This is a genomic window from Methanomicrobiales archaeon HGW-Methanomicrobiales-1 (assembly GCA_002839675.1).
Classification (GTDB): Archaea; Halobacteriota; Methanomicrobia; order Methanomicrobiales; family Methanospirillaceae; genus Methanoregula.
In genome coordinates this window covers 449,358-564,700 of record PGYM01000002.1, presented here as the reverse complement: position 1 = coordinate 564,700, position 115,343 = coordinate 449,358, and the positions used below count along the sequence as shown (strand labels likewise).

General features: G+C 51.3%; 112 protein-coding genes and 2 pseudogenes (2 of these 114 cut by a window edge). 44 read left to right on the top strand and 70 right to left on the bottom strand.

Annotation, left to right across the window (positions count from 1 at the left end):
* The 7 genes from acs to CVV30_09145 form a co-directional block, all read left to right on the top strand.
* Positions 1-808, top strand: the 3' portion of a protein-coding gene (gene acs, locus CVV30_09175) for an acetate--CoA ligase (GenBank protein ID PKL69794.1). The gene continues 1,085 nt to the left of window position 1, outside the view; 808 of the gene's 1,893 nt are visible here — the last part of the coding sequence; its start codon lies off the left edge, out of view; its stop codon occupies positions 806-808.
* Positions 809-823: 15 nt separating this feature from the next.
* Positions 824-2,089, top strand: a complete 1,266-nt coding sequence (locus tag CVV30_09170) for an MFS transporter (protein ID PKL69704.1) — start codon at positions 824-826, stop codon at positions 2,087-2,089.
* 307 nt (positions 2,090-2,396) lie between these two features.
* Positions 2,397-3,065: a YIP1 family protein gene (locus CVV30_09165; protein ID PKL69703.1), complete on the top strand. Its 669-nt coding sequence runs from the start codon at positions 2,397-2,399 to the stop codon at positions 3,063-3,065.
* 54 nt (positions 3,066-3,119) lie between these two features.
* A complete protein-coding gene (locus tag CVV30_09160) occupies positions 3,120-4,229 on the top strand; it encodes a hypothetical protein (GenBank protein PKL69702.1) in 1,110 nt (369 codons plus the stop codon).
* A 25-nt stretch (positions 4,230-4,254) separates the two neighbouring features.
* Positions 4,255-4,914, top strand: a complete 660-nt coding sequence (locus tag CVV30_09155) for a lipoprotein-releasing system ATP-binding protein LolD (GenBank protein ID PKL69793.1) — start codon at positions 4,255-4,257, stop codon at positions 4,912-4,914.
* The gene (locus tag CVV30_09150; GenBank protein PKL69701.1) at positions 4,911-6,098 is read left to right on the top strand and encodes an ABC transporter permease; all 1,188 of its coding nucleotides are present in this window, start codon (positions 4,911-4,913) and stop codon (positions 6,096-6,098) included. Before CVV30_09155 ends, CVV30_09150 begins: the two co-directional genes overlap by 4 nt.
* 63 nt (positions 6,099-6,161) lie before the next feature.
* Complete coding sequence (locus CVV30_09145) at positions 6,162-7,019, top strand: class I SAM-dependent methyltransferase (GenBank protein PKL69700.1); 858 nt, start codon at positions 6,162-6,164, stop codon at positions 7,017-7,019.
* A 29-nt stretch (positions 7,020-7,048) separates the two neighbouring features.
* Here the strand turns inward: CVV30_09145 and CVV30_09140 are convergent.
* Positions 7,049-7,171: pseudogene (locus CVV30_09140) on the bottom strand (aspartate aminotransferase).
* Positions 7,172-7,452: 281 nt separating this feature from the next.
* On the opposite strand from CVV30_09140, the gene CVV30_09135 reads away from it, so the two are divergent.
* Positions 7,453-9,144, top strand: a complete 1,692-nt coding sequence (locus tag CVV30_09135) for a hypothetical protein (GenBank protein PKL69699.1) — start codon at positions 7,453-7,455, stop codon at positions 9,142-9,144.
* A gap of 46 nt (positions 9,145-9,190) precedes the next feature.
* Here the strand turns inward: CVV30_09135 and CVV30_09130 are convergent, their stop codons facing one another.
* The 4 genes from CVV30_09130 to CVV30_09115 all read right to left on the bottom strand — a co-directional run bounded on the left by CVV30_09130 (position 9,191) and on the right by CVV30_09115 (position 12,407).
* Complete coding sequence (locus CVV30_09130; GenBank protein ID PKL69698.1) at positions 9,191-10,324, bottom strand: aspartate aminotransferase; 1,134 nt, start codon at positions 10,322-10,324, stop codon at positions 9,191-9,193.
* Positions 10,321-10,740 (bottom strand): 6,7-dimethyl-8-ribityllumazine synthase, encoded by a 420-nt coding sequence (locus tag CVV30_09125; protein ID PKL69697.1) that lies wholly within the window; start codon positions 10,738-10,740, stop codon positions 10,321-10,323. The genes CVV30_09130 and CVV30_09125 overlap by 4 nt, the downstream gene beginning before the upstream one ends.
* A gap of 78 nt (positions 10,741-10,818) precedes the next feature.
* Positions 10,819-11,280 carry a riboflavin synthase gene (locus tag CVV30_09120; protein ID PKL69696.1) on the bottom strand — a complete coding sequence of 154 codons (462 nt, stop codon included), beginning with the start codon at positions 11,278-11,280 and terminating at the stop codon, positions 10,819-10,821.
* Positions 11,277-12,407 carry an aminotransferase gene (locus tag CVV30_09115; GenBank protein PKL69695.1) on the bottom strand — a complete coding sequence of 377 codons (1,131 nt, stop codon included), beginning with the start codon at positions 12,405-12,407 and terminating at the stop codon, positions 11,277-11,279. Before CVV30_09115 ends, CVV30_09120 begins: the two co-directional genes overlap by 4 nt.
* A gap of 55 nt (positions 12,408-12,462) precedes the next feature.
* Between CVV30_09115 and purE the strand changes: the two genes are divergently transcribed.
* Positions 12,463-12,855, top strand: a complete 393-nt coding sequence (gene purE / locus CVV30_09110; protein ID PKL69792.1) for a 5-(carboxyamino)imidazole ribonucleotide mutase — start codon at positions 12,463-12,465, stop codon at positions 12,853-12,855.
* A 64-nt stretch (positions 12,856-12,919) separates the two neighbouring features.
* On the opposite strand, the gene CVV30_09105 is transcribed toward purE, so the two are convergent.
* Together CVV30_09105 and CVV30_09100 are read right to left on the bottom strand one after the other, a co-directional pair.
* Entirely contained in the window at positions 12,920-13,633 is a 714-nt protein-coding gene (locus CVV30_09105; protein PKL69694.1) for an epoxyqueuosine reductase, read from the bottom strand.
* Positions 13,634-13,744: 111 nt separating this feature from the next.
* The gene (locus CVV30_09100) at positions 13,745-14,491 is read right to left on the bottom strand and encodes a class I SAM-dependent methyltransferase (protein ID PKL69693.1); all 747 of its coding nucleotides are present in this window, start codon (positions 14,489-14,491) and stop codon (positions 13,745-13,747) included.
* Between the two features lie 174 nt (positions 14,492-14,665).
* Between CVV30_09100 and CVV30_09095 the strand changes: the two genes are divergently transcribed.
* From CVV30_09095 to CVV30_09085, 3 genes are all read left to right on the top strand, one after another.
* Positions 14,666-15,109 (top strand): hypothetical protein, encoded by a 444-nt coding sequence (locus CVV30_09095; protein PKL69692.1) that lies wholly within the window; start codon positions 14,666-14,668, stop codon positions 15,107-15,109.
* A gap of 96 nt (positions 15,110-15,205) precedes the next feature.
* Positions 15,206-15,508 carry a hypothetical protein gene (locus CVV30_09090; GenBank protein ID PKL69691.1) on the top strand — a complete coding sequence of 101 codons (303 nt, stop codon included), beginning with the start codon at positions 15,206-15,208 and terminating at the stop codon, positions 15,506-15,508.
* A 50-nt stretch (positions 15,509-15,558) separates the two neighbouring features.
* Entirely contained in the window at positions 15,559-15,996 is a 438-nt protein-coding gene (locus CVV30_09085; protein PKL69690.1) for a hypothetical protein, read from the top strand.
* Between the two features lie 622 nt (positions 15,997-16,618).
* Here the strand turns inward: CVV30_09085 and CVV30_09080 are convergent.
* Positions 16,619-17,281 (bottom strand): hypothetical protein, encoded by a 663-nt coding sequence (locus CVV30_09080; GenBank protein PKL69689.1) that lies wholly within the window; start codon positions 17,279-17,281, stop codon positions 16,619-16,621.
* Positions 17,151-18,452: a phosphomethylpyrimidine synthase gene (locus CVV30_09075; protein ID PKL69791.1), complete on the bottom strand. Its 1,302-nt coding sequence runs from the start codon at positions 18,450-18,452 to the stop codon at positions 17,151-17,153. The genes CVV30_09080 and CVV30_09075 overlap by 131 nt, the downstream gene beginning before the upstream one ends.
* A gap of 25 nt (positions 18,453-18,477) precedes the next feature.
* On the opposite strand from CVV30_09075, the gene CVV30_09070 reads away from it, so the two are divergent.
* The 3 genes from CVV30_09070 to CVV30_09060 are packed head-to-tail and all read left to right on the top strand — an operon-like array spanning position 18,478 to position 20,079.
* On the top strand, positions 18,478-19,080 hold the full coding sequence (locus CVV30_09070; protein ID PKL69688.1) for an MBL fold metallo-hydrolase: 603 nt from the start codon (positions 18,478-18,480) through the stop codon (positions 19,078-19,080).
* Positions 19,073-19,528 (top strand): DUF123 domain-containing protein, encoded by a 456-nt coding sequence (locus tag CVV30_09065; protein PKL69687.1) that lies wholly within the window; start codon positions 19,073-19,075, stop codon positions 19,526-19,528. The genes CVV30_09070 and CVV30_09065 overlap by 8 nt, the downstream gene beginning before the upstream one ends.
* A complete protein-coding gene (locus tag CVV30_09060; protein ID PKL69686.1) occupies positions 19,525-20,079 on the top strand; it encodes a flavodoxin family protein in 555 nt (184 codons plus the stop codon). Before CVV30_09065 ends, CVV30_09060 begins: the two co-directional genes overlap by 4 nt.
* Positions 20,080-20,084: 5 nt before the next feature.
* On the opposite strand, the gene CVV30_09055 is transcribed toward CVV30_09060, so the two are convergent.
* Positions 20,085-20,543 carry a pyridoxamine 5'-phosphate oxidase family protein gene (locus tag CVV30_09055; protein PKL69685.1) on the bottom strand — a complete coding sequence of 153 codons (459 nt, stop codon included), beginning with the start codon at positions 20,541-20,543 and terminating at the stop codon, positions 20,085-20,087.
* 52 nt (positions 20,544-20,595) lie between these two features.
* Entirely contained in the window at positions 20,596-21,684 is a 1,089-nt protein-coding gene (gene cofH, locus CVV30_09050) for a 7,8-didemethyl-8-hydroxy-5-deazariboflavin synthase subunit CofH (protein ID PKL69684.1), read from the bottom strand.
* A gap of 104 nt (positions 21,685-21,788) precedes the next feature.
* Between cofH (CVV30_09050) and CVV30_09045 the strand changes: the two genes are divergently transcribed.
* Positions 21,789-22,088 (top strand): DUF1805 domain-containing protein, encoded by a 300-nt coding sequence (locus CVV30_09045; GenBank protein PKL69683.1) that lies wholly within the window; start codon positions 21,789-21,791, stop codon positions 22,086-22,088.
* Positions 22,089-22,154: 66 nt separating this feature from the next.
* Here the strand turns inward: CVV30_09045 and cofH (CVV30_09040) are convergent, their stop codons facing one another.
* From cofH (CVV30_09040) to CVV30_09030, 3 genes and pseudogenes are all read right to left on the bottom strand, one after another.
* Positions 22,155-23,240: a 7,8-didemethyl-8-hydroxy-5-deazariboflavin synthase subunit CofH gene (gene cofH / locus CVV30_09040; protein PKL69682.1), complete on the bottom strand. Its 1,086-nt coding sequence runs from the start codon at positions 23,238-23,240 to the stop codon at positions 22,155-22,157.
* A 533-nt stretch (positions 23,241-23,773) separates the two neighbouring features.
* A pseudogene (locus CVV30_09035) lies at positions 23,774-24,205 on the bottom strand (S26 family signal peptidase).
* Positions 24,206-24,262: 57 nt separating this feature from the next.
* Positions 24,263-24,880 carry a lysine transporter LysE gene (locus CVV30_09030; GenBank protein PKL69681.1) on the bottom strand — a complete coding sequence of 206 codons (618 nt, stop codon included), beginning with the start codon at positions 24,878-24,880 and terminating at the stop codon, positions 24,263-24,265.
* A 136-nt stretch (positions 24,881-25,016) separates the two neighbouring features.
* On the opposite strand from CVV30_09030, the gene CVV30_09025 reads away from it, so the two are divergent.
* The gene (locus tag CVV30_09025) at positions 25,017-26,414 is read left to right on the top strand and encodes a DNA polymerase II (GenBank protein PKL69790.1); all 1,398 of its coding nucleotides are present in this window, start codon (positions 25,017-25,019) and stop codon (positions 26,412-26,414) included.
* 277 nt (positions 26,415-26,691) lie between these two features.
* On the top strand, positions 26,692-28,530 hold the full coding sequence (locus tag CVV30_09020) for a hypothetical protein (GenBank protein PKL69680.1): 1,839 nt from the start codon (positions 26,692-26,694) through the stop codon (positions 28,528-28,530).
* Between the two features lie 139 nt (positions 28,531-28,669).
* Here CVV30_09020 and CVV30_09015 read toward each other — a convergent pair whose 3' ends face one another.
* The 6 genes from CVV30_09015 to CVV30_08990 are packed head-to-tail and all read right to left on the bottom strand — an operon-like array spanning position 28,670 to position 33,776.
* Entirely contained in the window at positions 28,670-29,065 is a 396-nt protein-coding gene (locus CVV30_09015; GenBank protein ID PKL69679.1) for a 4Fe-4S ferredoxin, read from the bottom strand.
* 8 nt (positions 29,066-29,073) lie between these two features.
* Positions 29,074-30,153 (bottom strand): NADH-quinone oxidoreductase subunit D, encoded by a 1,080-nt coding sequence (locus CVV30_09010; GenBank protein PKL69678.1) that lies wholly within the window; start codon positions 30,151-30,153, stop codon positions 29,074-29,076.
* On the bottom strand, positions 30,138-30,515 hold the full coding sequence (locus CVV30_09005) for an NADH dehydrogenase subunit (GenBank protein ID PKL69677.1): 378 nt from the start codon (positions 30,513-30,515) through the stop codon (positions 30,138-30,140). The genes CVV30_09010 and CVV30_09005 overlap by 16 nt, the downstream gene beginning before the upstream one ends.
* Positions 30,512-31,003, bottom strand: a complete 492-nt coding sequence (locus CVV30_09000; GenBank protein ID PKL69676.1) for an NADH:ubiquinone oxidoreductase — start codon at positions 31,001-31,003, stop codon at positions 30,512-30,514. Before CVV30_09000 ends, CVV30_09005 begins: the two co-directional genes overlap by 4 nt.
* Positions 31,003-31,863 carry an Ech hydrogenase subunit EchB gene (locus CVV30_08995; protein PKL69675.1) on the bottom strand — a complete coding sequence of 287 codons (861 nt, stop codon included), beginning with the start codon at positions 31,861-31,863 and terminating at the stop codon, positions 31,003-31,005. Before CVV30_08995 ends, CVV30_09000 begins: the two co-directional genes overlap by 1 nt.
* The gene (locus CVV30_08990; protein ID PKL69674.1) at positions 31,860-33,776 is read right to left on the bottom strand and encodes an NADH-quinone oxidoreductase subunit L; all 1,917 of its coding nucleotides are present in this window, start codon (positions 33,774-33,776) and stop codon (positions 31,860-31,862) included. The genes CVV30_08995 and CVV30_08990 overlap by 4 nt, the downstream gene beginning before the upstream one ends.
* Positions 33,777-34,264: 488 nt before the next feature.
* Between CVV30_08990 and hppA the strand changes: the two genes are divergently transcribed.
* The gene (gene hppA / locus CVV30_08985; GenBank protein PKL69673.1) at positions 34,265-36,325 is read left to right on the top strand and encodes a sodium-translocating pyrophosphatase; all 2,061 of its coding nucleotides are present in this window, start codon (positions 34,265-34,267) and stop codon (positions 36,323-36,325) included.
* Positions 36,326-36,531: 206 nt separating this feature from the next.
* Here hppA and CVV30_08980 read toward each other — a convergent pair whose 3' ends face one another.
* Both CVV30_08980 and CVV30_08975 read right to left on the bottom strand, forming a co-directional pair.
* Complete coding sequence (locus CVV30_08980) at positions 36,532-36,714, bottom strand: YHS domain-containing protein (protein ID PKL69672.1); 183 nt, start codon at positions 36,712-36,714, stop codon at positions 36,532-36,534.
* 298 nt (positions 36,715-37,012) lie between these two features.
* The gene (locus CVV30_08975; protein ID PKL69671.1) at positions 37,013-40,495 is read right to left on the bottom strand and encodes a hypothetical protein; all 3,483 of its coding nucleotides are present in this window, start codon (positions 40,493-40,495) and stop codon (positions 37,013-37,015) included.
* A 182-nt stretch (positions 40,496-40,677) separates the two neighbouring features.
* On the opposite strand from CVV30_08975, the gene CVV30_08970 reads away from it, so the two are divergent.
* On the top strand, positions 40,678-41,490 hold the full coding sequence (locus tag CVV30_08970) for a hypothetical protein (protein PKL69670.1): 813 nt from the start codon (positions 40,678-40,680) through the stop codon (positions 41,488-41,490).
* Between the two features lie 101 nt (positions 41,491-41,591).
* Here CVV30_08970 and CVV30_08965 read toward each other — a convergent pair whose 3' ends face one another.
* Positions 41,592-42,392: a hypothetical protein gene (locus CVV30_08965; protein PKL69669.1), complete on the bottom strand. Its 801-nt coding sequence runs from the start codon at positions 42,390-42,392 to the stop codon at positions 41,592-41,594.
* Between the two features lie 93 nt (positions 42,393-42,485).
* Between CVV30_08965 and CVV30_08960 the strand changes: the two genes are divergently transcribed.
* Positions 42,486-42,992: a flavodoxin gene (locus CVV30_08960; GenBank protein ID PKL69668.1), complete on the top strand. Its 507-nt coding sequence runs from the start codon at positions 42,486-42,488 to the stop codon at positions 42,990-42,992.
* 56 nt (positions 42,993-43,048) lie between these two features.
* On the opposite strand, the gene CVV30_08955 is transcribed toward CVV30_08960, so the two are convergent.
* The gene (locus tag CVV30_08955; GenBank protein PKL69667.1) at positions 43,049-43,381 is read right to left on the bottom strand and encodes a hypothetical protein; all 333 of its coding nucleotides are present in this window, start codon (positions 43,379-43,381) and stop codon (positions 43,049-43,051) included.
* Between the two features lie 452 nt (positions 43,382-43,833).
* Between CVV30_08955 and CVV30_08950 the strand changes: the two genes are divergently transcribed.
* From CVV30_08950 to CVV30_08935, 4 genes are all read left to right on the top strand, one after another.
* Positions 43,834-45,516 carry a hypothetical protein gene (locus CVV30_08950; protein PKL69666.1) on the top strand — a complete coding sequence of 561 codons (1,683 nt, stop codon included), beginning with the start codon at positions 43,834-43,836 and terminating at the stop codon, positions 45,514-45,516.
* Positions 45,517-45,588: 72 nt separating this feature from the next.
* Complete coding sequence (locus tag CVV30_08945) at positions 45,589-46,440, top strand: hypothetical protein (protein PKL69665.1); 852 nt, start codon at positions 45,589-45,591, stop codon at positions 46,438-46,440.
* A 331-nt stretch (positions 46,441-46,771) separates the two neighbouring features.
* Complete coding sequence (locus tag CVV30_08940) at positions 46,772-47,218, top strand: hypothetical protein (GenBank protein ID PKL69664.1); 447 nt, start codon at positions 46,772-46,774, stop codon at positions 47,216-47,218.
* Between the two features lie 35 nt (positions 47,219-47,253).
* Entirely contained in the window at positions 47,254-48,312 is a 1,059-nt protein-coding gene (locus CVV30_08935) for a hypothetical protein (protein PKL69663.1), read from the top strand.
* Positions 48,313-48,396: 84 nt separating this feature from the next.
* Here CVV30_08935 and CVV30_08930 read toward each other — a convergent pair whose 3' ends face one another.
* Together CVV30_08930 and CVV30_08925 are read right to left on the bottom strand one after the other, a co-directional pair.
* Entirely contained in the window at positions 48,397-49,062 is a 666-nt protein-coding gene (locus CVV30_08930; GenBank protein PKL69662.1) for a flavodoxin, read from the bottom strand.
* A gap of 37 nt (positions 49,063-49,099) precedes the next feature.
* Positions 49,100-49,918: a nitroreductase gene (locus CVV30_08925; protein PKL69661.1), complete on the bottom strand. Its 819-nt coding sequence runs from the start codon at positions 49,916-49,918 to the stop codon at positions 49,100-49,102.
* A gap of 99 nt (positions 49,919-50,017) precedes the next feature.
* On the opposite strand from CVV30_08925, the gene CVV30_08920 reads away from it, so the two are divergent.
* Entirely contained in the window at positions 50,018-50,368 is a 351-nt protein-coding gene (locus CVV30_08920; GenBank protein ID PKL69660.1) for a transcriptional regulator, read from the top strand.
* A 187-nt stretch (positions 50,369-50,555) separates the two neighbouring features.
* Entirely contained in the window at positions 50,556-51,269 is a 714-nt protein-coding gene (locus tag CVV30_08915) for a DNA alkylation repair protein (protein ID PKL69659.1), read from the top strand.
* 85 nt (positions 51,270-51,354) lie between these two features.
* Here the strand turns inward: CVV30_08915 and CVV30_08910 are convergent, their stop codons facing one another.
* The 10 genes from CVV30_08910 to CVV30_08865 all read right to left on the bottom strand — a co-directional run bounded on the left by CVV30_08910 (position 51,355) and on the right by CVV30_08865 (position 58,936).
* The gene (locus CVV30_08910; protein ID PKL69658.1) at positions 51,355-51,609 is read right to left on the bottom strand and encodes a hypothetical protein; all 255 of its coding nucleotides are present in this window, start codon (positions 51,607-51,609) and stop codon (positions 51,355-51,357) included.
* Positions 51,610-51,697: 88 nt separating this feature from the next.
* Positions 51,698-52,288: a pyridoxal 5'-phosphate synthase glutaminase subunit PdxT gene (locus CVV30_08905; protein PKL69657.1), complete on the bottom strand. Its 591-nt coding sequence runs from the start codon at positions 52,286-52,288 to the stop codon at positions 51,698-51,700.
* Entirely contained in the window at positions 52,278-53,174 is an 897-nt protein-coding gene (locus CVV30_08900) for a pyridoxal 5'-phosphate synthase lyase subunit PdxS (protein PKL69656.1), read from the bottom strand. The genes CVV30_08905 and CVV30_08900 overlap by 11 nt, the downstream gene beginning before the upstream one ends.
* The gene (gene cobD, locus CVV30_08895; protein ID PKL69655.1) at positions 53,171-54,112 is read right to left on the bottom strand and encodes a cobalamin biosynthesis protein CobD; all 942 of its coding nucleotides are present in this window, start codon (positions 54,110-54,112) and stop codon (positions 53,171-53,173) included. Before cobD ends, CVV30_08900 begins: the two co-directional genes overlap by 4 nt.
* Positions 54,094-54,663: a hypothetical protein gene (locus CVV30_08890; GenBank protein ID PKL69654.1), complete on the bottom strand. Its 570-nt coding sequence runs from the start codon at positions 54,661-54,663 to the stop codon at positions 54,094-54,096. Before CVV30_08890 ends, cobD begins: the two co-directional genes overlap by 19 nt.
* 11 nt (positions 54,664-54,674) lie before the next feature.
* Positions 54,675-54,857, bottom strand: coding sequence for a hypothetical protein (locus tag CVV30_08885; protein PKL69653.1), 183 nt, complete (start codon positions 54,855-54,857; stop codon positions 54,675-54,677).
* Positions 54,857-55,867, bottom strand: coding sequence for an adenylosuccinate synthetase (locus tag CVV30_08880; protein PKL69652.1), 1,011 nt, complete (start codon positions 55,865-55,867; stop codon positions 54,857-54,859). Before CVV30_08880 ends, CVV30_08885 begins: the two co-directional genes overlap by 1 nt.
* 108 nt (positions 55,868-55,975) lie before the next feature.
* Positions 55,976-57,133 (bottom strand): aromatic amino acid aminotransferase, encoded by a 1,158-nt coding sequence (locus CVV30_08875; GenBank protein PKL69651.1) that lies wholly within the window; start codon positions 57,131-57,133, stop codon positions 55,976-55,978.
* Between the two features lie 12 nt (positions 57,134-57,145).
* Complete coding sequence (locus CVV30_08870) at positions 57,146-57,637, bottom strand: AsnC family transcriptional regulator (protein ID PKL69650.1); 492 nt, start codon at positions 57,635-57,637, stop codon at positions 57,146-57,148.
* 6 nt (positions 57,638-57,643) lie between these two features.
* Positions 57,644-58,936, bottom strand: coding sequence for a cell division control protein Cdc6 (locus CVV30_08865; GenBank protein PKL69649.1), 1,293 nt, complete (start codon positions 58,934-58,936; stop codon positions 57,644-57,646).
* Between the two features lie 539 nt (positions 58,937-59,475).
* Between CVV30_08865 and CVV30_08860 the strand changes: the two genes are divergently transcribed.
* Entirely contained in the window at positions 59,476-59,964 is a 489-nt protein-coding gene (locus CVV30_08860) for a molybdenum cofactor biosynthesis protein (protein PKL69648.1), read from the top strand.
* 86 nt (positions 59,965-60,050) lie between these two features.
* On the opposite strand, the gene CVV30_08855 is transcribed toward CVV30_08860, so the two are convergent.
* The 6 genes from CVV30_08855 to CVV30_08830 form a co-directional block, all read right to left on the bottom strand.
* Positions 60,051-60,647 (bottom strand): hypothetical protein, encoded by a 597-nt coding sequence (locus CVV30_08855; protein PKL69647.1) that lies wholly within the window; start codon positions 60,645-60,647, stop codon positions 60,051-60,053.
* Between the two features lie 4 nt (positions 60,648-60,651).
* Positions 60,652-62,826, bottom strand: coding sequence for an extensin (locus tag CVV30_08850; protein PKL69646.1), 2,175 nt, complete (start codon positions 62,824-62,826; stop codon positions 60,652-60,654).
* A gap of 151 nt (positions 62,827-62,977) precedes the next feature.
* Positions 62,978-63,523: an RNA-processing protein gene (locus CVV30_08845; protein ID PKL69645.1), complete on the bottom strand. Its 546-nt coding sequence runs from the start codon at positions 63,521-63,523 to the stop codon at positions 62,978-62,980.
* An 81-nt stretch (positions 63,524-63,604) separates the two neighbouring features.
* Positions 63,605-64,333, bottom strand: a complete 729-nt coding sequence (locus CVV30_08840) for a serine/threonine protein kinase (protein PKL69789.1) — start codon at positions 64,331-64,333, stop codon at positions 63,605-63,607.
* A gap of 81 nt (positions 64,334-64,414) precedes the next feature.
* Positions 64,415-65,356 carry a tyrosine--tRNA ligase gene (locus CVV30_08835; GenBank protein ID PKL69644.1) on the bottom strand — a complete coding sequence of 314 codons (942 nt, stop codon included), beginning with the start codon at positions 65,354-65,356 and terminating at the stop codon, positions 64,415-64,417.
* A 25-nt stretch (positions 65,357-65,381) separates the two neighbouring features.
* A complete protein-coding gene (locus CVV30_08830) occupies positions 65,382-66,413 on the bottom strand; it encodes a type II glyceraldehyde-3-phosphate dehydrogenase (protein PKL69643.1) in 1,032 nt (343 codons plus the stop codon).
* A 316-nt stretch (positions 66,414-66,729) separates the two neighbouring features.
* On the opposite strand from CVV30_08830, the gene CVV30_08825 reads away from it, so the two are divergent.
* Entirely contained in the window at positions 66,730-67,320 is a 591-nt protein-coding gene (locus CVV30_08825; protein PKL69642.1) for a hypothetical protein, read from the top strand.
* A 31-nt stretch (positions 67,321-67,351) separates the two neighbouring features.
* On the opposite strand, the gene CVV30_08820 is transcribed toward CVV30_08825, so the two are convergent.
* The gene (locus CVV30_08820) at positions 67,352-67,846 is read right to left on the bottom strand and encodes a hypothetical protein (GenBank protein PKL69641.1); all 495 of its coding nucleotides are present in this window, start codon (positions 67,844-67,846) and stop codon (positions 67,352-67,354) included.
* Positions 67,847-67,876: 30 nt separating this feature from the next.
* On the opposite strand from CVV30_08820, the gene CVV30_08815 reads away from it, so the two are divergent.
* The 3 genes from CVV30_08815 to CVV30_08805 all read left to right on the top strand — a co-directional run bounded on the left by CVV30_08815 (position 67,877) and on the right by CVV30_08805 (position 71,530).
* Positions 67,877-68,734, top strand: a complete 858-nt coding sequence (locus CVV30_08815; protein ID PKL69788.1) for a nucleoside 2-deoxyribosyltransferase — start codon at positions 67,877-67,879, stop codon at positions 68,732-68,734.
* 130 nt (positions 68,735-68,864) lie between these two features.
* Positions 68,865-70,391 (top strand): glycosyl transferase, encoded by a 1,527-nt coding sequence (locus CVV30_08810; GenBank protein ID PKL69640.1) that lies wholly within the window; start codon positions 68,865-68,867, stop codon positions 70,389-70,391.
* Between the two features lie 20 nt (positions 70,392-70,411).
* Positions 70,412-71,530: a glycosyltransferase family 2 protein gene (locus CVV30_08805; protein PKL69639.1), complete on the top strand. Its 1,119-nt coding sequence runs from the start codon at positions 70,412-70,414 to the stop codon at positions 71,528-71,530.
* Positions 71,531-71,988: 458 nt separating this feature from the next.
* Here the strand turns inward: CVV30_08805 and CVV30_08800 are convergent, their stop codons facing one another.
* The 8 genes from CVV30_08800 to rfbB are packed head-to-tail and all read right to left on the bottom strand — an operon-like array spanning position 71,989 to position 78,248.
* Entirely contained in the window at positions 71,989-72,339 is a 351-nt protein-coding gene (locus tag CVV30_08800) for a hypothetical protein (protein PKL69638.1), read from the bottom strand.
* The gene (locus CVV30_08795; GenBank protein PKL69637.1) at positions 72,336-72,698 is read right to left on the bottom strand and encodes a hypothetical protein; all 363 of its coding nucleotides are present in this window, start codon (positions 72,696-72,698) and stop codon (positions 72,336-72,338) included. The genes CVV30_08800 and CVV30_08795 overlap by 4 nt, the downstream gene beginning before the upstream one ends.
* 1 nt (position 72,699) lies before the next feature.
* Entirely contained in the window at positions 72,700-73,641 is a 942-nt protein-coding gene (locus tag CVV30_08790; protein PKL69636.1) for a glycosyltransferase, read from the bottom strand.
* Positions 73,638-74,561 carry a hypothetical protein gene (locus CVV30_08785; GenBank protein PKL69635.1) on the bottom strand — a complete coding sequence of 308 codons (924 nt, stop codon included), beginning with the start codon at positions 74,559-74,561 and terminating at the stop codon, positions 73,638-73,640. Before CVV30_08785 ends, CVV30_08790 begins: the two co-directional genes overlap by 4 nt.
* A 6-nt stretch (positions 74,562-74,567) precedes the next feature.
* Positions 74,568-75,728 (bottom strand): dTDP-4-amino-4,6-dideoxygalactose transaminase, encoded by a 1,161-nt coding sequence (locus tag CVV30_08780; protein PKL69634.1) that lies wholly within the window; start codon positions 75,726-75,728, stop codon positions 74,568-74,570.
* Positions 75,728-76,471 carry a spore coat protein gene (locus CVV30_08775; GenBank protein ID PKL69633.1) on the bottom strand — a complete coding sequence of 248 codons (744 nt, stop codon included), beginning with the start codon at positions 76,469-76,471 and terminating at the stop codon, positions 75,728-75,730. The genes CVV30_08780 and CVV30_08775 overlap by 1 nt, the downstream gene beginning before the upstream one ends.
* Entirely contained in the window at positions 76,468-77,199 is a 732-nt protein-coding gene (locus CVV30_08770; GenBank protein PKL69632.1) for a hypothetical protein, read from the bottom strand. The genes CVV30_08775 and CVV30_08770 overlap by 4 nt, the downstream gene beginning before the upstream one ends.
* Positions 77,196-78,248 (bottom strand): dTDP-glucose 4,6-dehydratase, encoded by a 1,053-nt coding sequence (gene rfbB, locus CVV30_08765; GenBank protein PKL69787.1) that lies wholly within the window; start codon positions 78,246-78,248, stop codon positions 77,196-77,198. Before rfbB ends, CVV30_08770 begins: the two co-directional genes overlap by 4 nt.
* 118 nt (positions 78,249-78,366) lie before the next feature.
* Here rfbB and CVV30_08760 point away from each other — a divergent pair, with 118 nt between their 5' ends.
* The 6 genes from CVV30_08760 to CVV30_08735 all read left to right on the top strand — a co-directional run bounded on the left by CVV30_08760 (position 78,367) and on the right by CVV30_08735 (position 86,890).
* Positions 78,367-80,664, top strand: coding sequence for a hypothetical protein (locus CVV30_08760; GenBank protein ID PKL69631.1), 2,298 nt, complete (start codon positions 78,367-78,369; stop codon positions 80,662-80,664).
* Positions 80,665-80,811: 147 nt separating this feature from the next.
* Positions 80,812-81,783 (top strand): elongation factor Tu, encoded by a 972-nt coding sequence (locus CVV30_08755; protein PKL69630.1) that lies wholly within the window; start codon positions 80,812-80,814, stop codon positions 81,781-81,783.
* Positions 81,784-81,879: 96 nt separating this feature from the next.
* Positions 81,880-82,449 (top strand): protein LemA, encoded by a 570-nt coding sequence (locus CVV30_08750; GenBank protein PKL69629.1) that lies wholly within the window; start codon positions 81,880-81,882, stop codon positions 82,447-82,449.
* A gap of 13 nt (positions 82,450-82,462) precedes the next feature.
* On the top strand, positions 82,463-84,289 hold the full coding sequence (locus CVV30_08745) for a DUF2207 domain-containing protein (GenBank protein PKL69628.1): 1,827 nt from the start codon (positions 82,463-82,465) through the stop codon (positions 84,287-84,289).
* A 125-nt stretch (positions 84,290-84,414) separates the two neighbouring features.
* Positions 84,415-85,014, top strand: coding sequence for a DNA-binding protein (locus CVV30_08740; GenBank protein PKL69627.1), 600 nt, complete (start codon positions 84,415-84,417; stop codon positions 85,012-85,014).
* Positions 85,015-85,051: 37 nt separating this feature from the next.
* Positions 85,052-86,890, top strand: coding sequence for a YgiQ family radical SAM protein (locus CVV30_08735; protein PKL69626.1), 1,839 nt, complete (start codon positions 85,052-85,054; stop codon positions 86,888-86,890).
* A gap of 208 nt (positions 86,891-87,098) precedes the next feature.
* Here the strand turns inward: CVV30_08735 and CVV30_08730 are convergent, their stop codons facing one another.
* From CVV30_08730 to CVV30_08675, 12 genes are all read right to left on the bottom strand, one after another.
* Positions 87,099-88,448, bottom strand: a complete 1,350-nt coding sequence (locus CVV30_08730) for a mannose-1-phosphate guanylyltransferase/mannose-6-phosphate isomerase (GenBank protein ID PKL69625.1) — start codon at positions 88,446-88,448, stop codon at positions 87,099-87,101.
* Between the two features lie 110 nt (positions 88,449-88,558).
* Positions 88,559-90,394: an asparagine synthase (glutamine-hydrolyzing) gene (asnB, locus tag CVV30_08725; protein PKL69624.1), complete on the bottom strand. Its 1,836-nt coding sequence runs from the start codon at positions 90,392-90,394 to the stop codon at positions 88,559-88,561.
* 204 nt (positions 90,395-90,598) lie between these two features.
* A complete protein-coding gene (locus CVV30_08720) occupies positions 90,599-91,507 on the bottom strand; it encodes a hypothetical protein (protein ID PKL69623.1) in 909 nt (302 codons plus the stop codon).
* 70 nt (positions 91,508-91,577) lie between these two features.
* Positions 91,578-92,117 carry a carboxymuconolactone decarboxylase family protein gene (locus tag CVV30_08715; GenBank protein PKL69786.1) on the bottom strand — a complete coding sequence of 180 codons (540 nt, stop codon included), beginning with the start codon at positions 92,115-92,117 and terminating at the stop codon, positions 91,578-91,580.
* 40 nt (positions 92,118-92,157) lie between these two features.
* Positions 92,158-93,096: a methanogenesis marker 7 protein gene (locus tag CVV30_08710; GenBank protein PKL69622.1), complete on the bottom strand. Its 939-nt coding sequence runs from the start codon at positions 93,094-93,096 to the stop codon at positions 92,158-92,160.
* A complete protein-coding gene (locus CVV30_08705) occupies positions 93,093-93,674 on the bottom strand; it encodes a methanogenesis marker 17 protein (GenBank protein ID PKL69621.1) in 582 nt (193 codons plus the stop codon). Before CVV30_08705 ends, CVV30_08710 begins: the two co-directional genes overlap by 4 nt.
* Positions 93,675-94,913 carry a methanogenesis marker 15 protein gene (locus tag CVV30_08700; GenBank protein PKL69620.1) on the bottom strand — a complete coding sequence of 413 codons (1,239 nt, stop codon included), beginning with the start codon at positions 94,911-94,913 and terminating at the stop codon, positions 93,675-93,677.
* Complete coding sequence (locus CVV30_08695) at positions 94,910-95,356, bottom strand: methanogenesis marker 5 protein (GenBank protein PKL69619.1); 447 nt, start codon at positions 95,354-95,356, stop codon at positions 94,910-94,912. Before CVV30_08695 ends, CVV30_08700 begins: the two co-directional genes overlap by 4 nt.
* A gap of 1 nt (position 95,357) precedes the next feature.
* A complete protein-coding gene (locus CVV30_08690) occupies positions 95,358-95,816 on the bottom strand; it encodes a methanogenesis marker 6 protein (protein ID PKL69618.1) in 459 nt (152 codons plus the stop codon).
* The gene (locus CVV30_08685; GenBank protein PKL69617.1) at positions 95,813-97,342 is read right to left on the bottom strand and encodes a methanogenesis marker 3 protein; all 1,530 of its coding nucleotides are present in this window, start codon (positions 97,340-97,342) and stop codon (positions 95,813-95,815) included. Before CVV30_08685 ends, CVV30_08690 begins: the two co-directional genes overlap by 4 nt.
* An 8-nt stretch (positions 97,343-97,350) precedes the next feature.
* Positions 97,351-98,964 (bottom strand): methyl coenzyme M reductase system, component A2, encoded by a 1,614-nt coding sequence (gene atwA, locus CVV30_08680; GenBank protein PKL69616.1) that lies wholly within the window; start codon positions 98,962-98,964, stop codon positions 97,351-97,353.
* 88 nt (positions 98,965-99,052) lie between these two features.
* The gene (locus CVV30_08675; GenBank protein ID PKL69615.1) at positions 99,053-99,880 is read right to left on the bottom strand and encodes a haloacid dehalogenase; all 828 of its coding nucleotides are present in this window, start codon (positions 99,878-99,880) and stop codon (positions 99,053-99,055) included.
* Positions 99,881-99,939: 59 nt separating this feature from the next.
* Here CVV30_08675 and CVV30_08670 point away from each other — a divergent pair, with 59 nt between their 5' ends.
* Complete coding sequence (locus CVV30_08670; GenBank protein ID PKL69614.1) at positions 99,940-100,902, top strand: ribose 1,5-bisphosphate isomerase; 963 nt, start codon at positions 99,940-99,942, stop codon at positions 100,900-100,902.
* A 40-nt stretch (positions 100,903-100,942) separates the two neighbouring features.
* Entirely contained in the window at positions 100,943-101,761 is an 819-nt protein-coding gene (locus CVV30_08665; protein PKL69613.1) for a diaminopimelate epimerase, read from the top strand.
* Positions 101,762-101,861: 100 nt separating this feature from the next.
* On the opposite strand, the gene CVV30_08660 is transcribed toward CVV30_08665, so the two are convergent.
* From CVV30_08660 to CVV30_08650, 3 genes are all read right to left on the bottom strand, one after another.
* Positions 101,862-103,571, bottom strand: a complete 1,710-nt coding sequence (locus tag CVV30_08660; protein PKL69612.1) for a hypothetical protein — start codon at positions 103,569-103,571, stop codon at positions 101,862-101,864.
* 105 nt (positions 103,572-103,676) lie between these two features.
* Positions 103,677-104,351 (bottom strand): DNA repair and recombination protein RadB, encoded by a 675-nt coding sequence (radB, locus tag CVV30_08655; protein PKL69611.1) that lies wholly within the window; start codon positions 104,349-104,351, stop codon positions 103,677-103,679.
* A complete protein-coding gene (locus tag CVV30_08650; protein PKL69610.1) occupies positions 104,348-105,562 on the bottom strand; it encodes a TIGR00299 family protein in 1,215 nt (404 codons plus the stop codon). Before CVV30_08650 ends, radB begins: the two co-directional genes overlap by 4 nt.
* 42 nt (positions 105,563-105,604) lie before the next feature.
* On the opposite strand from CVV30_08650, the gene CVV30_08645 reads away from it, so the two are divergent.
* The gene (locus tag CVV30_08645; protein PKL69609.1) at positions 105,605-108,028 is read left to right on the top strand and encodes an ATPase; all 2,424 of its coding nucleotides are present in this window, start codon (positions 105,605-105,607) and stop codon (positions 108,026-108,028) included.
* A gap of 121 nt (positions 108,029-108,149) precedes the next feature.
* Here CVV30_08645 and CVV30_08640 read toward each other — a convergent pair whose 3' ends face one another.
* Both CVV30_08640 and CVV30_08635 read right to left on the bottom strand, forming a co-directional pair.
* Complete coding sequence (locus tag CVV30_08640) at positions 108,150-108,587, bottom strand: hypothetical protein (protein PKL69608.1); 438 nt, start codon at positions 108,585-108,587, stop codon at positions 108,150-108,152.
* A gap of 146 nt (positions 108,588-108,733) precedes the next feature.
* The gene (locus CVV30_08635; GenBank protein PKL69607.1) at positions 108,734-109,429 is read right to left on the bottom strand and encodes a hypothetical protein; all 696 of its coding nucleotides are present in this window, start codon (positions 109,427-109,429) and stop codon (positions 108,734-108,736) included.
* 961 nt (positions 109,430-110,390) lie between these two features.
* On the opposite strand from CVV30_08635, the gene CVV30_08630 reads away from it, so the two are divergent.
* Positions 110,391-110,741, top strand: coding sequence for a hypothetical protein (locus CVV30_08630; protein PKL69606.1), 351 nt, complete (start codon positions 110,391-110,393; stop codon positions 110,739-110,741).
* Positions 110,742-110,759: 18 nt separating this feature from the next.
* The gene (locus CVV30_08625; GenBank protein PKL69605.1) at positions 110,760-111,548 is read left to right on the top strand and encodes a hypothetical protein; all 789 of its coding nucleotides are present in this window, start codon (positions 110,760-110,762) and stop codon (positions 111,546-111,548) included.
* Here the strand turns inward: CVV30_08625 and CVV30_08620 are convergent.
* Both CVV30_08620 and CVV30_08615 read right to left on the bottom strand, forming a co-directional pair.
* On the bottom strand, positions 111,545-112,684 hold the full coding sequence (locus CVV30_08620) for a DNA methylase (protein ID PKL69785.1): 1,140 nt from the start codon (positions 112,682-112,684) through the stop codon (positions 111,545-111,547). The genes CVV30_08625 and CVV30_08620 overlap by 4 nt on opposite strands.
* A 141-nt stretch (positions 112,685-112,825) precedes the next feature.
* Entirely contained in the window at positions 112,826-112,981 is a 156-nt protein-coding gene (locus CVV30_08615; protein ID PKL69604.1) for a hypothetical protein, read from the bottom strand.
* A gap of 1,110 nt (positions 112,982-114,091) precedes the next feature.
* Here CVV30_08615 and CVV30_08610 point away from each other — a divergent pair.
* Positions 114,092-115,343, top strand: the 5' portion of a protein-coding gene (locus tag CVV30_08610) for a hypothetical protein (GenBank protein PKL69603.1). It continues 140 nt past the right edge of the window; 1,252 of the gene's 1,392 nt are visible here — the first part of the coding sequence; its start codon is at positions 114,092-114,094; the stop codon falls past the right edge of the window.

The window sequence follows — 115,343 nt, the reverse complement described above, 5'->3', positions numbered from 1 at the left end:
GATGTTCATGAAAATGGGAGAGGTCTGGCCGAACAAGTACAATTTGGATTCCCTTCGGATCATCGGCTCTGTCGGAGAGCCACTGAATCCTGAGGCCTTCGAGTGGTACTATCATTTCATTGGCAAGGACAAGGTTCCGGTCCTTGACACCTGGTGGCAGACCGAGACCGGCATGCATATGATCACAACGATGATCGGAGAGCCCATGCGTCCGGGCTTTGCCGGAAAACCCATCCCAGGTGTTGAGGCAGATGTCGTGGATAAAGATGGCAATTCGGTCAAACCGGGCACGGGTGGGTTTCTCGTGATCAAAACACCATGGCCATCCATGTTCCGCACAGTCTTCAAAGACGATGAGCGTTACCGGAAATACTGGGAAACAATAAAAGGCGTATATACCGTCGGCGACATTGCAGTCAAGGGCCTGAACGGTTATATCATGATCCTAGGGAGGTCGGATGACATTATCATCGTTGCCGGCCACAATATCGGCACAGCAGAAGTAGAGAGCGCACTGGTCTCCCACCATGCGGTTGCCGAGGCAGCAGTCATCGGAAAACCGGATGTGCTGAAAGGGAATTCGATCAAGGCGTTCGTCATCCTCCGTGTGGGGAACCACCCGAGTGATAACCTTAAGCAGGATCTCCTCCACCATGTCCGGACAACCATCGGGCCGATTGCCATGCCCCACGAGATCGATTTCGTGGACTCTCTGCCCAAGACCCGGAGCGGCAAGATCATGCGCAGGGTCTTAAAGGCCAAAGAGATGGGAATCGATCCAGGCGATATATCAACCCTGGAAGAATAATTTTTCGAGGGGAAAATGAGCGATACTATACAGGAAAAACTATTCGGCATGGAACCGGAAAAAGGACGATGGCTGCTTGTTGTTCTCGGCATGGTCATCAACCTGTGTTTAGGCTCGATCTACTCATGGAGTGTCTTTGTCAAGCCGCTTACGGATTATTTTACCGGCACATTAGGCCAGCAGGTTACCGCCAATGACATCCTCCTGCCGTTTTCGGTCTTTCTGGCATTCTTTGCCATCGCCATGCCGTTTACCGGTAAATACATAGAACAGTACGGACCCCGTAACGTGACGATCGTTGGCGGGGTTTTGACCGGTCTTGGCTGGCTGCTGGCATCGTTTGCAAACTCAGTTCCGATGCTCTACGTGGTGTATGGCATCATCGGGGGAATTGGGGTCGGCATTGCCTACGGGGTACCGGTCGCTGTATCAGCACGCTGGTTCCCGGACCGAAGGGGACTCGCAGTTGGTCTCACGGTTCTCGGGTTCGGGTTCTCTGCACTCATCACCGCCAACCTTGCAGGGTATTTCATCGGGGCCTATGGGGTCATGAACACGTTCCGTATCTTCGGCGTTGCGATGATCATCCTAACAATATTGTTAGCCATGCCCCTGAAATTCCCCCATGCCGGATGGAAACCTGCAGGATGGAACCCCCCTGCACCAACGGCGGGTCAGCATGTCACCTGTGAGTTCGGGCGTGAACAGATGATCAGAACATCATCATTCTATGCGCTCTGGGCCTGCTACTTCATCGGATGCCTAGCCGGACTGATGGCGATCTCGATTGCAAAACCCGTGGGTACTGATGTGGGCATCGAGACCGGGCTTGCCACGATGCTGGTCGGGTTCTTTGCCGTCTTCAACGGCGGTGGAAGACCGATCTTCGGTGCACTGACGGATAAGATCACACCACGAAACGCAGCAATGGTCTCGTTTGTCCTCATTGGACTGGCATCCCTGCTGATGTGGCAGGTCCAGTCCGTGCTGGTATACGTCATCGCCTTTGCTGTACTCTGGGGATGCCTCGGGGGCTGGCTTGCCATTGCTCCGACCGCGGCCGGCAGCTTCTTCGGTACCTGCGATTATCCGCGGTGCTACGGGGTCCTCTTCCTTGCCTACGGTGCTGGTGCAATCGCCGGACCACAACTCGCCGGGTTCATCAAGACATCCACGGGATCCTATCTTGGGGTATTTCCCTATGTGCTGGCACTTGCAGTCATCGGTCTTGTGATTGCATTTACCATGTTGAAGCCGCCGCAGGCACCCCAGAAAAAATAACCTTTTTTTACCCGTGTTCCGGTTGTAGATACGTTTCTTCTGGGCCATCCGGTACCCGGAAACCACAAGGATCTTCTCGCCGAATTCTGCATCCAGCAAAGAATCCCTGAGTCCAGATACAGGAGGGACTATGCAGATTACTAGTGAGATTTAATCACGATGCTTGAAAAATGTAAAGAGAATCGGATTGATAGAAACACCTTTTGATTCCGTCAGCCATATCATTAATATCCAGCAAATAATATCTGTAATCAAGTTGTTCTTTCTGCAACAACAGATATGTTCAATATAATGTGGAGAACATCAGATGAACCCTTCAATTATTGATCTACTCATCAGACCGGGTGCATTCTTCCAGAATGCAATGAATGAAAAGGAGGGCCTGAAATTTCCGGCACTCATTATCCTTGCCGGGGGTATTGCCGGCGCACTGTACGGGTACCTTATCGGGGGATTGACCGGACAATTGCTCAACGGAATCATGCCCGGCATGGGCTCAATCATCGCACTTACCACGGTGATCGGTGCCCTTATCGGTACGTTTATCTTCTGGGTACTATGGGCTGGCGTGATGTATGCATTCTCCTTTGTTTTCAAAGGCGAGGGAACGTTCCGGCGAACGCTTGAATTCGTAGGCTACGGTTACCTGCCCCAGGTCTTTGGAACCCTCATTACCTTTGTCATCGCACTGGACTATATTCCCCGTATTCATGTTCCCCAGCTCTCTGCAGCAGCTGCCCAGAACCCTGATCTTATGACAGAAGCAGTGAAAGCACTGATGCATGATCCCGCAATGATGGAACTGAGCCAGATTGCCATGATCATCTCGATGGTCTTTCTTCTCTGGAGCGCCAATATCTGGATCTTCGGAATGCAGCATTCCCGTAAACTCTCCCCAAGGAATGCAGCACTCTGTGTAGGTATTCCCGTTGTCGTGTATATTCTCTATATGGTCTATTCCATAGCGGTGATGTAAGTGAAAACAGTTCGATTAATTTCTTTCATATGCCTGGTTCTGCTCGCAGGTGCCATGGTTGGTATCGTCGCTGCCGATTTCACGAACCCTGCTTCGATTATTGCTGCAGACAAAGTGTATGTGTCCGGTGTTACCTATGATCCGGCTGTTTTCTTTCCTGGAGACAGGGGCACCCTTACCATTGATATAACAAATGGTAACACTGTCGAGGGGATTACGGTGAACCATGCAATAGTTTCCAGTGAAGGAATAAAAATAACAAGCCGCCCCTATGATTCTTCAACTAGTATTGGCCCGGCACAAAAACAATCGTATGTATTTTCCGTCACCGCTGACGGTCTGGACGGAACCTTCTACCCGACATTTTCCTTAAGTTTCCGCGATGCGGATAGTCTATTTTACCGGACAGTAGCCAAGATTGAAAATACACCAATCGTACTGACCATTGTCGACCAGCCGGATACGTTTACTCAAGGCAAGAAAAAGACCATTTATGCGCAGGTTGCAAACCCCCGGGAGAATTCAGTGAAGAATATCATACTCGATGTTTCGGGCACAGGAATTACGGCAACACCCTCAAAAATTTTTATCGGAGAACTTGCTTCCGGGGCAACAGTGCCCCTGAATTTTTCGGTGACCGCGGATCAGCCGACAACCCTCCATCTCCTCTTAAACTATGACAATGGTGACAATCCCCATACCGTAAATATGGACATCCCCATTACGTTTGGTGTGGATAAGAAACAGGCAAATCCCGTTATGAGTAATGTCCAGGTAAAGAGTGATACCGGTATCTACCACATTACCGGTGATGTCAATAACGCCGGCCTTGAAACTGCCAATACCGTGATGGTAACTTCTCTTTCACCTGCAGTACCGCAGGACCCGTACAAGACGTACGTGGTCGGCGCCCTCAAACCCGATGACTTCGGCAGCTTCGAGGTGACATTCGCAGCAACGAATGCCGAGACCATTCCCCTCCAGTTAACCTACAAAGATGCCGATGGGAACGTGTATAACTCAGTACAGGATGTGAAGGTTTCCGCGACCAGTGCAGCCCAGAAGAGCACCGGCCTTCCCCTGATCCCGATCATTGCAGCGATTGTCATCCTCGCACTGTTCATCGGCGGATGGATTGTATACCTGAAAAAATACAAGCAGTGACACCGCCATGAACGAACAGCCGGTCATGGTATTTCGGGATGTGACGAAAGTATACCCGTTACCTGCAGGAGACGTTACCGCACTGGATGGCGTCTCATTCCAGGTGGATCGGGGCGAGTTCATCTCAGTGATGGGACCTTCGGGTTCGGGTAAATCCACGCTCCTGAACCTGATGGGATGTCTCGATACACCCACCACCGGGGACATCTTCATCAGCGGTACCCGGATCGGCGATATGTCAGATACCGAGCTGACCAGCCTGCGCCGGGACAGGATTGGGTTCATCTTCCAGTACTTCAATCTCTTCCCCCTCCTCAACATCATCGAAAACGTCACGTTTCCCATGATGCTCAAATCCCAGAAAGAGGTGAATCCGGAACGGGGAAAAGAAGTACTGCGGTCTGTCCAGCTGGAGGATGCGCTCTTCACCCATACTCCCACCGAACTCTCCGGGGGACAGCAGCAGCGGGTTGCCGTTGCCCGTGCCCTCATCAATGATCCCGATATCCTCCTCTGCGACGAACCAACAGGAAACCTTGATTCGAAGACAGGGGCTGGTATCATGGACCTGATGACCGACCTGAATAAAAAAGGCACTACGATTATCATGGTGACGCATGATCCCCACATTGCCGAATACTCGCGGAGGACAATCCGGATCGCTGATGGGAGGATCGTGGCATGATCTTCTGGGAGATTGCAAAACGCAATATCAGGATACACCTGCTTCGGTCATCCCTTGCAATGCTCGGGATTGTGATCGGTGTAGTTGCCATTGCCTCCATGGGAATTTTAGGCAACAGCATGGTTCTCTCCGTTTCTGACAGCCTGAAAACCGTAGGGGACAGTGTCATAGTAACGCCCCATGCCGGGGGGAGTACCCGCGGTTTTGGCGGGGGAGGGGGTGGCTCTACTTCCCTCACCCTCTCCGAACAGGATTTCCAACAGATAAAACGGGTATCTGCACCGAATGTTGCAATACCTGTTCTTCAGACATCGGATCGCATGAAACTCGGGGTTGGCAGCGACGACATCGTAGCAGCAATTTACGGACTGGATCCTGATGATGTCCCGGATTTCCTGAAACTCCAGGAGGGAGGATACAGCAGGGGAAATTCCGGCTGTCTTGTGGGATCCACCTTTGCCAAAGACAACAATGTTAAAGTTGGTTCCCGGATTGCAATAGGAACTGACGGGAGCAAAGGCACCCTGAGAGTGACCGGTATCATCGAGGAACGGGGCATGGCTTTCGACGTAAGCACCGACTCTGCCATTGTCGTCACCAAGGACTGGTTCGATACCACCTATAACCGGAACGATTACGATAAGGTTGTCGTAAAGGTCAAGAACCTCGATGAGATTGCCAGTGTAAAAGCCGCCATAGAGAAACAGATGAACCGGAGGGACACCACGGTGGACGTAATGGACACCCGGAAGACCATGGAGACCATCTTCCAGGCATTCGGCCAGATCACGACATTCGTATCCGCAATCGGTGGGATCTCCATGCTGGTTGCCGGTGTATCCATCCTCAACATCATGATGATGTCGGTAACGGAACGGATCAAGGAGATCGGCATCATGCGCAGTATCGGGGCGCAGAGAAAAGAAGTGATGGCGATGTTCCTCTATGAGGCAGCGATTTTAGGCGTTATCGGCAGTATCATCGGGGGCTTGCTGAGCCTTTTGGGAGGGTATGCCATCAGCAGCCTGATGCTCCAGACCACAAAGTACCTGTTCGTTCCCTCAAGCCTGATCCACATCGCGTACGGTATGACGTTTGGCATCATCATCTGCCTCATCTGCGGGATCTACCCGGCGTGGCGTGCTGCAAATCTCAACCCGATCGATGCGCTCAGGCATGAATAATTACCTAATCCAAATTTTTCTTTTAACAGAACCTTTTAACCGGTTGCGTACATACTGGATCGTATGAGCCCGGCACCCATACCCCCCTGTCCTGATCCTGACTGGAATGGGATCTGGAAGGCACGACAGGTCCTGCACGAATCATCAAAGCATTCCGATGACCCCTCGCATAACTGGAACAAGCGGGAGAATGCTGAACGATACGATTCCACGTCCCGCAGTGAATATGACGAACGTATCATAACCACAATCGATGGCCTGGATATAACAAAAGAGTCCCGGGTGCTGGATATTGGTGCGGGGCCGGGCACGCTTGCGATTCCCCTTGCATCACGAGTAAGGGAGATTACTGCAATAGAGCCGGGGGAAGGGATGACGACAATCATGAGCGAGCGGATGAAACAGGAGGGCATCTCCAATATTACCATTGTCCGCAAACGCTGGGAGGATATCATCCCCGCAAGCGATCTTTCCGGGCAGTATGATGTGGTGATCGCATCGCTCTCGCTTACTATGGAAGACATCCGGCTCGCACTCCGGAAGATGGATGCGGTCTCGCGGGGTTCTGTGTACCTCTTCTGGTTTGTGGATATGCCGTTCTGGGAACGGATGTATGCTGATCTCTGGGGGTCACTCCACGGACAGCCCTACCATCCCGGGCCAAAGGCAGACTGCCTTTTTGGGGTCCTGTACCAGATGGGAATCTATCCAAACGTCGAGATGTTACCGCTCAAAAAAGAGTACTGGTTTACGACAACGGACGAGATGACTGCTTTTTTCCGGAAGCGGTTCAATGTCACGGGACCGGAACAGGAAAAGATACTGGATGACTATCTCAGACCATTGATCCGGACAGAAGGATCAGAGATTGTCATATCAGGAGATTCCACGTTCGCAAAGATCTGGTGGAAAAAAACGTAAAAAAACAGGACTGGGGAATAAAGGGGATATTATTTCCCGCTAACCCTGCGGATCCGTCCCATCGCCTCTTTGAGCCGGTCCATTGAGGTAGCATAGGAGAGCCGGATCCACCCGGGGGCATAGAAAGCACTGCCCGGGGTGGCAGCAACGTGCCCCTGTTCGAGCCAGCGGGAGGCAACGTCCCTTCATCAGGTTTCATCCTGTCCGGATATATTAATGTCATGGAGATGTAACAGAACCGGTACGAGAACATGCAGCAGATACCCGGGGCGAAATCCTATCCAGAATATGGATTAGTTCACTGGAAATCTGTCAATCTTTAGAAATTCGGGGGTAATTCGAAATTCTCGGAAAATTAATGTCGGATAGACCATATTGAATAATTTTACCAATTAATATCAAGAGCCTGTTCCTGCTGGATACCGTAGTTATTATGACCGATTTCCCGAGAAAACCCGTATTAGTGTTCGTTGCATTTTTCCTGGTGATATCCTCCCTTGGTCCTGCGGCAGCAATGCCCACCCATGTCAATGTAATCCCTGATGGGTGCGGTGGCGCTCTCCTGGACAGCCCGATAAAGGTGTACGTTTCAGGAAATTATGCCTATGTCGTAAGCCAGGGGAGCAATGCGCTGGAGATCATTGATATTTCCAATCCGGGATGGCCCCGGCATGCCGGAAGCATAAAGGACGGGACCGGGGGGTCTCTCTTGAAGAGGCCGCTGGACGTGTTTGTTTCAGGAAATTATGCCTATATCGCAAGTCACGAAAGCGATGCTCTTGAAATCGTGGATGTGTCCAATCCAGCCTCGCCAAAACACAAAGGAAGCATCATCATAGGAGCAGCAGAGAACTTGTTCAACCCGGGCCCGAAGGGTCCGATCAGCGTGTATGTGTCGGGAAATTATGCCTATGTCCCCTCCGCGTATAGTGGCATGATGGAGATCGTCGATGTATCCGATCCGGCAAACCCTGTCCGTAAAAGCGCTGTCGGAGACGGATCCTTCCATGCGAAGCTGGCCGGCCCGACCAGTGTCTGGGTTTCGGGGAACTATGCCTACGTCACCAGCTTATACTGGGGAGCGCTTGAGATTGTGAATATCTCCAACCCGGCAGGCCCGCTCCCTGTAGGCCGCATATCCGACGGGGAAAGCGGCGCTCTCCTGAATACTCCGGCCGAGGTTGTTGTTGTCGGCAGGTATGCCTATATCGCAAGCCAGAGAAGCAATGCCCTGGAAATCGTTGATGTGTCCGACCCGGCCACTCCTGTGCACGTAGGGAGCATATCCGATGGACAAGGCGGAGCCCGCCTGAAGGCCCCGACCGGTGTCGCTGTTTCGGGAAATTATGCCTATATCGCAAGCAAGGAAAGCAATGCCCTTGAGGTCGTGAACATCTCCGACCCGGCCGCTCCCCGGCATGCCGGGAGCATGGTGCACATGGAGGGGCTTGCCCTGGATTTCCCGACCGGCGTTGTTGTTTCAGGAAATTACGCATATGTCGCGAGTAAGAACAGCAATGCCCTCCAGATCGTGGATATTTCCCAGCCTGAAGGGGACCCACGACAACCGGATCTGGTTACCCAGCTTATCGGTGGCGCCGTTTTCATTATAGTATTTTGTGTTGTGCTTCCGCTGGTGGCTGGCAGGGTTATCAGGGTGTTTGCCCTGCGGAGTGTGAAAAAGAACCCGCCGGTCGATATCGATCCGGCCATGATGAACGAGTTTACCCGTTCGTTTATGCTGCTGCACAGAGAGGAGATTGAAGTTATTAAACGGAGCCAGGTTTTTGCGCGTTTCTGGTATGCGAACGGCATTGTGGCCCTGACGAACAAACGCATAATCTTCACGGTTGCCCCCGGTTTTCTTCGTCCAGAAGCGGTCCACGAGATCCCGCTCACCTCGGTCACGCGAATGCAGCTCTATACCATGCGGGGCGGTACGTTTTTCAGGGCAATAACGCTTGATTATGATGCCAAAAAAATCCAGTTTATGATCGACCAGTCCTTCTGGGTGCAGTTATCCGATGAAACCGATGAGACGAAAGCCTTCTTTGTGCTTCTCCAGAAAAAATTACCCTGCTGCACTGCGGATCAGCAGGATATCGTGAGATCCCCGGGTTACTAGCGGTTCTCAGAAAATAATGTTCCCTGAAAGAGGATAAAAAAATATTTTACCCAACCCTGCGGATCCGTCCCATTGCCTCTTTGAGCCGGTCCATTGAGGTTGCATACGAGAGCCGGATCCACCCGGGGGCATAGAAGGCGCTGCCCGGGGTGGCAGCGACATGCCCCTGTTCGAGCCAGCGGTCTGCAATCTCTATATCATCGCCACCGACTTTGACAAACGCATAGAACGCACCATCGGCTGGTGCTGTCTCATAGCCCATCAGGTTCAGTTCAGAGATAACGTATTTTCTCCGCTTGTCAAACTCAAGGCGCATTGCTTCCACGCACTGCTGATCGCCTTTGAGCGCTGCCACGGCACCCCACATCGCAAAGGTGGTTGCCTGGCTCACGGAGTGCTGCTGCACCTTGGACATCTCGCGGATGATCTCAACCGGTGCCACCGCATAGCCGAGCCTCCAACCGGTCATGGCATATGATTTCGAAAACCCGTTGATAGTAATGGTGCGGTGCGCCATATCCCCGAGCGATGCCAGGGAAATGTGCTCCTTTCCATACACCAGCTTCTCGTAGATCTCATCGGACATCGCGTAGAGATCGAAATCCTCGCAGAGATCGGCAACCAGCTTCAGGGATTTTTTATCAAACACTGCACCGGACGGGTTCGAGGGCGAATTGACCACGATCATCTTGGTATTTGCATTCACCCGTTCCAGCAGGGAATCGTCAAGCTGGAAGGTTTTTTGATTGACCGCGTGCTTGACAACTTTTCCCCCGGCGATCTGCACACAGGGTTCATACGACACCCACGCGGGTGTGAGCAGGATTGTCTCATCACCGGGATTGATGACGGCTTCCATCGCCTCATAGATCGCATCCTTGGCACCGCAGGCAACAATCACCTGTGACGGGATGCAGGGGAAATGGTTCTCCTTTACGACCTTCTCGCTGATGGCAGTGAGGAGCTCGGGAATGCCATTGCTCGGCGCATAGTGCGTCTCGTTCCGGTGCAGCGCATCGATACAGGCATCGATGATGTGCTTTGGCGTGTTGAAGTCCGGCTCGCCAATCGACATGCTGATGACGTCGATACCCTCCCGGGTCATCTTCTTGGCCTTATCGGAGATCGCAATTGTTGCTGAGGGAGCGACCGCTGCAATCTTTTCCGAAAGCTGCCTCATTTCAGTCGCTTGACGAGCTTGACTGCAGATTCAACGGCACGTTTTGCGTAATCGATCCGCTCGTTCGCTTCGAGCCGGGTCATACCGGGCCCGGAGATGCCGAGGGTAACCGGCTTTCCGAATTCCAGTGAGAGATCGATAATCTTCCGGGCTGCGTGCTGCACAACGATCTCATCATGCTGCGTATTGCCCTCGATTACGCACCCGATCGTGATGACTGCATCGACTTTTCCGGCCTGGAGCATCTTCTTGATCGCAAGCGGCATATCGTACGCGCCCGGCACATAGATGCAGTCCGTTACTTCAGCGCCAAGGAATGCGGCGTGTTCTCTGCCTTCGATCTCCATCATGTACGTGATGTCACGGTTGAATTCCGCAACAACAAATCCCAGTTTTATTGGTTGTGTGTCACACATAGCTGATCATCTCTTTTTTATTGAACTTCATAAACCCGTACGCTTCTGTTCCCAAATGTACTGGATTGGCACCCTGAATTAGCGGCGGGCCGGGCCGGCATCTTCAAATCCCTGCCGCTGACCGGTACCGGCTTCATTTTCCAGGTCCCGGGGGCGAAGGATGAGCTTGACGGCATTGACCGCATGTTCGCGGGTCCGCTGCTCGGCAAGCCAGGCAAGCTCTTTGCCATCCTTTGCCTCATCCTCGTGCACGAACACCTCGATGATGTGGGTGTTGGTCATGAGCTGGCAGGTGATGAGCCCCTGCGATGCTTCGTGGGCACAGAGCCGGTCCTTCTCTTTTCCGCCCGGCATACCAAGTGCTATCACGATATCACAGCGGCGTTCCTCGATAAGTTTCTTGCAGGCAACGGGAAGATCCTTGATCCCCGGCACCGTTGTCCTCTCGATCGCCACGCTCGCGTGCTTCTTGAGCTCGTCGATAGCGATCGCTCCCATGTTGACGCGTGAGAAGGTGGTATCGGCTACGCCCACCCTCATCCCAGCACCTCGCAGGCTGCAGCAACGCCATCGCCCTGCACCTTGAATCCTGACTTTTTCAGCGCATGCTGGGTTGCGGCAAGGGTAGCGAGAATCTCCGGTGCGCTGACTGCGCCCATGCTGCCGATGCGGAAGATCTTACCCTTCAGGTGATCCTGCCCGCCGGCAATCACGATGCCCATCTTCTTGATGGTCGCCCGCATCTCGTCGTCCTTGACGCCCGCGGGATACTCAACCGCGGTGACCGTTGAGGAGTACCCGTGCTTTGCATCGATCTTCGGGAAGAGGGAGAGGCCCCATGCCTTTGCTGCAGCCTGCACTGCACCCGACATCCTGTGGTGGCGTGCGATTCGTGCGGCAAGACCTTCCTCTTCGATGATGAGGCAGGCTTCGCGGAGCGCTAAAAAGAGGGGGACGGCCGGTGTATACGGTGTCTCCATCGGAGTTCCCGAGGCACTCTTCTTGTATGCGGCAAGGTCGAGGTAATAGGGTGGGTTCTTGCTGAGCCGCTCCCATGCCCGGCTGCTCACCGAGACCATCGCAAGACCGGCTGGTGCTGCAAAACATTTCTGCGAGCCGGTGATAGCGATATCAACGCCCCACTTGTCGGCTTCAACCGTGTCGCCGCCAATGGAGGTGATGCCGTCCATGATGAACAGGGCGTCGTGCTTCTTTGCAAGCTTCCCTACTTCCTCTGCCGGGTTTTTGATACCAACGGATGTCTCGTTGTGCACGAGCGTGACTACCTGCGCACCCTGCTCCAGCCGGGCTTCCAGTGCCGCAAGGTCAAGGGGGGTTCCCCACTCGGACTTGATCTCGTGGGCTTTTCCGTAGCGCTGGCTGATCTTCAGCATACGCTCGCCGAACTTCCCGTTAACGAGACAGGCGATCTCCTTGTCCTTTCCCACGTTGGCAATCGCTGCTTCCATGCCGGCCGTGCCGGAGCCGCTGATGACCATGAGATCGTTTGTCGTTCCAAAGGCGGTCTTGAGGACCCGCACACAATCGGCATACGCGGCACCGAACTCGGCGCTGCGGTGGTTCATTGCCTGCCGCATCATTGCAAGCCTGACCCGTTCAGGCATAGGGACCGGGCCCGGCAGCATCAGGAGAAGTTCTTTTTCCATGTGGATCTGCTCATAGTATATCTATAAAGGCACAATATATGTTTGGATGGCAAGTATGGCTGACGTAGCTATCATCTCGGGATCTGCATCGGATGCAGCAATTACGGACAAGGTCAAAAAAGTCCTTGATGAGAACAAGGTGTCGTACGACACCCAGATCATCTCCGCTCACCGTGATCCCGACAAGCTGGATGCGTATATCAAGACAAGTGATGCAAAAATTTTCATAGCGATTGCCGGCCTTTCCGCAGCCCTGCCCGGAGTAATTGCATCCAAGTCCGACAAGCCGGTCATCGGTGTCCCGGTGAGCGGGACGCTGAACGGTATGGATGCACTCCTCTCGATTGCCCAGATGCCAAAAGGAGTTCCGGTCGCATGCGTTGGCGTGGATAATGGGGATAACGCGGCATGGCTGGCAGTCAGGATACTGAAATTAACGAGAACCTGATTCTCACAATCTCTTTTTAAACTCTTTTTTTTCGATTATAACATCAAAAAAACCGGGCCTGCACTTATTGGCGGTTCCCTTTTCCGGATTTCCTTCCGTGCGGGCAGACATACAGGCACAGGCCGCAGACCCCGACACCCCGGGATTTCTCCAGCTCTTTGAAATACCGGTCACAGGCCGCTGCATCGTACCGTGCTTCCCGGGGTTCATCTTCACAAAAAACCCTTCCCGTGAACGCCTGCTGCGGGCAGATATCCACACATGCAGTACATTTACCGCACTGCTGTTCCAAGGGAGAGCCGGTCGGGCTGAGCGGTGCATCGGTAAGAACACTGACCCACCGGACCCGGGGGCCATGATCCGGCGTGATGAGCAGACAGCTCTTACCGATCCAGCCCAGACCTGCAAGGTGCGCCGCAAGTTTCTGCGAGAAGATACCGCTGATATTTTCATCGGAAGTCCTCTTGGATGCCGGTACAGGAAAGGCACTATAGCCGGCCCGCTGGAGCTCGTTAGCCACCCGGACACTGATCTGGTCAAGCATCTGGTTGACGACATCGTAGCTGTTGTGATGGTACACGATCGCTCCTGCAGGATCCTTATCCGGCAGGAGGTCAACAAGGCTGTCCTGAAGCACCATACCTATGGTAACTGCCCGTGGATACCGGGCAACCCGGTCCCCTCCCTGCGCCAGAATAAAATCATGGGTCGATGAGAGATCGGCAACGCCGAAATAATCCGCACCAAGGGAAAGAGCAAGAGTCCTGAGGTCTGTCATAAGTATCAGTTATTTACCGGAAGGAGTTGCGGATATTTCAGAATGGTGGTCGGTTATGAAAAAAGGGGGATCCCCTCAAATGACGCACCCCTGCTCACTTTTGCGATTCCGTCACCCGTTCTGCATCACAAAGAACGTGTACCCGTAATACCGCTTGTACTTCCGGTATGTTTCCGCTTCAGCCTCGAGAGAATCGATAATCGCGGCATGCTCTGGATCGCTGCCGTGGGCCTTTTTCAGTTCCGCTATACGGGCAAGCATCGGGACATAGTAGTTCTCCCACCACCCGGCCTCCGGCAGCCGGTACGTTGCGATGAGGCGATACCCCGCTATCTTCACAAGTTCCCTGAGCTGATCCTCAGTCTTGGGAATATACCCCTCCTTCTCCCACCACTGGACAAGTTCGTCCGGGGGGTTTGGTTCGAACCACGCGGCATCTGATACAACCAGGTAACCTCCCTTTTTCAGGAGAGGTTTCCAGGTCCAGAGTCCCTTTTCAAAACCGATAATGAAAACAGCTCCCTCGGACCAGATGAGATCGAATTGTCCTTGTTCAAAGGGGAGGGCATCCATCGAAGCGTATACGGTTTTGATCCGCCCGGCAGTACCATCCTCTTTCGCCTTTTCATCGATAGTATCGAGAAACGGATTGTGATTGTCAACCGCGGTGATGGTGCCGCTGGTGAGTGCTGCCAGGCCCCGGGTCTGGGTTCCTGAACCACATCCGATATCGAGGATATTCGCATCCTTTGGGAGTGGGGGAAGATAGGAAAACGCTTTCCTTGTCGCACCCGGGCAGCCGGGCCCCTGGCGGGGGAGGGACTCGAAGATCTGGTAAAAAAATTCACTCAAAGCCATGATTCTCCAAAGGTTGGCAATGGTGTATTGAATGCTTTTTGGTCAGCAGATATACCTGTGACGTCATCACACACAAAAATGCCCCGGGTGCAACAAAACGAAAGGAAAATCGGAATGGATTTCCGAATGACAAGGACGCTGCCATTATCTCTCTCGCTGTCCAATCGTTGAACTATGCCTGACCTGCATGAACCCGTTGTCACGCTCGAAGGGGTGAAGATCCTCGCCTTCCACATCGCATCTCTTGATCTCGAAGTGAAACTCCGGGTGCAAAACCCCAATTCCATCACCGCAACTCTCCGTGAGTTACCTTTCATTGTTTTTTTCCGGGCCGGGGGACATCCGGTAGAGATTGCTTCGGGTAACACCGGCAGGGTGGAGATTGATGCTTATAGCAGCAGTGAGATCAATGTTCCGGTTACGACATACAACCTTGTACTCATCGAAGCACTTACGTCACTTATTGAAAAAGGCGGTGTCCAACTGGAGATCAAAGGAAACGCGGTTATCGATCACATTATTGCCGGTTGGACCCTGCCGTTTTCAAAGACCGTGGATGTTACGGAACACGAGATCATTGACGCGGTTTTAGGAAAGGATAAGGGAAAACAGAGTTAATCGCGGACAGATCCATAAAGATGGCAAAGCTCCGCACAATGGTAACTTTCACAGCGCAGACCACCCTTTTATTATCCCATTTTCTAATCTTTTCGTATGGCAATGAAAAAAATTCAAACCGTCTGCGGCTACTCATGCAGCGGTTGTGACCACCACAAGAAGGAGTGCCCCGGATGCGAAGCAACGAAGGGAAAACCGTTCTGGACTGCATACGTAGGTATCGACCAGTGCCAGATCTATGCCTGCTGCACCACGGAACGGAAACTGCCACACTGCGGGAAATGCCCGGAGCTGATGTGCGAGCGGTTCAACCGTATCAGGGATACCCCGGGTATAACCGAAGAGCAGGCGACCGAATGCCTTGCGGCAATGGAACAGGAACTTCATGCGAGGAGATAGCCCGGCCATAACGGACATGCTTATAGGCAGGACTATCGTACGTTCTTACAATGCCAGTCATGCACGACCCGGTTGTTACCTTGGAGGATGTCAGGGTCCGGAAAATCTCGCTCTCGGCGCTTGATCTTGATGTGATGATCCGGGTGGAGAACCCTAACCTCATCGGCATCACCCTGCGACAACTGCCGTTTACGGTCATGTGCAGTTCCGGCAACCGCGACCAGGAGATCGCTTCTGGCAATACCGGGCGGATACAGATCCCTGCCCGGGGCAGTACCGTACTCCGCATCCCGGTCACCTCCCGGAACGCCGCCATTCTCGCGGCACTTGCGACCTTTGTCACCAGGGGCAGTGTACAGGTGACCATCAAGGGAACGGCAACCATCGACGCCCTCCTGTTCGGCTGGTCGATCCCGTTTACAAAAACCCTGCCGGTCACGATGGCACAGGTTGCGGATGCAGTTGCCGGCAAGGAACCGTTGAAATAACGGGATCGCTTTCGCTTCTTCTTTTTCATTTGGGGGGGAGGTACCCTGTCCCGCGCAAGAGAGGGGGTACCCTGTCTTTTATTGGAGGGGGGGTAGGGTACGCAGGTATCCCCCCCTCTTATTTTGGAGAGGGGGAGGGGGTCCCCCCCACTCGTACGGAAGAGAGGGGGTATACCCCCTTCCGGACGACCAATAGTAAAAGACCATCTCCGACGTGACTCTATGCGAAGCGGTGGCAGGGTACGTGCGCCCGGAGGGGAGGAGGTACCCTGTCTTGCGTAAGACAAGGGGGGAGGGGGTCCCCCCTCACTTTTTGGAGAGGGGGTGGGTATACCCCCACTCATTTTTTTGACAGGGGGGTCGGTATCCCCCTCTCGTACTTTTGAGTGGGGGGTACCCCCCTCCGGGTTCCGGTCAGTACGAAGGGCTCTGCGTCGTGACTCCATCGGAAACCGTGGCCGGGTACGTGTAGCAAAGGGGGGGTGGTACCCTGTCTTTCGTACGACAGGGGGGGAGGGGGTCCCCCCCTCGGGTTTTGGAGAGGGGGGGTATCCCCCCCTCACATTTTGGACAGGGTACCACCCCCCTTTGCCAAGAGAAGTTGGATCACTAATGAATCGTCCTAATCCAGCAGCTTCCCCATCACAACGAGATCCTCGTACTGCGAACCATTGAAAAAGGCCTTCCGCTTGACCCCTTCTCGTACAAACCCGAGCCCCTCATACAACCGGAACGCCCTGCGGTTATCGGCAGCAACCGTGCATTCGAGCCGGTGAAGCCCTCGCTTCATAGCCTCCGCCTCAAGGAATCGCATCGTCGCCTTTCCCAGCCCCTTTCCCCAGCATGCTGGCATCAGGTAGAGCGCGAAAGTGGTATTGCGGCCGAGCTTTGTTGACGGATCTTCCGGGATCAGGCTGGCAACACCAACGGTCCCGACATCGGGCAACTTCAGGCACCAGACGGGGAATCCTTTCGCCTGCGCGAGGTTAAAAAAAGCACGGGTCCGGTCTATGCTGACCGGGGGGAGGATATTCAGGTACCGGATAACTTCCGGATCATTGATCAACTCGTTCATCCGGGCAAGATCTGTTTCTGTTGCAGGGACAAATCTGAGATCGGATACTCCGGATGTCATAATGCTCGTTGACAGGGGTCTACTTTCCCTTCTTCCCTTTGCCCTTCGGTGCAGTCCCGAACAGCTCGTTGACCATCTTGACGGCACAGAGATCCCCGCACATCGAGCAGGTCTCGGTCTCCCCATCCCGCTCATGGATCTTGCGGGCATGATCCCCATAGAGCGCCAGCCGGAACTGCTCATCCCAGTCAAGCTCGTGCCGGGCCTCCGCCATCTGAACTTCGCGGTCCATCTTCCAGCCCTCGTGCTTCCGGACGGTATCCCCGACATGCGCAGCGATCTTTGCCACCCGGGTCCCTTCGATGATATCTGCGACATCCGGAAGCGCAAGGTGCTCGCTGGGCGAGACCATGCAGAGGAAGTCGGCGCCGTTGAGGCAGGCAGTCGCTCCGCCAATGGCCGCAACCACGTGGTCGTATCCCGGCGCGATATCCGTAACCAGCGGTCCGAGCAGGTAGAGCGGGGCATGGTCGGTGATCTCCTTGATCATCCGCACATTGTAGCCCACCTGGTCGAGCGGCATATGACCCGGTCCCTCGATCATCCGCTGGACTCCTTTTTCCTGCGCCTTCTTTGCCAGCGTGCCGAGCGTGATGTACTCCACAGACTTCGCGAGTTTCTCCGCATCCTGCATACAGCCGGGGCGCATCCCGTCCCCGAGGCTGATCGTCACATCGTATTCCGCGAGGATCTCTAGGAGGTAATCGTATTCGGCATACAGCGGGTTCTCCTCGTCCCGCTGCATCATCATCGCGCAGTGGAACGAACCGCCCCTGCTTACCACGCCCATCATCCGGGGATCACTCTTGAGCGCCGCGAGTGCCTGACGGTTCACGCCACAATGAAGGGTTAAGAAATCCACACCCTGCTGGCAGTGCTCCCGGATGACCTTAAAGAGCAGGTCCGCATCCACATCCACTGCGTTACCGGCACGGCGCACCGCTTCGTAGACCGGCACAGTCCCGACCGTCGTATCCAGCGCGAGCATCTTCTTCCGGATCGCAACAAGGTCACCACCGGTCGAGAGGTCCATAATGGCATCGGCACCGTTATCGAGCGCTGCCTTTGCCTTCCGCTCCTCCATCGCGATATCGCACCGGGAACCAGAGGTGCCGACATTCACGTTGATCTTGACCGTGCACCCTTCGCCGATCGCACACTGCTGGTGCTTCCGGTTGGGGTTTACCGGGATGACAACCCTGCCAGCCGCAACCAGCCGTGCCATGCGGACGGGATCCATCCCTTCCGCCCGGGCCACCGCTGCCACTTCTTCCGGAACACCGCGAGAACATCTGCGGACCAGCAAATCCATAAGAAACATCTGTGCGGAGTCCTTATTATTGTGCATGAAGGTCGAGTGGTTGACAAGCGGGGATGTCTGGGGAAACTCCTATGTTGTGGGAAATATTCTCGTGGATGCCGGGGTCATGCCGATGGCAGTTGCCCCCTACAAGGAGCAGATCGAGACCATCGTCCTTACTCATTGCCATTTCGATCACATCGCCCGTGTTAAAGAGATCGCGCACATGTGCAAGGCCAAGGTTGCCATCCACCGGAGCGATGCCCGTGGGATGCTCGAAGAATCGCAAAACCTCTCCATGCACTTTGGTGCCCGTTCACCCGGGGTTATGCCAGACCTGATGTTAAAAGATGGAGATATCATCGGGGATTTCACCGTCATTCATACCCCTGGCCATACCCCGGGATGCATCTGCCTGTATAACGAGAATGAGAAGCTTCTCTTCAGTGGCGATACGGTATTTACCGATGGCGCATTCGGACGCTATGATTTCCCGGGCGGGAGCAGGGCGGAACTCCAGCGGTCGCTCGAACGCCTCGCGCAGCTGGATGTCGAGGGGCTCTTCCCGGGTCACGGGGAGCCGGTGGAAGACGGCGGGAACCGTCACATCGCCGCTGCACTCAGCCTGATCAAGAGCGGCTATGGATAAGGGAATTTACTGTCTTGTTTTTAAAAATCCCGGCTGCACGGTCCGGGTCGGTGCGCTCGGGGAGATCCATTTCCAGCCCGGGTGGCACTGCTATGTCGGTTCAGCGCTGGGCAGCGGGGGCTTGAAACGGCTGGAACGCCATATCCGGCTTGCTGCACAGCGTGACAAACAGCCAAAATGGCACGTGGATTATCTCCACACTTCGCCCTGTTTTTCCCTCGTGTACGCGGTCTCTGCGGTTACCAGTGATCGTCTGGAATGCCGGCTTGCCGACGAGTTGGGTGAGGGCGGTATTCCGAAATTCGGGTGCAGTGACTGTACCTGTGTTTCCCATCTTTTTTACCGTACGGGCGATCCGCAAGACGAGATCCTCTCTGCGTTCCGGCACCTCGGACTCTTACCAGCCACCAAAACAATCATGAACCCGGGCGTGAAGGATAACATATGAAGGTGCTGGGAATTTCAGGAAGCATGCGCAAGGATGGCAACACCGCAAATCTGGTCAATGTCATTCTCGAACGCTGTCATGGTGCGGGACTCGAGACTGAGTTCGTCTCGCTCGCAGGAAAGAAGATCCACGCGTGTCTGGGCTGCGAGAAATGCAAGGAGAAGAAATGGTGCGTGATCGAGCACGATGACTGGGATGCCATTGCCAAAAAGATACTCGACTGCGATGTGCTCATAATCGGTTCACCCACCTATTACTATGATGTCTGTGGTCATCTCAAGAATTTCATCGACCGCACGTATTCCCTGTATCATGACCGGAAACTTGCAGGAAAAAAAGGCGTCGCTGTGGCTGTTCAGGCAAATAAAGGCGCAAACCGGACAATCCAGACGCTGGAAGGATTCTTAAGCACCCACGAGTTTTCTTCGTTAGGCTCCGTCAAGGGTAACGGGTATCACGAAGGCGAAGTTCTCGCTGACAAGGAAGCGGTGGAAAAAGCCCAGAAGATCGGGGATAAAATAATCCGCCTGGTGAAAAAGGATCATCACTGAAAAAATCAGTACCCGTATTTTTTTCCCGTCATTTCTGATATATCAACCCTGATCACACAGACACTCAGCAGATCTTTTTCCGACAGGGGGTGTGATTCTGCACCATAATGTTGCATGATGCAGTCCAGTCCTTCCCGCTTCTCTTCAGGATCGGTCACGAAGTGAGCTCTTCCCGTGCAGATGACACTCCGGTAGTGCATCTCCCATTTGCAGGGTTTTTTATCGGGCAGGACTCCTATGCATTCATCAACTTCAATGCAGCATTCCGGGTTCTTCTGCAGCAGGGCGATCTTCCGGCCTTCGTGAGCGGAATGAATATAGATCACGCCCTCCCGGTAACCAAACGACAGCGGAACAATATAGGGGCTGCCGTTATCATCACACCCGAGCCTGCACACCGTCGCTTCCTTGAGAAGAGATTCCATTTCAGGTCGATCGGTTATCTCGCGGTCGTGTCTTCGCATGGTAAATCCGTGTTCCTTTGAAAATCAGCGAATGCCCGGACCTGCTCACGTGCTACAATAGCTCATACAGCGTCGTGCGGCGCCGGAGCGGCCTGCCCACATCCTCTGCAACGCGCTGCATCTCTTTGGGATCGAGATAATCGGTATTGACCGCACCTGCGCCTTTGGATATGCTCTCTTCGAACATGGTGCCGCCGAGATCATTGGCGCCGGCAATAAGCCCCAGCTGTGCCATCTTGATCCCTTCTTTTACCCACGAGACCTGGATATTGGTAACGTTATCCAAGAAGAGGCGTGCAACAGCCACCATCAGGAGATCCTCTCTCCCCGTTGCTCCCGCCCGGGCGAGACCGGCGCGGTAGATGGGCGTGTTCATGTGGATGAACGAGAGCGGCACAAACTCGGTAAACCCGTGGGTGGCATCCTGTATCTCCCGCAGGACCGCGAGGTGGCGCACGCGATCGGCATCGCTTTCGCAGTGGCCGTACATGATGGTGGCAGTTGTGCGAATGCCAAGCCCGTGTGCCTCTTTGATGATGCGTACCCATTCGGCAGTCGGGATCTTCTCACGGCAGATAGTATCCCGCACGGAATCCACCAGGATCTCGGCTGCTGTCCCGCACATCGAGCCCAGCCCGGCTCCTTTCATGGCGACAAGCACCTCTTTCGTGCTCATACCGCTTTTTTTTGCCGCGTACGCGACTTCCATCGGGTTGCTCGCGTGGAGATGGACGCCCGGTGCAGCTTCATGGATCCACCGGTAGACATCGATGTAGGATTGTGCGGTGAATTCAGGATGCAGTCCGCTGACTGTGCAGATCTCAGAGACACTCCGGGCCTTTGCCATTGCCGCTTTCTTCTGGATCTCGGTTTTGTCGTGGAAATAGATCCCCTCGTCGCCGGGTTTTTTCGAAAAACCGCAGAACCCGCAGGTATTGACGCAGAGGTTGGTCACATTGATGTTCTGGTTCAGGACATACGTGACAGCCTCACCGGCACGCTGTTTCCGGATCTCATCGGCGGTTGCGGCAATATCCCAGACCTGGCGGTCGCGGGCCGAGAAGAGTGAGAGGGCCTCCTTTTCAGTAAGCCGGTGACCGGCCTTTACATCGGCAAGCAGGGTAAGGACAGGAGTTGCCATAAGCACCGTGTGTGTTGTCCAGTGTAGCGCCCGTGAAAAAGTAAACTTATCGTTCTGGCCGCATGTTTCTTATTCCCCCGCGCCAACCATAATCACAGGAGAATATGCAGCAGGTAAACGTTAAATTGACCAGAAAAGTGGCTGAAGGGTTTATTATCCCCCTTGGCCCGGCGAACCTTGTCGCGATCAAGACGGATGTGGGAATGATCGGGTGTGGCGCGTTCGATGTCGCGGCGCTCGACTCGTTCAGTTACCCGGCCGCAAAAGTCAGGCCATCCATCGGCCCGTCCATTGTCGATACCGAGGATCTCTTAAAAGGGATTGTCAAGGAAGCCAACCGGTCAGCCATGGGACGGGGAATCAAGAACGGCATGACCGGGCGTGCCGCACTGGAACTGCTCTGATATACGAATCAGAGATCAAAACTCGTTTTTCCTGCCGGTCATCCAGACCGGTTTTTGTTGCGAACTTCACACGTATTCATACAGGGTAGTTCGCTGTCGGAGTTTCCTGCCGATATCGGTGACGATCCGGTCCATATCCTTCGGGTCGAGATAATCCGAACCGGATGCCCCGGCATCGCCGGTCACGTCATCGGTGAACATGGTTCCTGCGAGATCGTTCGCACCGGACAAGAGGGCAAGCTGGGTCATCTTGAGCCCGACCTTGCCCCATGCCACCTGGATATTGGTGAAATTATCCAGGAAGAGCCGGGATACCGCGATCATGAGGAGATCTTCTCTGCCCGTTGGACCGGCCCGTGCAATTCCCTGCTGGTAGAGCGGCGTGTTGGTGTGGACAAAGGGGAGGGTGACCAGCTCGGTAAACCCGTGCGTTTCGTCCTGTATATTCCTAAGTATGTCGAGATGCTCGATCTGGTCCCTCGAAGTTTCGTACGACCCGTACATGATCGTCGCTGTTGACCGGAGGCCAATGCCGTGCGCCTCTTTGATGATCCGGACCCAGTCAGCAGTCGGGACCTTACGGGGGCAGATAACCTGCCGGACGGAATCGACGAGAATCTCGGCGGCGGTACCCTGAATAGTACCGAGCCCCTCCTGTTTGAGTCGGGCGAGTACTTCCGGGGAGGTGATTTTTCCCCGGTGTGCTGCGTGAGCTACCTCGTCCGGGCTGAACGCGTGGACGTGGACGCCGGGAGCTGCCTCATGCACCCAGTGGATCAGGTCGACAAACGTGTCCAGCGTGAAACCGGGGTGCACGCCCGATAGCAGGCAAATCTCGGTCACGTTCCGCTCGTACGCGAGCTTTGCCTGTACCTGGATTCCCGCCTTGTCATGACAGTATGCCCCCTCGTCAGTTACTTTCCGGCCAAAACCGCAGAACCCGCAGAGATTCTTGCAGATATTGGTCACGTGCAGGTTCTGGTTCCGCACGTAAGTTACGGTATCCCCGACCCGGCGTTCCCGCATCTCATCAGCGGCCGCCGTGATCGCGAGGATGTCGGAACCCCGGGCATCCAGGAGGAGTTCTGCTTCCGTCCCGGTGAGCCGGTGGCCACCCAGTACATCGGATAAAAGGGTTGATACGTTTGTCATTGTCTCTCACCTCACCGCTGTTTCTTCCCGCTCTTTTTCTGCGGTTTTGCAGGGGTTTCTTCCTTCCTGCGGAGGTAGAGTTCATGGAGGACCATGATGATGATGACAACAATGATCACTTCCCCGATATGAAGCGGGAGCAGTCCTACATAGGGCACGGTGAAGAGCGCCTTGCCGACAACCCAGTCTTTCTGTACGGGTTCAATTTCACCGATACTCGCAAAGGCCAGGTACCCCTCGTCGCTGAAATTGTTGTTATCCCCCTTGGTGATATAGCCACCATACGTTGTCACGGTCTCCGTATCCCAGACGTACCCTGAGTTCCTGACAATTGCATCGGCCGGCAGGACATAGTTCCCGAGTTGTGGCGGTATGATCACATCGCGGGAACCCGTCGTGTAATTGGGCAGGATACCAGTAGTCCCCGGGGGGGTGAAGATCCGCAGTCCCGAAGAAGTCTCCCCGCTAACGGTGAGCGGGAGATAGCCTGTGGGTGTGACGGTTCCCCGGTAGATATTGAGATACATGGGAAGTGGTTTTCCGCTATCCACCCACGTCATGGCGCGGTGAATGATGGGGTGTTGGGCTTGTGAAAGTGGTAGCAGGCCAACCGATGCCCACATGTCAGTGGCACCGTTCGGGCGGTAGATGATCACGTCACCATAATCACCGAATTTCTTATACCCGGATTTCATCCCGTCGTCCCATGTCTGGAGATCGCCGAACCGGTCTTTCTGGACAACAACAACGAGATCCCCGATATTCATGTTGGGAATCATACTCCCGGACTCGATCGTGACGACCGCAGGCCAGGTTCCGCAGATTAAAAAGAGGGCGATGGCGATACAGCCGACAACCCCTACCACCCAGAGCAGATCGCGGGCAAGGGATACCGCCCAGTGATCGCTTGTCCGGAACTGGTTGATCAACGTTCGGATATCCCGGGATTTGTCCTTGTCTGCCATCTCTTGCTACACTGTATGGGATTTTTTGTTAATATAGCGCACCGGTCTTTCCTGCGATCAGCGCAGGAACAGTGATGAGAGATAGTACGCCCCGAACAGGATAAGAAATACACCACATACTCCCATTATCCTCCGGTACGAGAGATCGGAAAGGAATGTCCTCCCCCGTGAAATGCCCGCTGATACGAACGTGTACCATCCGAGGTCAGCACACCAGTGCCCCGCCATGAAAACAGCGGCAAGCGCTATCCCTCCGGCAAGCCCGGCAATCACCATGGCACTGCCGATGGTGAGCCACCAGATCCAGAAATAGGGGTTTGCCGCACTGGTGACAAGACCGGCGATATACGGATTATTGACCGTCCCTGTTACCGGGCCATGTAAGGATGCCCCCCGGCTTCCCGCTATCGTAAGTGCCCCGAATACGATCAGGGCAATACCGCCAATCGCCGCAATTGCTGTTGTGTAAGGAAGGGCGAGGGTTGCAAACCCCAGGACAATCAGGAGAAAAATGACACTCTCGGCGATCATATGGCCCACGGTCACCTTCGGGCCGATCTTCCAGTCACCGGCTATCGAGGCATTGATCGTGGCAACCAGGGTTGGCCCCGGTGCCAGGGCACCGGTGAGACCGATTACCAACCCAAGAAGAAATGTCTGGAGAACGTCATACATGAGTGCTCTTACGTGATCACAAGAATATGATAACGTGTGCGGGAAAGAGAAATAAATCCCCCGAAAAAGAGGTTGGTGGCATGTCCGGGATGACGCAATGGCATCCTATATTTTCTCAGTGGACGATATACTATCCATGCTCGATGTACAGCAGATCACGCTCGCTTTTTTAGAGGCACGGCTGCAGGTACATCCCGATGTGGTGCGGTACATCCTGGAGCAGGGTGAGCCCGAGCTGATCGGGCGCATCATTGCAGGAGTGCCGGACCATGCAATCGTGGTCTCGGCGCAACACATCCCCGGTATGAATGTTACCCGGGACGGAACCCGGTTTCTTACCGATCCTGCAGTAGAAGTGGTCAGCGGTTCTGCCGGGACATCAGGACCCATAAACGGTACCGGAGATTACCTCCATTATTTCCGCGACCGTTACACCCGGCTGGGGGGAATGATCCGGAGCCGGTGCAGCACTATGCCCATAGAGGCCCTGACGCGTTCCAACCGGTACCGGCAGGAAGAATGCACCATTATCGGTATGGTCACGGAAGTCAAAACCACGACCAACGGGCACCGGATCGCCGAGATCGAGGACATCTCGGCAAATATTCCCGTGCTCTTCAGGAAGGATCGCCCGGTCTTTTCCGATGCCGAGCGGATCATCCATGATGAAGTAATCGGGGTGAAGGGCAAACTCTCCAGCGACGGAAAACTTTTCTTTGCCGAGCTCCTCTACCGCCCGGATATCCGTATCGACAACACCCCGTTCAAGAGCGAAGAGCCGGGAAAGGCGGTTTTAATCTCTGATGTCCATGTGGGCAGTGACACTTTCCTGCAGGAGAGCTGGGACCGGTTCTCCGACTGGCTTGCGGATTCGGATTTTTCCTACCTCCTGATTGCCGGTGACCTTGTAGATGGTATCGGTATCTATCCCGGGCAGGAAAGCGAACTGACCATAAAAAACATCTACGAGCAGTACGAGGCGTTCGGCGCCATGATGCGCAAGCTTCCCTCGCGGATGAAGATCATTATATCGCCGGGCAACCACGATGTGGTCCGTGGCGCAGAGCCGCAACCGGTACTGCCGGATGCATTCATTAAAAATTTCCCCGACAACTGCGTGCTCGTCGAAAACCCGGCGCTGGTCAACCTGCAGGGCGTGCGGGTGCTGATGTATCACGGGCGATCGATCGATGACATGATCGGGCTGATCCCCGGGGCATCCTATGAGCAGAGCGGGCAGATGATGCAGGAGATGCTCCAGCGCCGCCACCTGGCACCGGCCTATGGGCGCAGGACACCCATTGCTGCAGGAAAGATCGACCGTATGATCATCGATCCGCTGCCCGAGATCCTGCATACCGGCCATGTCCATATCAAGGGCATCACGACCTACCGGGGCGTGCTCGGCATCAATGCCGGTACCTGGCAGTCCCAGACCAAGTTCCAGAAACAGATGAATGTGAACCCGACACCGGCACTGGCAGTTGTCGTCGATTTGCAAACGCTGATTCCTGAGACATTTTCATTCGCGTGAAAAACACTTTTTTGTGGAACTTTTTGGTTTCCGACAATTGCCCGGTAATCTGGACATTTACTGTAGTTTACTCCGTCAGTTTCGTGCCGGAATGGAATCAGGGGTTCCGTCTGAAATATGCAATGGGGCGGTAACTTCTCCAGCTTTAAAGCATGCAGGGCCTAAGGGCCAGTTTATAGTTCTCCTGACCCAGTGGTTACAAAATCACAACCCTCAAGTATTTTAATTCGCAATATCCGTGAATGGAACCCGGAGCAGGTGTACCAGGGGCTGACCGATGAACCGTGCCCGGTTCGAAGGTCGCGATCTTGTCTGGAATGTGGCGATCCTTGGAACGGCTGCGGCAGCACTCCTTGCCAACCTTGCAGGGCTTCTTTTCGGGATCTCAACGGGTCTCCCCCATCTTCTCTATATCCCGGTAGTTCTCGCAGCATACCAGTACCCGCGCCGGGGGGTCATTCTCGCCGGGTGCATCGGAGCGCTCTACCTCCTTATGGTCTTCCTTCTTGCCGGCTCATCATCGGCCATCCTTATCGAAGCAGTGTTGCGCACCGTTGTCATCATCGTGATCGGGTGGCTGGTTTCAACCCTTACCATCCGTATGAGGGAGCAGGAAGTACTCTACAAAACGCTCTTCGATCATTCGGAAGGAGGCAGCATCCTGATCGCCGATACCGGTAGCAAACGGATCATAGAGGAAGTCAACTGGAAGGCTGCTGCCCTCCTCCGCCAAAAAGCTGCAGATCTGAAAGGCAAGACTATTACAACGATCTGGAGCGGGGAGGAAGAGCAGGAATTTTTCAACCGGCTCACCAGTGAGGGAGCGGTATATGCCACAGAAACAAAATTCTCCCTGACGGATGAGAACCCGTTCATCGTGCTCGTCTCTGCTGCCTTGCTCCCCGGCGACCGGGCGATCCTCACCTTCTTCGATGTCACCAGCCGCGTCCACACTGAGCATGCCTTGAAAACGGCAAACGACAAACTCAGCATTCTCTCACGCTTTTCGGCGGAACACCTCCACCGTTCAGTTGACCAGATCATCGAGACTGTTGATGAGGCCGATGCCCGCTGCAGCGATACCGGGATACGCACGTATATCGAACGTATCCGGACGCTGGCATGGAACGTTGCCCGCCAGCTCTTCCTTACCGAATCCTACAAGGATCTCGGGACACTTCCGCCTGTCTGGATGAGCGTGCAGCGGACGCTTGACACCGCCCGCCTTCCTTCCGATGACGGTACGGTTTCGATCCGGTGCTGGGCAGGACGTCTCGAAGTTTATGCAGACCCGCTCTTTGCCGATGTCCTCACCCATCTCCTTGAAAATTCACTGCGGCATGGCGGCGGTGCAGTGAAGAACATTGTTGTCACGTATCACGAGACACCCGAAGGGCTTGACCTCTGTTTCAGAGATGATGGCACCGGGATTCCGACAGAAAAGAAAAAACAGATCTTCGAATATGATGCCGGGGGACACGCAGGAATCGGTCTTTTCATCTGCCGCCAGATTGTTGAAGTGACCGAGATGACCATACAGGAGACCGGGATCGAAGGCAGGGGTGCAGAATTCGTGATCCATGTCCCGCCCGGCGGGTACCGTATCGAGGGCTCCATCAATGAGGCACCACCCCTCCCCGTGTCATCTGTACCGGCACTGCATATCGCAAAACACAGTACGGGTGCATTCGTGAGGGAGTTGTTTTCTCTGGAATATTCCCTTGCAGAGGCACTCTGGACCGATTACCACAATACAAAGGCCGACCCGGGAACTGACCGGATATTTGCGGCCTTTCACGAGGGGCAGGCGGTTTCGGTTGCCCGGTGTAAACGGCACATCGACGGGTTTGAAGTGGACGGCGTGTTCACGCCGGTCAGCCAGCGGGGTCACGGGTACGCGAATGCCGTTGTCTGGGGACTTGTCGAAGCGTGCGGGCAGGATACGCTCTACATGCATTCGGTCTGGGGTCTCGCAAAGTTCTATGGCAATTTCGGGTTTGTCCCAATCGATGAGAAAGAACTCCCGCCCACCATACAGGAACGGTTCGCATGGGCAGAAGGGGAGATGGAAGGGGCAAACGTCCGTCCGATGAGACGCGATCCGACTCCCGTCTGAGTACAAAGGATCATGAAAAGGTTGTCCGGATCCTTGATATACCGACACGGGTTGATACATTTTTTGTGGCAATAGTGCCCGGTGTCCCGGAACAAAAAAGTGAAACGGGAAGCAATTTCCCGTCAGGGATTATTGAAAATTATTCTGGTGCCGGTTTTGCAACATCAGCTGCAACCGGTTCCTTCTTCTTTGGCCCTGCAACGGTGAACTTATCCTTGCCACCACGGGTGGTGAGCGCCTTGCGGTACTGCGTATCCATGGTAAGGCACTTGGTCGGGCAGACCTCGACGCATACGCTACAGACAACACACCGCATGTTATCGATCTCCCAGGTCTTCTCCTTGACCTCTACACAGATAGCCTGGGTCGGACACTTACGCTGGCAGAGCCGGCAGGTGATGCATTTCGTTGGATCGATTGTCACGTGTCCCCGGGAGAGGGGTGTCTTCTTGGCCGGTTTTGCCGGGTACATCAGGGTTGCCGGACGAGTGAAAAGACTTTTTAACACCGTTTTTGTCATCTGAAAAAATGTCATCGCTCAAATCACCTCTCCGCACAGCCGATACAGGGATCGATTGACAGGACAATCACCGGTACATCGGCAAGATCGCACCCTTTTAAGAGGGTGACAAGCGGGGGAATGTTCGTGAATGTCGGCGTCCTTACCCGGTGCCGGACAAGGTTCTTCTTCCCGTTGCCCTTGATGTAGTGGATAACCTCACCCCGTGGCTGCTCGGCCCGGGCAATGAATTCTCCATCCGGTGCACCGGTCACTTTCATGTCTACCGGCCCATCGGGGATCTTCCTTGCGCACTGTTCGATGATATCGATCGAAGTGAACAGCTCTTTTGCCCGCACAGCACAGCGGGCATAGCAGTCCCCTTCATACTCGACAACCGGTTTGAAATTGATCTTCCCGTAGGCTGAATAACCGGTCTCGCGGATATCAATTGAAAGACCACTGCCTCTTCCCACCGGGCCTACCGCACCGAGGTAATAGGCATCCTCTTTATTGAGCACGCCAACCCCGCACAGCCGGTGCTTGACCGAACTGTCATTTAAGAATACCTTCGTGAGGTCCTGCAGTTCATGCTCGATACCTCTCAGGCCTTTTACCATCTCATCCAGTTTTTCAGGAGAGATATCCTTCCGGACGCCGCCAACCTTGCAGACACCCTGGATAACCCTGCCACCGGTGGTTGCTTCGAGATCATCGAGGATATGTTCGCGGAGTCTCCAGGCGTTCATGAACAGGCTCTCAAAGCCCATACTGTCAGCAAAAAGTCCCAGCCAGAGCAGGTGCGAGTGCATCCTTGAATATTCCGACCAGATGGTCCTGAGGTACTCGGCCCGTTCAGGAACCTCGAGTCCCATGATCTGCTCAACACCCGTTACATAGGTCTGGCCATGGATGTGACTGCAGATACCACAGATCCGCTCTGCGATAAAGACGTACTCGGTGTATTCCCGTTTTTCCACCAGTTTCTCAAGACCGCGGTGGACGTACCCGATGGTCGGGATGACATCCACGACTTTCTCATCCTCCAGCACCAGATCGAGGTGGAGGGGCTCGGGAAGTACCGGGTGCTGGGGTCCGAACGGGACGGTTATTTGTTTTGACATGGGTCGTCCTCCTTGACAATGGTCACGCTGAAAGGATGCTTGATGGCCGTCTTGTAGAACGTGCCCTTGAAATCGATATTGATTCCCGTTACGTGAATACCATACAGGTCGTGAATCTCATTCTCGTATACAAACGCACCAAAGTACACGCCGCTGATGCTGGGAATTTCAGCATCCTGTTTTACGGTAATTCGGTAGTTTGTCAGTTTGTAGTCCTTATCATACGTGTAGATGATCTCGAAGTTTTCCTCGATCTTCGTGCACCCGATCTGGACGAGCCGGTTACCCTCTTTCTTTGCCCGTTCCGCAGTTGTAACAACCTCACCGACACTGATCGGGAGAATCGTTTGTGGTTCCATCATTGTGCACCTCCTTCCGCATGATTATGGTGTTCTATATGAGCATGGTCAGAAACCGTGGGGGAACTCACCTGTTTGCTCCGTTTCTCTTCAAGAATGCCCAGCGCAGTGACAATCCCGTCGATGATTGACTCGGGGCGTGCTGCACACCCGGGCACATAGACATCAACCGGTATGAGTTTGTCGATACCACCGGCTACATTGTAACATTCCCGGAATACTCCACCGGAGCATGCGCAGATACCAACGGCAACAACCACCTTCGGATCCGGCATCTGGTTGTAGATGTTCTGGATGATATCCCGGTTCTGTTCATTGATCGAGCCGGTCACAACAAAGATATCCGCATGTTTCGGGTTACCGGTATTGATGATACCGAACCGCTCGACATCGTACATCGGCGTAAGACAGGCAAGGATCTCGATATCGCAGCCATTGCAGCTCGATGCATCGTAGTGGATGATCCACGGGGATTTTGCAAGATAGGTCATCATAAACCTCCCCAACCGAAGTAGAGTGCAGCCAGGTTGACCACACCCACGACTGCGGCAATCAGCCATGAGCTCTTCACCGCAAGCTGCCACTTGACACGGGCATTTGTGTTATCGACCAGGATCTCTAACAGGTAGACAATGATGACGGCTGCTACACCAATCAATGGGTTGAACCCGAAGAAGAGGTAGACAAATCCGAGTAAAAAAACCGTTTCGTACCAGTGGCAGATCTCAATGAGGCCCAGTGAAGGCCCGGAAAACTCTGTAGTAACGCCTTTTACAATTTCCTGGTGTGCATGGTGCGATGTCGAGATATCGAACGGCGATTTGCGCAATTTGATGGTCAGCACGTAGAGGAACCCAAGGAAAATACCAGGGATGAGAAGGACAACCGGTGTCGTGGTTGTTGCGATATCGCTGACATTGAAGCTCTTTGTTGCGACAAACATGCCCACTGCTGCCAGGATCACCATGGGTTCATAGGCCATGATCTGGAGCAGTTCCCGTTCCGCCCCCACATAACTGTAAGGGGAATTAGCCGCAAATGCGCCCAGTACGAGGAAGATCTGCGCCAGGGTGAGTGCAAAGATGACCAGCAGCAGATCCCCACCGGCAAAGAACAGCGCTCCGGTAAATATCATAAAGATGGTATAACAGATCGCATAGAAGATCTGCGTCTCGTTTACAACCTCCTGTTCTTTTTCGAAGAGTTTGCCTACATCGTAGAATGACTGAAAGATTGAGGGGCCGACCCTGCCCTGCATGTGAGCAGTGATCTTCCGGTCAATACCTGCAACCAGTCCACCGACAACAGGTGCTACAAGGACAAAGACAATTGCCCAGATAATATCGATCACAGGATCACCCCCTGCAACGCGGTTGCAACAAACATGATACCGATGAGTGCTGAACAGAGCCAGATCCCTGCGGTTTTGAGTTTCATTTCACCGAAATACTCCGTGAGATAATAGCTCGAGAGCACCGTCTTTTTCTGGACCCCTAATGATCCGGAGAACCGCATATCATGCGTGGTGGTTCTGCCACTCATATAAGGTGAAACATGCCGGTGTTTTCTCGTGGGGATCAGGATGCTCAACGGCAGGATAACCAGGAGCATAAGCATCATCATCATGATAATGATATTGTCCTGCGACAACTGGGCTACGTGACCATAGTTCTCCATGAGGAAGGGCTCAAGAAGTTTTGTCGAGAGCAGCGGGAAGACCAGCGTGGTAATGAGCGAGAGCCCGGCAAGCGATACCAGGGCCGCCCACTCGCTGTGATCAACCTCTCCTTCGATGTTCTTACCATCTGACGTGACAGCAATGATCTTGCCCATCCATTTGGCCCAGAAGAAAAGCGTCATGGCGCTGCCAAAGACGAGGATGATGACAAATACAAAACCATACGGGGCATCCATAAATGCCCGTATTGCCGCCCACTTGGAGATCAGCATACCAAACGGTGCAAGGAACATACCGGCCATACCGATCACCATCATGGCAGCAATCTTTGGCATCCGCACGATGAGCCCGTTCATATCATCGATCTCGCGGCTCTTGATCCGGTGCTCGACCGTCCCGACCGAGAGGAAGAGCAGGGACTTGGAGATCGCATGGAAGACAATTAAGAGAATTGCGGCCCAGATCGCCTCATAGGTCCCGATACCGGCGCAGGCAACGATGAGACCCAGGTTAGCTATTGTTGAGTAGGCGAGCACCCGTTTTGCATTACTCTGCGATATGGCAATGCCGGATGCGATAAGGAAGGTAAGCGCTCCCACCATCGCAATAAGATATCCGGTAAAGGTGGACTGGAATATGGGGGCAAGTCTGACAATAATATAGACCCCGGCCTTTACCATGGTGCTGGAGTGGAGGAGTGCCGAGACCGGTGTTGGCGCCACCATTGCCCCTACAAGCCACGAGGAGAATGGCAGCTGGGCTGCCTTGGTGAGACCGGCGAACCCAATGAGAGCTGCCGGGATGAGCGCAATTATCTTTCCGGAAGCGAGCAGTTCGTCCAGACCCATGATACCATTGCCGAACATGGCAAGGTAGACAATGGCCACGGCAAATGCAATACCGCCAAGCAGGTTCATCCAAAGGGCCAAGAAGGCGTTATTGGTAGCTTCTTCGGTCTTTGTGTACCCGATCAGCAGGAATGAACAGAGGGTAGTGACTTCCCAGAAGAAATAGACCCAGAGGAGATTATTGGAAAAGACCAGCCCGAACATGGCTGCGATGAAGACAAACATGACTGCAAAGAACCAGGGTCTCCGGTCCGGCATCTCCGGGTGGTGTTCATGGAAGAACTTCATGTAGCCCAGCGAATACACGCAGATGAGACTGCCGATGATACCGATAATGAGTGCCAGGATATTGGAGAATTCATCGATGAACAGGTTCGACTGCACATGGATCGCATGGGCATACACCAGTTCGAAGTAGAGCATCACTGCGGACTGGATAATAATGAGCGCCACAACGAGCCACTTCTTGTGCACGATACCGAGATACAGGATCGCAAGAGCAATCAGCATCTCGAGGATGAACATGATCATGCCGGTCGGTTCTGCCGGGATGCCAGAGACCATAAGGCCCCCCTTATCATAGGTCGATATCAACAGGTAGACACTGACAATCCCAATCGTCAGTGCAGACAGTTTCACAATCCAGGCGCGATCTAAGTCTCTTTTTGCCAGAAACAAAAAGAACGCGGCGATGAGCGGAAACAGGATGAGAAATATTAACAGCTGCGCAAGTTGCACCAGATACCCTCCTTCAATGAATATGAGAATTTATCATTATTAATCATAGTGAATTGTGCACGGCAGGCAGGTACCGGAAAACCAGCGTAATTTCTTAAAATTGTGAGAAATTTTCCGGATAAACACAGAAATAAGGGAGAAAACCCTGAAAATCGGGCCAAAATGGGTAAAAAATCAGGAATTTTGAGAATTTTTGTTCCTGGCGGTGTAAAACCAGAAGTGGTGCAGAGCCGGAAGAAATAATAAAAGTTTAATGCTCAAAAAAAGCACTAATAATCTCTTAGGATGGGTTGTGGAAAAAATCGGGTTATCCCGGGGGCCGTTGCGCCATCCTTTGGTTCCAAAACAAGAGCAGGTTACTGCTCGACACCAGTATATTCTACCTGATGTTTCGGGGAACATCCACTCATCCTGTTGCTGATGCTGTGCGGTACAGCGGCACGGGTGCATGGGAGAAAAAGTTCCTTCAACCGCAGGGAGGTCATTGAATGATCGACTTTGTATTACTCATCGTAATTGCGATATGTATCATCGCACTGGGACTCGCAGCAATCCTGACGCGTAACCTCCTCTCACAGGATGAGGGAACGCCCAAGATGCGCGAAGTTGCCGATGCGATTCGGGTGGGTGCAGAAGCATTCATCAAGCGCCAGTATTCGACTATCGCCGTGCTCGCCGTCGTGGCTGCCGTTGTGATCTTTGCTATTTATTACCTCACCAACCAACAGGCGATTGCCCTCGCTACGGCCGCGGCATTCATCGTTGGTGCAGCCTGCAGTGCGGTTGCCGGTGTCGTCGCCATGTGGATTGCCGTAAGGACCAACATCCGCACAGCATCCGCGGCCCAGACCAGTGACGGGAAGGCACTTGACTTCTCATTCCGCGGCGGGGCCATCTCAGGTCTGATCATCACCTCGATGTCACTCCTCGGGGTCTCGCTGACGTATATCGCTCTCGGTGCAGACCCGCAGACAACTCCGTTCGTCATCATCGGGTTCGCGTTTGGTGCCTCGTTCGTGGCACTCTTCGCCCAGCTCGGTGGCGGTATCTACACGAAAGCCGCTGATGTCGGCGCAGACATTGTCGGCAAAGTCGAGGCCGGTATCCCTGAAGACGATGTCCGGAACCCGGCCACCATTGCAGACCTTGTCGGTGACAATGTCGGTGACTGTGCAGGCCGTGGCGCTGACCTCTTCGAGTCCACTGCAGCCGAGAACATCGGTGCAATGATCCTCGGTGTCGCGCTCTTCCCGATCTTCGGTGTCAACGGGATTCTTTTCCCCATCGTCATGTGTTCGCTCGGTCTCCTCGCGAGCATGATCGGTATCCTTTCCGTCAAGGGTGTCGATGGTGCCGACCCGATGGACGCCATGAACCGCGGATACTATATCACCGCCCTCATCTCAGCAGTCTTCCTCGCTGGCGGAGTCTATTACCTCCTCGGTGCAACACCCGGCTGGATATACTTCGTCCTTGCAGGTTTCGTGGGTATTGCCCTTTCCGTAGCCTTCCTCAGGGTCACCCTCTACTACACCGACCACCACTACCGGCCAGTGCAGGATATCGCTGACGCCTCTGAAACCGGAGCAGGAACTAACATCATCATGGGATTCTCGGTCGGTCTTGAGACCACCGCGATTCCGGCAGTCCTTATCGGAGTTTCCCTCCTCGCTTCGTACTGGTGCGGGCTCCAGACCGGTATCCCCCAGGGCGGTCTCTACGGTACTGCCGTTGCAACCATCGGTATGCTGATGGTCTGCGCCTACGTCCTTACCATGGACACCTTCGGCCCAATTGCCGACAATGCCGGCGGTATCGTCGAGATGAGCCAGGCCCCTGACGCAGTCAGGCACCGCATGGACAAGCTCGATGCAGCCGGCAACACCACAAAGGCACTTACCAAAGGGTATGCCATCGGCAGTGCATCCCTCGCGGTATTCCTGCTTTTCAACGCCTACATGGCCGACATTTCCAAGCTCACCGGCAAGGCATTCGATGTTGTCAACCTGGCAAACGTAAACGTCTTTGTCGGAGCACTCATCGGCGCAATGCTCGTCTTCCTCTTTGCAAGCCTCGCCATCCGTGCAGTCTCCAAGACTGCGCAATATGTTATCGAAGAGGTCCGCATCCAGTTCAGGGACCCCGGTATCATGGCAGGAACCAAAAAGCCCGACTATGCCCGTGTCATTGATATCACGACCCAGGGTGCGCTGAAGAACATGATTCTTCCCGGCGCCCTTGTGATCCTGTTCCCCATTATCATCGGTGTCACCATGAAGTACGAAGCCCTCGCTGGTTTCCTCATGGTAGCAACCATCACCGGTATCCTCATGGCACTCATCCTCAACAACAGCGGTGGTGCATGGGACAATGCCAAGAAATACATCGAGACCGGTGTCCATGGCGGCAAGAAGAGCGAGGCTCACAAGGCAGCCGTTATCGGTGATACCGTCGGCGATCCGTTCAAGGACACCGCCGGCCCGTCACTCCACGTGCTCATCAAGCTCCTTGCTACCCTGACGCTCGTGCTCGCGCCACTCTTCATTTAAAAATATTTTTTTTCTGTTTTTGAGGGTATCTTATCCCTGCGCCAAACAAAATACCGCACCTGCTGGTTTTTCAGAGGTTCGGGTTTACCGTTCCTTGCCCCGGGGTGGAAACGATACGAAGAGAGAACACCCGATGTATCGGGGATAATGTTCAACAAGCAATGATGTAAAAAAGATCAGGGGACCGGTCGCCCGGTCATCCCCGGTTATCTCACTTCTTTCAGGTTGACACTGATATCATTGGAGATCCGGCTGTATCGCTTCGGATTCTCGTCAAACTGTTTCTTGCACCAGTTACAGCAGAAGTAATATTTCTGATCTTTATAGGTGCTGGAGAACTTTGCATCTTCTTCATTGAATATCATAAGACAGACAGGATCAGTCGGCATAGCGTTTTACCTCGTTAGTATTAACATCGGGTTTATTTCCTTTAAGTGTTATCGCATTTTGTTTCATCCAATTCCGTTCTCATATGTTGGTAAATGGCATCCGGAGATTTTGGTTGCACATGCCCGGTAAGAGGGTTTAACGATCAGAGTACGTCTTGAGGTGGAGAAGCGCACGCACGGCATCATCGACTGGATTTCCGAATATCTACAGGGCAAACCCGTGATACTGTCAAAGAAAATAATCAGGGGAATGCAGATGATCCGGAAGTACGGGAGGGTACATCCGGATTTTTACTTGTTATTTATTTAAGGATTCCCGGTACATTTGCGCCGGAACCCGGATCTCGAAACGGGCCCCTTTGCCGGGTTCACCGGTCTCATTGATCGTGAGACCGGTAATCGACAGGACCTCCCATACGAGATATAACCCGAGACCGGTATGTTTGCCATACCCCTTCTGGAAAATATTTTTCTTATAAGCAGGGCTGATTCCATCCCCGTCATCTTCGATAATAAGGGTAAAAAACCCGGGTGTCTTTTTCCCATGTACACGTATCTGGGTCATTTTACCGCCGTGCATGACCGCGTTTTCGAAAAGGTGGTAAAAAACCGTTTTGAGGAGGGGGTCTGCAAATACTTCAACACCGGCCAGTTTTTCGTCGATTGCCACCTGGGAAAAGCCATTATTCTGGCAGACGATCATGGCAGTCAGCGAGATATCCTGCCACAGGGGTTTCTGCATGCCGAGATCCTGGTAATGCTGGGTAAACGAGATCTGGCTGCGGATCACTTCACTCGCCTGTGTTGCTTTTAAGATCCACTCCCGGGTCATGGAATCCGCGGTTTTTCCTTCGATCAATCCACAGTATCCCTGGAGCACGGTCAGCTGGTTGAGGATATCATGCCGGGTGATGCTGGAGAGCAGGTTGAGCTTGATATTTACCTCGTTCAACGCATATTCCGTACGTTTGCGGTCAGTGATGTCCCTTCCCACGGACTGGTATTCCGTTAACACACCCTTTTCATTAAAAATCGCCCGCTCTGACCACTGCTGCCACCGCACTTCCCCGGTTGACATGACGATGCGGTGTTCAATCATATGCACCGGGCAGTCCGGGCTGAATGAGGCAAAATGGGCCTTCAGGAGAGTATGGTCTTCCGGGGGGACATCCGGGATAAAATGCTGGTCGATAATATCTTCACGGCTTTTCCCGAAATAACGGCAGTAGGCATCGTTGACAAAGAGATGGGTTCCATCCGGAGCAAACCGGCAGATCAGCTCGGTCTGGTCCTCCACTACGTTCCGGTACCGCTCTTCACTGAAACGAAGCTGCTGCTCGCCCCGGGCAAGCTCTTCATAGTTCGATCGTAGCTCCTCTTCGGTTGCGGTCAGCTGCTCATATGCGGCGTGCAGTTCTGTCTGGCTTTTGCCGAGTTCATCATAGTTCTGGCGCAGTTCCTCTTCGGTCGCGGTCAGCTGCTCGTACGCAGCATGCAGCTCTTCATTCGTGCGCCTTAGGATTTCTTCAGCGGTAATCTTATCGGTGGTGTCCCTTCCCACGGACTGGTATTCGATGATCCGGCCATCCGTGTCAAAAATCGCCCGATCGCTCCAGCGCTGCCACCGTACTTCCCCGGTTGGCATGACGATCCGGTGTTCAACTATGCTGGAGGGGTGTTCCGTTGTGAACGACGAAAAGTGCTCTTTCATCAGCGGTTTGTCTTCAGGAGGCACAACCACTGTGTGAGGTTTTTCAAGACAGGCTTTTTTATCGAGGCCAAAATAGCGGCAGTAGGCATCGTTAACAAACGTGAGCCGGCCGTCAGGAGTAAACCGGCAGATGAACTCGGTCTGGTCCTCCACCACGTCCCGGTACCGTTCTTCACTGAGCCTAAGCTCCTGTTCGCCCCGGCTGAGCTCTTCATAATTTGACCGCAGCTCTTCTTCAACTGCGGTCAGCTGCTCGTACGCAGCATGCAGCTCCTCATTCATGCGCCTCAGGGTTTCTTCAGCGGTGATCTTATCAGTGGTATCCCTGCCCACGGACTGGTACTCAATGATTCGACCTTCAGTGTCAAAGATCGCCCGATCGCTCCAGCGCTGCCAACGCACTTCCCCGGTCGACATGACGATCCGGTGTTCGATAATGCTGGAGGAATGTTCCGGTGTGAACGCGGAGAGATGCTGTTTCATTTGTGGCACATCTTCCGGGGGAATGACGACCGTGTGCCGACGACCTACACAGGAATCCTTATCGAGGCCAAAATAGCGGCAGTAGGCATCGTTGACAAACGTGAGCCGACCGTCAGGAGTGAACCGGCAGATGAATTCGGTCTGATCCTCGACAACATCCCGGTACCGTTCTTCACTAAGCCTAAGCTCCTGCTCGTTCCGGCTGAGTTCTTCAAAGTTTGACCGCAACTCCTCTTCGATCGCGGTCAGCTGTTCGTAAGCGGCATTCAGTGTCTCGTTCGTGCGCCTCAGGTTTTCTTCAGCAGTGATCTTGTCAGTCGTGTCCCTTCCCACGGACTGGTATTCGATAATTCGGCCATCCGTGTCAAAGATCGCCCGATCGCTCCAGCGCTGCCACCGTACTTCCCCGGTCGGCATGACAATCCGGTGTTCGACGACGCTGGAGGAGTGTTCCGGGGTGAACGACGAGAAGTGCTCTTTTATCAGCTGCTTGTCTTCGGGGGGCAGAACAACCGTGTGGGGTTTTTCAAGGCAGGCATCTTTATCGAGGCCAAAATAACGGCAGTAGGCATCATTGACAAACGTGAGCCGACCGTCAGGAGTGAACCGGCAGATGAACTCGGTCTGGTCCTCGACCACGTCCCGGTACCGCTCCTCGCTGAGCCTGAGCTGCTGCTCGCCCCGGCTGAGCTCTTCATAGTTTGACCGCAACTCCTCTTCGACTGCGGTCAGCTGTTCGTAGGCAGCATGCAGCTCATCGTTCGTACACTTCAGTTTCTCTTCGGCTTCTTTGCGTTCCGTCACGTCGCGGATAGCCTCGATCGCCCCGATGATGCTGCCATTGGTATCATACAGGGGAGATACCGTGATCCCGATGTGGGCTCCTTTCCCATCGTACAGGCACGGACTCCAGATCTCGGTCATGAGCTTGTCCCCGGTTCTTTTCAGGAAAGGGTACTTTTTCTCAATGCTCCAGTCGTTATTCAGGACCAGATCAACCAGAATTGGGCGTTTCTCCCCGTAAAACGGGACTGCATAGGAATAATCCCCGGTCCCCAGGATTGCCGCCTTGGATATGCCGGTCATCTCCTCGATCATCTTGTTCCAGGCAATCACCTTGTTCTCGAGGTTGACAGCAAACGTTGCATCGGGGAGGAAATTGATGATATCCAATACGCGCTGCTCCGATTCCTTTAACGCATCATGGGTCCGTTTCCGGTCAATGGCGTTTTTTACCTTATGCTCGAGTTCAGCAAACTGCGCTTTCTGTTCTCCGCCTTTCTGGAGATAGAAATCCGCCCCGCAGTTCAATGCTTCGATGACAATCTCTTCCCGGCCCCTGCCGGTGAACAGAATAAACGGGATATCATGGTGTTTCGAGCGGAGATGCTGGAGAAATTCGATGCCCGACATGTCAGGCATCTGGTAATCCGAAATGATCGCATCGAATTTCTTGAATTTTATCTTGTCGAGTGCATCTTCGACCGTGGTTGCGGTTTCGACGGAGAGATGCCCTGACATTTCAAGGAATTCTTTACCGAGATCCAGAAGCGCAGGTTCATCATCGACATAAAGAATGTTTGACATATAATTCTCAATAGGAAAGTAGAATGTATTTTTTTGTTTAAATAAATTGATCGATTTGAACTTCTCTTATTAAAATTTGTTTTATCTGAATAGAACGGCTCTGGAACGATCTAATGAGAAATCAGACCAAAAGGTAACAGTATAGCGGGCAGTCATTTATTATCCGGCGCCGGATATTACTCATGGATCCGCAGGAGCATATCCTCATCATCAGCGCAGGGGACCGCATCCATACAACCTATCCTGCGGTTCTCAAGGATCTCCGGACCGTCACGCACACATTCATCTTTGCCGAAAAAGAGGTCTATACCAACTCGGCGCGGGATGACAATAAGAAAAGAATGTGGAAGTGCGCCATCCGCGAAGCGGTTGATGACGTAAACGCCCAGTCCCTTGCCCGGCAGATTTCCTGTGCTCTGGTCTGCATCGATGCGGCAACGTTTGACGCGATTCGCGACCCGGTGCTGGGGATATTCAGCGAGCATACGGGTGCCCGGTATTCATTCGACATCTCTGCCGGGTCAAAACGCCTCTCCCTGGGCCTGTTCTCGATGTCGCTCTGGGTCGGGGGTGACGCTTTTTATGCATTCGGCAATTCCCCCCCGCGAAGAGTGCCGGTGCCTTCCCTGCCCACGAGAAACCTGGCGGCCAACCCGCACTACCTCGTGATCCTCACCATCCTCTTCCGGGGACAGGAACACGGAAAGAAGGCAAATACCCTGGTGCCGAAAGAGACGCTGTTCAACGAGACAAAGGCCTGGCAGCTCCCGATCAGGGATACGGAGGAGGGATCCACCGGGCAGGAACTATCTCCCGTTGCTTTTTCGCGGCTCATCGCGTCCCTGATCGAATGGAACCTGATCCAGGAAGAGACCGATCCGGGTAATGATCAGGAAAAACTGTACCGCATCACCCCGGATGGCGAGCTCGCGTTATTCGTCTATTCCGCACGAGTGAGGAAACGGCATGCCCGGAAAACCCCGGAACTTACCTGATTCATACCCTGATGGAATACGGTATGGGATCGATCCGGATGCCGACAGGGTGTGCCAGGTAAAAAACGGGATAATTGAGAAAAAATTACCGGAACCAGCGGTTACTTCCCCTTCAGGACCCGCTCGTCTTCTGCGATCCACAGGTTCAGTTTCCGGATGCCTTCCTCGATATCCTTGATCCGGGCTTCGGTATCTGCGAGCTGGGCCTTTGCCGCGGTCACCTTCTCGGGGATCTCGCAGGTCCTGAGAAATGCAAGGATATGGGCCCTGCCGATCTGGAAGTTCTCCAATGCACTCGCTGCTTTCTCGTGCCGTTCATAATTGGCCTCGAGATTCTTCCGGACTCGCGACTCGGTCTCCGACTGCTGCCGGGGCTTTCCTGCCTTTACCGATCCCCAGGCCGTATCATGGGTCTTCCTGATCTTCTGGATCTGGTCGAAACAGGTCTTCTTGTGTTTTGCCAGCATCTCGTGCTTGTATTTTCCCAGCAGGTCACCGGCATTTTTGAGAGCCTGCCCCCGTTCCACCAGATCATGGAGCTCAAGGTCCGTGGTATTGGCGGGAAGCTGTGCCAGTTCCGTCAGCTTCGTAATTTCATCCACATGCCCCTGCGACAGGGATTCCAGCGAACCGTACTCGGTTTTTTGTTTCTCTTTTACTTCCCAGCACAGCGTATTGAATTGTTTCCAGAGCAGGTCGCGATCGCTCTGGGCGAGCGGTTTTAACTCTTTGAACAACGCGGTCGTTAGCTTTGCCTGGTTCCAGAAATCCTGATATTTGGTAATGATCGGGCGGTTCTCCCGGATAGGACCTGTTAACGACGACAGTTTTTCGATCTCTGCTGCCAGGTGTTCTGCATTTTTATGAGCATTTTTCAGCCAGGGATCGTCTTCAGGTTTCATAGAATTTCTCTATGTTGACTTGCGATTTATGGTCTTATTTGTTTCTGCCCGGTTTTAATACCCGTCCTGACTTAGTACCCGGCAGGAACAATCATGGATGCACGAATACTTGTTGCCTATGCATCGCGGAACGGATCAACTGCAGAGATTGCGCAGGCGATAGGAAAAGAACTGGCAGCCGCAGGACTCGCAGTTGATGTCGCCGGGATCAAGACCATTTCAACGCTCGCGGGATACACCGCGGTCGTGGTAGGCGGGCCGCTCTATATGGGGAGTGTCGATGGCGCTGTGGGAAAATTTATCGGGAGATATCACGAGCAGCTCCAGAACCTGCCGGTTGCTGCCTTTGCCGTCGGGCTTGCGCCAAAGAACCCGGATCCCGGTGCCGTTGAGATGGCAATGGGTGCCCTGAAAAAATCCCTTGGACCCCTCACCCCCGTATCATCTGCCCTGTTTGCCGGTAAACTGGATCCGGCAAAGGTTAACTTTGTGATGCGGAAGTTCCTGGCAATGGCAAAGATCCCGAGCGGTGATTTCCGCGACTGGGATGCGATTGCCGCATGGGCGAGGGAGCTGCCGGAAAAGCTGCACCGGGGGTGATGGATCCTTTGACCTGTTGCTTTGAATCGCAGGGTTAAAAAAGGGGTATCGGGAAGTTACTGGAGATTGAATTCCTCTGCCTCTTTTGAGAGGAAATATCCCAGTACGGTCCGGATCACGACAATCACCGCAAGGTTGATCAGATCCTGCTGGCTGGGGGAAAGCAGGGTAGCAAGAATGTCGGCTGCGATGAGAAATTCGAGCCCGAATACGATCTTGTCCGTGAATTCACGACGGATCTGGTTATAGGTAAACGCCGGTTTTAAGAGTCCCAGCGATACGACCTTTATGACTGCCCGGAATCCCCCGTAGATGATGAGAGCGGCCCCTATAATCCCAAGAGCTATCCCGCACAGGTTGATCACCGGATAAATGACCGGAATTTCCATACACAGACAACGATCGCGATACGACTTGAATGTTGGGTTCCTGCCCGGGCTGTATACTTTTTTTAAGGCAAACCATTAAGCCACCGGATATTTCAGTGTGGTACAGAAATGCCACCCACCATCCGCAAGGACTGCCCCTGCCCGAAAAAAACCTGCGAGCGGTATACGCTGTGCGATGAGTGCGAGGCAGTCCACGTGGTAAAAGGCGGGCTGCCATTTTGCAGGAGGCCGAAAAGGAGTTTCTGGGGAAGGATCCGTAAGTTTCTCGGCATGAGGAAGTGACGGCCATTCACCTTCGTTGGTGAAAGATTGACGTTCACTCCCGATATCTGCGTGCAATTATTAGTAAAAAGGGATGTTCGGGACAAATATTCATAACGTCACAGGAAAAATACGCATAACTCATTTTGTTCAGATGTTCGGTGGGTTAACACCGGGCGGAGCGTGATACTATGTGGATCCCCGATATCAGGACTCTTTTTCTTATCTTATTCCTCGTCAACGTTGTCCTCACGCTGATGCTCTTTACCTTCTGGAAGACCCAGAAGACCTATCATGGGGTCAGGACATGGGTGCTCAGCCTGCTGGTTACGTCCTGCGGGTATTTCCTGTACCTGCTCGAAGGAGCCGTGCCCGTTCTGTTCGCTTCAACGGTGGCAAATCTTTTGATCGCGCTCTCGGTCATGATGCGGCTTGATAGTACCGGGAGATATTTCCGGTCAAGGACACTCCCTGCAATCGTGTACGGTGCGCTGATACCGGCCGCATTCCTGTTGTTCTATTTTATGATCTGTGTCGATTCGGTTGTCATGCGTGGCATGATTATAGGGTTGCTCATTGTTCCCTGCTTTATTGCAATCTCCCTCATAGCGATACGGTCCAGAGAACCAGAAACCCGGTTGATCAGGTACAGCTTTGCCATGGCTTTCTTAGTCACGGCACTCCTCTGGACCGCGATAGTAGTCAACGGGCTAGTTACTCCCGGGGACCATTCGCTGGGAGGTCCGGATCCCATAAATCCTGTCTTCTTTATCGTCACTATCCTCATGGATATCGTCGCCACGGGTTCTTTTATGATGCTCAATATGGCCCGGACCCAGACCGAGCTCCGGCAAAGCGAGGAGCAGTACCGGAACCTTTCAGACAACCTCCCTGATTATATTCTCGTCCACGACCGGAAGATCATCCGGTACGCCAACCCGGCAGCGACCCGGCTCATGCGACCATCCCGGGAGACCCTTGTCGGGCAACCCATCAGTTCCTTCCTGACCGGTTCAGGCGCTGAGGTTTTCCAGGAGTTCTCCGATGGAGCACCGGGCGGAGCATCCCCAACCCCCCTCCGCGAAATCGCGATCCAGCTCCAGGACGGCACCACCCGGTACTGCATGATCAAGACCGTCCGGATTGAGGAGAAGGGGGCCCCGTCGTTCTTATCCGTGATCACCGATATCACCGATCGGAAGTTGGCAGAAGATACCCTTTCCCGGGTGAATAAAAAACTCACGATCCTCTCATCCATAACCCGGCACGACATCAAGAACCAGCTCATGGCCCTTTCAGCCTACCTCGAACTCTCGGGGTCTTCCCTTGACAATATTCCCGAAGCCACTGAATATCTCCGGAAAGAGCGGGAGGTTGCTGATGCGATCGGGCGCCAGATCGATTTTACGAGAATCTACGAGGACATGGGAACAACTGCTCCCACCTGGCAGAATCTCGATGCAAGTGTCCGAAGGGCTGTAGCTGCCCTGCCCATACGGGACGTGGGAGTGGAGGTCGACCGGAAGGACCTCTCGATCTATGGTGACCCCTTGTTCGAGAAGGTCTTTTACAACCTGATCGATAATGCCCTGAAATATGGCGGGGATGCCATGACGAAGATCCACATCTCCTGCCATGAAACCGAAAAGGGGCTTGTCATTACCTGCGAGGATAACGGGATCGGTATCCCCAGCGAAGATAAACAACGCCTTTTCGAGCGGGGGTTCGGGAAGAATACCGGCCTCGGCCTTTTCCTCTCCCGCGAGATCCTCTCCATTACCGGCATCACGATCACGGAGACCGGTGAGCCGGGGAAAGGCGCACGGTTCGAGATACTGGTACCGAAAGGGGCGTACCGGTTTACGCTCTCATAATGCCGGCAGGAGCGCCGGGATTTCCTTTGTTTTGTCCAGCAGGCATTTATCATTTAACCCCGGACGCTGATCATGGCCCGGCAGGAACACGTCCACATCGTCACCGCAGGAGAGAATATCTTCCCGGCATTTGCTGCAACCGTCCGGGACAACCCGGATATCACGCATGTGTACGTGTTTGCCGATATCGAACTCTATTCCAACAGCACCCGGGACGGGGAAGAAATCCGGAAACAGAAGGATATCGCACGGGAGGCGGTGAACCAGGTCAGGACACTCGCGGCATCGCTGAAGATTCCTGCCCCGCTGGTGTATGTCAGCCCCCCGGCAGATGCCACCGCCCGCGACGCACTCCTGAAGATCAGAAAGGAGCACCCGGACGCACGGTTCTCGTTCGACCTTTCAGCCGGCTCTAAGGACATGTGCATGGCCCTGTTCGCGCTCTCGCTCTGGGTGCAGGGAGATGCGTATTACACGTTTGCAGAACGAAAGGGCGAAGCAACAGCCGCAAAACTCGCGGTGCCAAAAACCCCGGCAGAGACGGTGGCAGCAAACCCCAACTATATCAAAATCCTCCAGATGCTGTACAACACCCCGGGGAAACAGGATCACCCGGTTCGGGTCGTGCCCCGCTCGTATCTCTTCACCCAGCTCTCGGTATCCTATATCCCGGTGCGGAAGAAGGGCGTGAAGGTTGCCGAGAACACGATGGGCAAAACTAATCTGTATACCGGGAAGATGGCGGTGATGCACAAGCTCAGCCAGGGGACCTTTGCAAATATTCTCAGGACCATGGTCGCATTGGATCTGGTCCATGAATACCCGAATCCGGACAGCAACCGGAAGGAAAATTACTACACCATTACTCCATCAGGAGCCCTGGCTTTGCAGCTCGCAGAGATCAAACCGCGAAAACGCGAGTAGCATGTACATGTGATAATAGCATGTACATGCTACAATCACATGTACATGTGACAATAATCGCTTTGCTCACGCCGGAGTCTTTTTGGGAGGGGATGGGGGTACCCCCTCCTGGACATGAGAGGGGGAGTGGCTCATTTTTCACGCGAGGGGCTGGGACCCCCATGGGGGGTCCCCCAATATTCTGATAGGGGGGGTCCTCTCATGTGCGATCCGGAGAGAATGCAGACATTGGACCTGCACCGTTTCCCGGACCTGTTCTTTTCTCTTCCTGTTTGCCGGTCCGGCAACTATTCTAAAAACTTTTATATAGTCAATATGCATACGTTGACATATGCTTCTGCCCATGAACGACAAACAGTTCGGATTCTGGAAGATGCGGCGCAGCGGAACCCCGAATATCACTATTGCCAACCTGCTGGGCATCTCCCGGCAGGCTGTGTCCAAGGCACTTCAGGTCATGGACGAGAAGATCGAAGTTGCACTCCGGGAGATGGCGCACGCGAACCAGATCGCGATAGAAAAGATCAACGCGGAGCGGGGGATCCTGATCGGGCGCTCGATACCTTTCCAGACGCCGGCAATCATCTTCGTTTCCGACAAGCACGGGATGCAGGTCTGGTACGAGCATGACGGTAACTGCGGTGAATGCCAGCGGTATACCGAATGCATCGAGCTGCTCTGGGATTATGCAACCGAGCTCGGCATCCGGATTGAGAAAACAGCAGACCCGACAAAAATGGCGGAAGAATTGTTTACAAAAGTGAAGGCGATGGTATGACATTAGCACGTATAGGAGAAATTGTTCACCAATGGATGGGCTGGTGCCCGAATGCACCGGTCCTGCGCACAGCAGCGACGGTGCTCTCAACACCGCCGGTTACCGTAAACCCTCTGGAACCCGAAGGCGGGGCGGGAGGATCGGGACGAATCGGCCGGGGGATCCAAGTCGCAACGGGGAGCCTGAAAACGCTGGCCAGGAACAAACAGCTGCTCTGGTTCTCGCTCCTGACCGGTCTTGTCATGCTGTTCATGATCGCTGCGTTCTTTTCCCTCATGGTGTACGGAACGTATCCCTACCCGGCGATTGCTTATCCCCTCTGGCTTGCCCTGGTATTTTCAATCCAGTTGATCACGGTCTTCTGCCTGTACTTCCTGCTGGCCGGCCTGATCCTGAGCATCTCATCGGGATCTTCGGGTCAGATGATATCTTTCCGTAAAGGATTGTCTGACGCCCGGAGTCATATGCGATCGATCGCGGGCTGGTCGGTTGGCATGGCTCTCCTGGGAACTGCCCTCCTGGCAGCCATCGAACTCAGGTATGCTGATTCCGTATTCATCACGATATCCTCGATTATTGGCCAGTTCCCCTTTTACTTCGTCCTCAGGCCGGAAGTACTCGGCCCGGGCCCGATACCGTCGGTGGTCAACCCCTTATCAGCCGCCACCTTCACCATCGCGGCAATGATAATTAATGTTGTTTTCTTCATCCTCACCCTGTTCGTTGTCCCGGTCCTGGTTCTCGAAAACAAGCGCCTGCCCGATGCTGTCGCGGAATCCTTCTCGCTCGTAAAAAAGGTCTGGGGAGAGATTGTTGCCTGCCTCCTTGTTTTCGGCCTGATTGTAATCGGAATTTCGCTGTCCTCCCTTATCTTCCGCGTAGCCTATGGGGTCGTTTCTTTTGATGACCTGTTTTTCTGGTACCAGGGGGGATGGATCGCCAGTGCCGCCCTGTATATCCTCGTGTGGTGTACCGTAACGGTCATCTGTTCGACCGCCGTGGGTGTCTCACTCTTCGGCCTGTATTCCTATGCAAAGAGTGGCCGGATGCCCGGAATGTTTGAAGGTGAGCGGGGGGCCCGGGGACCTGAATGACAATCACGAGGATTTCAGAGATTGTCCGCGGCTGGTTGGGCTGGTGCCCGAACGTACATGCACAGGTACGCACTGCAACCCTGATTAACTCCGGGTTACCTCTTTTCCGGCCTGCACAAGCCGTGCTCCCAGCTCAAACGCCCGTTTGCAGTCCTGCGGGAAAACAGTCTTCCGCCGCTCTTTTCGCTCTTCCGGGTCGAAATAATTGAAAACGACCTTATCGTAGTCCTCGAACTGGAGCGTCTCACAGGAGAAGAATGATTCAGCGTTCCCGAACGTGCGATTGAGGATGCTCTCATTCAGCCCGGTATGCACGGTGTAATGGAAATCTTTCATCTGCTGTTCTGAGACGTTCATCGTGTACACGAACGCGGTCCGGATCTTCCCGTTGAAAATGGATGACGGAGGGTTGGTGTACGCAAGGTACGGAAAAAGGAGCCGCTCCATAAAACAGCGCATCTCCCCGGTGACGGTGCCGAAATAGATCGGGGAGCCGAGGACGAGTGCATCTGCATCCTGTATCTGTTCGAGCACCGGGGTCAGCCCGTCCTGCATGGCACATTTCCCGTAGCTCTTCCCGCCTTTCAGTTTGCACGCAAAACAGCTTGTACATCCCTTAAAATCGAGATCATAGAGATGGATCAGTTCTGTTTCCGCACCTGTGGATGCAGCGCCATCGAGGGCGTTCTGCAGCAGCATCGCAGTATTCCACGTTTTCCGTGGGCTTCCGTTGATTGCAAGTACTTTCATGTTTGTATTCCTTTTTCCGGGTTAGTACATTCGCAGGTCACTGCCACGAAACCTCAAACGGTTTCCGGCGGGGGATACCGTAGATCTTGTACTGCGGGTGGCCGAACATCATCGCATAAGCTGATTTCCGTCCTGTGGGCAGACCGAGCTCCTTCTGGAGCGGTTCATAGGACATTGCTGCCATCGCAACAAAGCCGGCCCAGCAGGTGCCGATCCCAAACGCGGGGGCTGCGATGTCGAAATGGGTGAGTGCGATGATCGCATCCGTTTGTGCGACCGGGTTACCCTCCGGGATATGAGCAAAGAGCAGGTGCGGTGCACCCCGGCAGATAACATCCGTCCCGCTCTCCCATGCCCCGATCAGCCCCGGAACATAGCCACTCATGGGGTGGGTGGAATTGATAAGGGACTTCATCCACTCGACCGTCAGGCCGGCGATCATTTTCACCTTCTTTGGATCATGGACAACGATCCACTGTACCGGCTGGCCATTGCCACCGGAAGCCGCGTGCCGGGCGATATCAAGCACCTGTTCGATCTTCTCCTTCGGCACAGGATCTTTCGTGAAATGGCGTACTGACCGGCGTTTCTTAAGATAGAGTGCCAAGTCGTCAGAAGAGATCGTCCCGGCACCGGCCGGCAGGGGCACTCTCTCATCAGGGCGGACATTCAGGAGGAGGGCCTGCGATGGGCATGATATCTCGCAGTGCCCGCACTGGATGCACCTGCCGGTATTAGTATCCTGAACCCGGGGGAGGGCATTCTCATCAGCAGGATCGACGATGGCCATCGGACAGACAACAGAACAGATCCCGCACCGGGTACAGAGATCCTGATCAACAAGTATCGTGGTCATGAATAATCTACAAGAATGCATTCCACTTTTAGTTTATTATATACACCAGATGGGTTTTTGTAACATTATTTCCAATAAGTAACTATTGAAGGATTTCGAATGAAATGTGAAAAGACCCCTAAATGCAGCATAGGCAGTATCGTTGATATCATCGGGAACAAGTGGAACCTGCTCATTATCTGGCACCTGCGCAAAAGTGTCCTCAGGTTCACGGAACTCCAGAACAGGATGTGCGGGATCAATTCCAAAACAATAACCAAACATCTCCGGGATCTTGAGGAGCATGCTATTATTGACCGCAAAGTCTACCCGGAAGTTCCCCCTAGAGTCGAGTACTCCCTGACCGGGCGGGGCAAGGCACTCCTGCCAATCATTGAAGCGATGCTGGAGTGGGGCGGGAAGTATCCGCCGCCGGATGGAGCAGAAGAAAAAGACTGCAAGCCTGAATGAGGAGTGTCCCCGAGCGGGGTCACGGAGATAGGACCCTGAAATTTTTATAACCGGGAATTCCCCCGGGTCCGGGTTGTTCCGGATTCCCGGTGCTTTGATAGCATCCGGGCCATTCCTCCACGTCTAATTCATTTTCATCCCCCCGTCTGCCACATACCTTATCCTGTACACGCTCCTACCGGAGAATATGGACCCGGCTATTGAACAGATCCGGCAGGAGCTTAAACAACAGGCAGATCCCATCCTCCAAAAAAGCTCGAAGCGGTTTTTTAAAGAGGAAATTTTGTGTTATGGCTTGAAAACTGCCACCGTCATTGCCATTGCAAAAAAGCACTGGAAAGAGATCAAAAACCGGGATAAGAAAGAGATCTTCGCACTCTGCGAGGAGCTGTACCGATCCGGTTATATTGAAGAGTCCTTCATCGTTTCGAACTGGGCCCATGCCCTTTCAGGAAGGTACGAGCGGGACGATCTTCCCGTGTTCAGGCACTGGATCGATACCTACATCACCAATTGGGCGTCGTGCGATGGTTTCTGCAATCACACTATGGGCGACTTCATGGAACAATTCCCGGAATATATTGATGAACTCAAGCGCTGGACACCTTCCAAGAACCGGTGGATGCGTCGGGCAGCAGCAGTATCCCTGATTGTCCCGGCAAAACACGGAAAGTTCCTCAAAGAGTCCATGGAAATTGCCGACCTGCTTCTCGTGGATGATGACGATATGGTGCAGAAAGGCTATGGCTGGCTGCTAAAAGAAGCGAGCCGGAAGCATACCGATGAGATCTACTCCTACGTGATGAAAAACAAGAGAGTAATGCCCCGGACGGCGCTGCGGTATGCAATCGAACTGATGCCAAAGGAGATGAAAACAGAAGCAATGAAAAAGGATTGGTAAATAAAAAAATGACGCCACCCTTATCGTGCAGATAAGGGATTCACGTGCACTCCATTGATAATGATAGTGATGAAAGAGGTTTTCCTTATTCCATCATCCGGATATGATGTCCGCTTCCCTCGTCAAGTTGTTGTGCGACATGATCCTTAAGCTTCACAACCAGATCGGGGGAAATTAATTTTCCTGCCATCACATGAATTTCTTTTTTACCCGTGGTGGGGTTGACCTCGTAGGTCAGGACAAAATCCTCATGGTTTGCCATAGAAGAGAAGAGCAGATCGGTCACTGCTTCGTGAAACGGTTTTTCATCATTCTTCCGGCGCGTTTTTCTGATAGTCATTATGGTACGTAATACGCACCGGGTAATAAATATTCATCCTAAATTTTCCTGAATATGCGAAAAACGGAGGTCTGCCGGGGATCTGCCATTAAATCCCAATCTTTTTCAAAAACCGCTCATGCAGCCGGGTATCCCCGCCAAGTTCCGGATGAAACGACAGGGCCATGTGTTTTCCCTGCTCAACAGCAACGATCCCCTGGTCCAGCCTCGAGAGCACCGTAACACCGGCACCCGCGTGGGTTGCAACCGGTGCCCGGATAAAGATTGCATGGAACGGGCCGCCATCAATACCGGTTAAGGGAATGTCCGTTTCAAACGATTCCCGTTGCCGGCCGAATGCGTTCCGGTCCACGGTTATGTCGATAAGATTGAGGGTATTGATGCGGGGATCGTCCACGTGGGTTGCTACCAGCACCATACCGGCACAGGTTGCAAAAATACCGCCGGAAAAGGTGCGGATCGGCTCATAGAGATGATTCTTGTCAATAAGCCGGGAGATGGTGGTTGATTCCCCGCCGGGGAGGGCCAGTGCATGGCAGCCTTCCAGTTCAGCGGGGTTGCGTACGGTGACAACTTCGGAAGTTTCACCGTAACCGAGACGATCGAGTGCGAGCACAAACGCATCGATGTGCTCGCTCACGTTCCCCTGGAGCGCGAGAACCCCGATCTTAACGTCCACGGGTTCGCAGCACCTCATCGTCCCTGAGTTTATGGACGTCGAGCCCGGGCATCGCATCGCCAAGCCCGCGGCTTACCCGTGCGATAACCTCAGGTTCATTGAAGTGGTTTACGGCTTCGACAATCGCTTTTGCCATCAGCTCGGGATTCGTGGACTTGAAGATCCCTGATCCGACAAACACACCGTCTGCACCCAGCTGCATCATCATCGCGGCATCCGAAGGAGTGGCAATCCCACCTGCCGAGAAGTTCACCACGGGTAGCCTGCCGCGCTCGGCACATTCGATCACCAGTTCTGCGGGGGCTTCAATTGATCTGGCATAGACAGTCATCTCCTGTTTGTCCATGCCTTTAAGTTTGTGGATCTCCCCCATGATATTGCGCATGTGGCGTACTGCCTCGACAACATTACCGGTACCTGCCTCACCCTTGGTCCGGATCATGGCCGCACCTTCATTAATACGGCGCAACGCCTCACCCAGATCGCAGGCACCGCAGACAAAGGGTACCTTGAAGAGTTTCTTATCGATATGGTATTGCTCATCTGCCGGTGTCAGGACTTCGCTCTCATCGATCATGTCGACACCGAGCGTTTCGAGTACCTGCGCCTCGACAAAGTGGCCAATCCGCACTTTGCCCATGACAGGAATCGATACCGCGTCGATGATCTCCGTGACCTTCTGGGGGTCTGCCATGCGGGCAACCCCGCCCATCTTCCGGATATCTGAAGGCACGCGTTCCAGCGACATGACTGCAACGGCCCCGGCATCCTCGGCTATCTTTGCCTGTTCAGCGTTCACGACATCCATGATAACGCCCCCTTTCTGCATGGATGCAAAGCCGCGCTTGAGGAGCTCGGTACCGAATCTCAGTTCCTCGAGTTTCATATGGCGGTACTATTGATCAGCGATCCCAATAAAAACAGAGTACCCACGGCAATCAGCGCAAACATCACAGTTACCATGCGGGTTGCCTCCAGAATGTCTGCTCCTCCCTCGTCAAGTGTCCGTTCACCGTCACCGATTGTATAGACACCCGGTTTTTCAAAACGGATATCTACACCACCCGCCATTGTTGCCATCACAATCCCCCCATTGAACCCGGGGCGGTTCTTTCCATCCCGCCGCATAACCCTGAGGGCAGGGGAAAGACGTCCCCGCTGGAAAAAATGCAGCAGGAGCAGAAGGACTGTGATCCGGGCCGGTATGAAGTTAAGGATATCATCCATCCGGGCTGCGCACCACCCGATACGCTCGCGTTCGTCCCGGTATCCGAGCATCGCATCCATGGTATTGGCTGCACGGAAAACCGCAGCCCCGGTAATCCCGAACAGGGAGAAGAAGAAGAGCGGCGAGATGATACTGTCCGTGAGGTTTTCCGTCATGGATTCGTAGCCGGCAGAGAGAATGTGTTCGCGATCAAGAGTTGCCGTGTTGCGGGAGACCAGCATCTTCACCTTTTCCCGCCCCGTCTCAATGCCATCATTGAGAGCATCCACGACAGCGAGTGTATGTTCCTCGAGCGATCGCCATGCAAAACAACATTTCAGCAGGAACGGGGCGACAATCAGGTACCAGTACCAGGGGGCGAGGGCGGCAAAACAGTAAAACGGGGCGGCGAACAGGACAACGGTCACCAGCCAGAGAAAGGCTCCGGTAAATCGCTGGATTTTTGGAGAGAAATGTTCGGGCTTTCCCCACCAGCCAATGAACCGGCCAAGAAGTGCAACCGGGTGCAAAGCCGAATGGGGGTCCCCGATCAGCCGGTCAACCAGGAGAGCGGCAAAAAGGACTATCGCAACTGAAGCTAGCGCTGACGGTACCATGTGTAGAGTGCGCCAACAATGAGGATGATGAACGAGACAATATTCAACAGTTCAAGGGAAGTATAGAGCCAGGCGGTATAGAAAATAAGGGCAATTCCCATCATGACCATCAGGAGATGGGGGCGACCGCGGGCGATCGGCTGGATCGGCGATTCTTCTAAAATGATCGGTTTCTTTTGTAGCGGGAATATCACGTTCACCCGGGCGGTTGTTTTCATCCCGCCATACCCGGCGATAATTTCAAGATCAAAGAATCCTTCCTGAATATCGGTATATATGGGAATGGTCAGTACCGATTCATCAACAACATACAGGTTCTCGTGAAAAAAATCGGTGTACATGCTGGCATTTGCAGAAGAGGTCGTTATGTGAATCGGTGCCCCCCGGTTCAGGAATTTCACCCGCAGGCTGCTGCCGGTTGCCGCCTGGATCTTTTGCCTTGGCAGCTCGATCGAATTGATCCCGCTGCGATTAAGATATATCTCCGTACCGAAATCGTTCCCCCCGGTACCCGCAGAGATCAGTATAAAAAAGGGTAACGGGAAGATCATACCTCCACCTCTTATTCCTGGTGAGTCTGGGGAAGGAGATTGGGGATGCCTTCGCTGATGGGGTAGTCCACCCGGCATGCAGCACAATGCAGTCCGCCTTCCAGGATCTCTTTATCGTCCTCTTTGGTAACAGATAACACGAGATCCCCTTTGCAAACGGGACAACAGAGGATATCCATCAGGGAACGTCTCATTACAGCTCATTCCTCATATCAATAATCTGGGTGACTTCAGGGCCGGTGGAGATCAGGGGGATGGCGCATCCGATATCATCTTCCGCCTGTTTCAGGAAATCCTTTGCCTTCTTGGACAACTTCGAATACTCCCTGACGCCAAAGCAGTCCTGGTCCACACGATCAATACCGGTGATCGCAGCCTGCGTGCACCCGTTGATCATGGCAGAGTACCTGGCCATCTCCCCATCCCAGACGCCGATACGGCGCTTCCGGTGGGTGACGGTCCCGAACTCCTTGATCCCCATGCCATCGGATTTCTCAAACGACATCTCGGTGCTGAACGGGCCTTCCCCGACACGGGTGGGGTACGCCTTGAAGACCACGACTACATCATCAATCTTTGTCGGTCCTACACCGTTATCTGCCGCAATCTGGGAAGCGGAGGTATCTTTGCTGGTCACGAAAGGATAGGTTCCATAATAGAGGGAGATGCCAAAGCCCTGGGTACCTTCCAGCAGGACATTCTTTCCGTTCCTGAGCTCTTTATCGATAGCCATGGGTACATCGAGCAGGTATTCGGCAAGCTCGGGGACATCCTTGGCCTGAGGGGAGACCCGCATGACCCGGTCGGAGTTGGCAGGTCCGCATCCGGATCCTGTGCTGCCGATCGTTTTCGAAAGGTGGTCGCTCCCCTTATCCCGTGCAATGTGATCTTCGGTGATGATACCGCAGCGCTTGTCCACGAAGATACGCCCTTTTAACCCTAAGGTGTCAACCTCGGATTTCAGCACCCGGGGATCCACGAGCACGCCGCTCCCGATACAGAGTTTCGCGTCCTTATAGACAAAACCGGACGGGACCATGCGGACGCCGTATGTACTTTCTCCGACCTGGACAGTGTGTCCTGCATTCGGACCCACACCGCCGCGGGAGATGATTTCAGGTTTATCCTTGAAGGCAATGTGGGCAACAATCTTGCCTTTGCCCTCATCCCCAAAAAATCCACCAACGATGATAGTGCAGCTCATATTTGTTTCATGTAGTATAGGTTGAAGTGCAAAATAAACTATCCCTTGTCTCCTTTGTAACGGTCAATAGCAAGCGAGGGAGGGGAGAGGGGGAAGAAAAAAAGCGGATCAGAGACCGTTGATAAACGTCTCCATCCGGCCCAGTGCTTCTGACAGATCTTTTCTTGAGACCGCATAGGCACACCGGAGATGATCCTCGCCACCGGGACCAAAAACACTACCCGGAACAACCGCTATCTTCTGCTCCTTGAGCAGCCGTTCGGCAAATTCCACATCGGAAAGGCCAGTTTTTTTGACAGAGGGGAATGCATAGAACGCCCCCTCTGGCACATGACAGGTCAGACCAATACGGTTTAACCCGGCCACAAACATGTTGCGCCGGAGGCGGTACTCGTTGACCATGCTGTTCTTATCCTCCTCCGCTGACCGGAGTGCCTCGAGCGCCCCGACCTGGCCCATCACGGGCGCACAGAGCATAATATACTGGTGGATCTTGAGCGCTGCATCGCAAAGCTCCTTAGGGGCACAGAGGTACCCGATTCGCCACCCGGTCATTGCATACGCCTTGGAAAAACCATTCAGCGTGATCGTCCGCTCCCAGAGATCACTGACCGTTGCAGCCGCAACATGGGTGCTGTCGTAGGTTAATTCTGCGTAGACCTCATCGCTGATCAGCAGGATGTCCTTATCGATTACGATATCGGCGATCGCTTTGAGATCGCTCCCGTTCATCACCGCTCCGGTCGGGTTGTTGGGGAAGTTGATGATCAGTGCCTTGGTCTTTGGCGTGATCTGTTCCAGCAGGGCATCGGGATTGAGCTTGAAGTGATCCTTTTCTGTGCACCGGACCGGGACCGGCTTTCCTCCCGAAAGGGTTACACAGGGTGCATAGGAGACATAGCTGGGCTGGGCGATGGCTACTTCGTCACCCGGATCAACAACAGAACGTATCGCTATATCGAGTGCCTCGGATACCCCGCTGGTGATGATGATCTCATCATTGCTGGTGTACGGGAGATTGTAGTGCTGACCGAGATACCGGGACAAGGCATCCCTTAATGACTGGAGGCCTTTGTTGGAGGTATAGGAAGTCGTTCCCTGCTCGATGGAGTAGATACTCGATTCGCAGATGTTCCAGGGCGTCCGGAAATCCGGTTCGCCGACACCCAGCGAGATTACGTTGTCCATCGTGAGCGCCAGATCAAAAAATTTCCTGATCCCGGATGGAGGGATCATTTTCGCCCGTTCTGAAACAAAGTTGCGCATTCTCAAAAAACCTCAGAAGGAGTACGGGAGACGCTCAGACTCCGCCTGCTCAAAAAGCGTGTGACCGTTTTCTTTATACGACTTCATGATAATATGCGTCGCAGTCTCGCGTATCCGGTCCATGGGTGCAACATGTTCGGACACGAAACGGGAAACCTCCTGCATATTCTTGCCCGACACGACAAGCTGAAGATCGTAGGTACCGGTCATGAGCCGCAGGGTCTTGACCTGCCGGAACCGCGAGAGGCGTTCTGCGATCCGGTCATAACCAAAATCGCGTTCAGGACTGACTTTCAGTTCGATGATCGCCGAGACCTCGCCGTTGCCTGCCCGTTCCCAGTTGATAACCGTGGAATACCGTTTTATTACCTGTGCAGCTTCGAGTGCGTGAACCCGGCTCTCGACATCGGCTGTTGAGAGAGTGGTCATGGTCGAAATTTCTTCCGCTGAGAGCCGGCTGTTCTCCTCTAAGATACGGAGGAGTTCGAGATCCTTTTCATCCATCATTAATCACCTGAACCAAGTTTTCAACCACTTTGCTTCCATCTTGGAAACATCAATATCCTTAAGCCCGTTGAGCCGTGGATCTTTCAGGACAACCTCGCGGATCTTGTCCGTGTTGGAGTCAAACCACATCTCTTTTGTCCTGCCATACCGCCCGCGACTCACGACCCGGGTATTGATCACCCCGAGCATGTTGAGTTCCGAGATGAGATCGGTGATCCTGCGGTGGGTGAGCACATCGAGCTGGATGCCCGGGGCGATATCCTGGTAGATACGTGAGACTTCCCCGCTCGTAAAGATATTCTGGCCCAGCTGCTCCAGGATCAGCATCGAGAAGAGGATCAGTTTGCTCTGGGTCGGCAGGGTTGCGATGCATTCGATCATGCTATCGGTTTCGATCTTTGCCTGCGCTTGTTTGACGTGTTCCTCGGTAACCTGCGAGGATTCGTCCCGATCGGCCAATTCACCTGAGATCCTGAACAGGTCAAGTGCCCGCCGGGCGTCACCATGCTCCTGTGCCGCCAGTGCAGAACAGAGGGGAATAACACCTTCTGCAAGTGCTCCTGCAATAAATGCCCCGTCAGCGCGCTGTGCAAGGATATCGACCAGCTGGGGTGCATTGTACGGAGGGAATACGATCTCTTCTTCCGAGAGTGAGGAGAGTACTCGGGGATCTAAGAAGTCCTTGAAACTCAGGTCATTTGAGATACCGATGATACTGACTTTTGAATTTTTCAAATCGGAGTTGATGCGGGTGAGATTATACAGCGTGTCATCCCCGCTCTTTTTGACGAGTTTGTCGATCTCGTCCAGTACGATGACCAGGACACCCCCACTGGCTTCGAGCTGGTTCTTGAGCTCGGCATACACCTGATCGGTGGGCCACCCGGTCATGGGTATGTGGGTGCGTGTTTTGTCACTCCCCAGTTCTTCAGATACATCAAGACTCTTGGCAATCTGGGCAAGCACCCGGTACTGGGTATCGATCACTTCACAGTTCAGATGAACGAGACGGCAGACGGGACCCATCGTGCTGCTTGCTTTTTCCAGCTCGGTGCCGACATACCGTACACAGGCCGTCTTACCTGTACCGGTCTTCCCATAGATCAGGATATTCGAGGGGGTTTCGTTCCTCAAAGAAGGGGCAAGAATAGACGCCACTTCTTCAATCTGTGGTTTTCGGTGAGGGAGGATCTGGGGGCGATAGGAGTGCCTCAGCACTTCACGATCTTTGAATATCCGGTTATTGGTAAGATATTTTTTGAATAATCCCGTTGATGGGTCTTCTGGTTCGGGCATAGTTACTCTGTAGTGGAGAGAATTGGTGCGAATACCCTAAAAAACGATCGGTATATTCAGGATATTAACCCCCCCACTTCGATTGGAAATAATGTAATATACCCTTTAAAAAGCCAAATGTGACCTAATATTAAAATTTATTCCTAATTATTTTAATTTAATTTTATAGGATGTATTTTCAGATTGTACTTATTTCTTTGATAATTTTCTTAAATCCCTGGAGAAATCATATGATTTGGTAATGAGGGGGGGGACCCCTTTTCTTCGTGTGGAACTTTTAAAAAATACCACTGGGTATTATTTTAAACACAATAAAAACAGCCAGTTCTATATATTTTATTATTAATATATATAATGATCGAATTGATTGCAGGAAAAATATTTTCAAGGTTTTTTATTACTTCGAAAAAGGTAGAAGAGGTAAAATTTTAGGAAATCTCCACTGGAAATAAAGGGGTGGCGCCTAGAAAACCATGAAAATACCGATTATTTTAACCTAAGATTTTTATTAATGCTTCTTTTACCATATTATCACTCATATGAACCAGAATCACCTGCGATCCATTGAGGTTTTTGCGGCAATTATCACCGTTTCCACCACAAGAAACAAGGAAAATGATACCAGCGGGGCAGCAATATCCACCTTGCTCACAGGAGCCGGTATCGCTGTAAGCCATTATGCAATTGTTCCTGACCGGATAGATGCGATCCGGAACGAGCTGTATGCAGCTATGAAAACAGCAAACTGCATTATTATCAATGGGGGGACCGGCCTGACTTTTGATGATTGTACTATCGAAGCCGTTACACCACTCCTTGAAAAAAAAATAGATGGGTTTGGTGAATTCTTCCGGATGAAAAGTATTCAGGAAATCGGAACAGCATCCATGCTTTCGCGTGCAATTGCCGGTGTGATTTATGGAAAGGTAATTTTCTGCATCCCCGGATCAACACCGGCTGTCACCCTTGCAATGAAGGAACTGATCCTTCCGGAGACGGTCCATATCCTTTCCCATATCAATAAGTAATTCAGCAGGCATTTAACGGCGAGGCATATTCCTCATCGCTACCCTTTTTAGGATGCGCACCTGGTGTCTGCCATACCATTGGACTCTTACCGGTATACTTCCAGTAAGGCAATTCGTTCGAGGATGAGATCGGTGAGGCGATCACCATTGGTTGTGGCCAGTTCTTCCCGGGTGATATTGAACAGATCCATAAGATATGCCTGCTTTTGAGAATCTATACCGCTCCAGGCATCTTCCACAACATGAATCAAGGGGGCGAGGGCATCCCATAGGTTATCGCACTCCGGATAGCAGCAGACATACAGATGGTTCTCTCCTGAGTGAATTCCAAATGGTGCAGCCAGGGAACACTGCCGGGAACCTGCAGCAAATAAGAGCGCCTCCATTTCCAGGGTATTCGAGACCATCTTCCCTTTAGTAAAGGAGCGTACTGCATGGCAAAGTGCCGTATGAGCATGCCGCGTTCCCGCAAGCATATCGGCATTAAAACAGATGATATGGGTATTATGCGCATTCGCTATAGTCTGGATGTCCTGGAGAAATGCAGCACGATCATTAATGGTTGCGATCGCAGCACGAATCTCATAGGTACTGCCATTGCAGGTAAAAGGTCCACCGACCTTCTGGTTTTTGTGCCCGTTGTTTTCATCATGTGATCCTGCTGTACCGTTGTTTCCCGTCATTCAGTCACCCGAATTTTGACAGCGTTGACTGTCCGCGTGCAATATCACTAGGTGCATCAGCATCCATCTCTCCTGATGTTAAACGCCGGGATTTATCCAGTTGTGCAAAGAGCTGTTCTGCAATTCCCCGTCCAAGGATCTTTGTTGCCGTCTCAATGCCAGCTGCATCCAGTGTTCCCGGCGAAGTAATGCCATTGTTAAAAAGGCGTCGGGCACGGACACGTCCTATTCCACGCAGTTTCACGAGTGGGAGCAGTTCACGCCGGATCCCATTTTTCATACAGATCTCATATTCCCTGATCTTCGTGTGGATAGCGGGTGCAAACATCCTTGCCAGTTCAACGCTGGCGTGGAGCAGCCAGTTCACGCTCTCTACCATACCGTAGAGATCCCCGGGACCCACAGAATACCGCTCGCAGATCTTTGCATCGGGCAGCTCATCGGTCCAATCGGAAAGGAGCATCGTCGTCTTGAGTGCCCGGTAGTAGGGCTCCGACTCCTCTTCATCCTGCGGCGGTTCAAGCCAGAGTTCACCGGCATGCGCCTCTATCATGCGATCGAGAGCGGGAAGATCGGTGTTCCTTGCATAGAGCTTAGGCATATCAGGGGTACTGCAGATGGTCTGGAGGACTCCGATATCTGCATAACCGTCGTTTTTCCGGAGATTGCTGACAATAAGCGCTGCACTTCGGGGATCGATATACAACCGGGAGACCAGGCTGCCAAACTCGGTTGCGCCCAGATGCTCTCCCACTTCGACAACCATCTCGGATGATACGAGGAAAGCAAGTGCGGCATCCACGGCTTTTTTCATCAGCCGGCCCTGCCGGTGCTCATGGACATAAAAAGTCCGGTCCATAAAATCGGCGAGTTCGGCCCGGGTAGCGGCAAAACCCGATGCGATAAGGGAGAGCACGTGGGTGTAAAGTGCATCGGGTTCAGCAATTTTGGAATGGATATTTTCTGCAGGGGCATCGATATACCGGTCGAAGAGCTCTTCTACCTGCCCCTCATCTTTTGCGATAAGGACAGCCTCACCATAGGGATCGAGTCGCGGCCGGCCGGCTCTTCCCGCCATCTGGTGGTATTCGCTCGCCGGGATTGGCTGCATCCCCTCGCCGGCAGAAAACCGCAGGTAATCCCGTACGATCACCCGGCGTGCAGGCAGGTTGAGCCCCGCAGCCAGGGTCGGTGTGGATGAGATGGACTTAATCAGCCCTTTCCGGAATCCCTCTTCCACGATCGCACGTTCAGGCCGGCTCAGCCCGGCATGGTGGAAAGCAGCGCCTTTTGCCACACAGGCTGCCAGCGTTTTGACCATCTCCGTTTCTGCACCTTTACTGAGCTTCTCTGCATAGGCGGCAAGAGCAGGATCTTCACTTTTTATTGCGCCGGCAGCCCGCTTTGCGAACGCTTCTGCATTCCGTCGGGAGGAGACAAAAACAAGACACTGCCCCCCCTCCTCGATAGTATCAAGGCAGAGGTTGAGATCATCAAAATTCTTTGAGACCTGTTTTACCGGGCGTTCCCGGTCCTTGAAATGAATGCGGTTGTTGCAGAACACACCCTGCCGCAGATCGACCGGGCGCCAGTTGCTGGTGACCAGTTCGGCTTCCAGCCAGCCTGCAAGCATCTTTGGATTGCCGATCGTTGCGGAAAGCCCGATCACCTGCATGGTCGGATTTCGGCACCGCATCTTTGCGATCACGACTTCAAGCGTTGGCCCGCGACCATCGGAGTCGATCAGATGAATCTCATCGATAACAATCAGGGTGATATTGCTGATCCAGCGGGCATTGTTGCGCAGGAGCGAATCCACCTTTTCACTCGTAGCAACAATGATATCGTTCCTACCCAGCATATCATCGCGCCGGTCAAGATCGCCTGTTGAAATACCAACGCGGACACCCTTGTTACCGAATTCATCAAATTTCTCGCTTGCGAGGGCTTTTAAGGGGACAATATACAGGCATTTCCCCCCAGTAGCGATGTGACCGTGCATCGCCATCTCGGCGATAAGGGTTTTTCCGCTTGCCGTTGGGATTGCAACAAGGAGGTTTTTTCCGGTGAGCATACCCCGCTCAACACATTCTGCCTGGGGTGGATAGAGTTCCGTGATGCCCGCCTGCGTGTACTGGTGTTTGAGGCTTGCCGGAATCGGAAGTTCATGGATCAGCATGCGAAATCCCTTTTAAACCCCTTTAATTCCACTGAAACACTCATGTATTTTCGGTATTTTTTAAAATTACGCTTTTATTCGATATTTATTCTCCAGTGGAAATACAGCAAACTTATAAATATTGTTGCGGGATTTTCAAATATTGCCGCAATCAATAATAATAACTTATCATATCCTGTTTTGCTTCTTTCTTCTTCCGGTCAAGGAAAGCAAAGACATTCTCGTGGGGCACGCCCTCAATCAGCATGTCCACGGCAGTCCGGGCGGTTTTGAGCTGCTCAGGATAGCCGATCATGGCAACGGTCTTCCCGAACACCGAGATCTCCACATCGGTCATATCTTCGATCTGTTCCCGTGCCCTGCCATCCTTGCCGATGATCCGGCCCCGGAGCCGGTCCAGCTGGCGCGGACCATCTGCCATTCCCGAAAGATCAATGACTTCGAGCAGAAGATCTTCATCATCGATCATCTCGAATGCGCGTTCCGGAGAGAATCCGTAGTTGATGGCGTTGATGATCTCGACACACCGGAGAAGGGAGATCGTGTGCTCTTCAGTCCCTTCAACTTTTACGATCCCCTCTTTGCTGTCGATGGTGATGGTGGCGTGGGTTTTGGCCTCGAGCTCTCTCTTGGTAGCTCCGCCTTTTCCAATAAGGACACCCACCCTGCTTCCGGCAATCTTGACTTCCTGTATCATGTTTGTTTCACCTTGGTTTTGATAGGATTATATTTTAATTGCATAACGTTGCGACACTCATCCATTGGCAGTCAACGGTTATCATGGTTCGGCAGCATTCAGTCCGGTAACCGCATTGAAGAGATCGATGTCCCCCCGGGTTTCGCACCGGTTTTTGAAATACCGGTTGATATTGCGAATATCCCGCATTAAAAACTGGAGCGCCCGGGGGTGATCCTTGGTCACGGACTGGCCCATGTCTATGAAATAGAGCTGGTCACCATATAAAATATTGAACTCGCTCAAATCTGCGTGCACCAGCTCCGCTTTGTTGTACAGGATATCGATCGTGTCGGTGATCTCCTTATAGATCGCTGCAGGATCTTCCATCTCGACATTCCGCAGTTGTGGGTAAGCAGTCTCTCCGTCCCCTAAAAACGACATGATCAGGATATTCCTGTCCCATACGAGAGGTTCAGGAACTGCGATGCCGGCATCCCGGGCCCGTACGAGATTGGAAAATTCCTTTCTGGTCCAGGCAAAGATTAGATCTTTTTTTGCCTTTTTTACATGAGAGAACCTGCGGTCACCGGTGACATAGGAACTCATTGTGGTGAAGTTTGCGGTACGGATACGGTAGATTTTGATGGCAATTGTTGCCCCGTCCCGCTCACCGTAGAATACATTGGCTTCCTTGCCGGTACTGATAGAACCACCAATCACCGACAACCATTTTTTATGTACCAGTTTGTAAAGGGCAAGAAGGGTGACTTCGTCAAAGACATCCTCCCGTACCTTGAACATATTCGCATCCTTGATGCGGATACCCATTTCCTCGAGGCGCTGATCGAACTTATCTTCTTTTTTCTCTAAATTCACGGGGGGTCACATTCCTAAAATATTCCGGGACAATTATTTGATATAATCCCGCACCGGTGCAAGGATCTCTATCAGGGAATCGCCACAGGATTTCTTGAGATCCATCGGGTGGACTTCGCCTTTGCCATAAGCACCCTCCAGATCCATATAGCTTGAGAACGTCCGGTCGCCGCCAAATTTCTCCGGTCGCTTGATGGTTATCTCGGGCAGGCGCGGGAAGATGTGGTGCTGGAAGATCTGGAGTACCGGGTTTTCAGGGATCTCCGGTGGACAGAATGCTTTCTGGCATTTCTTCTTGATCTCCTCCTCAGTGTCTGCAACAGAGATATAGTTACCCTGAGAAGAGGACATCTTCTTACCATCTATCCCGTTCAGGATCGGGGTATGAATGCAGACGGGTGCTGCATAGCCGAAGTTGACCAGGTGCTCCCGTGCAAGCATATGGATCTTGCGTTGGTCGATTCCTCCGACCGCTGCATCAGCACCAAGCATCGCAATATCGGCCATCTGCATGATCGGGTAGATCATCTGGGAGACGGTGGGGTGATCCATCTGCCGACCCACCTCGTCCATGCTGCGTGTTGCACGGTTGAGCGTGATCTGTTGCGAGAGCTGGAGCACAAGCAGCTCATAATCCCGGTTGAGCTGGAGATCGGACCCGAGAACGTACCTGACATTTTTCAGTCCGAGCCCTTCGAAACAGCGGCGGTTATAGTCAGCAAGTTCCTGCACTTTTTCCATGGTTCCCTTGCGGTTCAGGAAAGCATGCACATCAGCCAGCAGCACAATGACTTCAAACCCGGCTGCCTGGAGATCCACCAGTTTGTTTACGGTAACCAGATGGCCGAGATGAATCTCACCGCTGGGTTCGTATCCTGCATAGACCTTTTTCGTGGGTTTGTTAAGTAGCGAACGGAGATCGTCTTCGGTTACGATCTCGACTGTATTACGGGTAACCCGTTCGTACGCGTCCATTGAAAAGAATGGGTGATGATGGGTGTTAATGGTTGTTCTGGATCGGTGTAAACCCAAGTGCATCGTTGGTGGTTTTTATGGACGCCGCCCCATCCTTCTGCACACCCATCATCGCGCGGATCGCATCAACGTTTTCAACAACGACATCGGCTTCCTGATGGATTGCCTGGAAGAAACAGAGCTCGTTTTTGTTCGCGTAGATTGAATCTTCAAAGATACAGTTCTCGTACAGATCGGATCGTTGTCTTCCCAGATCCATGGCGAACTCCTTGAGCTCTGCAGTACTTCTGATACCAACACTCTTTTTTATCAGGCCCAGCCGGGGATGGTTGTTGATCAGTTCGATGACGCGGTCCCTTGAAACATCTTTTTTCGTGGTGATCCGGATCGCATGCATGTGCATCATCGTGGTTGGCACGATCATGGCCATGGTAACAATCGAAATATGGGGGAGCACGGACAGAACATCCGGGCCGTGGTGGCTGGGAACACTTACAGGATCCAGAACAATCGCATCGATGGGGCCTTTTTTGATCTCCCCGGGGTCGGAACCGCGTCGTACCATGATCGCGTGCACATGAGTGACGCCGTATTCCTTATCGATGGCATGGATAATCCTGCAAAGACCCGTTGTGTTACAAGAGACAACCCTGACAAACTGTCTGCCGATTGCATCCTTGTAGTTGCAGGATGAATTGAATGAGAACCCGGCGATCTCATGATCCTCTCCGCCCTGCCAGAGCGCCTTTTTCCCCAGTCTCTCATACATTGGTTTATTCGTAGCCCCGACATCGCCCGGTGTTGCATCGACAATGATGTCAGCAGCTTTACACATGTCTTCTACGGATCCCGCAACAGAAAGACCGACTTTTTCAAAAGCGGCTTTCTTGGAAAGATCGGCGATATAGAGTGGATACCCCCGCTGTTTTGCAACAAAGGCCTCAGCATTGGGGCGGGTCTTTGAGACACCGATCACTTTCATGTCTTTCTGAGCAGCGACCGCATCGGCAACCCGCTTGCCGATCGTACCATACCCGTTGATGGCAACTTTGATCATACAATCCTACTTGACGCTGGTACAGAAAAAACTATGCGGAATGATTGCGGGCACCACGGGTGCTTCTGACTTGCAGATTTGCCTTAATCCACTGGATGGAATAGAGGACCTTTTTGAAACATCCCGGAACCAGCATGCCCCGTGTCTTCCAACTCAGATGGATCACAAAAACAATAGGCATCCTTATGGGAGACTGAGGGAATCTGACCATTATTTAGGGAGATTCCCCCGTTCTGAAATTGAACGTGGAAAATGAAAGGCCGGTTTCATATATTTGGGAATATTTTAAATTTGTCAGAAAACGAAGAACAATTATATGAAAACCACCACCATTGCGTTTTCTGAAACACCGGTACGCTGGTGGCAGATAGCACTCCTTGGGATTATTATCTTTATTTCAGGAATAGTTGCCTTCTTCTGGACCCCGGTGTTTATCGATATACTCGTCACGCTCTTTGGTATCCTTGCCCTGGTTGTCGGGCTGATAATGATCGCTTTTTCCTACTCATTTAAAGAAGAGATTGTCTATAAATTCCCCATCTTTCTGGCGGGCATTACATCGCTGATCGTTGCCGCCCTTACCTTTTTGATTCCCGGTCTCATTGCACCAATATTTATTATAATTATGGCGTTTATCGCGATCATCAACAGTATTCTCCTCATTCTTGTCGGATGTTCCCTCTCTGATGAGTGGAAGACGCGGCTCGTTATCGTACTTCTGGGCATGATCACCCTTTTTTTAAGTATCTTAATGGCACTTTTCCCCACCCTCACGGTTATAATTCTGGTAAAAATCTGGGGTATATACGCGGGGATCATTGGAATTCTCTGCATAATTGCAGGGTTGTCAATGCGGACCAACAAGACCTGTTTTGAAAAAACACCGCATCTTCAGAACAACTCTTAAAAACCAAAAATTCCTTTTTAAAAAAGCCGTTTTAGTCTATGTAGAGTGACTGGATTTCAATAATTTCTGTGCTGTTCTTTGCTTTCGCATAGAGATCAAGTGGTTCTTGGTTCACTTCCAGGAAACGGATCCCCCAGTTGACCTTTGAGAGAACAGCAGCAGCCCGATCCTGTTCGCCCAGAATATAGAGTGCTGCCGCGAGCGCCTCAATCGAGGAGAGTACGCAGGGTTTGCCGAAGTTGACCGGATTTGCCGCTACCAGGAATGGGAGTGCCCTGCGAATGCGCCATGAACAGACTTTTCCGGTATCCAGTACTACCCAGGAGCAGTCGAGTACGGTGATGGATCTTACGAACCGGTCTGCGGGAGAGAGTGCCTGTTCAGCTGTGGGATCGAGCAGGAGGGTATTTCGTGGGATAAGGGATAGTTTGGTAAATATTTTTAAAAAACCCGCCTTTTCAAGTTTTTTAACCGTGCACTTCCGGGGGTCACAGCTATTATCCCGGTAGGCGTACAGGGGTATCATTGATCATCCATGCGTGCACACACTGTAATAATGTACGTGCTCTGCAGCCCCTGCGTACTCAATCCCTCGCTCCGGACAGAAGGCATAACGAAACTATCAGATATTGAATTGTTCGAGCGTACTATCGCACGATGTAAACGTTTTGGTATTGAAATGGTGCCGCTGCCCTGCCCGGAGACATTGTACCTTGGTCCTGACAGGAAACCCGGGACATTTCTTGAACGTCTGGACACCCCGGCATTTACCCGCCTTGTGGACGATCTTGCTCTAAAAGTTCAGGCAATCATCGATGAACGGGGTCCACCTCTTTGTATCCTTGGGGTCAACTCCTCCCCAACCTGCGGAGTGACCAGCACCTATTATGGGAGTGAGGATAAGCAACCTCCAAAGCGAACAGGGCGGGGAGTGTTTCTTTCCCGGTTTCCTGCTATCCGTGCTATCGATGTTGCAACCTTTGCAACATACCGGATCTATCTCGCTGCCCCTCTCTTCTCAGAAGCTGAGCGAACCTATAATGTATCATTGGCGGGCCTGCTCAGGCAACACTTGTTCGAAGTTTTCCTCCCTCAGGAGGCAGGTGATGATTCTGACACAAGGAAAAAAACAGAGCAGGAACGGATCTTCTTAAAAAACAAAGAAGATCTCGAACATGCCGATATCATTGTTGCTGTCATCGATGGAGCCGATGCAGATTCCGGCACCGCATGGGAGATGGGATATGCATTTGCCCACAATAAACCAGTGATTGCGGTTCGCACGGATTTCCGCAGGGTCGGTACGCACGAGCAGGTAAACCTGATGCTTGAAGAATCATCAACAGTTGTTTCCAGTACCATCGAGTTGCTGGAATCAGTCAGGTCCCCGCTTATAGGTCAAAGAGATATCTGAATTTTTTTAGACACCAGATCACTCTACCGTTGCTGTTATCCCAAAATTTTCTTTGTTTGGAATGTTCTCCGAATAGGACCGGGATGCAACATTCTATATCTGAATATTTACGAAATAGTAGATGATATAAATGGCAAAAAAACGCGAGGATCGGGGAAAAGAAAAAAAATCGGGAGTAGTAACCGAATGTAATCTTGATGGGGATTACATATCCCCAATCCAATCGTTTCGAGATCTCAATACCAAAAATGTTGTATCTCTTGTTACCCACAGCCGGTACGCACAATCTCTCATCATTTTGACCATTTTTGGCCTTCTGCTCCGTTTCTATAATCTTGGTCTCAACTCACTCTGGCTCGATGAAGCCTCTACGAATACGTTTGCAATAATGTCAATTCCCGATATCTGGAAAGCTACAGCAGGGGGAGAGTTCAATCCACCTCTTTTTTACTGGCTTGAACATCTCATGCTGGTATTTGGCAACAACGAATTTACGCTCAGGTTTATTCCTGCACTCCTTGGGGTACTGACTATTCCCCTGATTTATTTTGCAGGAAAAGAATTCATGGATCGTAACGTCGGGATCATTGCTGCAGCAGCATTTGCATTCTCACCATTCCTGATCTACTATTCTCAGGAAGCCCGGGCATATTCGATGATGCTCTTTTTCGTGGCATTCGCCCTAGTCTTCTATTTCAAAGCCCTCAAAACAAATGACCTGAAAAACTGGGCACTTTTTGGCATACTATCGGCACTTGCGTTCTGGTCCCACTTCTATGCGTTTGTTATTATTGCTTCCCTTATACTCTATGCACTTTTCCTTCAGGTTGAAAATTTCCGGAAAAACCTCCAGAATATTAAAATGATCGCGTTATCGATCGTAGTATTTGTCGTTCTCTGTTTCCCCCTCATTCTGCTGGCAATCCAGCTCTTCGCTACCCGGACATCTTCTGCACCAGCCTTCGGGATCCAAGGACTCGGAATCATCAGTGAGACCTTCCGGGAGCTCTCGGGCTTTTCTGATATCCCGATGTTCCTGCTTCTCATCCTCTTTATAATCGGTATCATCCAGGCATTTCTCATTGATAAAAAGAAAGGAATATTTTTAGTGACACTCACAGTTCTTACGTTTGTCATCAGCTTCATTCTGTCGTACAAAATGCCCATGGTGCCCCGTTACCTGATCTTTTTCAATACGATCTTTTTCCTGGGTGTGGCAGCCTCGTACGGGATATTTTATCGGCTTATCAATAACCGGGGGGTAGTCTACGGGTTTATGGCACTCCTCATTATCATCAGTGCCCCAACTCTTGCAACCTATTATTCGGGGTATTCCAAGGATGACTGGAGGGGCTTTTCCAGCCAGATGCAAAAAATAACCCAGTCCGGTGATCTTGTTATTGTTGTTCCGGGCTATATTTACCAGCCACTCAATTATTATTATTCGAATACCTCGGACAAGACATTCGAATTTGGTGCGGATACCGGAAAAGATCTTGAAAGGATCAATAACGGGAGAGGCAATAGTACCGCTTATTTCGTTGTTACCGGAGATATCAGTGCAGCAAATCCTGATGGTGATGCAATTGCATGGTTAAAAGAACACACAAAATCTCTCGGACAGAATACCGGAATTTATCTCTTTGTTTCAGCGTAGTATCCGTTGTTTGAGCAGCCATGTACGATCTTACGGTAATAATTCCCACATTTAAAGAAGAGGCGAACATCAGGAATATTATTACTGAAGTGGACGCGGTTTTCAAGCGGAATAATCTCAAGGGGGAGATTCTTGTTGTCGATGATAACTCTCCTGATGGAACCATTACCATTGCAAATGAAATCAAAAAAACAAAACCGAATGTAAACAGTATCGTCCGTCTGGCGGATCACGGACTTTCACAATCTGTGGCAGAAGGGTTCGATAAGGCATCGTCGGATATTCTTGTGGTAATTGATGCCGATCTTTCCCATCCCCCAGCTCTAATCCCTGCGATGTATCACGAGATCAAAGAAGGATACGATGTTGTCATCGGTAGCAGGTATATGGATGGTGGCGGAATAAAAAAATGGCCACTTAAACGCCGGGTTATCTCGCTCGGAGCTACGTTTTTAGGGCGCCTGCTCTTTCCCGATGTATCAGACCCGGTGAGCGGCTTTTTTGCTATTAAGAAAAGTGTTGTCGCAAATGCTTCTTTAAAACCCCGGGGTTACAAAATCCTGTTAGAAGTGCTTGGTAAGGGAACCTGGGAAAAAGATAAGGAGATTCCCTTCGAATTCGTGGATCGGGAAATTGGTTCGAGCAAACTAAAAATCAAAACAATTGTTGAGTATGCGCAGCAGGTTATCGATATCACCCTCTTTTCATTCACCCATCACCAGAGTGCGGCATGGAGGGAATGGAAACGAGTGTTCAAATTCGGGCTGGTTGGGATCTCCGGGATTGTCGTAAATATGGGGGTACTTTGGTACCTGACGGATTTCGTTGGTTTTTATTATCTTATTGCCAGTCTTTTCGCCATTGAATTATCCATCATCAATAATTTCATCTGGAATGATCTTTGGACGTTTAAATCCAAAGCAGGACACGAGTTATCCAGCCGTTGGCACCGTTTAGTCGCTTTTCATGTAGTATCCGCCGGTGGACTGGTAATCAACATGGGTGTTTTATTTTTGCTAACTAGTGTATTTGGCGTCTATTACCTGCTATCAAATCTTGTGGGAATTCTTCTGGGTTTTGTCTGGAATTTTATGGCGAACCGGCGTATTACCTGGCAAAGAAAAAAGGAAATTGGATAGGGTGCCGGTGGAAAAATTATTTTCATTTAAATACTGCAAATCTTCACCGTATAACTCATAATTTTCTGACTTTACGAGAACAAACATGAGAAGGTAAAGAATTACCAACATCTTGCGGATCTAAAAATTATGTCTTTTTATGACGGAAATTCTGCACTTAAAATGACAGATAACATTTTTTACTGCGGATTATGGAATCATCGGACATAACTAAAAAAATCTGACCCTTGTTATTAGATTTCCCTGTCATTCTCTATTCCATGTTTAAAAAGGGCATTAATACTCTCATCACATTAGAAGAATCAGACAATTTTTAAAAAATTGAGAGTTTCCTATTTATCTAGGAAAAATTGGCCAAACGTATCATTGATAAATTCGATCATCAGGGCCGTCAATAACGGATACACACCGATCCAGAACAGGTTATCCAAAGTCATCTGGTGTTTTTCATACCAGCCCTAAACAGGATAATTAAAAACCAGAACCCCGCCAACAAGCAATGCCAATGCAATGATCATTTCACGATTAACTCTCTCATTCAGCAGCCAGTATGATAACCCCGTCACTATCAGAAAGTTTAGGGATGAAACAGCATAGAAGACTTTTAAGGGAATGTCCCGCAACACAATTACGGAGAGTACGGTTGTGACTAGCAGAAGCCCGTACGCGGTCATGGTTGGTGTATTCAGATACATTGAAAGAATCTGGAATCGACCCTCCCCTTTTTTTGAGGATCCTTTTTTCATCAATACTTGGCTGACACCAGTAAGCAGTATTGCCAGAAACAGGAGAACATACGAAACGATCATACACACTCTCCTTTGTGGCGTGACAACAGGGTAATCCCAAGGGAAATGAGTATCAGACCAGCAATATTGAACGGGGTGATCCCTTCATGAAACAGAAGTGCCGAAGCGAAGAGAACGATAAAATTCATGAGGCTCATGAATGGATATGCAAATGACAACGGATATCGATGGAGAGCTTGTTGCCATACGAGTGCCTGAAAAAACAGGCAAATCAGTGCAAGGAGATAAAAAAAGTTGGTAATAATCGCAAAAATAGTTACTTCTTCGATATTTGATGCAGCGTATTTTCCAAAAATTCCACTAAGGGACTGGAATAAAACGGATAACAGGATAAAAACAAATGAGAACCTGTATTGCATATTATGTTTCCATTTCCCCGATCACGTATTGCTGGCCATAGGATGTTTCAGCAAGGATTCTCCGTAAATATTCCCCGATAATCCCCATAGACATTAATATTGCACCTCCTAAAAAGCAAATAGCTGCCATCAGGGAGTTCCATCCCATCACCCCATAGGAGGGATCTATTAGTCTTTGAATTATAATCCAAGCCCCTAAACAGATACTCAATATACTAAGAATAAATCCGAACAAAGCAATGAAAATCAACGGCCATGAAGAATAATTGATAATGAGATTGAGTGAATACTTAAAATATTTAAATAAACCATAATTCGAAGTGCCCCGCTCTCTTTTAAAATGATCAACTTCAACATTTCCGATTTTATTTGTTGGCGTTGATTTAATCATCAATCCAAAAAGAAACGGATATGAACTCCTGATTGAAATTATATTTTTAATGATTTCACACCGATAAATCGCAAAAGAGGAGAGAAAGATGTTATTTGGAATCTCAAAAATTTTGTGCATCAATTTTTGAAAAAGTGTGCTTAGTGCATTTTCAAAAAATGTCGAATTATTTGGATTATACTTTCCATAAATCACATTATAGTGTTGATTCATCCCCTCTATCAATTTTGGAATTTCTTCGGGTGGATGTTGCAGATCGTCATCAAGGGTTATAACATATCTTCCTTTTGAATTACGAAAACCACAAATTGTAGCATTATGCTGCCCATAATTTCTAATTAAATGAATAATTTTAATATTGCTATCCTTTTCACGCAATTTCTTCAGAATATTCCAACTATTATCATGACTGGAATCGTCAACTAATAAAATCTCAAATGATCTATTGGGTGATGCGAAGACGGTTTTAATTCTATCAACTAATTCTTCAATGGTCTTCTCCCCATTATACACTGGTATTACAATGGAATATTCAATTGAATCAGGTTTCATCTTGATCTCCCAAATCGCAATCTAAACTTTTTTAATGGAAATATATCCCCTCCCCCCTCATAAGTAGCTCTTAAAATTTTTAACAATCCATTTTTACAAATTATTGTTGGATTTCCATTTTCCATTTTCCAGATTTTACCAGTATCCCTAATCTCAAAATTAATATCATAATCCAGTACGGTTGCTTCCCATACTCTGATAAGATCATTTTGTAACGATGTATAAGCACCAAAATACGGATATCCACTTCCCCTGATTAAATTTAAAATATCTCGTGCGGAGGAATTCCAATCTATCTCATTATCTTCAGGATTTCTCCATATACAATATGTGGCTAATCTTTCATCTTGTTTTTTTGTTTTTATATTGTTAGACCGGACTAGATAGATTAATTCTACAGCACAATCACAATATAATTTTGAAATAATTTTTATTGCCTCTTCAATGTACACAGAATCGTTAATTTCAACCGACTTTTGTAATATCAGATCACCCGCATCAATTTCTTCAGAAGCATACAGCACAGATATTCCAATCTGCCCATCTCCTTTCAATATTGCAGTTGCAGTAGGGCAAAATCCTCTGTATCTGGGTAATAGGGAATCGTGGAAAACAATAATTTTATCAGGTAAATTGCGATTCAATTCAAGTGGGAGCAGATATTGCCAACCAATAGCTACAATTCCTGAAATATGGTATTTATTAATATTTTTTTTAAAATCTTTTTTGAGTTCATTCCAAGATATATATGGGATGTCATTTTCGTGGCATTTTTTCTCAATTAAATCACCAAAATTTTTCTGAACATTCCATTCAGGATATGAACATACGGCACCAATATCCTTGATATTTGTCTTGATTAAAAAATTTAATACATCTAATCCTTTTTCTGTATTTAAGCACCACAAAAAAGTATTCATTTCCCCTCATATATTTGAATTAGTCAAAGTAATTTTCATATTTCTTATTAAAAATGATGTTTCCACATCACTCATCCCCGCAAACATCGGCAGCCTCAGCAACCTCCCACTCATCTCTTCCGTCACCGGCAGATCCTCTTTTCGGTAACCCAGACCCAGCCCAACCGGCGACGAATGTAACGGAACATAATGGAATACCGCCAGAACCCCTGCTTTTTTCAGCTGGCTCATGATCCTATCCCGAGTCTGCTCATCGTGAAAGAGAATATAGAAAAGGTGAGCATTGTGTTTCGCATACTCCGGAACAATCGGTAAACGAATCTTTCCTGCATCCTCAAACGGTTTCAGCGCGGAATAATATGCATTCCATACGTTCATCCGCATATTCTGAATCTCGTCCATTTTCTCCAGTTGGGCATAGAGAAATGCAGACAGCAGATCGCTTGGAAGATAGCTCGAACCGATATCCACCCAGGTATATTTATCCACTTCCCCGCGATGGAACTTGCTCCGGTTGGTCCCTTTTTCCCGGATGATCTCTGCACGCTCGATAATTTTTGGATCATCAGAATTGATGAGAAGAGATCCTCCCTCTCCGCACACATAGTTCTTCGTTTCGTGGAAACTATAACACCCGAAATCCCCAATTGTCCCGAGATATTTTCCCTTGTATTTTGCATTCACACCTTGGGCTGCATCTTCCACAACTTTGAGATCGTGATCCTGTGCGATCTCCATAATTTCATCCATTGCACAGGATACACCCCCATAATGAACCGGATAGATGGCGCGGGTTTTTTTGGTAATTTTCTTACGGATATCTGCGGGATCAATATTCAGGGTATCCGATAGTATATCGGCAAAGACCGGTTTCGCACCTGCGAGTAAAATGGGATTGACTGTTGAGGAAAATGTGTACGAAGGAACAATCACTTCGTCACCGGCTTTGAGATCCAAAATCCGGGTGGCCAGTTCAAGCGCACTTGTGCATGAGGTGGTCATAAGCGCTTTTCGTGCACCAAATTTTGACCGGAAGAAATTTTGCACGAGTTTGGTATATTTCCCATCACCGCTGATATGCCCCCCATCAATGAGTGAGTGAAGCACATCATCCATATACCGGATCTCATCTCCAGTAAGATAGGGGCGGTTAAATGGGATCTGCATTATTCATCGCCTTTCTGGATGGTATTATTGATGGAAAAGAGCATCTGGTTTGCATGCATGAGCGACTCAAAGGTTCCGGCATCTGTCCAGTCACCGTTAACAATATCATAGGTCATCACAGCATGTTCCACATACCAGTTGTTGACGGAAGTGATCTCAAGTTCCCCACGTTCAGAGGGTATGATACTCTGGATTATCTCAAACACCAGTGGATCATACATATACACACCGATTACGGCATAATCGCTTTTTGGATTTTCCGGCTTTTCTTCGATCTGCATGATCATTTTATTCTGTTCATCCAGTGCCGCAACACCAAACCGTTCCGGATCCCCGACGCGCTTAAGCAACACTTTCGCACCAGCGGGTTGTTTTTTGAATGCCTCAACGTATTTCCGGATGCTATGGGTGAGGATATTGTCCCCAAGAATGACGACAAGTCTTTCACCGTTTGCAAATACTTTTGCAAGTGCAAGGGCATCAGCAATCCCTCCTGCCTTCTCCTGCACCCTGAAGGTAAAATTGCAATCAAAATCAGAGCCACTCCCAAGCAACTGGACAATTTCCCCCATGTGATCTTTTCCGGTAACAACCAGGATATCGGTAATCCCTGCAGAGAGCAATTGCCTGATAGGATTGAAGATCATCGGCTCTTTTCCCACGGGTAACAGGTGTTTATTCGTTACTTTGGTAAGGGGGTATAACCGGGTGCCGGTACCTCCTGCGAGTATTACACCTTTCATGTATCTTTCTCCTTGCGTCCGATATAATAAAAAGTACTGGCAATATTTTTTGCCATGGGATGTTCGATCAGAATTAGATCTATGAATTTTATTGGCCATAAAATGAGAGTAAACATAACAAACAATATTTTATAGAGTGGTATTATTCGGAACGAGAGAAATAAAGCAAGCCATTCAGTTAAAATCCAGACCAAAGACGAAGTCGGTCCTGCACCAACTCCACATTCAAGTTCGATAAAATTATGATGTAATTGAGAGATACCGGATGACGTCCATCGTTTATAGTCATGCGGACTTGCATGAAATCCTTGCATAAATGGGATATGTGTATAAATTACTCCCTTGTTTTTCATCACGCGATACATTTCGTCAACTCCTTTTTCAGGTTTCGGAACATGTTCCAGAATTACAATGTTGACAATTGCATCAATAGAATTATTTTTAAATGGTAATTGAGTTGCATCAGCTACGATATGAACATTGCTAAAAGGAGTAATATCCAGGTTAATGAAACTTTTTTCAAGTTTAAACGGGCCCGATCCTATGTTTAAGATAATTGCGTTTTTATCATTTGTCACATATTTTACAATTCTCTTGTAGGAATCTTTTTTATAACTAAATACCGGAGAAATTAACCAGATAAGAAAATTATAAAAATTCGGATACTTCTTAAAAGAATATTTTATTGAATCAAGCCAATCCCTTTTTTCATCATGGTAAGCAATCATGATAACAGAACAAATTTGTTTTTCCCATAATTATTATCATAATAGGTAAGATAATCATTATTTATAACCGAATTTAACCATTCTTGGTGATGCAAATACCACTTGATTGTTTCGGTTAGACCATAGTTAAAATCAATTTTTGGCTTCCAGTAGAATGTTGACTGGATTTTTGTTGAATCTATCGCATAACGCCGATCATGACCTTTACGATCTTCAACATAGGAAATAAGTGCTTCTGAAATCTTCAAATCCGAGCGTAATTCTGCAAGTATTTGAATGATCAATTTCACAATCTCAATATTTGATCGCTCGTTGTTCGCACCGACATTGTAGATTTCCCCAACAACTCCATTGTGAAGTACAAGGTCAATCGCAGAACAATGATCATCAACATGGATCCAGTCCCGGACATTGAGGCCATCTCCATACACCGGAATTTTTCTCCCTTTCAGGCAATTGAGTATCGTAAGGGGGATTAATTTCTCCGGGAACTGATACGGACCATAATTGTTGGAACATCGGGTGATGTTGATCGGGAGGTTGAAGGTATGGAAATATGCCTGTGTCAGCAAATCGGCGCTGGCTTTACTTGCAGAATATGGGCTGCTGGGATCGAGTAAAGTTTTCTCGGTAAATAATCCTTCAGCTCCAAGCGATCCATATACCTCATCAGTGGAGATCTGGAGATATTTTTTCACACCTTGCTGTAATGAAATCTGTAATAAGTTCTGGACACCCAAAACGTTTGATGTTACAAAAACATCCGGATAATGTATACTTTTATCAACATGGGACTCTGCAGCGAAATTGACTACATAATCCGGGTGGAATTGGTTGAATACATTCTCTGTTTTTTTAATATCGCAAATATCTCCTTTGACGAAAGAGTACCTTATATCCTTTTCGAGATCGGATAAATTATTGAGATTTCCGGCATAAGTTAACTTATCAAAATTCAGAATTTTAATTTCTTGATGGCGGTTTAACAAATTCCGGATGAAATTGCTGCCGATGAAGCCGGCTCCCCCAGTGATGAGATATTTTATTATAGACATTATTGGTTATTGTTGAATTTCGAATCTCTTAAAATATTCTTTTTTACCCCAATTTCCTAGGTATTTATCGCAAAATTCAAATTATCAAGACTCTACTGATACTTGATACAAAATGTTTTTGATCGATAAAATTAATGTCAGTGATGAATCCAAAAAAACCATAGTATATCTTTTACTCCCGCTTCTTTTCTTGTTAATTGTCTTTCCTGCAGCGTTTCAATCGAATCAGGTATTCATTCCTGAGTATCATGATGCGATGTCGCTGATGATGCCGGAATTATTCTTGATGGAAAATCCACTCTCATTATGGAATAATTACTGGAATACAGGTTTACCCGAAATTGCAAGTTTTAATTCTGATCGGTTTTATCCCTTCTCATTTCCTTTTACCTACATCTCTCAGGATATTTTTATAATTAACCTGATTATCCTGATTAATCTCTATATCGCCTTCCTGGCGTTTTACAAACTCGGGACCCTTGTTGTAAAAAATTCCGATTTGCTGATGATCTATTCATTGGGATATATGTTCTGCGGTGTCCTCATATCACGTGTATCTATAGGACATATCTCGTTTGTGTATGCCTTGGCTTGGATTCCTTTATTGTATTATTTTTTCTTTAAAATTATCTGGAAGTCAGAAAATACCATTTTCAATATCATCGGTCTTGCTCTTTGTGAAACACTTCTGGTTTTTACAGGATTGGGATATTTCAATTTTTTTACAAATGCAATTTTGGTAATTTATTTTCTGTATTATCTAATCACTCGTAAAATTAACCTGCAGACGATTGTTGCATTGTCTGTAGCAGGGATCCTCTTTGGTTTAGTTAGTGCGATCAAGCTGATCCCGAACCTTTCAATCATGCCTTATATCCAGAGAATTGACATTATTAATCCACTCGGTGATGGCGGATTACTGGAAAATAATTTGGCATCCTTTATTTTTGGAACACCAATCGATACGGTTTTTGGCCCCTACGAGACCATGGCCCTTATAGGTATCATACCAATCCTTTTTGCCATCATTGCTCTTGTCTGGGGGAAAAAAGATATTACGGTGCCGTCTTTTTTTGCGATTCTCTTCTCATTAGTCTGGGCCGATGGCGGCAGAACACTTCTCTCGTTCATTCACTTGTTCCCGGTCATTAATGGTTTCAGGAACGCCGGTAGGATCTTCGGGGCAATAATGCCGATTGTATTATTGCTCTCTATATATGGCGTGTATATTCTCCAGCAAAAATTAAAAAATAATGATACATTCGAGATATCCAGTGAACAAAAGAATAGAATTACGTTTGGTGTTGCCATCATTGTAGTCCTCAAATTGCTGGAACTCCCTTGGATTTCTATACCCTCAATAGAGGCAGCTTTAAGCATAGTACTGGTTTTTGGGTTTTTACTGCTCATATATTTGAATAAAGCTGATGCATTCACACTCTCCGCATTTTTTTGGATATCATTCCTTGTCGATGTTGTCATTATTTTTAAAAATTTTTCTGTTTTTACGGAATCGGTACTGATCAAAGGTCTTCTTATCTCGCTCATCCTTGTTGCTGTTTTACTCTTGGTTAACAGATTTTATGTGAATAAAATCTGGCTGAAAAAACATATCTTTGAAGGATTATTGATTATTGGAATTCTCCTCTCGATCACAGCAAACATCAGCGTCTTACAGATATATGACCCTCACTTAGATGAGAGTCCGGCATTAAAAATAATTGAAAAAATAAAAGAATATCCTCAAACGACGTCACAAATATGGGTTTATCCTGCCGGATGGTCATTCCAGCATATGGATTTCACGTACTGGTTAATAAAAAATCATATGCATCCCATGGTGGGGCATTACACCTACCTGCCAAAAAATATGCCCCCGCTTAACTTAAAAATTGGTAACACTGAATATTTCACAGCAGATTATATCATCGATACTGCGTATCTTGAGAATGGAAACCAGAACCTCCCCACTGCTACCTTCAAAGTCAATAATATTTCCGTATATAAACCGGATAACGTTCTTCCCAATGCATTTGTAGTCAGGAATGATCAACTGATTCCATCCAAGATTGAAAAATTCACTCCTGACGAAGTAGTTTTATACGGGCCATTCCTTCAAGGGGATGTTGCCGTACTTAAAACTGCTTTTTACCCAGGATGGAAGGTCAATAATCGTGATGCATCCAATGTAGGAAATATGGTCGGGGCCCAGCTTTCTTCGGAAACATCATCTGTCACGTTCAAATTTGATCCACTCGATGTGAAGATTGGGGCGATATTAACCGGGATTGGAATTATCGTAATTTTTGTGCTTATCATAAAACGGCGGGAATTGGAGACATATCTCAAAGGAATTAACAAATCTGTGGCCAGTAAAAAACCAAATAAAGGAAAGAAATCTGAAAAATAGTGAAGTAGCCTGAAAAAATCAAAATAAACCCTGATTTTTAAAATTTTTAGGTTGAACTCAATGGAAATGTAATAAGTGAAATCGATCTCCAAATTTTTTTCAAAGAGATAAACTCTCATATCCTCCTACAACCAAGTTGTTGTCATCATGTCCAACCTCACCGTCGCAATCCTCGCTCCCCCCGATTATGCCAAGGATCTGGGAAAAAAGGGTACCGTAAGCGATATTACCTTCTATAATCTGAAAAAAGGCGACGCCACCGTTACCTTCATCGAACCGACCCGGTACCCGGAGAAACTATCCTCACTGTTTTACACCGTATCGGTATCGGAGCGGATAGTCCTTGTCGTCGATGAAATCAATGCCAGTTTTGGTGAATGTGTGCTGATGCTCCAGTGTGCCGGCAAATCCAATGGATATCTCATTTTAAAGAATTATATCACGCCGGACCAGATCGCCCCACTCATCAAAGGCACAGTTCTTGAGCACTATGAGGTCATTGAGGAAGACATCGTTGGTCTTCGTGAGAGGATGCTCGAGATATCCGTAAAACAGTCCGCTCATCACAAAACACACGAAGGATCCGGAAAAGGATCTGTACCGGTCGACTCCCATTTCAATGTGAAAGGTGTCGGCGTAGTTGTGCTCGGCTTTGTTGCGCAGGGGTCCATAAAAAAGCACGACACGTTAAAAGTCCTCCCCACGGAAAAAACCACCCAGATCCGTTCCATCCAGAAGCACGATGATGATTCCGACAGTGCGATTGCCGGTGAACGGGTTGGCCTTGCCCTGAAAAATATCGAATCTGAAGACCTTGACCGGGGATTCGTCCTGACCAATGATCCTGCAATAAAATTCTCCACCACCGTTTCAGGGAAAGCACAAATCGTGAAATACTGGCCGGCACCGCTCAAGGAAGGCATGGTGCTGTATGCCGGCTACTGGATGCAGTTCCTCCCGACCCGGCTGGAAAAAATAACCGTGGATGGGGACTGGAGAATGCCGACCATTACCCTAACCATGGAAAAAGCCTTGGTGTACCCTCCCGGTGCACAGGTGGTGCTGCACTACCTTGAAGGGGGCAAACTTCGCGTAGTTGGTTCGCTCACCGTCCAATAATGTATCCCCTCCCTATTTTCCTCTCATTTTTTCAATTGTGTTATACCCTCACCATGATCTTATCTTTAAGAACGATCATCATTATTCTGAGTAACAATGTTTGAGAGTCTTATTGGATGGGTTATCCTTGGAATTGTCGTCCTCGTAATCATAGGACTAATTCTCTGGGCAATTGGTATTTACAACCGGTTCGTCACGCTGAAAAATTCATCTGAGGCAACCCTCGGCCAGATCCGGGTCGCCATGAAGAAGCGGCTGGACATGATCGAGCAACTTCTCGGATCCGTGAAGAGCTATGCCAAATTTGAAAAAGAGACCTTCGAAAAAGTCACTGCCATGCGTGCGAGTGTTGCGACAGCAAATCCCGGTGATCTGAACAAAGTCGAAGCGGAATCCCGTTCGATTTTCGGGCGCCTTCTTGCAGTAGCGGAAAATTATCCCGATCTCAAGACCTCCGGCACCGTCATGAGCATGATGGACTCGGTGAAAGGCCTCGAAGATGAGATTGGCCGCCAGCGGTACACGTTCAATAATATCTCGCAGGAATTCAACACGATGATAGACACGATACCCTCCAATTTCGTTGGAAAGTTCATGGGACTCATCAAACTCGAGTACCTGCAGTTCGAAGAAGCGATAGCGACTCCCCCGAAGATAGAATTCTGATGGGGCAACGAACGTGAGTGAAAAAAGGCAGCTGAATGCACTTGTCATCGGGGGGCTTATCCTCGGGATCCTCGGGCTGATTGCAGTCACAGTGATTCCCCCCCTTTTTGAAGGGGATCTCGCGATTGATTCGTACGAAGCCATTCTTTCAGAAGACGGAACCCTGCAGGAACACTATACCTATGACGTTCTGTCCTCCGGCGAATATCGCATGCTCTATCGCACATGGGAAGCTCCCCTTGTTTTTGACAGCAATCCCCTGGAGTCATCTGTACGTTTTGTATCGATGGTTCCGTCTGACAGTACGATAGGGTATGCAAAAGATGACTTGGGAAATGTCCAGCTTACCGGTGGTTCCAGTGCCAGCGAATCGAAATCCCTGATTAATAACCTTGCACAAGACGATGAAGTAGGAATATTCAATCCCGGTTACTTTACCTCAGGAAAATACCCGGTTGATTATACCTACATACTTCATCCACCCATTGAATACGATGCGGCTGCAACCCATCTGAACCTGAAACTTGCCGGCGAAAATCACATCCCGTACCGGACGATCAGGATCACGATTCCTGCAGATAATATCGAACAGGTGTATGCCTATCCCTCGTCTCTTACCACGCAAAAATCCGGAAACCGTTACATCATCACGGGAAGTGCTGCAGCCGATGAGATTATTGCCGTTGAGATGGTGGGAAATGCCCAGGGCTTTTCCCAGGTTCCGGGATTCCGTACCGAAAAGCAGGATATCCAGGGCCAGACCTCCTCAGCGAACTTCTGGTATAATGCCCCTTATTACCTCGCCCTCCTGCTGAGCTGGCTCGCAAAGGTGGCAGTGATCCTGGTACCGCTTCTCCTCCTCGTAATTTACAACCGGTATGGCAGGGAGAAAGAGTTCACCGTTCCTGCATACCTGAGTACCCCCCCCTCCACAGCGCTCAAACCGTGGCAGGTAAACCTGCTCTTCAAGGGCGATGCACTGGATTTCGATGAATCTGGGTATTACGCCACGCTTCTCGATCTTCACCGGAGAAAGATCATCACCATTAAAGAGAAGGGCGAAGGAAAAGGTGTTGAGATTCGTATCCTATCCGGTGAAACAACCGATACCTATGAGCTGCGGGTTCTCGCGTTTATCAGACTCGTATCGGAAAATGGTATACTGGACACCGATTCGATTGCCGCACTCGCCAAACGTGCCAGCACCCTCAGTAGTGCTGAGGAGAAAGCACTGCAATACCAGCGCTCTCTTACCGATGTCACCAGCAGGGTTGACACATCGCTTGCAAACCAGTACATCGTGGACGGAAGGGATCATGTCGTACCCCTGGGATTCGTTTCCATTGTCCTGTTTGCGATCTCGCTCATTCTTGCAATGGTTATGCCTATGCAGTCCCACATCCTGTTCCCTGCAGTTGTGTTGTGGGTAATTGTCGTTGTCCAGGCAGCGATTGCGTTTGCTGCCCCTTCCACGCTTTTCGGGCACTGGAAGGATGACCGTTACAAAGAAAAACTGGAATGGGATGCATTCACCCACTTCCTCTCGGACATGGCCATGATCCAGAAGTATGCTCCCGCGGACCTGTCGATGTGGGGTGAATGGCTGGTGTATGGAACCGCACTGGGTGTGGGAGATAAAGTCGAACGGGCAATGAAAACGCTCAATATCCAGGTAGCGGATACCGGTATTCCAGTGGGGGTCATGGGTATGAACGCGGCGTTTATCCCCCTCATGCATTTCTCTCCTCCCAGTCACGGCGGCTCAGGTGGAGGCGGCTTTGGGGGTGGTGGATTTGGCGGAGGCGGAGGTTTTGGTGGCGGCGGTGCCGGGGGACGTTAAACCGAAAACCCCCCTTTGCCAAAAAGCCCGATTATACCATATTGGCCTAAAAACAGCCCGTGGATGTTCATATAATGTATAAATCCACACAAACCATATGAATACCAAAAAAGGAATCTGATTATATGCAATACACGGAAGGTCAGCTCGGCAGGGTTTTTGTCGTGAGGATCGATGACGGTGAGGATATGCTCGTCTCGCTACGTCAGTTCGTTCTTGACAAAGATATCCAGGCCGGCTCGATCACCTTCCTTGGTGCGCTGATGAACGGGAGAATGGTGACTGGCCCGGAAGAGCCGGTAATTCCTCCCGTTCCCCACTTTGTCATGTTTGAAGGCGGGTGGGAGGTATTCGGGATTGGCACAATCTACCCGGGTGAAGGTGGCCCCCATATCCATTACCACGCCTCGGTCGGCCGCTCAGGACATGCACTCACCGGCTGTCTCAGGGAAAAAGCAACAACCTACCTGATCATTGAAGCGGTCATCATGGAGTTCACGGGTCTCAAAGCCCGACGGGAATTCGACCAGAAGACCCAGCTCCATCTTCCTCTTCTTGGAGATCGGGGGGATACACCGAAGCTTACCGATTTTGAGAAATCTTCTCCCCAAAAAGAAGAATCTTCCCCCGTTGAGAAAACGGAAGAGACGGATGATCTCCCGGGTGGACTTGCCGAGATTATCCGTGACCTGACCCGGCGCCCGCCTCCAAAATCTTCGCAATAACCCCGGATATGAACATGCGTTTAAACCCGTTTTTCCCATGACCCGGCAACCCCTCTGTCTTCCGATGTCTGTCAAAGAAGCGGAAAAACTTGGTATCAGCCAGTTTGACATCATTCTTATTACCGGTGATGCATATGTGGATCACCCCTCGTTTGGCACCGCGCTTATCGGCAGGGTTCTCTGGGATGCCGGGTATTCAGTGGGAGTCCTTGCCCAGCCGGACTGGAAGTCCGATGCAGATTTCACTGCGCTGGGAAAACCCCGTCTGTTCTTTGGCATCTCGTCCGGCAATGTCGATTCCCTGGTGAACAACTTCACCCCCAACCTGAAACGGCGAAGTGACGATGTGTATTCGCCGGGTGGGATTCCCAAACGTCCCGATCGTGCAACCATCGTTTATACAAACAAGGTACACGGGCTTTTCCCGGATACCCCGATAGTTATCGGGGGCATCGAGGCAAGTCTCCGCAGGTTTGCCCATTATGATTACTGGCAGGATCGCGTCCGGCAGGCACTGCTTGCCGATGCCCCGGCCGATCTTCTCATCTTTGGTATGGGTGAGCGCCAGATAACGGAGATCGCCCGGCGGCTTGCAGCGGGAGAACCCATCGCCTCCCTTCGGGACGTTCGGGGAACCGCATATACCATGGAGATCGCCGAATGGCGCGCCCAGCGTCCTGAAGGTGTTGTTGAACTCCCCCATTTTTCTGAAGTCTCGCAGGACAAAACAGCGTACGCCCGTGCATTCGCCCTCCATTACTACGAGCAGGATCCAGTGCGGGGAAAACCCGTTGCCCAGCCGCACCCAAAGACGGTAGTTATCCAGAACCCCCCGGCACCCCCGCTCACTTCTGAAGAGCTCGATCATATCTATGAACTCCCGTTCAGCCGTCGGGCGCACCCGTCATACAAACAACCGGTACCTGCCCTCGAACCTGTACAGTTCTCGGTAACGAGTCACCGGGGGTGTTTCGGCGCGTGCTCGTTCTGTGCCCTTACCCACCACCAGGGAAGGATCATCCAGAGCCGGAGCACAGCCTCGATTGTCCGCGAGGTGACCCGGATGACAAAGATGCCGGAGTTCAAGGGCATTGTGCAGGATGTTGGTGGCCCCACGGCGAACATGTTCGGGCTTTCCTGTGAACAGTGGGAAACCTATGGTGCCTGCCGGAACAAATACTGCAACCCTTCCTGTAAAACGTTAAAGACAAGTCACCGGGAACAGTGTGATCTCCTGGAAAAACTCCGGGAAATTCCGGGTGTGAAAAGGGTCTTTATCGGCTCGGGTATCCGGTACGATCTTGCTCTTGCCGATGATGGGGATTATCTCCGCACGATCTGCGATCATCATGTCTCCGGGCATCTCAAAGTAGCACCGGAACACATTGCCAGAAAGGTTACCGGCATCATGAACAAGCCGGACCGGGAAGTTTTTGACCGGTTCCGCGAAGAGTTCGAGGCCCTCCAGACCGGAAAAAAGAGCCGGCAGTATCTCCTGCCCTACTTCATGTCAGGACATCCCGGTTGCACAATGGCCGACATGATCGAGCTTGCCCTCTATATCCGCAATAACCGGCTCTACACGGAACAGGTGCAGGACTTTACTCCCACTCCGATGAGCGTCTCAACCTGCATGTATTACACCGGACTTAACCCGTTCACGCTCGAACCAGTGCATGTGCCCAAAGGGCAGGAGAAGAGGGTCCAGCGGGCACTGATGCAGTACCGCGATCCCCGCAACAGGGAATTAGTAATCGAAGGGCTCAGGGCTGCCGGCAGAACCGATCTCATCGGCCCTGGAAACGAATGTCTTGTTGCAGCGGAAGACCGGGGAAATCGCCAATTCCTGACAAAATATCGCGGAACGAAAAAATAACCCGGTTTCAAACGTTTCTTGCCTGACCGGAAAACCCGGCCTTACGTATAGCACTATACGGTTTATGGGTCAAAATACCGTTTTTTTGGGGTTTTTTCCACCACGGTCTGAAAAATAATAATCTCGTTGGGAAAAGTATCCCAAAAATTCTCAGATCTTTCTCACAACTATAGGGGATTTTCTCATAAAAGTCTGGTGAATGGGAAAATTACTCCCTGCCATAATCGTCCTCAAACCGGACGATATCATCCTCTTCAAGATATTCGCCCAGCTGCACCTCTATTACCTCAAGCGGAATGACACCCGGATTTTTCAGCCGGTGCTTCATCCCGCTGCGGACAAAGGTACTCTCTCCCTTCCGGAGCAGACGGGTCTCCCCATCGAGCACTACTTCTGCGGTCCCGCTCACCACTACCCAGTGCTCACTCCGGTGATGGTGGAGCTGGAGGGAGAGTTTCTGGCCTGGCCGCACGGTGACCCGTTTGATTTTATAGACTCCGGACTCTTCGAGCACGGTATATGAGCCCCACGGGCGGTGTACCTGCCGGTGGAAGCGGGTGATTGGATCATCTGCTTTATTGTACAGGCTGACGAGTTTTTTCACCTGCTCGGTATGCTTATTGTCGCAGATAAGGAGTGCATCGGTCGTGTCCACCACAACCAGATCGTGAACCCCGATAAGCCCGACATGCTTTCCTGAAGCGTAAACATAGTTATTTTTCGCCGAGATGTACTCTGCCTTCCCTACGTTGCCCTGTGCATCGTGATGCTCGACATCGTAAAGCGCCTTGAATGTCCCCAGATCACTCCATGGAGCGTCAAGCGGGACAACCGCTACACGCTGCGAATGCTCGAGCAGCCCGTAATCGATCGAGATGGATTCAAGATTCGCATAATCGGGGGTCATATCGGGAGAGAATGCAGCGAAGATATCAGGGCGGTACTGTTTCAGTTCCTCAAAAAAGCAGCACACAGACAGGAGGAATATCCCGCTGTTCCAGAGATACCCGCTCTTCACATATTCTTCGGCAGTCTTCTCATCGGGTTTTTCCTTAAAGGCATCAACAACACTGCCAACCGAGAGAGGTTTTCCCGGTTTGATGTACCCGTAACCGGTGTGGGGTGATGTGGGTCTGACACCGAATGTCACAAGATATTGACCGGCAAGCGGTTCGGCTGCCCGGATCTGGTCGAGAGCAGCATCGCCGAGGAGGTGATCGCTGGGGAAGACGACGGCAGATGCCGAAGGGTCGTCTGCCCGGACCTGCTGCATTGCCCATGCGATGGCAGGAAGAGTATTTTTTCCCGCAGGTTCTGCAAGGAGATGATCATCGGGAAGTGAATATCCCAGTTCTTCTATCTGGTTCCGGACCAGGTAGTGGTGGATCTCGTTTGTTACCACATAGATCCCGTCGTACCCTGAAAGCAGGGCTGCCCGCTCGCAGGTCCTCTGGAAGAGCGAGAGACCATCCATCTGGATGAACTGCTTGGGATAGTACTCACGGGAAAGTGGCCAGAGACGGGTCCCGACACCGCCGGCAAGAATAATGGATTTCATAGATCACCGTGATCCCGTGCCAAGTGATAATCACTCTTTGGACGGGGTTATAGCACATAGATCTGTCCGGATTCACCATTTATAGGATTCGATCTCACTTGGCCGGGAGATCAGGAACCTGAGGAGGTGACGGCAGGCAGATCGAAAAATTTCCTCAGCCAGAGTTCAGTACAGACAATTCTCCAGATCTCCGGCGAGTAGGCCGATCTCCCCTCAAGAAATGAAAGATAATTTTTAATTACTGCATCGGCATCCCAGTACGGGCGTGCATGGAACCCGGCAGAGCTTATCAATTCCAGCACAAATGGGCGGAGTGTCTCTCTCATCCAGACCTCTTCCGGTGTGACAAATCCCATCTTGTCCATCCGGCAGCGGATTGACTCAGGAATTATCCCCCTGATAGCATTCCGGAGGGCAATCTTGGTAACGCCACTACGAATTTTCTGGTTAAGCGGGAGTGACGTTACGTACTCCACAAACCGCACATCGAGATAGGGCACCCGGGACTCGATCGAAAATGCCATGGAATTCCGATCCTCGTAGTGGAGGAGTGCCGGCAGGTTGGTGCTGGTCAGTTCGTGGATAAGTACCTCGTCAAGCCTGCCCCCGTAGCGGTCTACCCGTGGTGCGGTACATTTCAGGAGCCCCCTGCGTCCTTTGCGGACGAACAGTTGTTCTGCTGCTGAACGGAAAAAGCCACGATGGTGCCTGAGGCTTCCGATGATCTCCCGGAACCCGGTCAATGTATGGAACGAGCGGAACAGTCCCCTGATATAACTGCCCTGGTACGCAAGATACCCGGCCAGCAGCTCATCTGCCCCCTGCCCGTCGAGCACAACTTTGACCTGCTCGCGGGCAAGCCGCATCACGCAGTACTGGGCATAGATCGAGAGCGAACCAAACGGCTCGTCCTGCATGTAGACCAACCGGTCGATATCATCCCAGAGTTTTTCCGGGGAAGGTTCGGTACGATGAGCGTCCACTCCTGTTGCGGCAACAACTTCATCGATATACCGGCTCTCATCGAACCGTTTGTCGGAGAAGACCACGGAGAAGGTCTTCTGCCGTGCCCCGATGCTTGCCGGTGCCTCTTCCCTTATGAGACCATTGATGATCGCGGTAAGTGCTGACGAATCAATGCCCCCGGACAGGCAGGTACCAACAGCGACATCGCTCCGGAGGTGGATGCTGGTTGCATCGTGCAGCAGGGAACGGAGCTTCGATGCCACCTCTGCATCTGGTACACTGGAGTGAATTTCTGCGTTGACCTTCACGTCCCAGTACCGGAACGGTGGTTGAGCCCCCTCCTTTGTTACAACTATTGCATGAGCAGGCCTCAGCTGGAGGATGCCGTCAAACATCGTTCGTTCAGAATGGTCGAGCACTCCCCATGCAAGGTACGTGCCCAGCGTGGCATCGTCCGGTTTCGTGCCGACAGCCGGGTGAGCGAGCAGCGCTTTGATCTCTGAGGCAAACAGGAAAGAATCTCCGGTATCAGTGTAATAGAATGGTTTGATCCCGAACCGGTCCCGGGCGCAGAACAGCTCCTGCCGCTGGTTATCCCAGAGGGCAAACGCCCACATGCCATTGAACCGTTCGAGGCACTTATGTCCCCATTCCTCGTAGGCATGGAGGATCACTTCAGTATCGGATTTTGAATGGAACCGGTGGCCTTTTTCGATAAGCTCCTCGCGGAGCTCGACAAAATTGTAAATCTCGCCATTGAAGACCAGCCAGAGTGTGCCATCCTCATTGGTCATCGGCTGGAGACCCTCAGATGAGAGATCGATGATTGCGAGCCTGCGGTGGGCAAGGGCTATCGGGCCGCTGATATGGGTACGTTCACCATCCGGTCCCCGGTGGGCGAGCCGTTCGGACATGACCGAGAGAAGCTTTGTATCCGGCTCTTTTCCGTCCAGACAGTACTGCCCTGCAATGCCGCACATTATGGTAAAGTTGGGTGGTATGGGATTAAAAAGATGTGAGGGTTCTTCCTGATCGGGATGGTCTCTTCCCTATTTGATATCGGCCTGCTGTATGTTTTTTGAACATACTTTGGCATCTGGTATATCTCGGCTGCTGTTGTGTCGTACTGCGGCGGAATTGTGACCCGTTACGAAAAAAGATTGTTGGGGCAATTTTGGGGGTAGCTAGACTGTGACAATGCTTTTAATTACAGAAGGGTCATCGGTAGCAAGGGTAAAAGTGAGAAGCGAGCCATCTTTTTTGGATTTTTCCATTAAACCGATATATCTCTTGTAGTCTGGAATATTTTTTGCAAGTGTGTAAATGCGTTGAGATGGAGTAAGCCAGATTGTAGTATATTCAGCATTTGCATTTTCGTCTACCAGTATAACCTGCATCGTGATCTGATTTGCCATATCTGAGGAAGATTCTGGTTGCGCTGGATTTGAAGTGACATTATTTGGTGGTAGCTGAACTGTAACGATCCTCACAACGTTGATGTTCACGCTGTAGGCCGTCTCGTTGCCGGTTACCGGCTCCCATGAACGCAGGTACGATGCAGAGAACTTCTGGGCGCCGGGATCCTTTGCGATGATGACCCAGGTGCGGGTCCCGCCCACGCCCGTCATACCCGGGGCCGCCTCATTCATGCGGTAGTCCGATGACTGGAGTTCAAGACCGGGTGACAGGGTTGCATTCCACTGGAATCCGGTGGTCGGGTTTTCTGCAAGTTCGACAGCAAACCGCGTAGTCTGTGCTATTTCTCCGGTTTTCCCGTTATCTGCTTCGGTGAAGGTGACCATCTTCTTTTCTCCTGCTGCCATCGTTGTCATGTCGGTGGGTGCCGGGGTTGCAACCGATACCTGGGTTGGGGCCGGGGATTCAGCTGCCGGCTGGGTGCACCCGCTGACGAACAGCACCAGTACCAGCATGAGCCCCAGTCCGATGATCCCGGGCAGGAATCGCCCGGAGTGACGTGGTGATGATGTCATGATCAAAGATGGTGATCGGATCGGTTTATACATACCTTTGACTTCGAAAAAAGTTGTAGTGATGGAAGGCTCCATACTTATCGGAAAATATTTTTTGTGCATCAGGATTGTTATTCCGTGCAGGGAGAGATGCTCGTCTGAATGCCTGAAAAAAAGATCAGTTCTGTCCTCTCTACTTCCGCTTCACCGGCACTGCTTTCCGCACCGGCTTCTTCTTTGCAGCAGCCTTCCCGGCCGCCTTCTTAGCAGCCCCCCGCACCGGCCCTTTCGTCTCACACGGGATGCACTTCTCCAGCTTATCGTCAATGATCCGGTACGCATTGGCCAGCACCGAAGAGTTCGAGATCATACCCGCTAAAAGGATGACTTCAAGCACTTCTTCACGGGTGGCTCCCATCATCATCGCGGCCTGCATGTGGTAGCCGGTACAGTGCGGGCACTTGAGGGCGGCACCCACAGCCATGCTGATCAGTTCCACGAACTTGGGATCGAGCGGGCTGGTCTGGGCTACCGTCCCCTTGTAGAGCAGGTGGGAGATGAGCACTTCGGGGCGCTCGCCCATCCTCCTGAATACGAGCGGCACTTTACCGTATTCCTCCTCGATCGCCTTGAGCCACTCTTCAGCCGTGACATCAGCGCCCTGCCTGACAATGAGTGCAAGTTTATCCTCGAACTGGTCCCTGGTGGATTGTGCTGAAACTTTCTTTACCATCATATCACCTTCTGACGTTGTCGTGTTTTATCGCAACGTGTTATATCGCAATATTGGTCTCGGAGAAGGGCAGAACTTTTACCAGAATATAGTCCCGCATCCGGGAGGGCACGATCTCTGCCACTTCCCCGAGCGTGATGCCATCCTCGATCTCCATTGCCCGGAGCTGCGGGGCGAACGTATCGTACGGCAGTTTCACCCGGAGCCCCGCCATCTGGACCGTGAGCGGGGTGGGAGAGGTCACGTCAAGGATCGCGGGTATCTTCTCCCGGATCAGGTTCATGAGCCGGGCCGGGGACACCGAGAGCGGATCTTTTGCAATGTTTTCGCGTTTCTTCTCCAGCACCCGGGTGATCTCGTCGATGATCTCATCGAGCTTGTCGAGCTGGTCGGCTTCCTTGGTTCGCCGCATAAACCGCCCGACTCCGCCCACGTATCCCTCGACCGGGGGGTCGACGATCCGGATCAACGTCTCCTTATCCGGCCCTCCGCAGACCACGACCGGCACCTCGATTCCCCGCAGGAGCTTGGGCATCTTGAACTCGATGCAGGTCTCGAAGTTGCCCATCAGAAAGACGGCGATATCGTGCTCGTTGATAACATCCCGCTCCTCGTCATTGAGCCCGGCGATCCTTTTGCCGGGCCCCCGGGCAAGGCTCACCATGTTGCTCTTGGCTCCGATGCGGCGGACGTATTCGGCTATGTCGCAGGACGGGTGGGGGAGGTGGTGGATCTCCAGGCTCATGCTGACAACTGCGATCTCGGTCCCGACCAGCGGTGAGTCCGTTACTTCGCCGAAGATCGGCCGGGAGATCTCCCGGATCAGTTCGATATCGTCTTTGGGCACAAAGCACTGGAGTACCACTTCCTGGGCGAGCACGTGTTTCTGGACAACGTAGCCCCCGAGGTCCTCAATGAGATCGATCACGATATCGTGCTGGTAGATGCCGCCCTTGTAGGTGACGGGAACAAGCATCATGGTACTTCTCCCATCAGGGCAAACTTCGCCTTAACCAGTTCATCGATGTTCTCAGTAAGCGTGTTCTCGCTGGCAACGAACGAGAACTTCCCGTTCTCGAACCGCTCGCTCCGGAGCCGGAAGCCTTCCGGCGCCACGCACCGGAGGGCGTAGATGAGGTCCCGGTTTACGGACTCACCGGGATGGCCGATCACGATCTGCTCGATCTCTTGGGGATCTGCCTGAACCCCGTAGAGGACTACCGTGAACCGGTCCGGCTGTTCGACCTTGTCCTTGCCAAACCGCTCCCAGAAAATCTTGAGCATCGAAGCAAGGTAGGTTTCATCCGTAATGACGAGCGTCATCTTACCTTCCTGCGGGTTGATGTTGGCAATATCTCCCACGCGGACCACGTTCGTGATCGGTTTGAGGATGCCGACGGCGATAAAGAGCGGGATCTTCGGGTCGATATAGACATGGATCTTCTCGATCACCTTGAGGAGATTGTGATCCAACAGGACATCGTTGGTGATCTGCTTGTAGTACTCCGCACCCACCGGCTCGGGGCATTCCACTTCAAAGTACTCAACGGCGAGCATCTAATCGTCCTTTATGAATCCTGATGCAAGGAGTGCAGATCCCACGGCACCGATATACTGCGAGTATGGCGGCACGACCACCTTTGTCTGGAGCAGTTCGCCCATCGCAAAGACAAGTCCCTCGATGAGGGACGTGCCCCCGACCATGATCACCGGCTCCTTGATATCCACTTCCTGCAGCTGCTGCTCGTATACCTGCTCGGCCACACTGTGACAGGCAGCAGCAGCCACATCTTCCCGGGTACTACCGGCAGCAAGGGCATTGACCAGGCTCTGCGTGCCAAAGACGATACAATAGCTGTTCATCGGCACGCGTCCGCCCATGCCTTTCATGGAGAGCGGGCCGAGTTCGGTAATGTCGACGCCGAGCCGTTTCGCGGTCATCTCAAGGAATCTCCCGCTTGCCCCGGCACAGATCCCACCCATGGTAAAGACGCCGGGGATCCCGTCCATCACCGAGATCGCCTTATTGTCCATACCCCCGATATCGATCACGGTGGCGGGGCCGTGCTGGCGGTCCGCGAGATAGACTGCCCCTTTGGAGTTGACCGTCAGTTCTTCCTGGATGAGGTCCGCTTTGATCTCCTTGCCGACAAGGAAACGGCCATAGCCGGTTGTCCCGACAGCCTGGATCTCGTCGCGGGTGACCCCTGCTTCGGCAAGGGCGTGGGCGATCACTTCATTGGCACTTTTCAGGACTTCGGTCGTGGGCTGCCAGCCCGTGCCGATGATCTTGTTGTCCCGCATCACGACCGCTTTTGTCGTCGCAGAACCCGAGTCAAGGCCGAGGGTGAGACCGCTCTGGGTTTCCCGGGCGAGCAGGGCACGGCGCCGGGCAATGGTCGTGAGGGCTTCCATCCGGGTGAGGAGGGTTCCGGCAGTCGTGCGCTCGGTAAACGAATAGCTGACCACCGGGAGCCGGGAGTGCTCGTTGATGTAGCGCCGGAGTTCGTTTCTCACAATCGCCGCCTCGGCGCACCGGAAGCAGGTGGCGATGAAGACCGCATCGGCTTCAACCCGCCCTTCGACAAGGGCCATGGCCCGGGCAATCGCGAGTTTCAAGTCCGGGCTCTTGACATCGAGGCCGAACTTATCGAAATCCCGGCGAATGTCTTTTAAGGCAACATCCGGGAAGAAGATCTCGCCGCCGACCTCCCGGGCCGCTTCATTGATCTCGTTCTGGATACCGGAGTACTCCGGCCCGCACGAAAGTTGTGCAATCCGCACCGGTTGCGTCATTTCGCCCCTCCCAGTTCGGTTAAGAACCGCTTGATTGCTGCTACGAATTTCACGCCTTCTTCCTCATTCTTCGGGTAATTCAGCTCGAGCCGGGGCATCTCCTTCTGGTGGAGGAGGAACTTGATCAGCTCGTTGGTGCGGGCACACCCCATGCAACCGAATGCGAAATCTGCATCGTTGATGATGATCGCCGCCTCGGCCTCCTCGATCATCGGCCCGTAGAGCGACATGCGCCCCCGTATCCCGGCAGGCACTTCGACGGCTGCCCACTTCAGCCCTTTCTTGGGCTCTTCGGGCGTGATCTGGAGCGGCGGGGATTCGAGTCCTGCGGTCTGGATGCGTTCGCGGATGGCGATGGCAGACGAAAGGGGCGTGTGCCCGAAGCGTGCCACCATGTCAGAGAGGATCAGGCTCGTTGCCGGGTAGATGAATACTTTTACCATTTCAGGACTCCTGTGCATCGATCAGTTTTTTGAGTTTATTGATATCGAGCAACGGGCGCTCCAGCGGGTTTTCCATAGGAGGAACGGTCGTTGCGTCTTTCTTGTTGAGTTCTTCAAGCCCGTGGGAGACGTACGGGATCACGGTCATCTCGAACTCCATACCATTGTACCCGGGCCGGGCCCCGCCAAGGTTTGCCCGGCAGCGACGTGAATCGCCGGGAGGAAAGCCCCGGTCTTTTACAAAAATATGATCGGGATCGATCTTCCGCAGTTCGGTGACAATGAGCTCGACTTCCTCTGCTTTCCCGCTGATGACGAGACCAAAACAGGTCTCTTTTATCATCACCCCGTTCGAGATCTCGTATCCCCGGGCCGCAAGGTCTGCCGGGGTGATCTCGAACGACTCCACCACCACGTATTTTGTCACGCTGCCGATGTGGGTTGGTGTATATTCTGTCACTGCTTCACCTCACGGATATACACGGTCTCTTTCTCCCGCACTTTCTTGAGTTTGTCGGTATCGATCACGCGCCCGATGATATTGGTCCCTTCGAACGGTTCGGAGGTCGGGCCGAACTCTTTGTTCGCCGAGAGGCGCACTCCTACGAGCCCGGTGCCTTTGCGGGAATCGTTGGTGATGGCCAGTGCAGCTGCCGCAGCTTCGTCCGTTGGCATGTTTTCCGGGATAAGTTTCAGGCCCGGGGGGATCATTGGCTTAAAGAGGACAACATCGTCGAACTTGAAGAAGACCGGCATCATGCCGGCATCGTGCTGGATGAGCCCGGTAACCCGGCGGAATACGTCGCAGCTGAGCGGAGCAGCCACATCATCGAGTGCGATATCGATCACCTTCTCCAGCGGTGCAGTTGTTACTTTCACTGCCTTCTCTGCAAGCACATCGAGGGTCGTCCACGGTTCCTGCGAGACGATGATCCTTTCTGCATCCTGCTTGTCGGAGACCAGCGTTACTCCCCGTGCAGCGCAGATCTCCTGGGCCCTGCTGAACGGGAGACCCAGCAGGTCGATGCGTACCGGCTCCACGCTGACGGAAAAGATGTCATGCTCTTTGGCCAGTTTTACCAGTTCGATGCCCTGCACCACCTGGCCAACCACGCTGTGGACCAGGCTTGCCGGAACATCTGCCCGGTAGATGTAGACTCCGCCCGCAGTCTTTCCGGCAGACCGCACCGTGACGGTCCCTTCGCGGCGGGGACGGCGGAACTCCCGGGGCACATCCTCGGTTCCTGCCAGCCGCTGGTCGAGGATATGGGTACTGGTTGCCCTCCCCACGGTATACTTTCCTGCATGGAGTGCGAGCAGCATATGCTCTACGCTGCCGGCAGCTTCTGTGGTAATCTTATCAGGAGTATACCCCTGTGCCATGATCTTTACGCGGGTGACGACCTGCATCCCGTCTTCCAGCACAAGGCTCAGGTCATTCGTGGTGAACGAGCGGCTCGTGTCGGCCCAGCTCATGACCGGTTCGATTTTGGTGACCCTGTCACCCGAAGAAAAGCGGTCGAGCACGGCCCTGCCACTCACGATTGTTCCTACTACCCCGCCGCTCTCATCTGCCCCGTGGTCAGCGGAATGCCGGACCCGGGAGAAGAGGAGATAGGATCGTGCCGGTTCATACCCGCCGCAACCAAGGATCACATCCCCGCGATCATAGAGATGCGGTTTTCTCTGGGGGCGGATGCCGGAAGGAAAGGGACCAAATGCGGTGGCGTACCGGTCGGTCCAGTGAAGCCCGAGCTGCCCGATGATACCGGGGGATTCAAGAAAAGCTGCGGCCTGCCCCTGCACTTCAATGATGACTTCGCCCGCCGTGGTGGTGATCGCAAGACTGCTGGTCTTTGCCTTCTCTTTGATGGCCGGGCGGATGATCGCCACGCAGCAGCCCGTTTCGTGGCCGGAAAGGATCGATGCAAGCGTGCCGCCCTCGCCGGTCTCCAGCCTCTCTCCATCGAGGTGGATGGTGATCATGAATCGCCTCACGCGACTGGCAGGGTCATGACCTTGCGTTCTTCTTCGGTCAGGATTGCAAGCACATCTGCAGTCTTTCCGATCTGCACGATCTTGCCGCCTCGCATCAGGGCAAGGCGGTCGCAGATGTCCCGCACGAATTCCATATCATGGGAGACGACGATGAACGTCTCTTCCATCTCCTCGCGGGCATGGAGGATCGAATGTTTCACATCGATCTTGGTGATCGGGTCCATGGTGCCGGTCGGCTCATCGAGGATTACGATACGCGGCTCGCGGATCAGCACCTGTGCCAATGCCACGCGGTGTCTCTCGCCCTCTGAGAGCTGGGAAGGCATCCGGTTGAGAATTTCCTTGCTCTTTTCATCGGTGAATCCGGCCATCTTGAGCGTGACTAACGCTTTTCGCATGGCAAGCTCTTTCGGGAATTCCAGGCCGATGGCATCGGTCAGGTTGTCCAGCACCGTCCGGTGCGGGAACAGGTCGTATTCCTGGTGCAGGAGTCCGATATAGCAGGTTGCCCGTCCCCGCTGATCAATCCCCGGCTTGGTCATATCGATCCACTCTTCGCCGATACGGATGTTCATCTCCCCGCTGGTGGGCTCGATAAGGCCGGCGATAATACCGGAGAGCGTGGTCTTCCCGGCCCCGCTCTTGCCGATGATCCCGAAGATCTCCTTGGTTGATACGTCAAAGCTGACGCCGTTGACTGCCTTGATTACCCCGCGGTCAACAGAAATGTAGCGTTTCACCAAGTCCCGGGCAACAACGACATGCTCGCCCAGCTCCGCTGCTTCGAACTTTTCGGAATCGTCGCAGCCTTTCATGAACTCGGCGATAACTTCTTTGGGCGACCCGAGTTTTGCAATGCTGCCATTCACGAGAAGGATAGCGCGGTTGGCCACATCCTCTATGACCTGCGAGAAGTGAGAGGTGACGATGATGCCCATATTATTGGTCTTTGACGCTTCGATGAGCATGGCATGGACGATCTTGGCCGTGCCGGGATCGAGCGTGCCGGTCGGTTCGTCGGCAAAGAGTAAGAACGGCTCTTTTGCAAGCTGGCGGGCCAGCACGACCCGCTGTTTCTCACCACCCGAAAGGTCCCGGGCGATATGCATCATCCGGTGCGAGAGCCGGACCTGGTCGATTAAGTCCGCTGCCCGGTTGATCGCCAGTTCCTGCGGGTAACTGATATCGTCAAGTGCATGAAGGACATTTTCGATCACACGATCATCGCCGTACAGGGCGAAGGTGCGCTGGAACATGATCGCGGTACGGCGCATGAGCCGGCGCCGCAGTTCCTCGTTTTTCTCGTTCCAGAGATCGATATTGAGCGCCGTGAGCTTGGCACCGCAGTGGGGACAGGGTTTGCCCGCAGAACTCCCCACATCCATAAAGTCGCAGCTGCCGCAGGCCGCTACGTGAAAGACAATGGTGCCGCTCGTGGGGGGCTGTTCCACGCCGCGCATCAGGTGCATCAGCACGGTCTTACCGGCCCCGCTCCTGCCGATAATCCCGAGGATCTCGCCTTCTGCGATCTCAAAAGAAATATTCTTGAGTATTCTCTGCCCATCGAAATCCATGCAGAGGTTGTCGACCGTGATCAATGGAGCCTTCATAATTCCCTTGTATCTAATGTGCTACTGGTGTCATATTATCTTTTATATGCTTCACCACTCCGTCACGATCGCAAATAATCCGGAACACTTATTCTGAACACTTTTGCGATGTGAGGAGATCCTGGACAATCGGCAGCACTGCGCCGACATCCTTTACCACGTAATCGGCTGCTGCATAGAGTTCCTCGGGGCGATCGCCTGCCTGCTGGATGGTGAGGATCGCGATGTCGGCATTCCGCAGAGCGCAGATATCATTGATCCCGTCGCCCACCATCAGTACCTTGTCATATTCCTGCCGCAGGTCGCTGACGATCTGCGCTTTGACTGTTGGCGTGGCAACCCCGTACACCCGGTCCCGGGGGATGCCGAGATGGTCTGCCATCTTCTCCAGCTTGGTGACCCGGTCGCCCGAGGCAATGAAGGTCGGGACGCCCATGCGGTGCAGGGAGGTGATCGTCTCTTTTGCCCCGTCAAACGGCCAGCCGCCGGCCGTGATGGTAAATTCGATCGCCCCGAGCGCCATGTTGATGATCGCCCCGCTGTTCATCGTGACCACTTCTTCTGCTTTGCAGACGGTCCAGACATTGCGGATACATTCCTGTAAGTCGCCCACCGTCGCCCGCGTGTCCGCGTAGAGGATGTCGCCGATCTCTTCTGCGGTGGTGATCTTGCGGGTGCAGCTGACCCCAAAGCCCATGTCGTGTTTGACGAGATATTCGGAAAGGAGCGTATCGGGCGGTGTGCTGATCATCTCCTGGGAGTGCACGGGCAGCACGACGAGGACGCGGTCTGGCGAACTGAACGTGAGCGTGGTGGTCTCGATACCCGGCAGAAGTTTTTTGTTGCAGATATCCTTTGCCACCCGGTAGGTGTTGAGGAGCGTTCCTGCACTGTCAAAGACTACGGCAACCGACATGGGGCACCCGGTAATAAACTTATATTTACTTCACGTTTCTATTCAATCAATGAAGCTGAATGTTACCTGTTGAAACTGCAGAGAAGATAAAGAGCATGGAGATCCGGGGTGCGGGCCGGATTGCGCGGGCAGCAGCCGATGCCCTGAAAAATGAGGCCCTGGGCTCGAAAGCATTGATCACCGCAGCATTCACGGTTGAGATGGAGCGGGCCGCGGAGCTGCTGGTTGCAACCCGGCCCACGGCAGTCTCGCTCCCGAATGCAGTCCATATGGTGATGGCCGGTCTCGACCGGGCAAAGACCGTGGATGAGGCACGGGCCAGTGTTGTCCAGCGGGCGGATGCGTTTATCCAGTCCTCCCAGCACGCGGTGGAGAAGATCGCAGAGTTCGGCGCCCGGCATATCCGCGATGGCGACACGATCCTCACGCACTGCAACTCGGAAGTAGCACTCGCGTGCATCATCGAGGCGCACCGGAGCGGAAAGGATATCGAGGTCTTTGCTACCGAAGTGCGCCCGAGAAACCAGGGGCTCATCACCCTCCGGACCCTCAACGATGTGGGCATTAAGACGAATTACATTGTGGATTCTGCCGTGCGGTCGTTCATCAACGACATCGACCTTGTCATTGTCGGGGCCGATGCGGTGACCGTGAACGGAGCGGTGGTCAACAAGATCGGCACCTCACAGGTAGCGCATTCGGCGCATGAGGCGCGGGTGAATGTGCTCGTGGCTGCCGAGACGTACAAGTTTGCGCCCCGCACGATCATCGGCGAAATGATCCAGATAGAGGAACGGGCAGCAGCAGAGGTACTGCCGGATGAGATTGCGCGGACCCTGCCCTACGTGACCGTCCGCAACCCGGCGTTCGATGTCACTCCTGCGGAGTATATCGATCTGATCGTAACCGAGCAGGGTGCGATTCCCCCCCAGATGGCGTACGTGATCATCAAGGAGTATCTTGGCTGGGACATCGGCGAATTCAATAAAACCTTTGAGATGAATACCGTACAAAGCGAATAGATCCGCTGAGCATCGCATCCCCCGGAGAAAATGAGGAATTATGGAAATACCATTCACCAAACTGCAGGGCAATGGCAATGATTTTGTGCTGATCGATGAATACGAAAAGACGATCATTCCCGACGATATGAAAGCCGGTTTTGCAAAAACTTATTGCGACCGCCGGTTCGGGATCGGCGCTGACGGGATCCTGTATTTGATGAAATCCGAAAACGGGAACCTGCGGATGCGCATCCTCCAGCCCGATGAGAGCGAAGCCGAGATGTGCGGCAATGGCATCCGGTGCCTGGCAAAATATGCCTTCGATGCCGGTTATGCCAAAGGTTCCTGCACGGTCGATACCCTTGCCGGTCCCGTGGGCGTTGAGATGGCGTACCGCAACGATACCTTCGTTGCCACCATCAGCATGCCTACCCCGAAGTTCGGCAGGCCGGATATTCCCGCACCGGGCAAGGGCGAATACAAAGAACATATCGGTGTTTTCGATGTCTATGCCGCCAACACCGGCGTCCCGCACGCGGTCGTGGTTGTTGATGATGTGGAGAACGTGAATGTCGAAGCGCTCGCACCGCCCATCCGCCACCATGAATCGTTTACCAAAGGCGCAAACGTGAACTTCGTCCAGAAGACCGGTGATGACAGCATCCGGATCCGCACGTTCGAACGCGGGGTTGAGGGAGAGACGCTCTCCTGCGGCACCGGGGCAACGGCATCGGCAGCAGTCGTCCACCACCTCGGGCTTAGAGGGGAAACGGTGAAGGTGGAGACCGAGGGCGGACCGCTGGTCATTTACTTAAAAGACGGCGCAAAGATGGAAGGCCCGGCCGAGACCGTTTTTTCCGGCGTCATCCGGTTCTGATTTTTTTTAATTTAAAAAAAAACAAACACAAACTTCCGGGTTTTTCCCGGGAATAATGAATATATTTTATTCCGGGAGTTCGTGTCATCAGCCGGAACATTCACTCATCTTTTTTGAGGTTTTTCCCGGCAGCGGTACGTTTGCTGATCTCACGGATGGATATGATGGCGGCAGGACTGCCTTTGTACGTGATTGGATTAGCCATTACTTCAACGGTGATATGGTTGCCGCGGGCAGTGATACCGGCATACGTTCGCATAATCGCCTTTCGTGACGGGTTCACCGCTGCGAAATCCCGCTTTGCATGCTCCCGTGATTCGGGGGCCACAAACCGGAAGACTGAAGTTCCCTGCATTTCGGTTTGATCCTCAAGCTCGACTAACGTCAGCGCTGCCTTGTTGGTGGTGATAATTATTCCCCGGGGATCGGTGATGACGAGAGCATCGAGCGAACATTCGGCAAGTTGTTTGTACCGCTCTGCGGTTGCGTTCAACTCATTCTCCAGCATTTTGCTTTCGGTGATATCTTCATAGGTGCCAAGAATCCCGATCACATCCCCGGACTTGTTGCGCAGGGGAACCTTACTTGTCCGGAGCCATGCCTGGCTCCCTCCCCGTCTCTCCTGGCGCTCTTCAAAATTCAGTTTCGGCGTTCCTGTCTCCATCACCTGGAGATCGTCAGCCTGGTACTGGTCCGCGGTTGCTGCAAAAGCGGTATCGTAATCGGTTTTTCCCAAAAGATCTTCCGGGTTGGTATAGCCGGCGTCACGGGCAAGGGCCTGGTTGGCACCGAGAAATACCAGATCCCGATCTTTCCAGAATACCCTTACCGGTATCGTGTCCAGCACCAGCTGGAGCATCTGGCGGGAGTTGAACAGTTTTTCCTCGGCCTGCTTGCGGTCAGTAATGTCCCGCAGCGTTACTATTACTGCAGGTTTTCCCTCAATGGATGTCTTTGCCCCCCTTCCCTCAACAATCACGGGTGTACCATCGAGCCGGAGTACCGGCAATTCCATGTTTGGGGAGTGTCCTCCGTCAAGATCTTTCCGGATATTCTCCATCAGGATCCCGCGGAAGCGGGGATCAACAAAATCAAGAACTCTCTTACCGGTTATTTCACCGGCTTTTGAAGCGCCAAGGAGTTTTAGGGCTGCAGGATTCGCATAGATAATTTTTCCGTCACGGTGAAGGATCACGGCATCCGGAGAAATCTCAACCAGTGTGCGGAACCGCTCTTCGCTCTCGCGCAGTTCGCGCTCTTTTTGCCGCATCTCGGTAACATCTTCCAGGAGAACCGAGACCCCCTTGCGCCCGTCATTAAACGTGATGGGAGATATATGAGAGGAAAAAACCCGCTCGCCATTGTTCAGCGTGAGCGTACTGCCCCACTCTTCTCCTTTGATCCCATTATTGAGATGTTTGATGAAATTTTCCAGTGCATCATCAAACACGGTTGCCGCTGCGGTATATTCGATATTTTTCCCCAGCAGTTCTTCTGATGTGACGCCCAGCAGATTTAAGAAAGGCTTGTTGGCAAAAATAATCCGGAGTCCGCTGTCCAGCTGCATGACGAGATCGGAAGAGATCGAGAGCATTGCAGAGACCGGGACCCGCTGCGCGGCGGTGTAAATCTTTGCCATGCCGAAATGGCGCATCTCTACCTGGCCGGAGATGAGAAGGCGTTCTAAGTACCGCCCGGCCGTGTTCCGGTTGATACCGGTTTCTTTGACGATATTGGTTATACTGAGTCCCTGGGGATTTTGCTTCAGAAGATCGGTTATCTTTGTGATATTTTCCCTGCTCAGTGCCATGGGTCTTCCATTATTCGCAGTATTCTGATATAATTGTTACAATTTTATAGTTCCCGTACTTTTATAAAAATATTAAAAAAAAGAATGTGCGGTGCCCCGTCGGCTTTATTTTACCGCGATGCCCTCTTCCACGATCTCGAACTCGAACGATGCCCCCTCGGGCTGGGACCGGTGCTTGACGAGCCGGGCCCGGCGGCGCCCCTGTATGTCCGTCTTTTCGATGCGGACAATAATTTTCGAGAGGTGTTCGAGTGCAAATCCCCCGAGGCCGTACCAGGTGTTCTTGCCGGTGTCCATGTATACCTGGTTGGTGATGATGACCGGCATGCCGTAGCGCTTGGCATATCCCAGCAGGTGGATCATCTGCTTGGTGAGGAGCTGGATTGCATCCCGGCCTTTTTCCAGATCGGTGCGGTAGAGTGCGGTTGCCGAGTCCATGACCAGCAGTCCCACTTTCTGCGTCTTGAGAATTTTTTCCGCTTCTGAAATTACCTGTCCCTGGTGTTCGAAGTCAAGGGGTTCGAAGAGGAAGAGCCGGTCGGCGATCTTCTCGGTATCTTCCCCGGCAATCTGCCGGAACCGCTCGATGGAGAAGCCTTCGGAGTCGATGTACACGACCGCCTGGCCCGCCCGGAGGGTAGCGACAGCGGCAATCGTGCAGAGCGTACTCTTCCCGCTCGCCGGTTCGCCATAGAGCTGCGTGACGGTCCGCACTTCGAGCCCGCCGCCCAGCAGCTTGTCGAATGCCGCATTCCCGCTGGTCTGCTTATCGGTCTTCATGGGTCACCGGCGCCATTGTTTTTAGTGCGGAGGTTCTTCCATCCCGCTTCTTCGATCGCCCGGAGCACATCTTTGATCGGGATTCCCAGCTCGCCGGCCCAGTCGCGGGCCGGGTCGAACTCTGCCTTGAGCGTGTAGCATTCGCCGTGCATCCACCCGCACTTGACCGGCATTGTCCGCTGCTGTCCTGCGATGGTGACATTGATTTCGTCAATGGTGCGCTCAGCGATGAAGCGGTGGATCGCCGGGGAACACCGGATGCCCAGTGTGCCGAGCTCGCGTGCCATTAGTTCGGCAAGGGCGGGACTCGTCTCCCGGAGGCTGATGACCCGGATGAGATACCCGGGCCTTCCCTTCTTCATGATCACCGGCTGGGCGCTTGCGTCGCGGGCACCGGCTTCCATGAAGCGGGTGATTGCGTGGGCGATCACTTCGCCGGTCACGTCATCAACATTGGTTTCGAGGATGTCTACGCAGTCCTCGGCCATCTCCCCGGTTTCGGGAGCTGGTTCCACGAGCATGGCCCGCAGGACATTGGGGGCGTGCTGGGGATCCCGGGTTCCCGCACCGTACCCTACCGAGAGAATCGTGTAGGCAGCGGGCCGGGGAACCGCGAGCGTGGCAAATTCCGCGAGAAGTGCAGCGCCGGTGGGCGTGCAGAGTTCTCCCATGTGGCTCCCGGGAGCGGAGATGAGGCCGACAGCTTTCAGGATCAGGGCGGTTGCCGGTGCCGGGATGGGGAATGTTCCGTGCGACCCGGTGGCAGTCCCGTGGCCGGTCGTGATGGGCATAACCATGACGCCGTCAACTGCAAGCGAGTGCAGGGCCGTGCAGGCCCCGATGATATCGGCAATCGCATCATCAGCACCGACCTCGTGGAAGTGGGCATGGGCCCCGTGGACTTCTTCTTCGGCTGCGTTAATCCGTGCAAAGACCCGGCGGGCCATCGCAAGGGCCGGGCCCGGCACGTCCCCGGCTGCGGTATCGATCCGCTGCATCACCTCGGCCAGCGTCCGGTGGACCGGCGTGGCGTGGGTATCGACTTTCAGGGCCCGGATGCCGGCCCGGTTCACCGTTGATATCCCCGGCTCGGCAACCACGGCCTGCATGGCCTTAAGGACGAGCGGGCGGTCCGCCCCGCAGTCGAGCAGGGCTCCTGTGATCATGTCGCCTGCCGCGCCGTGGAATGGATCGAAAACGAGGATACGCATTTACAGTACTTATAAATCCCTGCGTATATGACCTTTAAGGTAATGCCTGAAGTTCAATTGAGAGTGGATTCCGCGTACCCCGGCGACCAGGGTGGCGGAAAGGCCCGGCTCGATCCTGAGACGATGCTCCTGCTGAAGATCTCGCCCGGCGATCTGGTGGCAATCGAAGGAAAGCGCCGCACCGTGGCCAAGGTCTGGAGGGCTCTTGTCGAGGACTGGAACCAGCGCAAGATCCGGATCGATAATTTTACCCGGCAGAATGCCGGTGTCGCGATTGGCGATACGGTCAAGGTCATAAAAATCTCCGAGGAAGTAGAAGCCAGGCGGGTCGTGCTTGCTCCCCCGGAAGATCTCCCGAAGAAAATACCGATAGCAAATAACCCGCACGTGGTCAACGGCCTGATCGATTTCCCCGTGACCATCAACGATTCCGTGCCGATCATGCTGGGGCTTCCCTTTATCCAGCCCCAGATCGTGGCATTCAAGGTCGTGGAGATCGAGCCGGAAGAAGCCGTCATCATCACCAAGAATACCACGATCGAGTTCTCGGACAAACCCGCAGCCGGCTTTGAAGGCATCAAGCGGTTCTCATACGAGGACATCGGCGGCCTGAAAGACGAGCTCCAGCGGCTCCGCGAAACGATCGAGCTCCCGCTCCGGCACCCGGAACTTTTCCAGAAACTGGGCATCGAACCCCCCAAGGGCGTGCTCCTGTACGGTCCGCCGGGCACAGGAAAGACCCTGATCGCAAAGGCGGTTGCCAGCGAGAGCGGGGCGCATTTCATCTCAATCGCCGGCCCCGAGGTCATCTCGAAATATTACGGTGAGAGCGAGCAGCGGCTCCGCGAGGTCTTTGAAGAGGCGCGGGAGAACGCTCCCTCGATCATCTTCATCGACGAACTCGACTCCATTGCCCCCCGGCGCGAGGAAGTGACCGGGGAAGTTGAGCGCCGGGTTGTTGCCCAGCTCTTAACCATGATGGACGGGCTCGAGGAACGCGGGCAGGTGGTCGTGATCGGCGCAACGAACCGCGTAGATGCGATCGATGCCGCACTCCGCCGGCCCGGCCGCTTTGACCGGGAGATCGAGATCGGGGTGCCGGGCGAACCGGACCGGATCGATATCCTGAAGATCCACTGCCGGGGCATGCCACTCTCGGAAGACGTGAGCCTTGAGGTTCTTGCCCAGCAGACCCACGGGTTTGTCGGCGCAGACCTTGCAGCCCTTGCCCGCGAGGCGGCCATCCGCGCCCTGCGCAGGTACCTGCCCGACCTCTCCGAACATCTCGATGCCGAGGAGATCCCGCAGGAGATTCTCGATACGCTCAAGGTCTATGCCAGTGACTTCCGCAGCGCCCAGCGCGATGTGGGGCCGAGCGCGATGCGCGAAGTGATGCTCGAAGTCTCGCATGTAAAATGGCAGAACGTGGGCGGGCTGGAGACCGCAAAAACAGAAGTGCGCGAAGCCGTCGAGCTCCCGCTCACCGACCGGCAGAAATTCGAAGATCTTGGCATCCAGCCCCCGCGGGGTATCCTGCTCTACGGTCCGCCGGGAACAGGAAAGACCCTGATTGCAAAGGCAGTCGCGTCCGAGAGCGGCGCGAATTTCATCCCCGTCCGGGGACCCCAGCTCTTATCCAAGTGGGTGGGCGAGAGCGAACGGGCGGTCCGCGAGGTCTTCAAGAAGGCCCGGCAGGTTGCGCCGTCGATCATCTTCTTCGATGAGATCGATGCCCTTGCCCCGGCCCGGGGATCGAACAGCGATTCGCATGTCAGCGACAATGTGCTCAACCAGATCTTAACCGAGATGGACGGCCTCGAGGAACTCAAGGATGTCGTGGTCATGGGCGCAACGAACCGCCCGGACATCGTGGACCCGGCCCTGCTCCGTGCAGGACGCTTCGACCGGCTCGTGTATATCGGCGAGCCCACGACCGAGGACCGGAAGAAGATCATCAATATCCACAGCCGCTTCATGCCGCTCGAAGGCTCGGCGCTCGAAGAGGTTGTCAGCCTCTGCGGGAAATATTCAGAAGAGATGCTTGCCGAACTGGTGGAGAAGCTCGGGAAGGACAAGACGATTACGGCCGACGAGATGAAAGCCGCGATCACGCCAGCCACCGATGATGCTGCCGGCATTCCTGCCGGGACCCGGCGCCGGCGGCTCATCGAGCTGCTGGGAGAAAAGAATCTCACCGTCACCGATCCCGCCCGCGAAATCCTTGCAGTCAACCTGGCCGCCATCACGGAAGGTTTCGTAGGCTCGGACCTTGAATCGATCTGCCGCGAGGCGGGGATGCTGGCGCTGCGGGAGAACGCAGCAGCCGTTGCGACGCGTCACTTTGAGGAAGCGCAGAAGAAGGTGCACCCGATGATGAACGAGCGTCTCCGGGAATATTACACGAGAATCCAGCAGCACTTCAAAGGCGGGTTGCCCAAGCAGGTGCAGCCGCCGGAATATCAGTAACTATTTTTTTTACACAATTGATTGTGGATAATGGAAAAAAATATTTGATGAAAATCTCATCAGTGGATACACAGTCAACTGTGAATTATCAAATTTCCACGATTTCCATTTTTTAAATACATTAACTGAATAAATACCCAAGAATGAAACCCATTGAAATAATTATCAGATACAATGCAATGAAAAGAACCGAATGAATCGTTGTTAAAAAATTTGAAGTAAGTTTTTGAGTAATTGATTTCCTATCAGGGAATATCTTTTTCTCAATACTGATACTGTGCTCAACAGATAGGACTAATAAATGATAATGAAGCAGATCGAAGAAAAAAATCGGAATTAAATATGCTGATGCAAAAACAAAAACTAATCCGGCTGCACTAAAATTAATTTCTTTGATATGTACTTCAGGAGCATATTGAACAATCATAAAACCGATTCCAATAATTAAAAGGGCCAAACTTATGCCTTCAAGTCTTAATCTGATTACAATTTCATCAAAATGACTAATTCTATCTTTAGTGATTTTCCATTCTTCAAGTAACAATTCAGTTGATTCCATAATGAGACCTTATACAACGACAACTCCACATTCATTTTTATACCGTTTTCAATTCTTCTATCTGAATCTCTCAAATATACCTGAGAGTAAAAACATCGGGAAATACACAATCGTCTGTGAATAAAAAGAAATTTTCTATTGAATTTTTAAAAATCCCAATTGTCTCTTAAAATCTCTTCAAATTCAGAATCAATTGCATCGTAATAATTGGTGAATAAGTCTAAAATTAAATTTCGTCCTTCATATGCTTGATTTACTTGATCATTCTTTAAAAAAATTCTAATAATTTCATTAACCTGATCAGCAGAGATTAACCCACATTTCATGAGAGAAATTGCGATTTTATTCGAAGTTTCATATGAACCACTTTTGTCTAAAGCAAAAATTAATGTATCTCTCATTTTTTCTGGGTCTTTACTAGTCATTATTTTTTCAATTTTAGAACATGCATTTTGAATGTCATTATACAAATTTGTGGCACTTGAAGCATCAAGACAATATGCTTGTATGTGAGAGATGAATCCCCAAGGAATACGATTAATTGTAAATGGCATTATCAATTTATTTTTTATGAATCCAATGCCGATTTCTTGATTTACCCAAAAAGAATTAAAACAATTTTCAGTTAAAAAAGGAAGAAAAATATCACAATTATCAAGATTTCGTAAAATCTCTTCAACCCAAACCTGACTAGGTTCGAGATCATGGTGAGCTAAAAAAACATCATATCCGAGTTTTACTAATTGATATTTTATTGTCCCCGCTGTATGTTTGTCTTTTGTGGAATAACTTAAAAAAATCTTGATTCGTTGAAGATCATACAGAGGTGCATCAAGATTCATCTGATGATAATAATCACTTTCAAATACAAAATATATTTCTAATTGAATTTCTTGTCTATTAGGTTACATGTTAAAGTTCCTCAATCAGTTAATCGAGTCTCTTGCAAAATTCTATATTCCCCCACGTAGCCCATTGCTAGGTTGACGAGTCTTATCCGCGAAACGGGGATCAAAGGGGGTGCCCCCCTTGGGATGCCCCTCTCAAGGGGAGAGAGGGGGTGACTCTCACCTAATTGCCGCTGAGAGAATCTATTGTTCCGGATAATTTTTTCAATCACGAGCATTGTTTCGACATATTTTTTGCAAATGGTTCAAGAAATTGTTTCAAGGGCGGGTTACCGAAGCTGCCGCCGGAATATCGATAAAATTTTTTTAACACAATTTATCGCTATTTAAAAAAAATCAATTAATAATAATTCAAGTAAACAGGTTTTAACGGAAAAATTCTGTCGAGAATAAAAATGATTATTTGTTTTTTTTACAAGTGTTCAACACATTTTATTTGGTGACATTTTGGGCATTCGTATGTAATTTGATTTATTGAGAATTCCCCTGTATCATCCCCACCACATTCGGCAGCTATGTATTCTGATTTTTCTCCATCCGAAAGGTTTCCACCCAATTCATCCGGATCTAATAAACGTCGAGAACATTCAATAACTTTCATTTTTATTTTACATTTTTCACAAATTTCATTTCCATCTGACTTTTGCTTTTTCATTTTTACCATCAAGCGAAATCTCTGGACTCGCTTAGTCTCAGGTCAGCTGGCACTCATTTATAGGGATTTCGCACCCCTTTTTTCAAAACTCTCAATTTGGGCTTCTTTTTGTAAATTATCTTTCTAGGATTATTACAAATAAGGGGCGCGCAGCGATTATCTTATAAAATGAAATAAAATTTGCATAATTAATGATAAACAGATAGAATGTTATAGAATCGTAGATTTTAGTTTTCTATTATGGTTTGGATAAAAAATTGCCAAGATGATGATTGGATTAATCTTGACAATGTTTTCTCAATATCTTTTCAGCAGATGGATGCTACCGGAAAAGATGATTGGATAGAATTTATTGTTCGACCGAGCAATGCTAGAATATTACAAATTTGTTTGGAGGTAGGAGTTAATCCGAATCCAGATTATGATTCTGATAATATTTCTTGGCATAGCTGTTTTTATGATAGAGCCATGCAAGTCACAAATGTAATATTTGAGGCTATAGCAAATGCAAAAAAAGAAGATCGGCTTTGGATCGATTTACAAAAAGAAATTTCGATTGATTTTGAAATTTCGCAAAGAAGATATGGATAAAAAAAGATTCTAAAATATATGGTAGGTAATTATTTTTATCACGAAAGTAACATTGATGGAAAATGTCGCGATCTTAAAGGAAATACCTACAGACGAATATTTCAACAATGTGTCGAATTTAAACGTGATTACTACACCCCTTACAAAGAATCACAGGTAGCAATAACTGGGATAACCAAGAGGGATATTGATAGGAAAGTATCCATTTTAAATAATTATTACCCTCATGTTGATGCCTTCGTATCAATGCATCGAATAACCTCTCAAGCAAAATTTCGACCGACCGTTTTGGAAGAATTTTGTGGGCATCTCCTTAAAGATATTCCGGAAATTAGAAGATTAAATCTTGATTTTTTTAATAAAGGTGTTTTTGCAGGAATTGTATTAGATCGGGAAGGAAATGCCAAAATCAAAACAAAGGATATTGATTTTTGCATTGGCAAAAAATTCGATGTTAATATTGGTGTAGATCAACACCACATCATTATCCCTGTTATTGCAATTGAATGTAAAACTTATATCGACAAAACGATGTTAAGCGAAGCACAATTTACAGCCCAAAAAATGAAACAGGGTTCTCCAAATGTTAAAGTCTATTGTGTCTCTGAGAGAAATGAAATTGATGTCAACGAAATTCCAACAAAAGGAAGAACACCTTTAGATCAAATTTTCATTATTCGTGGAATCCCAACAAATCCTATTGAAAACGATGCGGTTTTTGAATTTTTTAGTGAGATAAAAACCGCATTAGAAAAAATATCCCGTGATGTTACAAGGATAAAAATTGGTGGAATTTTACCCGATTAACTGGTTCCGGGTAAAATTTCCTTCAATCTTTTTTTAGCAACGCTACAATATTTTTGGGATACATCAATCCCGATATATTTTCTATTGAACCTTTTTGCAACAACACAAGTTGTACCAACCCCGTTGAATGGATCTAAAATAACATCACCTTCGAAACTAAACAGTTTCAGGGCCCTTTCTACCAGGTCTTCTGGGAACATTGCAGGATGATCATATTGAACCATTTTTCTTTCCGGGGCAATTGACCACTTTGCGACAACCCATTTTTTAAATTCGTCTTCATTGATATCGATATTTTCAGCTAATCCCTCTTTCTTCAAATCTCCTTTTGCAAAGATCTCCAAAAACTCCCAGGTATATTTTAGATAAGGGCTACTCGGACTTTTCCAGCTTCCCCACGCACAATATTTACAGTTGTAGTTATTTTTTTCCCAGAGGATTTCGCCCTTCCAGATCATTTTCTGTTCCATGAAATGATTTGAAATGATGTGATGGCTTGGGATATAATCTGAAAATAATGGCTGAATATTAACGATTATTCTTCCGCCATATTTTAGAACGCGGATACATTCGTCAAAAATCTCAAATAATTGTTGGAAGTATTTTTCCCAGTCTACTCCGTCTTTTGAAGTACTACCATACTCCAATCCGAAATTGTAAGGTGGAGATGTGATAATCATATCAACGCAATTATCGGGCAACTGCTTCAAAACAAATCCGCTGTCATTACATATTATTTGATTTTCATATTTTTCTGGGAGAGATGTATTTACTTTCGAGAAGTTGTTATTTTGAGCGTAATAATATAGTCCTCTATTATTTACTTTGGATTGCCGATTTTCAACTTTTCTTTCATCGTTATATGTTACATAAAATCTCTTTCCGCCCTTGATCCCGTAACTTCTTATCCTTGAAATTTTCTCGATAATATGTAGGAACACAGTTTTATCGATAGATTCGGATGTTGTAATGCTTAGCAAACCGTGAATATATGTTTTAAAGGCTTCAAGATCAATCGAATGAAGGTATAAAATAATTTCAAATTCTTTTATATCCATCTGAAAGCCATTTTTCGAAAATTTTTTCTGGATTTTATTTAATATTATTTTTTCTGCCGGGTTCAATGGTGTTTCCATTTTTACAACCAATTTTTTGTATTCGGGTTTTAAAAAATCCCTATCGTTTTCGATATCGTTCGGTATTCCCATTTTTGATTCCGGTGTATATTGAACGGATTCGGTTAAACTTTCTGGCATAACCCACACCCCCTATAGTTTCTACTGGAGCCGGTCATTTTTACCCTCCACTGGGTCAAGCAATACTATTTTGACTTTTTTTCCAATCCAATTAGCTGGAACATAAACCCTACCAGAGTTTCCAGACGGTCTGACCATCTTCTCTATTATTTCATAGCCAGAAACTTCGGCTTTCATTAAATGATTCATTAATTTTCAATATGTATCTACAACATAAATACATTGGCATCTTTTTAAATCATTTAGTAATTACAAAGTGAGACCATATATGCCCAAAAAATTCAATACAATGTAGCCACATATTAAATACAAATAGTTCCTCCCCCCAAATCCTCCGACGTGATCGCATCATCAGCCAACAGTGCCCATTTCCATCGCCTCTCTCCCCCCAAATTACCTGCAATGAAATGACAAAAAACACGACCAACCAAAGCCCGCTAAATTGCACGGTATAATTCTGTTTTAAACGCGTATTTTCGAAAAATAATCGATTAAACTGATATTTTTTGTGGGCGTTGGCACCGTTTCCACTGGAACCGGAAAAACGGATCCAAAAAGTGGCAAACGGAGCCTGTAAAGGGCCCGGAATAGATCATCTCCGGGCTAGGACAATCGCTACCAAAAAACCTGAATATTCATCTTTTCATCTCATATTCTCCGACGTGATCGCATAATCATGCAACAGTGCCCCTTTCCATCGCCTTTTTCGCCCCCCATGACCTGAAATGGGGTGGCAGAAAACGCGATCAACCGGCGCTCGCTAAAGAGCAGGGGCAAATCGCTTGCAAACCCGTTATTTTTGAGAAATAACCGGTTAAAACAGAATTTTTTTGTGCGGTGGACATTTGGAGCACGTTATTGTGAAAAACGGATCCGGAAATGGGCAAACGGAGCCCGTAAAGGGCCCGGAATAGATCATCTCCGGACCCTCAGGATCGCCCGGTGTCCGGTTTTGTCCGACCTTAACCGGACCCCCTGTTTATGCAATTCCTCCAGGAGTTTTCGATCAAACAGGGTCTCATTTTCACCCAATCGGAGCCCATTTTGGCGAGTTATAAAAATAAAAGCCCGCAAAATGCCCGGAATGGGGGTTTTTTCGATCGGAGTTAACCCGGTTTTTGGGAGGGGAAAATACCACAATCCGGGAGATCAGGTTAAAAGTATTCATGCGATTTCAGCAAAAGCAAATCTGTTTTTTATTTTGAGCAACAATACCGGAAAAACGCATAATACTATTTTTATGTGGCGGCATCTAACAACCGGACTGGGACGCATGCGTAGAGTACCATGAACTCAGGACTGCCAGCGATGAACTACCAGGAATCTGAAACGACAGAACTCAAAGCATCTCTTGCTGAGCTGGATGCTGCTCTTGTCGATATCTGCGCATTACTGAATCACCGGGGCGGCAAACTTTATTTTGGCGTGAGACCCGATGGCCGCGTAGTCGGGCTCACCGTCGCCGATTCCACATTCCTGAAAATTTCCCAGAAAGTACGGCAGAAACTCAAACCCGAGATCATACCGGAAATTAAGGAGCGGTCTGATGGTGGCAGATCTATCATCGAAGTGATCATCAGCGAAGGTACTCACAAACCCTATTTTGTTGACGGGGTTGCATACATCCGAAGCGGTAGCGAGAGCGTGAAGATGCCTCCGGATGTACTTACCCGCCTAATTATGGAGCAGCAGGGATATTCCTGGGACCGCGACATCTGTGCGGGTGCCAGCTTGCAGGATATCGATCCCGCTCTGGTGAAATCCTACCTGGCCCGGGCCCTGCAGGTCCGGCATATTGATCTCGACCCGGACACTCCGGTAGAGACCGCTCTGGAATCGCTCGAACTACTCAAAGAGGGGAAACTTACCAATGCCGCGATCCTTCTCTTTGGCAGGAATCCGCAGAAATTTGTTGATCAGGCAGAGATCCGCTGCGCAAAATTCCGGGGTGATGATGTTACTCAGCCATACTCGAATATGAAAGTTATCCGGGGTGCGATTGTTGCCCAGATTGATCAGACCGAGCAGTTCATCCGGGATAATATCGCAAAAGCCGCATGGATTCCGAAGGAAAAATTCGAGCGGGAAGAGTCCTGGGAGTACCCGCCGGATGCCTTCCGCGAAGCGGTCATCAACGCGGTCTGCCACCGGGATTACCAGTCATCGGGGAATGTGCAGGTCAGCATCTTCACAAACTCGCTGGAGATCCTGAACCCCGGGCTGTTACCTTCAACGCTCACTATCGAATCGCTGAAACGGCGACACAGTTCGAAGCCGAGGAACCGGCTCATCGCGGAGATCCTGTTCAAGATCAAGTACATTGAAAAATTTGGCTCCGGAACGACAAAGATGATCCGCGTCTGCCGGGAGCGCGGGGTACCGGAACCGGAGTTTCGCGAGCAGGATGAGGATTTCATGGTGACATTCCGGCGCTCTTCAGTGAATGTTCTTCTCGACCAGCCTCAGCTGTTGAACGAGCGGCAGAAGCAGGCGATTGAGTACCTGAAGACCCATGAGTCGATCACTTCCGCTGAACAGG

What these genes read in the sequence shown, in the direction of transcription:
- CVV30_08790 (PKL69636.1), bottom strand. Translation starts at nt 73,641, where the DNA reads ATGAAACCTGATTCAATTGAATATTCCATTGTAATACCAGTGTATAAT.
- CVV30_08675 (PKL69615.1), bottom strand. Translation starts at nt 99,880, where the DNA reads ATGTCGGTTGCCGTAGTCTTTGACAGTGCAGGAACGCTCCTCAACACC.
- CVV30_09065 (PKL69687.1), top strand. Translation starts at nt 19,073, where the DNA reads ATGGATAAGGGAATTTACTGTCTTGTTTTTAAAAATCCCGGCTGCACG.
- CVV30_08695 (PKL69619.1), bottom strand. Translation starts at nt 95,356, where the DNA reads ATGGTAAAAGTATTCATCTACCCGGCAACGAGCCTGATCCTCTCTGAC.
- CVV30_09060 (PKL69686.1), top strand. Translation starts at nt 19,525, where the DNA reads ATGAAGGTGCTGGGAATTTCAGGAAGCATGCGCAAGGATGGCAACACC.
- CVV30_08930 (PKL69662.1), bottom strand. Translation starts at nt 49,062, where the DNA reads ATGAAAGTACTTGCAATCAACGGAAGCCCACGGAAAACGTGGAATACT.
- CVV30_08735 (PKL69626.1), top strand. Translation starts at nt 85,052, where the DNA reads ATGACCCGGCAACCCCTCTGTCTTCCGATGTCTGTCAAAGAAGCGGAA.
- CVV30_09100 (PKL69693.1), bottom strand. Translation starts at nt 14,491, where the DNA reads ATGGCTTTGAGTGAATTTTTTTACCAGATCTTCGAGTCCCTCCCCCGC.
- CVV30_09000 (PKL69676.1), bottom strand. Translation starts at nt 31,003, where the DNA reads ATGACCTATCTTGCAAAATCCCCGTGGATCATCCACTACGATGCATCG.
- CVV30_08810 (PKL69640.1), top strand. Translation starts at nt 68,865, where the DNA reads ATGGCAAAAAAACGCGAGGATCGGGGAAAAGAAAAAAAATCGGGAGTA.
- CVV30_08950 (PKL69666.1), top strand. Translation starts at nt 43,834, where the DNA reads ATGTGGATCCCCGATATCAGGACTCTTTTTCTTATCTTATTCCTCGTC.
- CVV30_08775 (PKL69633.1), bottom strand. Translation starts at nt 76,471, where the DNA reads ATGAAAGGTGTAATACTCGCAGGAGGTACCGGCACCCGGTTATACCCC.
- CVV30_09130 (PKL69698.1), bottom strand. Translation starts at nt 10,324, where the DNA reads ATGAGGCAGCTTTCGGAAAAGATTGCAGCGGTCGCTCCCTCAGCAACA.
- CVV30_08820 (PKL69641.1), bottom strand. Translation starts at nt 67,846, where the DNA reads ATGATACCCCTGTACGCCTACCGGGATAATAGCTGTGACCCCCGGAAG.
- CVV30_08970 (PKL69670.1), top strand. Translation starts at nt 40,678, where the DNA reads ATGGATCCGCAGGAGCATATCCTCATCATCAGCGCAGGGGACCGCATC.
- CVV30_08755 (PKL69630.1), top strand. Translation starts at nt 80,812, where the DNA reads ATGTCCAACCTCACCGTCGCAATCCTCGCTCCCCCCGATTATGCCAAG.
- CVV30_08795 (PKL69637.1), bottom strand. Translation starts at nt 72,698, where the DNA reads ATGCAATACAGGTTCTCATTTGTTTTTATCCTGTTATCCGTTTTATTC.
- CVV30_08965 (PKL69669.1), bottom strand. Translation starts at nt 42,392, where the DNA reads ATGAAACCTGAAGACGATCCCTGGCTGAAAAATGCTCATAAAAATGCA.
- CVV30_08700 (PKL69620.1), bottom strand. Translation starts at nt 94,913, where the DNA reads ATGACGCAACCGGTGCGGATTGCACAACTTTCGTGCGGGCCGGAGTAC.
- atwA (PKL69616.1), bottom strand. Translation starts at nt 98,964, where the DNA reads ATGAAGGCTCCATTGATCACGGTCGACAACCTCTGCATGGATTTCGAT.
- CVV30_09120 (PKL69696.1), bottom strand. Translation starts at nt 11,280, where the DNA reads ATGAGGGTGGGCGTAGCCGATACCACCTTCTCACGCGTCAACATGGGA.
- CVV30_08850 (PKL69646.1), bottom strand. Translation starts at nt 62,826, where the DNA reads ATGCTGATCCATGAACTTCCGATTCCGGCAAGCCTCAAACACCAGTAC.
- CVV30_08780 (PKL69634.1), bottom strand. Translation starts at nt 75,728, where the DNA reads ATGCAGATCCCATTTAACCGCCCCTATCTTACTGGAGATGAGATCCGG.
- CVV30_08890 (PKL69654.1), bottom strand. Translation starts at nt 54,663, where the DNA reads ATGATCTTCCCGTTACCCTTTTTTATACTGATCTCTGCGGGTACCGGG.
- CVV30_08840 (PKL69789.1), bottom strand. Translation starts at nt 64,333, where the DNA reads ATGGGTATCCGCATCAAGGATGCGAATATGTTCAAGGTACGGGAGGAT.
- CVV30_09160 (PKL69702.1), top strand. Translation starts at nt 3,120, where the DNA reads ATGGTTGGTATCGTCGCTGCCGATTTCACGAACCCTGCTTCGATTATT.
- radB (PKL69611.1), bottom strand. Translation starts at nt 104,351, where the DNA reads ATGAAGACCGATAAGCAGACCAGCGGGAATGCGGCATTCGACAAGCTG.
- CVV30_09135 (PKL69699.1), top strand. Translation starts at nt 7,453, where the DNA reads ATGACCGATTTCCCGAGAAAACCCGTATTAGTGTTCGTTGCATTTTTC.
- CVV30_08915 (PKL69659.1), top strand. Translation starts at nt 50,556, where the DNA reads ATGGACCCGGCTATTGAACAGATCCGGCAGGAGCTTAAACAACAGGCA.
- CVV30_08875 (PKL69651.1), bottom strand. Translation starts at nt 57,133, where the DNA reads ATGCGCAACTTTGTTTCAGAACGGGCGAAAATGATCCCTCCATCCGGG.
- CVV30_09095 (PKL69692.1), top strand. Translation starts at nt 14,666, where the DNA reads ATGCCTGACCTGCATGAACCCGTTGTCACGCTCGAAGGGGTGAAGATC.
- CVV30_08685 (PKL69617.1), bottom strand. Translation starts at nt 97,342, where the DNA reads ATGATCACCATCCACCTCGATGGAGAGAGGCTGGAGACCGGCGAGGGC.
- CVV30_08835 (PKL69644.1), bottom strand. Translation starts at nt 65,356, where the DNA reads ATGGACGCGTACGAACGGGTTACCCGTAATACAGTCGAGATCGTAACC.
- CVV30_09155 (PKL69793.1), top strand. Translation starts at nt 4,255, where the DNA reads ATGGTATTTCGGGATGTGACGAAAGTATACCCGTTACCTGCAGGAGAC.
- CVV30_09145 (PKL69700.1), top strand. Translation starts at nt 6,162, where the DNA reads ATGAGCCCGGCACCCATACCCCCCTGTCCTGATCCTGACTGGAATGGG.
- CVV30_08880 (PKL69652.1), bottom strand. Translation starts at nt 55,867, where the DNA reads ATGAGCTGCACTATCATCGTTGGTGGATTTTTTGGGGATGAGGGCAAA.
- cofH (PKL69684.1), bottom strand. Translation starts at nt 21,684, where the DNA reads ATGGCAACTCCTGTCCTTACCCTGCTTGCCGATGTAAAGGCCGGTCAC.
- CVV30_08650 (PKL69610.1), bottom strand. Translation starts at nt 105,562, where the DNA reads ATGCGTATCCTCGTTTTCGATCCATTCCACGGCGCGGCAGGCGACATG.
- CVV30_08825 (PKL69642.1), top strand. Translation starts at nt 66,730, where the DNA reads ATGAAAACCACCACCATTGCGTTTTCTGAAACACCGGTACGCTGGTGG.
- CVV30_08715 (PKL69786.1), bottom strand. Translation starts at nt 92,117, where the DNA reads ATGGTAAAGAAAGTTTCAGCACAATCCACCAGGGACCAGTTCGAGGAT.
- CVV30_08730 (PKL69625.1), bottom strand. Translation starts at nt 88,448, where the DNA reads ATGAAATCCATTATTCTTGCCGGCGGTGTCGGGACCCGTCTCTGGCCA.
- CVV30_09125 (PKL69697.1), bottom strand. Translation starts at nt 10,740, where the DNA reads ATGTGTGACACACAACCAATAAAACTGGGATTTGTTGTTGCGGAATTC.
- CVV30_08935 (PKL69663.1), top strand. Translation starts at nt 47,254, where the DNA reads ATGGGCTGGTGCCCGAATGCACCGGTCCTGCGCACAGCAGCGACGGTG.
- CVV30_08770 (PKL69632.1), bottom strand. Translation starts at nt 77,199, where the DNA reads ATGATTGCTTACCATGATGAAAAAAGGGATTGGCTTGATTCAATAAAA.
- CVV30_09165 (PKL69703.1), top strand. Translation starts at nt 2,397, where the DNA reads ATGAACCCTTCAATTATTGATCTACTCATCAGACCGGGTGCATTCTTC.
- CVV30_08665 (PKL69613.1), top strand. Translation starts at nt 100,943, where the DNA reads ATGGAAATACCATTCACCAAACTGCAGGGCAATGGCAATGATTTTGTG.
- CVV30_08805 (PKL69639.1), top strand. Translation starts at nt 70,412, where the DNA reads ATGTACGATCTTACGGTAATAATTCCCACATTTAAAGAAGAGGCGAAC.
- cofH (PKL69682.1), bottom strand. Translation starts at nt 23,240, where the DNA reads ATGACAAACGTATCAACCCTTTTATCCGATGTACTGGGTGGCCACCGG.
- CVV30_08960 (PKL69668.1), top strand. Translation starts at nt 42,486, where the DNA reads ATGGATGCACGAATACTTGTTGCCTATGCATCGCGGAACGGATCAACT.
- CVV30_09090 (PKL69691.1), top strand. Translation starts at nt 15,206, where the DNA reads ATGGCAATGAAAAAAATTCAAACCGTCTGCGGCTACTCATGCAGCGGT.
- CVV30_08830 (PKL69643.1), bottom strand. Translation starts at nt 66,413, where the DNA reads ATGATCAAAGTTGCCATCAACGGGTATGGTACGATCGGCAAGCGGGTT.
- CVV30_08640 (PKL69608.1), bottom strand. Translation starts at nt 108,587, where the DNA reads ATGGAATCAACTGAATTGTTACTTGAAGAATGGAAAATCACTAAAGAT.
- CVV30_09105 (PKL69694.1), bottom strand. Translation starts at nt 13,633, where the DNA reads ATGACAGACCTCAGGACTCTTGCTCTTTCCCTTGGTGCGGATTATTTC.
- CVV30_08630 (PKL69606.1), top strand. Translation starts at nt 110,391, where the DNA reads ATGGTTTGGATAAAAAATTGCCAAGATGATGATTGGATTAATCTTGAC.
- CVV30_08615 (PKL69604.1), bottom strand. Translation starts at nt 112,981, where the DNA reads ATGAAAGCCGAAGTTTCTGGCTATGAAATAATAGAGAAGATGGTCAGA.
- CVV30_08980 (PKL69672.1), bottom strand. Translation starts at nt 36,714, where the DNA reads ATGCCGACTGATCCTGTCTGTCTTATGATATTCAATGAAGAAGATGCA.
- CVV30_08740 (PKL69627.1), top strand. Translation starts at nt 84,415, where the DNA reads ATGCAATACACGGAAGGTCAGCTCGGCAGGGTTTTTGTCGTGAGGATC.
- CVV30_09025 (PKL69790.1), top strand. Translation starts at nt 25,017, where the DNA reads ATGCTCGATGTACAGCAGATCACGCTCGCTTTTTTAGAGGCACGGCTG.
- CVV30_08860 (PKL69648.1), top strand. Translation starts at nt 59,476, where the DNA reads ATGAACCAGAATCACCTGCGATCCATTGAGGTTTTTGCGGCAATTATC.
- CVV30_09055 (PKL69685.1), bottom strand. Translation starts at nt 20,543, where the DNA reads ATGCGAAGACACGACCGCGAGATAACCGATCGACCTGAAATGGAATCT.
- CVV30_08645 (PKL69609.1), top strand. Translation starts at nt 105,605, where the DNA reads ATGCCTGAAGTTCAATTGAGAGTGGATTCCGCGTACCCCGGCGACCAG.
- CVV30_08760 (PKL69631.1), top strand. Translation starts at nt 78,367, where the DNA reads ATGTTTTTGATCGATAAAATTAATGTCAGTGATGAATCCAAAAAAACC.
- CVV30_08845 (PKL69645.1), bottom strand. Translation starts at nt 63,523, where the DNA reads ATGATACAGGAAGTCAAGATTGCCGGAAGCAGGGTGGGTGTCCTTATT.
- CVV30_08900 (PKL69656.1), bottom strand. Translation starts at nt 53,174, where the DNA reads ATGAAACTCGAGGAACTGAGATTCGGTACCGAGCTCCTCAAGCGCGGC.
- cobD (PKL69655.1), bottom strand. Translation starts at nt 54,112, where the DNA reads ATGGTACCGTCAGCGCTAGCTTCAGTTGCGATAGTCCTTTTTGCCGCT.
- CVV30_08955 (PKL69667.1), bottom strand. Translation starts at nt 43,381, where the DNA reads ATGGAAATTCCGGTCATTTATCCGGTGATCAACCTGTGCGGGATAGCT.
- CVV30_08945 (PKL69665.1), top strand. Translation starts at nt 45,589, where the DNA reads ATGGCCCGGCAGGAACACGTCCACATCGTCACCGCAGGAGAGAATATC.
- CVV30_08705 (PKL69621.1), bottom strand. Translation starts at nt 93,674, where the DNA reads ATGCTCGCCGTTGAGTACTTTGAAGTGGAATGCCCCGAGCCGGTGGGT.
- CVV30_09015 (PKL69679.1), bottom strand. Translation starts at nt 29,065, where the DNA reads ATGACATTTTTTCAGATGACAAAAACGGTGTTAAAAAGTCTTTTCACT.
- hppA (PKL69673.1), top strand. Translation starts at nt 34,265, where the DNA reads ATGATCGACTTTGTATTACTCATCGTAATTGCGATATGTATCATCGCA.
- CVV30_09045 (PKL69683.1), top strand. Translation starts at nt 21,789, where the DNA reads ATGCAGCAGGTAAACGTTAAATTGACCAGAAAAGTGGCTGAAGGGTTT.
- purE (PKL69792.1), top strand. Translation starts at nt 12,463, where the DNA reads ATGGCTGACGTAGCTATCATCTCGGGATCTGCATCGGATGCAGCAATT.
- CVV30_09075 (PKL69791.1), bottom strand. Translation starts at nt 18,452, where the DNA reads ATGTTTCTTATGGATTTGCTGGTCCGCAGATGTTCTCGCGGTGTTCCG.
- CVV30_08635 (PKL69607.1), bottom strand. Translation starts at nt 109,429, where the DNA reads ATGAATCTTGATGCACCTCTGTATGATCTTCAACGAATCAAGATTTTT.
- CVV30_09030 (PKL69681.1), bottom strand. Translation starts at nt 24,880, where the DNA reads ATGTATGACGTTCTCCAGACATTTCTTCTTGGGTTGGTAATCGGTCTC.
- CVV30_08720 (PKL69623.1), bottom strand. Translation starts at nt 91,507, where the DNA reads ATGCACAAAAAATATTTTCCGATAAGTATGGAGCCTTCCATCACTACA.
- CVV30_09020 (PKL69680.1), top strand. Translation starts at nt 26,692, where the DNA reads ATGAACCGTGCCCGGTTCGAAGGTCGCGATCTTGTCTGGAATGTGGCG.
- CVV30_08620 (PKL69785.1), bottom strand. Translation starts at nt 112,684, where the DNA reads ATGGAAACACCATTGAACCCGGCAGAAAAAATAATATTAAATAAAATC.
- CVV30_08975 (PKL69671.1), bottom strand. Translation starts at nt 40,495, where the DNA reads ATGTCAAACATTCTTTATGTCGATGATGAACCTGCGCTTCTGGATCTC.
- CVV30_09070 (PKL69688.1), top strand. Translation starts at nt 18,478, where the DNA reads ATGAAGGTCGAGTGGTTGACAAGCGGGGATGTCTGGGGAAACTCCTAT.
- CVV30_08750 (PKL69629.1), top strand. Translation starts at nt 81,880, where the DNA reads ATGTTTGAGAGTCTTATTGGATGGGTTATCCTTGGAATTGTCGTCCTC.
- CVV30_08920 (PKL69660.1), top strand. Translation starts at nt 50,018, where the DNA reads ATGAAATGTGAAAAGACCCCTAAATGCAGCATAGGCAGTATCGTTGAT.
- CVV30_08785 (PKL69635.1), bottom strand. Translation starts at nt 74,561, where the DNA reads ATGAATACTTTTTTGTGGTGCTTAAATACAGAAAAAGGATTAGATGTA.
- CVV30_08885 (PKL69653.1), bottom strand. Translation starts at nt 54,857, where the DNA reads ATGAGACGTTCCCTGATGGATATCCTCTGTTGTCCCGTTTGCAAAGGG.
- CVV30_08910 (PKL69658.1), bottom strand. Translation starts at nt 51,609, where the DNA reads ATGACTATCAGAAAAACGCGCCGGAAGAATGATGAAAAACCGTTTCAC.
- CVV30_09085 (PKL69690.1), top strand. Translation starts at nt 15,559, where the DNA reads ATGCCAGTCATGCACGACCCGGTTGTTACCTTGGAGGATGTCAGGGTC.
- CVV30_08800 (PKL69638.1), bottom strand. Translation starts at nt 72,339, where the DNA reads ATGATCGTTTCGTATGTTCTCCTGTTTCTGGCAATACTGCTTACTGGT.
- CVV30_08815 (PKL69788.1), top strand. Translation starts at nt 67,877, where the DNA reads ATGTACGTGCTCTGCAGCCCCTGCGTACTCAATCCCTCGCTCCGGACA.
- CVV30_09005 (PKL69677.1), bottom strand. Translation starts at nt 30,515, where the DNA reads ATGATGGAACCACAAACGATTCTCCCGATCAGTGTCGGTGAGGTTGTT.
- CVV30_08855 (PKL69647.1), bottom strand. Translation starts at nt 60,647, where the DNA reads ATGACGGGAAACAACGGTACAGCAGGATCACATGATGAAAACAACGGG.
- CVV30_08710 (PKL69622.1), bottom strand. Translation starts at nt 93,096, where the DNA reads ATGATGCTTGTTCCCGTCACCTACAAGGGCGGCATCTACCAGCACGAT.
- CVV30_08670 (PKL69614.1), top strand. Translation starts at nt 99,940, where the DNA reads ATGTTACCTGTTGAAACTGCAGAGAAGATAAAGAGCATGGAGATCCGG.
- CVV30_08625 (PKL69605.1), top strand. Translation starts at nt 110,760, where the DNA reads ATGGTAGGTAATTATTTTTATCACGAAAGTAACATTGATGGAAAATGT.
- CVV30_08940 (PKL69664.1), top strand. Translation starts at nt 46,772, where the DNA reads ATGCTTCTGCCCATGAACGACAAACAGTTCGGATTCTGGAAGATGCGG.
- asnB (PKL69624.1), bottom strand. Translation starts at nt 90,394, where the DNA reads ATGTGCGGCATTGCAGGGCAGTACTGTCTGGACGGAAAAGAGCCGGAT.
- CVV30_09170 (PKL69704.1), top strand. Translation starts at nt 824, where the DNA reads ATGAGCGATACTATACAGGAAAAACTATTCGGCATGGAACCGGAAAAA.
- CVV30_08870 (PKL69650.1), bottom strand. Translation starts at nt 57,637, where the DNA reads ATGGATGAAAAGGATCTCGAACTCCTCCGTATCTTAGAGGAGAACAGC.
- CVV30_08925 (PKL69661.1), bottom strand. Translation starts at nt 49,918, where the DNA reads ATGACCACGATACTTGTTGATCAGGATCTCTGTACCCGGTGCGGGATC.
- CVV30_09150 (PKL69701.1), top strand. Translation starts at nt 4,911, where the DNA reads ATGATCTTCTGGGAGATTGCAAAACGCAATATCAGGATACACCTGCTT.
- CVV30_09080 (PKL69689.1), bottom strand. Translation starts at nt 17,281, where the DNA reads ATGCCCGCAAGATCCATGAGCGGGATGGGGAGACCGAGACCTGCTCGA.
- CVV30_08660 (PKL69612.1), bottom strand. Translation starts at nt 103,571, where the DNA reads ATGGCACTGAGCAGGGAAAATATCACAAAGATAACCGATCTTCTGAAG.
- CVV30_09115 (PKL69695.1), bottom strand. Translation starts at nt 12,407, where the DNA reads ATGGAAAAAGAACTTCTCCTGATGCTGCCGGGCCCGGTCCCTATGCCT.
- CVV30_08865 (PKL69649.1), bottom strand. Translation starts at nt 58,936, where the DNA reads ATGCCCGAACCAGAAGACCCATCAACGGGATTATTCAAAAAATATCTT.
- CVV30_09010 (PKL69678.1), bottom strand. Translation starts at nt 30,153, where the DNA reads ATGTCAAAACAAATAACCGTCCCGTTCGGACCCCAGCACCCGGTACTT.